We start from the raw sequence: 114,117 nt of genomic DNA on the forward strand, positions 1-114,117 counted from the left end.
CGGGGGCAGCCCCCGCGCGGTGAGCATCGAGGTGAGGCGGGCGAGGCGGGGGATGGCGGCGGCGACCACCCAGCCGCCGGGGCGCACGACGCGGGCCGCCTCGCGCAGCGCCGTCAGCCGGTCGGCGCGCGAGGCCAGGTGGTAGAGCGGGCCGAGCAGCAGCGCCGCGTCCGCCCAGTCGTCCTCGACCTCGAGCCGACGCGCGTCGCCGACCACGGCCCGGAACGTCCCGACCCGTGCCGCCTGCGCCACCTGGGCCGGCACGGGGTCGACGAGGACGACGTCGTACCCGGCCGCCGCGAGAGCAGCCGCGTGCACCCCGGTCGCGCCCCCGACGTCGACGACGCGCGAGCCGGCGGGGATCAGCCCCCGCACGACCTCCTGCACCCGCTCGAGCTCTAGCCGCCCCTGCGCCGACCGCGTGGTCAGCCGCTCGGCCTCGACGAACTCGTCGGTGTAGTAGGCCTGCAGGCGCGCGTCCAGCTCCGGCTGCTCCACGACGACCGGCTCGCTCGGACCGTCAGGCCGTCGCGTGGTACGCGCGGTAGTTGGTCATCCGCACGACGGCGCCGCGACCGGTGCCGTGCAGGACCCTCACCCGCGGCCGGGGCACCAGGGTGTCGAGCGGGGCCAGGTCGGCCTGCCGGTCGTCGGTCGTGTGGACGGACGCCGACCCGGTCAGCTGCACCCAGCTCGTCGCCCCGGCGATGCTGTGCGCCCCCACACGCAGGTCGACGACGTCGATGTGCGCGACCATCCGGGCGCTCTTGGTCATGACGTTGAGGATCTGCACCGCGCCGTCGTCGGGCCGGGCGAACACCCGTGCCTCCGCGTCGAAGCGGAACGTCTCGAAGGGCGCCACCGTGTGCGCCACGCCGTCGACGTCGAGGGTCATCCCGCCTCCGTGGACCGGCATGACGGTCCGCTGCACGCCGTGGAAGGTCGACAGCTCGACCTCGTCGGTGACCTCGGCGACGCTGATCCGCCAGACGAAGTCGGGGCCGACGACGCCGAGCAGCCGGCGGGCCAGCTCACGGGTCGAGCCGTGGCCGTTGTTCCACGGCCGCGGCGCCTTGTCGGCGAACCGCTCGACGCCCAGCCGGTCGGTGGGGGTGCCGTTCACGAACGACCCCCGGGGAGGGCGGGCAGGGTCGCGGAAAGGGTCCGGGCGAGAGGCACACCAGGACGATAGGCCAGGTGCCGGTACGACGGTGCGTCGAGCACCGTCAGACCCGGCCTCGCCCCGACGGTGACCCGCCCGAGGTCGGGGCGGCGCAGCGCGGTCGCCCCACCGAGGGTCGCGGCCCGCACGGCCTCGGCCGGGGTCAGCCCCATCTCGCGGACGGCGAGGGCGATGACGAACGGCATCGACGACGAGCTGCACGTGCCCGGGTTGCAGTCGGTGGCGACGGCGATCGACACGCCGGCGTCGAGCAGCCCGCGCGCGTCCGGGTACGGCGAGCGGGTCGAGAACTCGACCCCGGGAAGCAGCGTGGCGACGGTGTCGCTGCCGGCGAGGGCGTCGACGTCCGCGTCGGTGAGGTAGGTGCAGTGGTCGACCGCGGCCGCGCCGAGCTCGACGGCCAGCCGCACCCCCGGCCCGGGGCCGAGCTGGCCGCCGTGGACGCGCAGCCCGAGCCCGGCGTCGCGGGCGGCCTCCAGCACGGTGCGCGACTCGTCGCCGTCGAAGGCGTGCGCGCTGCCCGGCTCGCAGAAGACGTCGGCCCAGCGGGCGTACGGCGTCGCGGCGGCCAGCATCGGGCCCGTCACCAGGGCGACGTACTCCTCGCGCCGACCGGCGTAGGCGGGCGGGACGACGTGCGCGCCGAGGAAGGTCACCTCGTCGGTGACCTCGGCGGCCAGCCGCAGCAGCCGCGTCTCAGCGGCGAGGTCGAGGCCGTAGCCCGACTTGATCTCGACCGCGCCCGTGCCCTGGGCGCGCAGCTCGGCGACGCGCACGGCGAGCAGCGCCCGCAGCTCGTCGTCGCCCGCCGCGGCGGTGGCGGCGACCGTGGTGGCGATCCCACCGCCGTCGTACGGCGTCCCGGCCATCCGGGCCTCGAACTCGGCCGCCCGGTCGCCGGCGAAGACGAGGTGGGTGTGGCTGTCGACGAAGGCCGGGAGGACCGCGCGGCCGTCGACGTCGAGGACCTCGTCGGCCGCCGGCGCGTCGGACGCGGCACCGACCCAGGCGACCGCCCCGTCGTCCTCGACGACGACGGCGGCGTCGGCGAGCAGCCCGAGCGGGTCGGTGCCGCTGGTGCGGGCCTCGTCGAGCGTCGTCAGCTCGCCGATGCCGGTGACGAGGAGGGTCACAGGTCGTCCCGCAGCAGGTCGAACGCGTCCCGGTAGAGCGGCCCGACGGGGCCGAGCCGGACGTGCTCGCCGCGGTCGACGACGACGTGGCCGCCGACGACGACGGTGTCGACGTCGGCGGCGGTGGCGCAGTACAGGATCTGCGCGGGCCGGGCGCCCATGGTGCGGACGGTGTCGTCGCGGACGGCGACGAAGTCGGCGAGCCGCCCGGGGGCGATGGCGCCGCCGTCCTCGACGCCGAGCGAGCGGTAGCCGTCGACCGAGGCCGCGTCGAGCAGCTCCTCGGGGCTGAACCGGCCGCGCTCGTTGGTGGCGAGGCGCTCGTGCATCTCGAGCCCGCGGATCTCCTCGAACGGGTCGATGACCGCGTGCTGGTCCGAGCCGAGGGTGAGGTGCGCGCCGGCGTCGGCGAGGGCGCGCGCCGGGCCGATCCCGTCCGCGAGGTCGCGCTCGGTCGTCGGGCAGAAGGAGGCCATCGTCTCCGCGTCGCCGAGCAGCGCGATGTCCCGCTCGGTGAGGTGGGTGGCGTGGACGGCGGTGAGCGTCGGGCGCAGCAGCCCGGCCTCGTCGAGCAGCTCGGTCGGCGTGCGCCCGTAGTGGACCGACGTCGCGACGTTCTCGGCCGGCTGCTCCGAGAGGTGCACGTGCACGGGCATGCCGGCGTCGACCGCGTCGACCGCTGTGGCGGCGGCGCGCAGATCCTCGCGGGGGACGGCGCGCACCGAGTGGACGGCGGCGCCGAGGGTCACCCCGGGCCTGCTCCCCAGGACCTCGCGGCGGCCGGCGAGCCGGGCGGCCCAGGCGTCGACGCTGCCGTCGGTGAAGCGCCGCTGCTCCTCCTCGAGGGGCACGTGCCCCTCGCCGGTGAGGCCGCCGGTGAGGTAGAGCGTGTCGAGCAGCGTCAGCCGGATCCCCGCGTCGGACGCGGCGTGCACGAGCGCCTCGCCCATCGCGTGCGGGTCGGCGTAGGGGCGCCCGACGGGGGTGTGGTGCACGTAGTGGAACTCGCCGACGGCGGTCATCCCCGACAGGACCATCTCGGCGTACGTCGCCCGGGCGAGCGCGAGGTAGGTGTCGGGGGAGAGGCGCAGCGCGACGTCGTACATCTGCTGGCGCCACGTCCAGAAGCTGCCGTGGCTGCCCTGCGAGCGGCCGCGCAGCGCGCGGTGGAAGGCGTGGCTGTGCGTGTTGGCGAGGCCGGGGAGCAGCACGCCGGGCAGGACGACGTCGTCGTGGTGCAGGTGCTGGTTGGTGCTCACCTCGGTGATCCGGTCGCCCTCGACGTGCACCCGGACGCCGACGGCGGCGCCGGCGGGCAGCAGCGCGTGCTCGGCGAAGTACGTCGTCGAGCTCATGCCTCGGCCCCCGTGAGGTCGGCGAGGACGGTCGCCAGCGCGGCGACGCCGGCGTGGCAGTCGTCGCGCTCGGCGTGCTCGTCGGGGGAGTGCGACGTCCCGGTCGGGTTGCGCACGAACAGCATCGCCGTCCGTCTGCCGTCCTGGGCAAGGATCCCGGCGTCGTGGCCGGCGCCGGTGCCGAGCACCGGGGCGTCGCCGAGCAGCCCGGCGAGGTGGGCGACCAGTCCTGTGTCGAAGCGGGTCGTCGGGGTCCACGACTCCTGCTCCATGGGGGTGCGCACGGCCGCCGCCCGGGCGGCGATCTCGTCCACGAGACGCCGTACGGCGTCCTCGTCGGCGCCCCGCGCGTCGAGCCAGCCGGTGACCCTCGACGGGATCGCGTTGACCCCGCCGGGCTCGACGCGGACCTTGCCGTTCGTCGCGACGCACCCGTGCTGCTGCGCGAGACGGCGCACGTCGAGGACGAGACCGGCCCAGGTGAGCATCGCGTCGTCGCGGTCGTCAAGCCGGGTGGTGCCGGCGTGGTCGGCCCGGCCGGGGACCTCGAGCCGCCAGCGGCCGTGCGGCCAGATGTCGGAGCCGACGGCGACGGCGGAGCGGGTCTGGTCGTAGCGGTCCGCGTCGGCGAGGGCGCGGCCCTGCTCGACGTGCAGCTCGACGAAGGTGCCGACCCGGGCGAGGGCCTCCTCGTCGCGGCCGAGGTGCCGCGGGTCGCGGCCGGCGCCGTCCAGCGCCTGCGCCATCGTCACGCCGTCGGCGTCGCGCAGGGCGAGCGCGCGGTCGGGGGTCAGCTGCCCGGTGAGCAGCCGCGACCCGGCGCAGGCGATGCCGAAGCGGGCGCCCTCCTCGTCGCCGAAGCAGGCCACGCCGATGGGTACGGCCGGCTCGTGGCCCTGCGCGCGGAGCGCGTCGACGGCGGCGAGGGCGGAGACGACGCCGAGCGGGCCGTCGTACGCCCCGCCGTCGGGGACGGAGTCGAGGTGCGAGCCGACGACGACGCCGGGACGGCCGGCGGCCACGGCGGCGTCCGGGTCACCCCACCAGCCCCACAGGTTGCCGGCGCGGTCCTCCACGACGTCGAGGCCGCGGGAGGCGCACTCGCCGGTGAACCACTCGCGCAGCTGCGCGTCCTGCGGCGTCCACGCGTAGCGGCGGTAGCCGCCGGTGCCGGCGTCGCGCCCGACGGGCAGCAGGTCGTCCCACAGGCGGTCGAACGACCGGGTCGGGGCCGCCGCGGCGGGCGTGGTGCTCACCGGACCAACCTAGGCTGTGGTGCGTGACGCAGCCATCCGGTGGTGCCGACTCCCCCGCTACTCCCAGCGACGGCGAGCGCCGGGCGCTCGCCGCGGTCGAGGCGACAGGGATCCCGTACGTCGTCACCCGGCACGGCCCGGTGTCCTCCCTGGAGGAGGCGGCGGCGCAGCGCGGGGTGCGGCCGCACGACATCGTCAAGACGCTCGTCGTGCGCCGCGGGGAGGACGACTTCCTGCTCGTCCTCGTGCCGGGTGACCGGCGCTTCTCGTGGGCCAAGCTGCGGGCCCTGCTCGGGACCAGCCGGCTGTCGATGCCGGACGCGGACGGCGCCTTCGCCGCGACCGGCTACGTGCGCGGCACGATCACGCCGTTCGGCTCGAGCACGGCGTGGCCGGTCGTCGCCGACCTCTCGGTCCGCGGCCGCCAGGTCAGCCTCGGCGCCGGGGCGCACGGCGTGGCCGTCACCGTGTCCGGTGACGACCTCGTGCGGGTCCTCGACGCGCAGGTCGCGGATGTCGCCGACGACGACGTGCCGGTCGACGCGACCGCGGGCGGCGCCCGCGGCTGAGGCGGGACGGCTCCTCGTCCACATGTCGTCGTCTCTCCTCTTCTGGGGTTGTCGATGACGCCCTACGGATGTCGCATGACCCGAGCGACCTCTCGCGAGCTGCGGAAGGACACCGAGGGTGTACTGCGCCGAGCCGCGGCGGGCGAGCTGATCGAGATCACGGTCAACGGTGAGGCCGTGGCGGCGCTCAGCCCGCTCACGGCCAGCCGGCCTCGGTGAACTCCGAAGGCGACCCTCATCGAGAGCATCTCGCGGTCACAGGTCGATCTCGCGCTGGCTGACGAGCTCGCGGAGCTCGCGGCCCTGGACGACGACCTCGGTCCTCTGGAATGACGACCGACCTCTGGATCCTGGCTACCGCTCTGGCGCTCGCGGCCCCCGTGGTCACTCAGGACGCCGACGTCGACGTCCTGAGTGACCTGTCGGAGCTCGTGGTGCAGCGGGTCTGACCCGTCTGGGGTCGCCGACCGTCGGTCAGGCGCTCTCCATGGGGATGCGCACCCCGCGCTCGTGGGCGACGTCGACGGCGCGGTCGTAGCCGGCGTCGACGTGCCGGATGACGCCCATCCCGGGGTCGTTGGTCAGCAGCCGCTCGAGCTTCTGCGCGGCGAGCTCGGTGCCGTCGGCGACGGAGACCTGGCCGGCGTGGATGGAGCGGCCGATGCCGACGCCGCCGCCGTGGTGGATCGAGACCCACGTCGCGCCCGAGCTGGTGTTGACCAGGGCGTTGAGCAGCGGCCAGTCGGCGACGGCGTCCGAGCCGTCCTCCATCGCCTCGGTCTCGCGGTACGGCGACGCGACGGAGCCGGAGTCGAGGTGGTCGCGGCCGATGACGATCGGCGCCTTGACCCTGCCCTCGGCGACGAGCCGGTTGAACAGCAGCCCGGCCTTCGCGCGCTCGCCGTACCCGAGCCAGCAGATCCGCGCCGGCAGCCCCTCGAACTCGACGTGCTCGGCGGCCGCGTCGAGCCAGCGGTGCAGGTGCGCGTTCTCGGGGAAGAGCTCCTTGAGGGCGGCGTCGGTGACGGCGATGTCCTCGGGGTCGCCCGAGAGGGCGACCCAACGGAACGGTCCGAGGCCCTCGCAGAAGAGCGGCCGGATGTAGGCCGGGACGAACCCGGGGAAGTCGAAGGCGCGCTCGTAGCCGCCGGAGCGGGCCTCGTCGCGGATCGAGTTGCCGTAGTCGAAGACCTCGGCGCCCTTGTCCATGAAGCCGACCATCGCCTCGACGTGCTTGGCCATGGCCTTGCGCGCGAGGTCGGTGAACTCGTCCGGCTTCTGGTCGGCGTACTCGTGCCAGTCGCCGAAGTCGACGTCGTCGGGCAGGTAGGACAGCGGGTCGTGCGCGCTGGTCTGGTCGGTGACGACGTCGACCGGGACGTCGCGGCGCAGCAGCTCGGGCAGGACCAGGGCGGCGTTGCCGACGACGCCGACGGACAGGGCGCGGCGCTCGTCCTTGGCGGCGAGGACGAGCTCGAGAGCGTGGTCGAGGTCGTCGGCGACGACGTCGAGGTAGCGCTTGCCGGCGCGGCGCTCGAGACGGGTGCGGTCGACGTCGATGACCAGGCACGCACCGCCGTTGAGGGTGACGGCGAGCGGCTGGGCGCCGCCCATGCCGCCGCACCCGGCGGTGACCGTGAGGGTGCCGGCGAGGGTCGCGCCCTCGGCGGGCTCGCCACGCCGTACGGCGAGCTTGGCCGCCACCGCGGCGAAGGTCTCGAAGGTGCCCTGGAGGATCCCCTGGGTGCCGATGTAGATCCACGAGCCGGCCGTCATCTGGCCGTACATCATCAGGCCCTCGGCCTCGAGCTTGCGGAAGTGCGGCCACGTCGCCCAGTCGCCGACGAGGTTGGAGTTGGCGATGAGCACGCGCGGCGCCCACTCGTGGGTGCGGAAGACGCCGACCGGCTTGCCGGACTGGACGAGCAGCGTCTCGTCGGGCTCGAGGTCCTTCAGCGTCGCGACGATGGCGTCGAACGCGGCCCAGGACCGGGCGGCGCGGCCGGTGCCGCCGTAGACGACGAGGTCGTCGGGGCGCTCGGCGACCTCGGGGTCGAGGTTGTTCATGAGCATCCGCAGCGGGGCCTCGGTGGACCAGGACTTCGCGGTGAGCTGCGTGCCGCGGGGGGCGCGGACGGGGCGGGAGCCTTCCATGGAGGTGCCTTTCGGTCGTCCGGACACAGGGAACCCTGCGTTTCCGGCGGTGGGCTGTGACGAGGACGTGGGGTTTCCTGTGCCCGGTGGTCTACAGGAGGGGGCCGGTGTGGGCCGAGGCGGCGGCGACGACGGCGCCGGAGCGGACGAGCTCGACGACGCGCTCGATCTCGGGGGAGAGGAAGCGGTCGGTGCCGGGAGCCGCGGCCTCGTGGGCGTCGAGCAGGTCGACGACCGCGCCGGTGGCCGGGGCCGGGGTGAGCGGCGCGCGCAGCCGGATCCCGCGGGCGGCGGTGAGGACCTCGACGGCGAGGACGCGGGTCAGGCCGTCGACGCTGCGGCGCAGCTTGCGGGCGCCCGACCAGCCCATCGAGACGTGGTCCTCCTGCATGGCGCTGCTCGGGATCGAGTCGACGCTGGAGGGGACGGCGAGCCGCTTCAGCTCCGAGACGATCGCGGCCTGGGTGTACTGCGCGATCATGTGGCCGGAGTCGACGCCGGGGTCGTCGGCGAGGAACGGCGGCAGCCCGTGGTTGCGGGCGACGTCGAGGAAGCGGTCCGTACGACGCTCGCTCATGCTCGCGACGTCCGCGGCGACGATGGCGAGGAAGTCGAGCACGTAGGCGACCGGGGCGCCGTGGAAGTTGCCGTTGCTCTCGACCCGGCCGTCCGGGGTGACGACGGGGTTGTCGACGGCCGACGCGAGCTCGGCGCCGGCGACGCGGGCGGCGTGGTCGACGGTGTCGCGGGCGCCGCCGTGCACCTGCGGGGCGCAGCGCAGCGAGTAGGCGTCCTGGACGCGGGTGCACGCCTCGGTGCGGTGCGACTCGCGGATCGGGCTGTCCCGCAGCACCGCTCGCAGGTTGGCCGCCGACGCGCCCTGGCCGACCTGGGGGCGCAGCGCGTGCAGGTCGGCGGCGAAGACGTCGTCGGTGCCGAGCAGGCCCTCGACGCTCATCGCGGCGGAGACGTCGGCGGTCGTGAGGAGCATCCGCAGGTCGGCGAGGGCGAGGACGAGCATGCCGAGCATCCCGTCGGTGCCGTTGATGAGGGCCAGGCCCTCCTTCTCGGCGAGGGCGAGCGGCTCGATCCCGCTGTCCCGCAACGCGGTCGCGGCGTCCGTGAGCTCGCCGTCGCGGGTGCGGACCGGGCCCTCACCCATCGTCGCGAGGGCGCAGTGGGCCAGCGGCGCGAGGTCGCCGGAGCAGCCGAGCGAGCCGTACTCGTGGACGACCGGCGTGATGGAGGCGTTGAGCAGGGCGGCGTACGTCGTCACGACGACGGGCCGCACGCCGGTGCGGCCGGTGGCGAGCGTCGACAGGCGCAGCAGCATGAGCGCGCGGACGACCTCGCGCTCGACCTCGGGACCGGAGCCGGCCGCGTGCGAGCGGACGAGGCTGCGCTGCAGCTGGGCGCGCAGCTCGGTCGGGATGTGCGTGGTGGCGAGCGCGCCGAACCCGGTCGAGACGCCGTAGTGCGGCTGCGGGTCGTCGGCGAGCGCCTCGATGACGGCACGGCTCGCGGCCATCGCGTCGAGGGACTCCTGGGTGAGCTCGACGCGGGCGTCGTGCCGGGCGACGGCGACGACGTCCTCCGGCGAGAGCGGGCCGGTGCCGACCCGCACGACGGTCGGGGTCTCGGTGGTGGCGGTCGCCGCCGGCGCGGGGTGCAGGGTCGAGGACGTCATACGGACATCACACCGGGCCGCCAGCGCGCCCGGGCGGCCGTGGACGGCGATTGTGTCTCGGATCCGAGACGCAGTCCCTCGGTGGCCCCGGGCGCGTCACGGCCAGGGTCCTGACGGATGTCACACCGCAGGGGTGACGCCCACCCGGGGGCTCGGTTCCGTGGGGCCGGAGACTGGGGGCCCACCCACCCGAGAGGACCCGAGATCGTGTCGACCCCACCCCCCGAGCCGGACGGCGCCCCGGCGCCCTCGTCCGCACCGCCGAGCGACGCACCCACCGGTCGGGAGGTCCGCAGGGGGATCCGGATGCCTCTGCACCCGTACGTGCTCGGTGCGGTCATCGGTGCCGTGGGCGCGACGACGTTCGTCCACGCGAACCGCTCGGTGCTCCCGGAGCCGTGGCCCGTCGTCGCCGTCGTCGTGTGGGTCGGCGCGGTCGCGCTGTGGGTCTGGTCGGTGCTGCTGCGCCCCCGACACCTGCCGGCCGTGGAGAGGCCGCCGGCGCGAGCCAACCTGGTGTACGCCGCGTCCGTCGCGGCCATGCTCATCCTCTTCAGCGTCGGGCGGGGCGTCCTCGACGCGCTCGACCGGCCGCAGCTGCTGCCGGCCGTCATCGTCGCGGGGGTGGGGGCGCACTTCGTGCCGTTCGCGTCCGCGTTCGGCGCGCCGTTCTTCCGGGTGCTCGGGTGGTCCCTGGTCGGGGTCGGGGTGGCCGGGGTGGTGGTCGGCGTCGTGGTGGGGGCGGTCGCCGCTGCCACGGCGGCCGTGGTCGCCGGAGTCGTCATGCTCGGGCTCATGACCGCGGACGCCACGCGCCCGAGCTCCGCGACGGTCGGTACGGCGTGACCGGCGGGCGGGAGGGGGTCAGTCGGACACGTCGGCGAGCGCGACGACGCGGGTGATCCGCATCCGCACGAGCGACTCGCCGGGCACGGCGTTGCGCTCGCCGAACGCCTCGGCGACGTCCTCGCCCATGTAGCGCGCGCCGAGCCTCGTCGCCCAGGTCCTGAGCTCGTCGAGGTCCTCGCTGAGCCGCGCCTCGCCCTGCAGCTGCACGTAGGAGTACGGCGGCGCCTGGTCGTCGACGAGGACGCACACCCGCGGGTCGCGGCGGATGATCCTCGCCTTGGCGCCGGACTCGTGGGTGGTGAACACGAGCTCGTCGTACGGCGTCCCGTCCTCCTCACCCTCGTCGAGGAGGAACCAGATGGGGGTGACCAGCGGCTGCCCGTCCTTACGGACCACCGCGATCTTCCCCGTCCGGGTGCCCGTGAGCACGAACTCCCGCCACTCGTCCCGCGTCATGTCGCGCATGACCGCAGGCTAGGTGGGCGAACCGCCCGGCTGTCAATGGCCGCGGCGCCCCGGTCGAGAGATGGACATCACGGTCACGTGATGCGCCATTGACAGCCGGGCGGTACGGCGCCTCCTCAGTGGGCCGCCGCGTCGCCCGCAGCCCCACCTCGCGGCTCGAGCAGGCTCGGCACCCGCCGCAGCGCGAGCGAGACGAGCAGCGCGAGGACGAAGACCCCGCCGACGACGGTGACGACCCGCGCCCAGCCGCCGCTGGTCCACGCCAACCCCGACACCGAGCCGAAGACGGACGAGCCCACGTAGTAGGCGAAGAGGTAGAAGGACGACGCCTGCCCGGTCCCGCCGCCGCCGAGGTGCGCCCGCGCCGACACCCAGCCGCTCGCGACGCCGTGGGCGGCGAAGAAGCCGATCGTCTCGACCGCGACCCCGACGACGACGAGCCACAGCGGCTCGGCCAGGGTCAGCGCCAGCCCCGCGACCGCCACGAGGACGCCGACCGGCACGACGGCCCGCCGCCCGAACCGGTCCGCTGCCCGCCCGGCCAGTGTCGAGCTCACCGAGCCCAGCGCGTAGGACAGGAACACGAGCCCGGCCAGCCCCAGCGACAGCCCGTACGGCGCCGCCGCCAACCGGAACCCGAGCGCGTTGTACGTCGCGACGAACCCGCCCATCGCCAGCGCCGCCAGCGCGTAGAGCAGCAGGAGCGCTCGGTCGCCGAGGACGTGACGGGTGTTCTCCCACAGAGCCGCTCGCCCGGCCGGCGCCGGGACGAAGCCCTGCGACACCGGCAGCAGAAGCCGCACGACGACCGTGCAGGCAATCCCGAGCAGCGCCACCGCCCCGACCGCCCAGCGCCAGCCGGCGACGTCGCCGACGCCGCTGGCGAGCAGTCGCCCGGCCATGCCACCGAGCGCCGTACCCCCGATGTAGAGGCCGCTCGCGCGGCCGTGCGCCTCGGGGTGCACCTCCTCGCGCAGGTAGGCCATCGCGACGGCGGACAGCCCGGCGAGGGTGACGCCCTGGAGCACCCGCAGCCCGAGCAGCAACGGCCACGTCGGCGCCACAGCGCACAGCACCCCGACGACCGACGACGCGGCGAGCGACGCGTGCATGAGCGGCGTCCGCCCGCGCCGCTCCGTGACCGGCCCGACGACGAGCAGCGCGATCCCCAGCCCCAGCGTCGCGGCGGAGACGCTGAGCGCGCTCGTCGCCGGCGACAGGGAGAAGGCCGTCGCGAGGTCCGGCAGCACCGGCTGGGTCGAGTAGAGCTGGGCGAAGGTCGCCAGGCCGGCGGCGAAGAGCGCGATGCTCAGCCGCCGGTAGGCCGGGCTCCCCGGGCGGTGCCCGGCGAAGGCGGTCGCGTCGGACGTCGCCGAAGATCGCTCGCTCACCCCTCCACGCTGCCACCCGGGGCCCGACCCTGCGAGACTGCCCCACTGTGAGCGAGGAGGGCCCGCCGTGAGCAACGCCCCGGCGGCCGGCCAGGCCCTCGACGTGCTCTCGCTGCTCGCGCGGCACGCCGAGCCGCTGCCCGCCGCGAGCGTGGCCCGGCAGCTGGGGCTGCCGCGCAGCACGACGTACCACCTGCTCACGGTCCTGCAGGAGCGCGGCTTCGTCGTGCACCTGCCGGAGGAGCGGCGCTACGGGCTGGGCGTGGCGTCGTACGAGCTCGGGTCGGCCTACTCGCGGCAGGCGCCGCTGCAGCGGGTCGCCCGGCCGGTCGTCGCGCGTCTCGTCGACGAGACACGGCACAACGCGCACTTCGCCGTGCTGCACGGCGCCGACGTGCTCTACCTCATCGAGGAGCGCGCGCCGCGGCGCCCGCCGCTCGTCACCGACGTCGGCGTCCGGCTCCCCGCGCACCTGACGGCGAGCGGGCTCGCGATGCTCGCCGACCTGCCGGCGGCGCAGGTCCGCGCGCTCTACCCGTCGCGGTCCGCGCTCGTACGACGCCACGACGCCGGCCCGACCTCGCTCACCGCCCTGCGCGCGCTGCTCACCGAGGTGCGCCAGCGCGGCCACGCCGTCGAGGAGGACAGCGTCACGCCGGGGCTGTCGTCGGTGGCGGTCGCCGTCCGCGACCGCTCCGGCTACCCGCTCGCCGCCGTCGCGGTCACCTTCGAGTCCGACGAGGTCGACGCCGACGGACGCGACCGGCTCGCCGCCGCCGCCCGCACCGGCGCGACCACGATCGCCCGCCGCCTCGGGTAGTCGAGGCGTCCGCGAAAGGGGGGTGCGGGGGCGGCGTACGGGCTGGTTGGGTGGGCCCTCGTGACCGACCTCGATGACGACCGCGGCGTCCTCGCCCACCTCGAGAGCTACTACGACGCCGCGCCGCGCGGCAACGCCGACACCGAGGAGGTCGGGCCGTTCACGCTGTTCGTCTCGCGCGGGGGCTGGCCGTACTACGCCCGGCCGCGGCTCACCGGCGGCGACCCGCTGCCGACGGACGAGGCGGCGGTCCGCGCGGTCCTCGAGCGGCAGCGCGAGCTCGGCGTCCCCCGTGCCCTCGAGTGGGTCCACGACGTCACCCCCGACCTGCTGGCCGCCGCGCGCGCCGCGGGGCTGCGGGTCGAGGAGTGCCCGCTCCTCGTCCTCGACGGCACGCCCACCGCCCCGTCCCTGCCCGACGGCGCGACCGTGCGCCTGGTCGAGCCGGACGACCCCGACCTGCCGCTCGTCCGGGCCTCGATCGACGTCGGGTTCGGCCACGGCGGCACCGCGACCGGCGAGGCGGGCGAGCAGGCGCGCGACGAGGCGGCGGGCCGCGACCCCGTGTCCGTACGGCGCGTCGCCGACGGGATCCGCTCCGGCCGCTCGCTCCTCGCCGGTGCCTGGGTCGAGGGTGTCGGCCCGGTCGCGGGCGGCAGCCACAACCCACGCCCCACGCCGTACGGCGACACCAGCGAGGTCGTCGGTCTCGCGGTGCTCCCGGCGTACCGTCGCCGGGGACTGGCCGGCGTCCTCGCCGCGCGGCTGGCGCAGGACGCGCTCGGGCGGGGCGTCGGCACCGTGTTCCTCAGCGCCCAGGACGACGCGGTCGCCCGGGTCTACGCGTCGGTCGGCTTCCGCCGCGTCGCAACCGCCTGTGTCGCAGAGGGGGACTGAGCCCGCGACGTGTCATACTCGCGCGCACGCACCTTTCTCAGGAATGCGCTCGATGACCGCGACATCAGGGGGACGTGGATGGCCGACGATGGTGACACCGTGACGACGGGTGCCCTCCTCGACGAGGCCGTCGTCGCCGTGCGCGAGCTCATCCTCGCGGGCGAGCACTACCGGCTCGCCACCGCGCTGCACATGGGCATCACCGTCAACGAGGCCCAGGCGGTCAGCTACCTCTTCGCCCGCGGTCCGATGGGCCAGGGCGAGCTGGCGGCCGCCATGAGCTTCACGACGAGCTCGACGACGGCGCTCGTGGACCGGCTGGAGAAGCGTGGCATCGCCGAGCGGCGCGCCGACCCGACCGACCGCCGTCGCGCGACCATCGCCCTGTCCGAGACCGGGACGCAGGAGCTCACCGAGGTGCGCTCCTGGATGTCCAACGCCTTCACCGGCCTCGACGACACGGAGCTCGGGGAGGCCGGCGAGCTGCTGCGCCGCCTCGCCGCCAACCTGCGCTCGTTCACCGACGAGGTCCTGGAGAAGGAGCCCAAGCGCGAACGACCGCGCCGCCGGCTCTGACCCCGGCCCCGCGCGCGCGGTGACGCGCGGAGGGCGACGTACGCTCGAGGTATGAGTGGCGAGACCCCGTCCGACCGTCCGGCCGAGCTCCCCCCGGAGAAGCCGGCGCACCGCAGCATCACCCTCCACCGGCGCGGGCTGAACCGCTACACCGCGGTCAACCAGCGTGGCGGCACCCTCGACCTGTCCGGCGCCGGCGACGAGGAGTTCACCCCCGTCGAGCTGCTGCTCGCCGGCATCGCCGGCTGCACCGCCGTCGATGTCGACCACCTCACCGCCCGTCGGGCCGAGCCCGACGACTTCGAGATCCAGGTCGAGGCCGAGAAGGTCGCCGACGAGCAGGGCAACCACCTGCAGGACATCGTCGTGACCTTCCGGATCCGCTACCCCGAGGGCGAGGGCGGCGACCGGGCGCGCGCCGTCCTGCCCGACATCGTCGCGAAGTCGCACGACCGCCTGTGCACCGTCAGCCGCACCGTCATGCTCGGCGCCGACATCCGGACGGAGATCGCGTGAGCACGCGCGCCGGGCTCGCCGTCCTCGACCTGGTCCCCGTCGCCGAGGGCCGCACGGCCGCCGAGGCCGTCGAGGAGACCGTCGTCGCGGCGCGGGCCGCGGAGGCCGCGGGCTACGGCCGCTACTGGATGGCCGAGCACCACTCGTTCCCCGGCGTCGCCTCCTCGGCCACCGCGATCCTCGTCGGCCACGTCGCCGACCACACCTCGCGGATCCGGGTCGGGTCCGGCGGGATCATGCTGCCCAACCACGCCCCGCTCGTCGTCGCCGAGCAGTTCGGCACGCTCGAGACGATGCACCCCGGGCGGATCGACCTCGGTCTCGGCCGGGCGCCCGGGACCGACCCGGTCACCGCGCACGCGCTGCGCCGGGTCGAGGACGCCGCCGTCGACTTCGGCTCCGAGGTCCGCCAGGTCATCGACTACCTGGGCCCGGTCAGCGAGCACGCCCGCGTGCGCGCCGTCCCCGGCGAGGGCACGAACGTCCCGGTGTGGGTGCTGGGCTCGAGCCACGGCGGGGCGCAGGTCGCCGGCGCCCTCGGGCTGCCCTACGCGTTCGCCTCGCACTTCGCGCCGCGGATGCTCCTGTCCGCGCTGGAGGTCTACCGCTCCGGCTTCCGCGCCGCCGACCCGGACGCCCGGCCGGGGGCGCTCGCCGCGCCGCGGGCGATGGCCGCCGTCAACGCCGTCGTCGCCGACACCCGCGAGAAGGCGCAGCGCATCTGGGGCTCGCACCTGCAGCGGGTCCGCGGCATCGTCACCGGCCGCCGGGCCCTCCTGCCCCCGCCGACCGACGGCGACCCGACCGCGGGCTGGAGCCCGCAGGAGAAGGCGGCCGTCGAGCAGATGACCGCGGTCTCCTTCGTCGGCACCCCGGCCGAGGTCCGCGCCGGTCTCGACGACTTCGTCGACGCGACCGGGGTCGACGAGGTCATCGTCGCCACGGCCGCGTACGACGTGCAGGACCGCGTGCGCTCCCTCGAGCTGCTCGCCGAGGCCTGGGCCTGACCCGACCTGACCTGACCCTGCGCGCGGCTCCCGGGCGGGGGCCGCGGGGCGCCGTACCCTGCCGTCGTGGGTGTCGGCGGCGATGACGGGAGGCACCGCGGCGGCGGTCTGCCGGCCGCCGTGCCCGCGCCCGTCCGGCCGGTCGTCGACGACCTCCTCGACGACCTCGCGGCGACCGTGCCGCACCTGGTCACCGCCGTCCACCTCGTCGGCTCGGCCGCCCACGGCGACGTGCACCCCGGGGTCAGCGACCTCGACCTCGTCGTCGTCCTGCGGGCCAAGCCCGACCCCGTCGCGATGCGGCTGCTCGCCGACGTCGTCGGTCGTGCGACCGCCGCGCACCCGCAGTGGCCGCTCGACCTGACGTGGACGACGACGGAGCGGCTGCGTCGGCCCCCGTCACCGAACGGCGTCCTGGTCCACCACCAGCTGGCCGACCACGGGCTGACCGTCCTCGGCCAGCCCGTCGTCGGCACCGCCGCGGTCGCGACCGACCCGGACGCGCTGCGCGACTTCTGCCTCGCCCAGATCGCCGACCGGTGGACGACGTGGTGGGACGGCGCCGCCGTGCTGCTCACCCGGGGCGGGCGCGAGTCCCTGCGCGGCGCCGGGCCGACCGCGGCCGTCCTCGGGGTCGTCCGGCTGCACCACACCCTCGTGACGGGCGAGGTGCTCACCCCGTGCGCGGCCGCGCAGTGGGCGCTGCAGGTCGCCGAGCCCGAGTGGACCCGGCTGCTGGAGGAGAGCCTGCGCGCCCGGCACACGCCGGACCGTCCCTCGCTCTACCGCAACCCGCTGCAGCGGCGCCGGGACGCGCTGCGCTTCACCGACCTGCTCATGACCGCCGACGAGGACGCGTTCGGTCCGGGCGAGGGCTTCGAGGCCGTCGAGGGCGGGTCACCGGTGCCGACGACGCCTCAGGCGCCGGGCCGGCGGTAGGGGTCGCGCGCCGGTACGGCGACCCCCGGCCCCGGCCCGCTCGCCGGGCCGGTCGCGGCACCGGTCCCCGGCTCCGCGTCGGGCTCGGCGCCGTCGGACGCGGGCGACCGGCTCGACGTCGGGGCCGCCGCCCCGGGCCGCCGGAAGGCGACGTCGGACGACGTCCCCGGACCCATGGTCCAGCCCTCGAGCGGGTCGGACGGCACCGGCTCGGGTCGTGGGGACGAGGCGACCGAGCGGGCGAAGCGGGCGGCGCCGCCGGACCCGCGCTCCGCGCGCCCGGTGGCGTCCGCCCCGCGGGCGAAGACGGAGGGGTCGGCCGGTGGCGCGGCGACCGGCGGCTCGTCGTCGGGGAGGTCACCGTCCGGCGCGGCGGTCGTCGAGGCGTCCGGCCGGGGTCCTGCGGCCCGCGTCTCCGCCGGCCCCGCGACCACCACCGGTCGCACGGCACCCACGGCGTCCACGGCGTCCACGGCGCGCGCCGGGTGGAGCAGCGCGGCGAGGACGCCCCCGGCGAGGACGGCGCCGACGAGCGCCGGGACGATGTGGATGACGGCGACCCAGGGGTCGGTCTGGTACGTCCCCACCTGCGTCGTCACGCGCCCGCCGTCCTGGTCACCCGGGACCTCGATGGAGAAGGTGACCTCACCGTGGGTCAGGACCGCCCAGACGGCGACGAGGACGACCGAGGCGAGGGACAGCGCGGCCACCGCCAGCGCGACGAGCGCGGCGGTCCGCCGCAGCCGCGGGCCGGTGGCCGGCAGACCCTGCCAGGACGCACGGTCGAGCGCCGCCAGCCCGACGAGGGCGACCGCCCCCCACGCGAGCGGGGCGACGTCGTACCCGCTCGCGATGGACATCGTCACCCGCTCCCACAGGCTGCCCGCGGCGTTGCCGCCCGCGAACCCCGTCGTCGGCGTCGTGAGCCGCCACAGCGCGACGAGACCGGCCAGGGCACCGACCGCGGCGGCGACGACGAGGGCGAGCGGGAGCAGCCCCAGCGCACGCTCCGCGCGGCGGCCGACATACTCGGTGGCGTCCACCTGACGATCCTGCCAGCCCGTCGGCGGCGTCGTCCCGCTTCGCCCGCACTCCGTGAAGGACCGCCGTGACCGACCAGCCCGACCTCCCCGCCACCCCCGCCCTCCCGGGCGCCGACGGCAGCGACCTGGTGCCCGACCCGATGGCCGCCCCGCCGTTGCGCTGGGGGATCCTCGGCCCCGGCGGCATCGCCCACAAGCTCGCCGACGCGGTGCAGGAGCTCACGGCCGGCAGCGTCGTCGCGGTCGGGTCGCGCAGCGCCGAGCGGGCCGCGGACTTCGCCGCGCGGCACGGGGTCGCCCGTTCCTACGGCTCCTACGAGGAGCTCGTCGCCGACGACGAGGTGGAGGCGGTGTACGTCGCCTCGCCGCACAGCGCCCACCGCGACCACGCCGTCCTCGCGCTCGAGGCGGGCAAGCACGTCCTCGTCGAGAAGGCGTTGGCGCGCAACGGCGCCGAGGTCGAGGAGATCTTCGCGGCCGCCGAGCGGAACGACCGCTTCGCGATGGAGGCGATGTGGACGCGGCACCTGCCGCACGTCGCGTGGGTGCGGCGGCTCGTCGCGAGCGGGCAGATCGGGGAGGTCGTCACCCTGACGGCCGACCACGGGCAGGCCCTCGACCTCGCCGCCGACCACCGGCTGAAGAACCCCGACCTCGCCGGCGGCGCGCTGCTCGACCTCGGCGTCTACCCGGTGTCGTTCGCGCTCGACCTGCTCGGGACGCCCGCGTCGGTGCAGGCGACGGGCCGCCTCACCGAGACCGGGGTCGACGGGCAGGTGGGTCTGGTCCTCGGCCACCGCGACCGGGTGGTCGCCCTCGTCGGGACGACGCTGTGGACGAAGACCCCCACCACCGCCGTGGTCAGCGGCACCCGCGGGAGCATCGAGATCGACGGGGACTTCTACCAGGCGGGGGCGACCGTGCGGGTCCGCGCCGCGGACCGCGGGCGTACGGTGCTCGCCGAGTGGCGGGCCGAGGTGGCCAACGGCTTCCAGTACGAGGTCGCCGAGGTCGCCCGCTGCGTCGCCGAGGGCCGTCGCGAGAGCGAGCGGATGACGTGGGACGGCTCCCGGGCCGTCATGGCCGTCCTCGACGAGGCCCGCCGCCAGGTGGGGGTCGTCTACCCGGGGGAGTGACCCGTCGGGCGTCGTCCGGGGCGCCGTACGGGCGTCGTGGGGGTCGTTGCCCGGGAAGGGTCAGGGGCGCAGCGGTCGGACGGTGAGGATCTGCTCGGCGCGGCCGACCGGGCCGTCGACGTCGTGCAGCCAGGTGCTCGTCACGCCGATGCCGTCGCCGCCGAAGACGACCGTCGTGTCGAAGCCGACCCACTCACCGACCGGGCGTCGCCACAGGTGGACCGTGAGGTCGATGTTGGGGAACATCCACTCGCGCGGGCTCTGCCGCACGAAGAGGCCGTTCGCGGTGTCGACGAGCCCGAGGAGGGCGGCGGTCGGGCTGTGCGTGCCCCCCTCGACGAGCTCGACGTCGGTGCGCAGCCAGGTGCGGCCCCGCCCGGGCGTCGTCGCCGGGTCGCGGCGCGCCTCGAGCGAGGCGATGTAGCCGCCCGGCCAGACGGCACCGCCGTCCCAGGGCTCCCAGGTGTCGGGGTGCGGCATCGGCTCGGGCCCGCCGCCGGCGACGGCGCTCGTGTCGCCGGTGGCCATGAACCAGGCGGTGGCGCGCACGGCGGGACGGTGGCCGGCGACGAGGACCGCCTCGACCAGCTCGATGGTGCGGCCCGGGCGGATCGTCGTCACGGTGATCTCGGTGGGCTCGCGCGGGATGACGCCGAGGATCTCGTAGCTCACCCGCGCGAGGAGCAGGTCGTCGCGACCCTCGTGCTCCTCGAGGGCCAGGGCCATGAGGCCGGAGACGGGGGCCATGTGCTGCTCGTGGTCGTTCCAGGCGCCCTGGACGTGCACCGTCGGCGCGTAGATCCCGCCCGGGAGGCGCCGGTAGTAGGCCCGCGGTTCGTCCTCCGGGATCTCCGGCGGGTCGGGCACCACGGTCAGCACGGGCTCCTGGTCCTGGTCGTCGACGGGCGCGGGCACCGGTGCTGCGCTCTCCACGGTCACCCGGCCCAGCGTACGGGGGCCGGCGCCGATCCTGGAGGACCGTCCCGTCCCCTGTGTCCGGTCACACAGGCGCGGGCCGGGTGGCCTCCGGGTCAGCCGGACCGCCGCCGTCGGCGCGGGTAGAACCGCGGCGCCCGGGCCTGGTCCTCGGCGAGGGCGAGGACCGCGGGCGTCGGGTCGACGTGGACCCGCACCCCGCCGTCGCTCCCCGCCGGACCGGGCCCGGCCCGACCGGCCTCCGCCCGGTCGGCGGCTCGGCGGGCGTGGTCGAGGGCGTCCGCACCGGTCTGCCGGGGGTGCATCATCGCGGTCCCGAGCGCGAGCCGGAGCAGCACGGGTCGCCCGTCGACCTCGTACGTCAGGGACAGCGCCCGGCCCAGGCGCTGGGCGAGCAGCTCGGCCTGCCCGACGTCGATCTCCTCGGCGACGAAGGCCAGCTCGTGCTCCGACACCCGGCCGATGACGTCGTCGGCGCGCAGCGCGGAGCGCAGCCGCTCGGCGACGAAGCGCTGCACGTCGGCGGCGGCTGCGGGTCCTCGCTCGCGGACGAGGTCGTCGAGGCCCTCGACGCGGGCGACGAACATGGCGGTGTCCTGACGCGTGCGGGCGGCCCGGTCCTGCGCCTCGGCGACGACGTCGGCGAAACGGGTCGGGTCGACGACGCCCGTCGAGCCCGCCGGCTCGTCGAGCGGTTCGACACCGCCCGCCCCCGTGAGCGCGTCGCTCGCGTCGACGACGACGAGCTGCAGGGTGGCGACGGTGGGAGGGCCCCCCTCGGTGAGCACCGGCGTCGTCGTCACCCGCACGTGCGGTCCGGCCGCACCCCGCCGCCGTATCGGCCCGTCGGACCGGAACGGGGCGAGCCGGCCGTTGACGGCCCGACGCAGGCCGGCCTCCTGCACGCCGCGCTGCGGCCCCTCGAGCAGGTCGAGGTACGACGTCGTCGTCAGCTCCGTCGCCGTCCGACCGCACAGCCGCTGGAGCCGGTGGTTGGCGCGGGTGACATGACCCAGGGTGGCCAGCTCCAGCGACACCAGGCCGACGGCGACGACGGACTCGTCGATGAGGGCATCGAGGGTGGCGGTCGCGAGGCTGCTCTCCCGCATCACGCCGCTCAGGTGGTCGCTGCGGCTGCGCTCGTCGCGGTCGGCCAGCCGCATCCGGATGGAGCCGGTCAGCCCGTCGGTGAGCACGTCGGCCAGCAGGCACTGGGCCTCCCCGCCGACCGTCAGCAGCTCCACCTGCAGGTCCCCGATCGCCTCGCCGCCGGGGGCGCTCAGCGTGCGGTGGCGCTGCAGCGCCGCCGCCGGGACCTGCCGGCCCCAGCGGGTCCTCGTGGTGCGGGGCGCCCCGTCCGCGACGGCGAACGCCGCGCCGTCGGTGGTCACCTCGATCGCGTCGGGCTGGTCGTGCAGCTCGACGACGGCCCGGACGGCCGTGACCTGGGGGAGTCGGCCCGCCCGGGCGGCCCACTCGCGCAGCGCGTCCTCGACCACGGCCTGGGGGACGGCCGTCCCCGCCCCCGGCGGCGTCGAGCCGGTGGGGTCGGCCGAGGTGCGGGTCACGGGTCTCCCATCGTCGCGAGCCGGGCCAGAATAAGCACGACCTGCAACTTTTGTCCGGTCGGCTCCGGGTTGGCGTGCTTCACCGCCCACGAGGTCGTCCCGCCCTGTCGGCGACCTCGTCAGGGGCAACCGGCGAGGACGTCGGAGAGCCGGTCGAGCCCCGTCTCGACGTCCGCCCGGGAGCCGGCGAAGCTGAGGCGCACCGCCCGCCCGCCGTCCCGGGTGTCGAAGTCGACGCCCGGCGCGAGGGCGACCCCGACGCGGTCGAGCGTCTCGTGGCACCAGGCCAGCGAGTCGTCCGTGAGGTGGCCGATGTCGGCGTGCACGTAGAAGGCGCCGTCGGCCGGGGCGAGCCGGGTGACGCCGAGCCGCGGCAGGCGCTCGAGGAGCAGGGCGCGGTTGGCGGCGTACGAGCGGACGTGGCCGTCGAGCTCGTCGTACGAGGCGTCGGAGAAGGCCGCGAGCGCGGCGTGCTGGGCCAGCGCCGGCGGGCAGATCGTGAAGTTCCCCGTCAGCACCTCGACGGCGCGGCGCAGCCGTCGCGGGACGAGCATCCAGCCGATCCGCCAGCCGGTCATGCAGAAGTACTTGCTGAAGGAGGAGAAGACGACGGCCTCGCGGCTGGTCTCCCACGCCGAGCGGGCCATCCGCTCGCCGCCCTCGAGGGGGGCGTACTCGATCCCGTGGTAGATCTCGTCGGAGATGAGCTGGACGCCGTGCGCCTCGCACCAGGCGGCGAGGGCGGCGAGCTCCTCGGGGCGCAGCATCGTGCCGGTCGGGTTGGCGGGGGAGGCGACGACGAGCCCGCGGAGCCCGTGCTCGCGCCACGCCCGTTCGACCTGGTCGACGGTGGGCTGGAAGCGGTTGGCCGGGCCCGTCTCCAGCTCGACGACCTCGCAGCCGAGGGCGCTGAGGACGTTGCGGTAGCAGGGGTATCCGGGGCGGGCCATGGCCACGCGGTCGCCGTGCTCGAACGCGGCGAGGAAGGCGAGCAGGAAGCCACCACTGCTCCCGGTGGTCACGACGACGTCGTCGGGGTCGACGTCGAGGCCGTTCCACCGGTGGTGGTGGGCGGCGATGGCCTCGCGCAGCGGCGCGATGCCGGTCGACGGGGTGTAGCCGAGCGAGCCGCCGTCCTGGAGCAGGCGGATCGCCTCCTGCGACACCGCGCGCGGCGCGCCCGCGCTCGGCTGGCCGGCGAGCAGGTTGACGACGTCGCCGTGGGTGCGCTGGCGCGCCGCCGACGCGGCGAGCAGGTCCATGACGTGGAAGGGGGGGACGGCGGCCCGGGTCGCCACCGTGAGCCGGTGGGCGGGCGAGGCGTCGGGCGTCGTGCTCACCGCCCGACCGTAACCCCCGCCAGGTCGCGGGGGAGGGGTCAGGTCACGGTGACGGTGGCGCTCGTCGTGACCCCGTTGACGGTGAGGACGAGGGTCGCCGTCCCGGCGCGGAGGGCGGTCAGGCGGCCGGTGGCGGCGTCGTACCGGACGACGGCGGAGCCGTGCTCGTCGAACGCGACGCCGGTGCCCGACCACTGCGCGCTCACCGGCCACGCGACGGGGACGACCACGCCGCTCTGGGTGAGGGTCGGGGAGAGGGTGACGACCGAGCCACGGCCGAGGGTGGCCGGGACCGCGAGCTGGAGCGAGTCGACGGCCGGGTGGGTCTCGGCCTGCAGCCACGCGGTGCGGTCGCCGGGTTCCGGCGCGCGACCGACGATCCCGCGGGCGGGGTCGATGCCGAGCATCGTCCAGCCGCGGAAGCCGCCGTGGTCGGCGTTGCCGGCGGGCGTCTTGCCGGAGTTGCCGTTGACGACGACGGAGACGCCCTGCGCCGACGAGCCGTCGAAGACACCGACGTGCCCGTTGACGACGGCCACGGACTTGCCGGTCTGCGCGCGGAACCGTCCGAGGCGGTCCTGCAGCTGCTGCGCCTCCAGACGGTCCGTGAGCTGTGACGCCTTGTCGGCCAGCGGGTCGTCCATGGGGACGTGCATCGCGACGAGCACGCCGGTCGTGTCCGGGTCGGTGGCCGCCTGCTGCAGCTGGGCCTCGAGGTCGACCAGCTGCTGCTTGCCGTCGTCGTTGCCGTGCAGCGTGAGCGAGCTCGTGTTGAGCGTGATGAGGCGGGTGCCGCCGCCGGGTGCGCTCAGCAGCCGCGTCGTGTGGGCGGGGCCGAAGACGGCCTCGAAGTTCGTGATCGGACCGCCCATGACCTCGTGGTTGCCGGGGACGTAGGTCCACGGGACGCGGTCTGCGACCTCCTCGTCGAGGACCTGCTCGGCCAGCGCGAGATCGGCCGGGCTCGCCTCGTCGACGAGGTCGCCGTCGATGACGAGGTAGTCGGGCTTCGCGGCGACGATCTCGCGCAGCCGCTCGCGGACCGACTGCAGCAGCTCGCCGTCCGGGTCGCGGGCCACGAACTGGCCGTCGGAGAGGACGGCCACGCGGAGCGGTCGGTCGGCGACCGTCCCGTCGGTCAGGACGACCGGGTCGTGCACGGGCTGCGTGGTCACACCGGTGCCCGGCGGGCTGACGTGCGCGACGAGGTCGGCGACGGAGACGTCACCCTGGTACTGGGTGTCGGCGCGGACCTCGAGGAAGCGGATCCGGCTGACCGTCAACGGCATCGCCGTCCCGGCCGGCACGGGGAAGGTCACCTGCTGCCACCCGGTCCACGTGACGAGCGGGCCGTCGAGGTTGCTGACGGTGCCGTCGCCGCTGGCCACCATGATCCGCGGCCACGCGCCGGAGCCGTCGCCCTTGACCCACATCGACAGCTCGAGCGGCTGCCCGGAGACGGTGATGGGGGCGGGTGGGACGGCGTACATGCCGCGGGTCGCGGTGCTCCGGGTGAAGTCGTACTGCAGCCGCAGCCCGGGCTCGCCGGACGGACCGGTCGTCGTCGTCACCGTGCCGGTCGCGCGGTCGCTCGCGGCGGTCCACGACGCGCCGTCGGCGAAGCCGGCGACGGTCTCGTCGTCGAGACCGACGAGCACCTGGGTCTCGGCCCAGTGGTCGCCGACCTGGAAGCGCACCAGCGCCGTGCCCTTGGCCGTCGCAGGGGTGATGGTGAAGCCGTCGGCGCCGTCCGGTGTGACGACGACGCCGGGCTCGGCCTCGACCCGCACGTCCTGCGGCTCGACCGGGGACGGGCGCCCGTCGGCGTCGTACCCGGTCAGCCGGACGGGGGCGCTGCCGTCGCGGCCGGTGAAGGGGATCGTCGCCCGGTCGACCGCGAGGTGGTCCAGCGGTCCGAGGACGGTGAGCGGGGCGGTGGCGGTGCGGCCGCGCCCCGCGTCGAAGGTGACGCCCGAGGGCCCCGTACGCCGTCCTGTGGCCACCGCCTCGTCCCCGCGCCCGCGGGTGACGGTGAGCCGGCCGTTCGTGGCGGTGAAGCGGCCGTCGTGCTCGGCGGCGGCGTACGCGGCGTCGACGCCCGAGCCGAAGACGGTCCGGTGCAGGCCGGTGAGGACGGTGTAGGCGCCGGCGCGGGTGCTGACGGGTCGGGACTGCGCGCTCACCGGTCGGCCCTGGGGCTGGGCGGAGGAGAAGAAGAGCAGCGAGTTGGAGACGGGGCGCTCGGTGCCGTCCTGGGGCGTGTTGACCTCGACCGGGGTCGTCGTGCCGGCGATCCGCGCGACCATCGTCGACGAGCCGCCACCGTCGAGGTTGATCGCTTCCCAGGCACCGAGGCTCTGCATGAGGACGGCGAGGTCGGTGCGCTTCATGCCGACCGACGCCGTCGTCAGGCCGTCGACGGTGAGGGCGATGACCCTGGTGCCGCTGCGGTCCACGCCGATCGCGGTGCGGGCGTGCAGGCCGTCGTCGCTGATGCCCGACGCGACGGCGCCGTCGGTGACGAGCTGGTCGGCGCCGGAGAGGGCGAGGTCGACGTCCTCGCTCAGGCCGACCTCGACGTCGACGTGCTGGCCGACCTGCAGCGCGCCGACGACCGCGGCGCCGGCGTCGCGGCCGAGGAGGACCTGCCCACCCTCGGTTACGGCCGGTGCGCCGGCCCCGGAGCCGACGGCGGTGACGACGCCGCCGACGACCGTCGCGCGCGCGACCGGCTCGGGGACGGACCCCGGTGTCCCTACGGCGTAGTCGAGGGTCGTGTCGCCCCAGAGGGCCGAGTAGACGCCGATGCCGTCGGTCGGCAGGTGCGGCGTGTTGAAGCCGGCCAGCGGGTGGGCGGAGCCGTCGGGGGTGGTGAGGGTGCCCGAGGAGGTCAGGGCCCCGACGACCGCCCTGCCGCCGACGAGCTGGAAGGCCGGGCGGGTGCCGGTCACGGTGTTGGCGATCCCGGTGCGGGACTTGGCGATCCCGACGGGGGCGCCGCTGGCGTTGATGTCGAAGAAGTCGCCGTTGATCCCGGCGACCGCGCCCGTGTCCTGCATCTGCTGGGTGACCGGCGCGACGCCGGCCACCTTCCCGCTGTCGCGCACGTCCATCGCGAGGGTCTTCTCGGTGAGGTCGGCGGTGAGGACGGTGCCGCGGTTCCAGCCGCCGGACTCGAGACGCTGGTAGCTGGTCAGGTCCAGGCCGGGCGCGACCGGGCGGGTCGAGACGGTGGCCAGGGCCTCGCCGTGGGCGGTGAAGTCGTAGCCGTCGCTCTCCTGCTGCGTCGGCGGGATGCCGCCCGGCGCGAGGCTGACCGCGGTGGACGGCGCAGGGGGGACGTCGGCCCGTGCGGCGCCGGGCGGCACGAGGGCCGTGCCGACCAGCGCGGCGGCGGGCAGGAGCGTGAGGACGACGGGGCGGCGACGCAGCAGCACGCCTCGCAGCATGCCGTCATTCGTTCACGCTGTGAAGACCTTGAAGGTGAACAAGTCACCAACGAGGCCGGGTCACGGAGCGGCGCGGGGGAGCCAGCGGATCACGTCGGCGATGACGGCGTCCCACAGGGCCCATTCGTGCCCGCCGGCGCGGTAGTCCTCGGTGAGGTCGAGGCCCTTGTCCTCGGCGGCGGCGACGAACCGCTCGACGTGCGCGAAGAGCGCGTCCTCGGTGCCGCACGAGACGTGCAGCGGCGGCACGGCGCTCGCGTCGGCCTGCTCGAGCAGCGCGAAGAGGTCGGCGTCCGGGGTCGGCCGGCCACCCTCGAAGATCCGCTCGAACGTCACGAGCCGGTCGGGGCGCTGCGCGAGCGCCTGGATGTCGACCGCGCCGGACAGGCAGGCGGCGCCGGCGTACCGGTCGGGGTGGGTGAGCGCGAGCTTGAGGGCGCCGTACCCGCCCATCGACAACCCGGCCACCCAGGTGTCCTCGCGGCGCCCCGACACCCGCAGGTAGCGCCGGACGATCGTCGGCAGCTCCTCGGAGACCCAGGTCCACCACTTCTGCCCGTGCACCTCGTCGGCGTAGAAGCTGCGGCCCGCGGCCGGCATGACGACGGCGATGCCGGCCTCGGCGGCGTACCGCTCGATGCTCGTGTAGCGGGTCCACGCCGAGTGGTCGTCGGACAGCCCGTGCAGGAGGTAGAGCACCGGCAGCTCGCCGGACGACCGCTCCTCCTGGTCGACCCCGATCTGGCTCTCGCTCGTCTGCGGGAGGACCACCCGCACGCTCGTGCCCATCTCCAGCGCGTCCGAGAACAGCTCCCACGTCATTGCGGCCATGTCCGCCACCGTACGGCGACCCCGGGCCGCCTCCGCCGTCGTCTCACCGGCTGGCGAGACGCCGATGGACCGCTCGTGGGCAGGGCCGGGACGATGACGACACCGTCCCCGCGAGCGAGAGCGAGCCCGCTGTGCCCCTGACCCAGTCCGAGCTGTCGGTCGCGATCGACGGCGAGCTGCGCACCGGCCGCGACGCCGCGCTCTCGGTGTGGGACCACGGCTTCCTCTACGGCGACGGGTGCTTCGAGGGGCTGCGGCTCTTCGACGGCCGGTTCTTCCGGTTCGCGGACCACCTGGCGCGGCTGCAGCGCTCGCTCCGCATCCTCGGCATCGCGCACGAGGTGGACGTCCAGGCGACGTACGACGTCGTGTGCCGCGTCGTCGCGGCGAACGAGCTGACCGACGCGCACGTGCGGATCATCGTCACGCGTGGTCAGGGCACGCCGGGGATCGACCCGCGCGTCTGCCCGAGCCCGTCGGTGGTCGTCATGGCCTACCCGATGCCGCCGCTGCTCGGGACCGACCCGGTCGACCTCGTCGTCAGCTCGGTGCGGCGCAAGGCACCCGGCTCGGTCGACGCCCAGGTGAAGTCGCTCAACTATCTCGACTCGGTGCTGGCCAAGCAGCAGGCCAACGCCGCCGGTGCGCACGACGCGGTCATGCTCGACGACGCGCACTGCGTGTCCGAGGCGACCGGCGCGAACCTCTTCGTCGTCCGCGACGGGGTGCTGCGCACCCCGACGACGCGGTCGGCGCTGCCGGGGATCACCCGGCGGACGGTGCTCGAGCTGGCGGAGGCGGCGGGGCGTCGTACGGACGTCGTGGACCTGACCGTCGGCGACCTGTACACCGCCGACGAGTGCTTCCTCACCGGCAGCGGTGCGGGGATTGTCCCCGTCGGGTCGGTCGACGGGCGGCGGCTGCCGGCGTCGCGCCCCGTCACCGAGTGGGTCACGGGGGCGTACGGCGCCGCGACCCGCGGCTCCGAGCTCACGGTCCCGGCGGACGGGACGCACCGCTTCTGAGGTCCGTACGCTCGCGTCCGTGGGCGTGCGGAACTACCTGGTCGAGGGTGTGTCGACGACGGGCAAGACGTCGGTGTGCCGCGAGCTGCAACGACGCGGCGAGCACGCCGTCAACGGTGACACCGAGCTGGCGTACCAGGGCGACCCGGTCACCGGGGAGCCGACGGACGTCCCGGCGCACGAGCACCACCTGTGGCACGTCGACCGGGTCGAGGCGCTCGTGGCCGACCGGTCGCGCGAGCGGACGTTCCTGTGCGGCGGGTCGCGGAACCACGGTCGATTCCTGGGACTGTTCGACGAGGTGTTCGTCCTCACGATCGACGAGGCGACGCTCGAGGAGCGGCTCGCGGCGCGGCCGGCCGACGAGTTCGGCTCCGCGCCCGACGAGCGCGAGCTCGTGCGGCGCCTGCGCCGGACGCAGGAGGACGTGCCGGACGGCACGCGCATCGACGCCACCCGGCCGCTCACCGAGGTCGTCGACGACATCCTGCGCCGCACGGCCGGCTGAGGGGGTGGCTCTCACGCGGCGCGAGGGCGGTATCACTTTGATACCATGAGTTCATGGCCATGACGCTGCGGCTCTCGGAGTCCGATGAGGCTGTCCTGACGGAGCTCGCCGACGCCCTCGGTGTGAGCAAGCAGGAAGCGACCGTGCGCGCCATCCGCGAGACGGCGCAACGTCAGGTCCACGAGAGGCGGGTCTCCGAGCTGTCGTCGCAGGCGCGACAGCGGTACGCGGACGTTATCGACCGCCTCGGGCAGTGACCGAGTACCTCAGCCTCGAGGACCTCGTCGCGCTCGTCGGAGACCTGGGAGTGGGTCCGATTCGCGATCTCGGACTGCTGGACTCGGCGGCGCATCGTCCGCAGACGCATCTGTACGGTCACGAGGCGTACGACAGCCTGGACCTCAAGGCGGCGGTGCTGCTCGAATCCCTTGTCGGCAATCACGCGCTGGTGGACGGCAACAAGCGGCTGGGCTGGCTGGCCACCGTCGTGTTTCTTGGGTTGAACGGAGCCACGGTGGAGGCGCCCGACGACGACGCTTATGAGCTGGTCATGGCCGTGGCGCGTGGTGATATCGCCCTCAGCGAGATCACGACCACCCTGGCGCAGTGGCACTGACCGGCACCCACCGCGCTTACCCGGTCCGACCTCACGCGCCTCATGCGACTTTTCGGGGTCGCTCAGGCGGGGCAGCGCTGCACACGGTGTGGCCCGCCCGGCCCTCGTGCCCGACCTCCTAGGCGCACTCGCCGCAGACGCCGTCGCGGTCGTTGTCGAAACCGTGCTCGGCCCACGGTGGCGACAGGCAGGGCAGGCACCGAGTGCACGCAACTCAGCGGCGTGAGCCCGGCGGTCCCTCCAATTGGACAACATCTCGTGAGCATGTCAGCCCAAGCCCTGTCGGCGGGTCCGGCGATCAGCCGAAGACGAGGCAGAACGGGTGGCCGGCCGGGTCGCGGTAGACCCGATAGCCGCGCTCGTCGTCGGTGGTCACAGGAGTCGCTCCGAGCGACGTGACCTGGCGCTCGGCGGTCTCGACGTCGTCCACCCGCAGGTCGAGGTGCAGCTGCAGCGACGACGCGTCGTCCGGCCACGGCGGTGGCGCCCACCCGGGCCCGGCGATGTGGAAGGCCAGCTCCCGGCCGCCCGGCCCGCGCCCGATGACCACCCAGTCCGCGCTGTCCTCGTTCACCTGCATCCCCAGCACCTCGGCGTAGAAGGCGGCCAGCGCTCGCGGGTCGGGGCAGTCGACGACGGTCTTCTCCAGCCGTGCGCCCATCCGTTCCTCCTACCGGGAGCCGGCCGCGACGAGCCTGGCCAGCAACGGCTCGAGCAGACCGACGAGCGCGGTGAGCTCGACGTCGGACAGGGCGTCGTACGCCGGCTCGGCGAGGGCGTCGGTGACCGCCTCGACGCGCGCCTTGGTCGCGCGGCCCTCGTCGGTCAGCCAGCCGTCGTCGCCGACGAGACCTCGGGCGCGCATCCCGTCGACGATCCCCGCGATGTGGTCGGCCGGTAGGTGGCCGAGCCGCCCGAAGTCCTGCGCCCGCATCCCGTCGGTGAGCGCCAGCAGCGCGTGGGACTCCCCCCCGCCGATGCCCTCGGCCATGAGGGCGGCGATGTGACCGCCGCCACGGTGCTCCCGCAGCAGGGTCGCCGCGTGCCACAGCCGGGCGACCGGGTCGGTCGGGAGCGGTAGCGCCCGCAGACCGGCGTAAAGCGCGCGCCCTTCCACGGGGGCCGCGAGCCCGGCCACCAGGGCCAGGTCGGCCGCCCGCGCCACCTGCGCCGAGTCCGCCGCGTCACCGAGCAGCCGCCGCAGCGCCGCGACCGCGCCACGCTCGCGGGCGGCGAGGGCGGCCTCGGGTGTCGTCACCGACCACACCCAGGGGAGGTGCCGCGCCGCCTCACCCGGCGCGAAGTTGTGGAAGACCGCGTGCACGACCTCCGCCGGGACGAGCCCGAGCGGCGCGGCCCGCGAGGCGAAGTAGCCGTCCCAGTAGCCCCGTAGCCCGAGCGCCATCAGCTCGGCCGTCGGCTCCTCCGACATGTAGGAGACCAGGTGGAAGGGCTCGAGGAGCTCCCACACCCGGCGGGCGACGGGGCGCCGTACGGGGTCCTGCACGGTCAGTTCCAGCTGGCCGGGGGCCCGAACCGCGGCGCCATCGTCACGCCCAGATCGGTCTCGAGCTGGGTCTCGCGCTTGGCGGTCCGCAGCACCATCCCGAGCCGGGTCTCGGTGTCCGGGGCGGCGAGCAGCAGCTGCGCCTCGGACGGCTCGAGCTCGAGCACCTGCGGCGCCCACCACGACACCCCCGTGGGGTCGTCCGGCGGCCGGCCGTCGTCGGAGAGCGCCTCGCCGCGCGCGTCGAGCTGGGTGATGACCGCGGCGACGACCTGGTCCGACAGGGCGGTGGCGCGCTCCTCGTCGCCGACCGGCTCGTCGAGCCGCTCGACCAGCCCGCTGAGGTACGGCGTCGCGGCCGTCTCGTCGAGGCCGTGGAGCCGGAACCGGTCCGTGCCGACGGCGACGAGCCCGAAGACGTTCTCGCCGATGAGCCCGACCTGGCGGATGCGCGCGACGGTCCCCACCTCGTGGACGTCGCGGATGCCCTCGCCGACCTCGAAGCCGCGGCGGATGCACACGACCCCGAACTCGGGCGTCACCCCGACCTCCTGGGCCTCCTCGCCGAGCAGGTCGGTGAGCATCGCGATGTAGCGCGGCTCGAAGATCTGCAGCCCGAGCGGTGCACCCGGCACCAGGACCGTGCCGAGGGGGAAGAGCGGGAGACGTTCCACCCCCACCACCCTACGATCGGGTCATGGCCCGCGTCCCGTCCGAGACCGCCCCGCTGACGAGCTTCCGCCGGGGGACGATGACCTTCGAGGTCGACGACTCCGGTCCGCGCACCGGGCCGCTCGAGGGCGAGACGGTCGTCCTGCTGCACGGCTTCCCGGCCGACAAGGAGTGCTGGGTCGACGTCTCCGCCCGGCTCCAGGAGCAGGGCCTGCGCACCCTCGCGCCGGAGCAGCGCGGGTACTCGCCGCGCGCCCGGCCCCGCCCGCGGACGGCGTACAAGACCTCTGAGCTCGTGGACGACGTCGTCGCCCTGCTCGACGCCGCCGGGGTGGAGAAGGCGCACGTGGTCGGGCACGACTGGGGTGGCGCCGTCGCCTGGACCCTCGCCGGCGCGCACCCCGACCGGGTCGCCTCGGTGACGGTGCTGTCGACCCCGCACCCGGCCGCCCTCTCGCAGGCCTACCGCGACCCGTGGCAGGCGCGGCACTCGGCCTACATGGCCTGGTTCCAGCTGCCGGTCCTGCCCGAGCTGCTCTTCGACCGGACGATGGCGCCGGGCCTGCGCCGCTCGAGTCTGCCGACCGCCGTCGCCGACCGTTACCTGGCCAAGATGCGCGAGCCGGGTCGGCTGTCCGCGACGATCGGTTGGTACCGCGGGATGCCCTTCTCGCGCGGCTCGGTCCACCGCTGCCGCGTGCCCGCGACCCTCGTGTGGGGCAGCCGCGACCCGTTCCTCGGCCGCACCGCCGCCGAGCTGACCGAGCGCTTCGTCGTCGCGGACTACCGCTTCGTCGAGCTCGACGAGGGCCACTGGCTCCCCGAGGTGGCGCCCGACGCGTGCGCCGAGGAGATCGTGCGGCGCGTCCGCTCCGCCGTCCCCGGCGCGACGGGGGCCTGAGCCGGTGCCGTCGTACGACGTCGCCGCGCTCCCGGAGGAGATCGTCGGCTTCCTCACCGAGCGGCACCTGGCCAGCCTCACCACCCTGCGTCGCGACGGCACCCCGCACGCGACGGCCATCGCCTTCACGTACGACGCCGCGACCCGCACGGCCCGGGTCATCACCTCCGACGGCAACCAGAAGGTCCGCAACATCGAGCGGGCCGGCGAGGCCGGCGCCCCGGTCGTGCTGTGCCAGGTCGAGGGGCGGCGCTGGCTGTCGCTCGAGGGGAGAGCGCGGGTCGAGCGCGATCCCGCAGCCGTGCGCGACGCCGAGGAGCGCTACGCCCGTCGCTACCGGGTCCCGCGCGAGAACCCGCGCCGGGTCGTCCTCGTCGTCGCCGTCCAGAAGGTGCTCGGACACTACTGAGCGGCCGTCCGCCACCGTCGATCGCCAGGGTTGTCCGGGTGTGCGCCCGGGTACCTGCCGCGCCATGACGTTGACCAGGAGATCGGTGCTGGGCATGGCGGGGGGCGTCTCGGGCGCCGCGTTGCTCGGTGCGTGCGGGGGGTTCTCGACGAGCGGTGGCTCGTCCGACCAGGGCGGCGGGGGCGACGACACACTGACCTTCACCACGTGGGGCACCGACGCGGAGCTCGCCGGCTTCCGCTCGGTCATCAGCGCCTTCGAGAAGGCGCAGTCCGGGCGGAAGGTGACGCTCAACGTCGTCCCCTACGCCCAGATGTTCACGACCATCGACGCGCAGATCCAGGCGGGCAAGGCCCCCGACGTCTTCCGCGTCCCCTACTACACGCTCGGCGCGTACGCCGGCCGCGGCCAGCTGCTCGACCTGTCGAAGGACCTGCCCTCGGACATCTCGAGCCGCTTCACCGACACCGCCTGGGCGGCGGTCCAGGGCGACGGCAAGCCGTACGGCGTCCCGCACCACACCGACACGTCCTGCATCTTCTACGACAAGCAGGCCATGGCCTCGGTCGGTGTCACGCCGCCGACGTCGGTCGACCAGGCCTGGTCCTGGGAAGAGCTCACCCAGGTCATGACCCGGCTGAAGAAGACGCTGCCGCAGGGGAAGTACCCCTTCGCCTACAACTGGCAGGGCAACGGGGTGACCCGCTGGCTCAACCTGCTCTTCCAGGCGGACGGTCGCTTCCTGGATACGGACCTCAGGACGCCGGCCATCGACTCCGCGGCGGGCAAGCTGGCCGTCGACTTCTCCAAGAGCTTCTTCAGCCAGGGTCTCGTCCCGCCGAACAGCTCGGTGAAGTCGACGACGCTGGCCGCCGACGCGTGGTACGCCAAGACCGTGCCCGTCGTCTTCGGTGGCGCCTTCCTGCTGCCGGACGCCGCGTCGACGTACCAGGGCGACTGGTCGGTGACCTTCGCCCCGCGCAAGGTGCGCGGCGGTGGCGACTTCGGCGGCAACGCGCTCGTCGCCACGGCGACGACGAAGAAGGCCTCGCTCGCCGCGGCCTTCCTCGAGTTCGCCACGCAGGCGGACCAGATGAAGGCGTTCTGCGCCGGCGCCTCGCTGCTGCCGACCCGCAAGGACCTCACCCAGTCGGGGATCGACTTCGTCAAGCGGCCCGAGCTGTCGCCGATCTTCCTCGGCCAGGCCCAGCAGGTGAAGCCGCAGGACGCGGCGCAAGTCGCCCAGCCCAACATGGCCAAGATCATCACGGTGCTCAAGGACCAGCTGGACAAGGCGTTCATCGGCAACCAGTCGACCGAGGCGACGCTGAGCGGGCTGTCCTCGGGCATCGCGTCCGCCACCTCGGCGTGACGGGCACGACGTGACGACGGCGACAGCGGGGCCGGCGGTCGCCCCGACCGCCACCCCGCCGCCGCGGTCGCGCCGCTCCGGCCCGGGGCTGCGCGGCGAGACGCGGGCGGCCTACGGGTTCCTCGCGCCGGCGCTGCTCCTGCTCGTGCTCTTCGTCGCCGTCCCGCTCGCCTGGGCCGCGGTCATCAGCCTCCAGCGCACCAACGGTTTCGGCGCCGGCACCTTCATCGGCCTCGGCAACTACGCGCGCCTGCTGTCCGACCCGACGTTCTGGCGGTCGGCGCTGAACACGCTGCTCTTCACCGCGCTCGTCACGCCGCTGTCGATGGCGCTCGGGCTCGGCGCGGCGCTGCTGCTCAACTCCGTGCTGCCGGCCCGTGGGCTGCTGCGCTCGGTGCTCATCCTGCCGATGGCGGTCTCGGGCGTCGCGACCGCGCTCATCGGCCTGCTCGTCTTCGACCAGAACACCGGGGTCGTCGACTCGGCGCTGCGGGCGGTCGGCCTGCCGTCGATCTCGTGGCAGTCGGGCAGCGCGCCGGCGTTCGCGTCGGTCGTCCTCGTCACCCTGTGGTGGCGGATGGGCTTCAACATGCTCATCTACCTCGCCGGGCTGCAGGGCATCTCGCCCGAGCTCACCGAGGCGGCCACCCTCGACGGCTGCACGACGTGGCAGCGCATCCGCTACGTGACGATCCCGCTGCTCGGACCGAGCAGCTTCTTCCTGCTCATCATGAACGTCATCTACTCGTTCCAGGTCTTCGACATCGTCTACGTCCTCACCGGCGGCGGGCCGCAGAACGCCACCTCGGTCCTCGTCACCTACGCCTACGACACCGGCTTCGACACCCGCGACCAGGGGTACGCCGCCGCCATCGGCATCGTCCTGCTCCTGCTCTCCCTCCTCTTCACCGCCGTGCAGTGGCGGACCAACCGCAGCCGTGACCTCGTCGACTGAGCGGGCGGTGCCCGCGGGACGCCGTACGGGGCGTCGTACGGACCGGTGGAAGCCGGCCCGGCTGCTGGCCGCCGTCGTCCTCGCCGTCGTCGTGCTCTTCCCGCTCTACTGGATGGTCGTCGTCTCGCTCACCAGCCGGCGCGAGCTGCTCGGCGGGAGCCTGCGGCTGTGGCCGCAGCAGGTGACCTTCGAGAACTTCCAGCGGGTCGTCGACGCGTTCCCGGTGGCGACGTGGTTCGGCAACTCGTTGTCGATCGCGGTGACGACCTCGGTCCTCACCGTCGCCGTCGACCTGCTGGCCGGCTACGCCTTCGCGCACCTGCGCTTCCGCGGGTCCAACCTGCTGTTCCTGCTCTGCCTCGGGACGCTCATGCTCCCGGTCCAGGTGATCATGGTGCCGCTCTACCGGCTCGTCACCGGGCTCGGGATCTACGGCTCGTACTGGGCCGTCATCCTCCCGACGGCGGCGTCGGCGTTCGGGATCTTCCTCGCGCGGCAGTTCGTCCTCGCCATCCCGCGCGAGCTCATCGAGGCGGCGCGCATCGACGGCGCCGGGCACCTGCGGATCTTCCTGCGGATCGTCCTGCCGCTGAGCCGACCGCTCATCGCGGTGCTCTTCTTCATGACGCTGCTGCAGTCGTGGAACGACTTCGCCTGGCCGCTCATCGCGCTCAAGGACCAGCAGCTGTTCACCCTGCCGATCGGGCTGCTCTACCTGCAGGGCCAGTACGGCGCCGACTACGGCGCCACGATGGCCTTCGCCCTCGTCAACGTCGTGCCGATGGTCGTCGTCTTCCTCGTCTTCCAGCGCTACTTCGTCCAGGGGTTCGCGCGCACCGGCCTGAAGTGAGGCCGGGCCGCGCGGCGCCGTACGCTGAGCCTCGATGATCGAGCTGCTGACGCCCACCCAGGTCGAGGAGATGCGCCCCGCCGGGCGTTTCGTCGCCTCCGTGCTCACCCGCCTCGCCGAGGAGGCCGACGTCGGGGTGAACCTGCTCGACCTCGACGCCCTCGCGCACGACCTCATCCGCGAGGCCGGGGCCGAGTCGTGCTACATCGACTACGCGCCGAGCTTCGGGCGCGGACCGTTCGGCAAGGTCCTGTGCACGTCGGTCAACGACGCGGTCCTGCACGGGCTACCGCACAAGTACGTCCTCCGGGACGGCGACCTGCTCTCGCTCGACTTCGCCGCGAAGCTCGAGGGGTGGGTGTGCGACTCGGCCGTCTCGCTCGTCGTCGGCTCGGCGGCGCCGCAGGACGAGGCGCTCATCGCCACGTGCCAGGAGGCGCTCGACGCGGCCATCGCCGTCGCGCGGCCGGGCAACAAGACGGGGGACCTGTCGGCGGCCATCGGGGCGGTCGCGCACGCGCACGGCCACGGGGTCAACACGCAGTTCGGCGGCCACGGCGTCGGCCGGACCATGCACGGCGACCCGCACGTCGCCAACGACGGCAATGCCGGCCGGGGCTACCCGCTGCGCCCCGGGCTCGTCATCGCGATCGAGCCGTGGCTCCTGCAGTCGACCGACGTCATCCGCTTCGACGACGACGGCTGGACGATCCGCTCCGGCGACGGCTCGCGCGGCGCGCACGTCGAGCACACGATCGCCATCACCGACGGCGACCCGATCGTCCTCACCACCCGCTCCTAGCGTCCGCATCTCTGCGGCACCGGTGCCGCAGCAGTGCGGACGTCAGGAGGTGGGGTCGGCCGTCGCGGGCAGAGCGAGCGCCGCGAGCCGCTGCAGCTCGGCGACGTGCGCGCCGAAGGCGGTGCGGCCGGCGTCGGTGAGCCGGACCCAGGTGCGGGGTCTCCCGGTCGCGGTCCGGCGCTTGGAGGAGGTCACGTACCCGGCCTGCTCGAGGGCCTTGAGGTGCTTGCTCGTCACCGAGTCGGCGATCCCGAGCGTGTCCCGCAGGACCCCGAACTCCACCTCGGTCACGGGGACGAGCAGGCCGCACAGCTGGAGGCGCGTGGGCTCGTGCACGACCGCGTCGAAGGCGGGCGTCACCGTCGACGTCATCGCTCGTCCTGCGCCCAGCGACGACGGGCGCGCTGGTCGAGCACCGACCCGCCGACGAAGGCACCGCCGGCGGCCGCGGCGGCGAGGACGACGTACGGCCACGGCGCGTCCAGGCTGGCCAGGGCCCGGGCGACGATCGCGAGCCCGACGACGAGGACGAGCAGCAGCGGGATGCGCACCCAGACGAGAGGGTCGCGGCGGGCGCTGCCCACGCCGCGGCGGCGGCGGACCTCGGCGAGCCCGATGACGAGGGCGACGGGCACGAGGGCGAGGCCGTCCGCGTCCGGGCGGAAGGCCCACACGGCGACGTACGCCGCGAGCAGGACACCGACGGTGACGACGACGCGCAGCGGGAGTCCGGACCGGTCGAGGATGCGGGTGCGCTGCTGGTCCAGCAGGTCGAGCTGCGCCTGGGCGGAGGGGCTGTCGTGGTGGGTCATGGGACCGACGCTAGGTGAACCTTTCCGATGGGGAAAGTCCTCAGCGGAAAGATCCACCTGTGGGTGGAGACGTCTCCACCCACCGTGGCAGGACCCCCTGCTGCGTCCGCACCGCCAAGGCACCGGTGCCTCGACGACGCGGACGTCACGCGGCGGTACGGCGTCGCGCGACACCCCGGGTGGCCACGGCCACCCCGGCGACGGCGACGACGAGCCCGACGACCTCGCGCAGGTCGAGCGAGCGGTGCAGGACGAGCCACTCCATGACGGCGGTGACCGGCGGCATGAGGAAGAACAGGCTCGCGGCCGCGCCGGCACCACCGGCCCGGACGAGGACGCCGAGCAGCAGCAGGCCGACCACCGAGTTGACGATGGCGATGTAGAGCAGCGCCGCCAGTCCGGGGCCGAGCTGCGTCACGGGGTAGAGCCCCTCGAGCGGCAGCGAGACGCACCAGACGATCGGCGCGGACACGGCGAACTGCAGCGCCGCCGACCAGATCGGGTCCGGGCCGTGACCGATCCAGCGCTGCCCGAGCGTGCCGAGGCTGAGGGCCAGGGTGCCGAGCACCCCGAGACCGACGCCGACGACCCCGCCCGCGGCGCTGACGTCGGGGCCGAGGACGACGAGCACCCCGACGACCCCGACGACGAAGCCGACGACCTGTGCGCGGCTGAGCCGCTCGCCGAGCAGCACGGCGGCGAAGAGCGCGGTGAGCACCGGGGACAGCGAGTGCATGAGGGACCCGAGCGTCCCGCTCAGCCCGGCGCGGAAGGCGAGGTACATCGCGCCGAACAGGAAGCCGTTCATGACGAACCCGACCAGCGCGATCCGAGCGACGGTGCGCCGGTCCATCCGGGGGCGTCGTCGCAGGGCTAGCGCGAGCAGCGACGCGACGACCGCGGCGATGGCGAACCGCCAGGCGACGAGCGTGAGCGGGCCGACGTACCGAACGCCGTAGGGGCCGGCGATGTAGCCGGCCGACCAGACGACGACGAAGGCCGCCGACGGCAGCAGCGGGAGGGTGGTGGCGCGTCCGGTCCGCTCCTGCGTCACGACGTCCGCCACCTCGGCATCGTGTCACGGGTGGTGCGGCGCCGCCCGACGGGTCCGGCTCAGCGACCGGTGGTGCGGCGGCCCCGCAGCAGGTAGATCAGGGGGACGACGCCGACGGTGTTGGGCACCGCGATGGCGACCGCCCACCGGCGCTTGGACCCTCGGACCTGGGCCGCCGGCCGGCGCCACAGGTCGACGAGGGCGACGAGCTTGAGGACTCCCTCCAGGGTCCCCAGCAGCCAGATCGCCCCCCGGACCCGGGGGTCGATCTCCGACCACGGTCTGCGGGTCATGCGGCGCCTCCCTCGTGCTGGGCCGACCGTCGGCAGTCTCCTGCTCCCGGTCCGCGGCGGCAAGGGTCAGTCGGCGGTGAGCAGCTCGCGGATGTCGTCGGCCGTGATCCGGCCGTCGGGCAGGGCGCCGCCGTCGACGACCTGACCGAACAGCTCGCGCTTGCGCTCCTGGAGCGCGACGACCTTCTGCTCGATCGTGTCGGCGGCGACGAGGCGGTAGACGAAGACGTGCTTGTCCTGCCCGATCCGGTGGACCCGGTCGACCGCCTGCGCCTCGGCGGCCGGGTTCCACCAGGGGTCGAGCAGGACGACGTAGTCGGCCTCGGTGAGGGTGAGGCCGAAGCCGCCGGCCTTGAGGCTGATGAGGAAGACCGGCGCCTCGCCCGAGCGAAAGCCGTCGACGACGCCGGCGCGGTCGGTCGTCGACCCGTCGAGGTAGGCGTAGTCGATACCGGCCTCCTCCAGCCGGCGTCGGGCTCGCGCTAGGTAGGAGGTGAACTGGCTGAACACGAGGACGCGGTGGCCCTCCTCGAGCAGCGGCCCGAGCATCTCCAGGAGGGTGTCGAGCTTGGCCGAGCCGACGTCGTCGTACGCCGGGTCGACGAGGCCGGGGTCGAGCGAGAGCTGGCGCAGGAGGGTCAATGAGCGGAAGATCGCGATCCGGTTGCCGTCGGGGTCGGCCAGCAGACCGAGCAGCTTCTGCCGCTCGCGCGACAGGTGCGTGTCGTAGACCCGGCGGTGCCGCGGCGAGAGCGCCACCTCGAGCAGCTGCTCCTGCTTCGGCGGCAGGTCGGCGGCGACCGCCTCCTTGGTGCGGCGCAGGACGACGGGCCGGATCCGCCGGCGCAGCGTCTCCAGCCGGGGTCCCCGCTCGGCCGCCGTGCCCTGCTCGATGGGCCGCCGGTAGACCTCGGTGAACCGCTGCGGGCTGGGGAAGAGCCCCGGCGCCACGATCGACAGCAGCGACCACAGCTCCATGAGGTTGTTCTCCATCGGGGTGCCCGTGATGGCGAACTTCACCGGGGCCGGGAGCCGACGCGCCGCGAGGTGCACCTGCGAGCGGTGGTTCTTGGCGAACTGCGCCTCGTCGAGGACCAGGGCGGACCACCCCGCCTCGCGGAAGCCGGGCGCGTCGAGCCGGAAGACGGCGTACGACGTGACGACGAGATCGGCCCCCTCGACCGCCTCCGCCACGGGGGTACGGCGCCGCCGGGTCGTCTCCCCGAGGGTGACCACCTTCAGCCCGGGCGTGAACCGGGCCGCCTCACCCGCCCAGGTCGGCAGCACGCTGGTGGGGGCGACGACGAGGACCGGCGCCGCGTCGGGCTGCTCGTCGCGCGCCTGCAGGACCATGGCCAGCGTCTGCACGGTCTTGCCGAGGCCCATGTCGTCGGCGAGGATCCCGCCGAGCCCGGCCCGGCGCAGCAGGGCGAGCCAGGTGAAGCCCTCCTCCTGGTACGGCCGCAGGGTCGCCTGCAGCCCGTCGGGCACCTGCGGGAGCGCGCGGCCGTCGTCGCCCTGGAGCGCCGCGACGGCCTGGGCCCAGCGCTCGCTCTGCTGGCGCACGACGCCGAGCTGGACGAGCTCCTCCCAGAGGTCGGCCTGGTACGGCGTGACCTTGAGCGGCCCGTCGGACGTCGGGTCCTCCTGGAGCGCCCGCGCCTCCTCGACGATGCGACGCAGGTCGGCGAGCTCGGGACCGTCGGTGCGGAACCACGTCCCGCTCTCGAGGATGACGTGGCCCGCGTTGGTGGCGAGGGCGGTGAGCAGGACCGCGAGCGGCACCTTCTCGCCGCCCACCGTGACGTCGACGGTGAGGTCGAACCAGTCGGTGCGTCCCGGCACCGAGATCCGCGGGTCGCTGACGCTCAGCTCGACGACCGGGGCCTCCTCGGCCTCGGTGTAGCTGCGGTCGCCCTCGATGCGGACGTCGACGTCCGGGTCCACCTCGAGCTGCGGCAGGACGTCCTCGAGGAAGGTGAGCATGGGCAGGCCGTCGAGCCGCGTCGCGGGGACGAGCCGCGGCAGACCGCCCACGCTGATCCGCAGCCCGGGCACCTCGTCGAGGACCTCGGGGCCGCGCAGCAGGCGCGTCTCGGCCTTGTGGTCGCGGGCCACCCCGGGCGGTCCGACGGCGTCGGGCAGGACGGGGACGACGTCGTCACCGACGGGGTAGCGCAGCTCCCACCGCAGGACGACCTCGAGCCGCTTCGGGGTGTGCGTGACGACGAGCCCCAGCCGCGGTGGCCGGGCCTCGGGGAAGTCGATGCTGCCGTCGCCGGAGGTCATCGAGACCTGACGGCGCAGGGTCGGGGCGTGGGTGATGAGGAAGCGGTCGACGTCCTGCTCGGGGATGCGCACCGACCCCAGGGCGAGGAAGCGCGCCTGGTTGCGGTCGAACGGCGGGTCGAGCCGGACCAGGTCCATCGTCCCGTCGGCGGAGATCGACACCGCCCCGAAGGGCGGGTCGCCCACCAGGGCCGGAGCGTCGGCATCGGCGGCGATGCCGTCAGGCATGGCGATCCGCGGGCTGACCCGCACCGACCCGTCGTCGTTGCGCCGCACGTCGAGGACGAAGCCGCCGCCGTCGTCGTGCAACCGCACCTCGAGCTCCGCCCGTGCTCCGCCGAGGAGGGGCACGCCGCCGGCGAGCAGGTCCCGCAGCACGCCGTACCACCCCGGGCCGAGGTCGTCGAGGTGCACCTTGTCGCCGGAGCCGACGTAGAACTTGCGGTGCCGCCGCTGCCACGCCTGCGCGACGTCGACGAGCAACCGGCGGTGCTCGGGGTCGATCCCGGCACGATTGGTGCGGTCGTGCTCGACGTTGGCCCAGGTCACGAGCGTCCGTGACCAGGCGCCCCGGCCACCGAGGGCCAGGGGGCGCAGCAGGACCCGGGTGCGCGGGCCGAGCCGGACCGGCTCGAGCTGGAGGGCGACCGGGACGTGCTCGGGCTCGGTGTCCTCCTCGTGCTGCAGCCCCGCGAGGACCGACTCCCAGTCCGGCGGTGCGGCCTCGTGGGCCCGGTCCGGGTCGATGCCGAGGCGGGTCCGCGCCGCCGCGACGAGCGCGACCGCGTGCTTGCAGTCGGTCCCGACCGGGCAGGTGCAGTCGCTGTGCCAGTAGGCCAGGTCGGTTCCGGCCGGGCCGGAGTCCTCCTCCAACCAGACGCTCGTGCGGTAGTCCTGGGCGCCGGACCCGTGGACCACGCCGTGCAGCCGTCGTCCGTCGTCGTTGGCCGAGACCGCGACCACGCGCCCCTGCCGTGCGTAGACCAGCCCGCGCGCGAGGGTGGCGGCGCCGGCGATCCCGCGCAGGTCCTCGTCGTCGAGGTCGACCACGGTGGAGGCCACGACGGGATGGCTCGAGTCCATACCTGTCCCTCCCCTCCGGGGCCCCTGCCGGCCCTCGACCACGAGCCTCCAGCCTAGGTGCGGCCACCGACGCCGCGACCGGACGGTTGTTCGCCTGTGGACGAGGTGGGTGCATGCGGAGAACTGGCTAAACCTCCCGATGATCCTCACGGAGGTTGTCCAGGCTGAGGGTCAGGAGGTCCGTCGCGAGCTGCAAGTCTCCGGCTTCGCTCAAACGAAGACGGGTGCGGAACCGCGTCCTGTTCGTGCGCTCGACGAGGGTGACCCGACCCCGATGCTGGGCTGGGACGTCCCCAAAGGGGAGGGCGACATCAACAACTCCGCTCCAGTGGACGTAGCCAAAGGCCCGTGTGGGTTCGGGGAGAGTGACGTCGTGGAGACGGAAGTAATGGGTGGGGCTCCCATCCTTCCGGCTCACGCCCGCCACGGCCTCGGACCCGGCGGCCCTCATGACGTGCAGGAGCCGATGCAAGAGCTCAGGAGCTGAAGCCTTCGCGTCGATCAGGCCGTCGACGTCCGTCCGGTCCGGCGTCGTGGGGCTCGCACTGGTTCGCCACTGCTGGGTCAGACGATCGAACACCTGCACACCGGCCTGCTCGTAGCGTCCCCAACCCAGACCTGGTTCGTTGCCCAGCATCCCGTGTTCTTGCACCGTGACGATGCAGGCGATGCCAGCGTCGGAGAGACATTCGGTGATACCCGAGTCCCCCGGTCGAGCCGTTAACAGGCGATCACTGACGGACTTCCGGGGCGTGACGTGCTCGTGGTTCACCTTGGTGTCGCCGGGCTGCTCCTTCACGCCGCGGGACACGAACCGCACGTTGTACTTCGCGTGGGGAGGCACACCACTGAGCTCCGTCAGCTGCCATAGAGCGGTCGACAGCTGCTTGCGTAGAAGTGGGGTGGGGACCGCGCCCTTCAACCCGACGAGGTGGGTGATCAGATCTCGCACCGAGGCCAGCGTCTTCTCGATCGATTCTCCCGCCACGTAGGGCTCGTCGTGCCTCACTTTGGCTATGGTGCTCATCCGACCTCATGTGCCCGTCTGACAAAGGCGGCCTCCGCCAGGATCTGCACTTCTACCGCACGACCCAACCGACCGGGCCCAACCGGACGTAGAACGGCTGTGCAGACACGTCAGGCGCCGCGGGCGACGCGGCCACGAGGGGGCGGCGTGGAGGACGGGGAGCCATTGGGTGATCCGGGCACGACTCGTGACTCCTTCACGGTGTGGGTCCGTCCGCACTGGTCCGCCATGGCCACGCTCGCCCGGCGCCTTGGCGGCGCTGACTGGGAGGACGCGCTGCAGGAGGCGCTCGCCTCCGCCTGGCGCAAGCGGGAGCAGTACGACGCCGCGCGCGGCACACCTCGCGCGTGGTTGCTCGCGATCGTCGCCGACCGGGTCCGGGGAGCGCGGCGGCGACGTCTGCCGGAACCGGTGGGCTCGCCGGACGACCTGGCCGACCAGGTCGGCGGCGACGCCCCGTCTGGGCGGGAGATGGGGCTTGACCTGCGCGCCGCGCTCGCTACCCTCACCTACCGCCAGCGCGTCGCCGTCGAGATGCACTACTACGCCGGCCTGACCGTGGCCGACGTTGCCACCGTCCTCGGCTGCGCCGAGGGCACCGTCAAGTCGACCCTTTCGGACGCCCGCGGTCACCTGCGGCGCCGGCTTGGGGAGGAGTACCGATGAGCCCGACCGACGTGCCCGACCTCACCGACGACGCCGTCGAGCGCGCCCTGCGCGCCGACGGCGAGCGGTGGCGGACGAGCCACCCCGCCCCCTCCCTCGACGACGCCGTACGGCGGCTCGTGGCCGCGGAGCCGCGACCGGCTCGACCCAACCACGGCTGGTGGCGTCCAGTTGGCGTGGCCGCCGCTGTCCTCCTGTTCACCGGTGGGGTCGTAGGGATCGCCCTGGGTCGGAACCCAACCCCGATGTCGACCGTGCCGTCGTCGACGGTGACGTCCATTGGCGGGGATGCGGCTGTTGCGGCGACACTGACCGGCCTCCCACCAGGGTTCGTCGAGGTGTCCGGTCACGTCCCGGTTCCTGCCGACGCTTCGCAGGGACCGGGCCCCGGCACCCGACGTCCCGTCGTCCTCCGCTCGTGGGTAGGGGCCCGCACCATCTCGGTGTCGCCGACGTCATCCCCGGTGCAGGAGTCCTTTGTCCTCAGCGCGCTCGGCAGCGCCGTCTCTTTGCGCAGCAGCTCGCACACCGTCCGCGGCAGCGCGGCCGAGGTGGACGAGAATGAGTGGCCTTCCTCGGGCCCGGACCACGCCACGATCATCTCCGTCCTCTGGAACGTCGACGGTCGCGCTCTCAGGCTCGTCTACACCGGTCCCGCGACGCCTGGAGGTCTGGGTGGGGCGTTGTCGGTGCAGCAGGTCCTGGCTGTGGCCGCCAGCTATCGGACAGCGGCGCCCGACGTCCCCGGGATGGAGACACGGACGGTGCCCGGGAGCCTCATCTCCGGGTCGACCACGCTCGTCGTCAACGGGCTCAGCAGCGTGCGCGCACGCCCTGGGTCGGACGACAGCCACCTGCTCGTGACGCTGCCGGGAGTCACCGCCAAAAGGCCGGATCTGGCGAGCGGCTGCGAACCTTACGCCGCAGCATTTGTGACCGGCGCGAGTCTCACATCCGTGACGATCGCCGTGGTGCGCTACGCCCCGCAGGTGTCGGAGTCCACCGTGTGCTTCCAAGCAGGCGGGCGGGCGGACCGCGAGGTGTCGGTAGATCTCGGCGCAGCGCGTGGGGCGCGGGTGGTCCTCGACGCCTCGACAGGGTCGCGCGTCACGCTCTCGACGCGCTGAGGGCGTAGGCCTCGGCGCCTTCAACGGTCGGTCCGTGGAACGGATCGCGGGCCGCCGGGTGTCCTGGGACACGACAACCCATCGACCGAGGAGCCCACCATGCGCCCGACCCGCACCAGGACGCCGTACGGCGTCGTCCTGCTCCTCGCCGCCGCCGCGCTCGCGGGGTGCGGCCAGCCCGCGAGGGCGGTCGCCCCGGGGGCGACCGTCGGCGGCGACGTCACCTCGACGACGACCACGGTGCGAAGCCTCGACGCGCCGACCCTCACCAGGCTCCCGACCGGTTTTGCCGAGGCACCGATCCCGCCCGCTGCCGACCCGGCCTGCTCGCCGCTGTACCTCTGCCCGGGCGGGTTCGTCGACGTCGGCTACTGGACGGGGACCTCGGCCGACGAGGACCTGCTGCTGCGGGTGTACTCCACCGACCCGACCGACCAGCTGCCCGGGACGACCACCACCGTCCAGGTGAGGGGCCACGCAGCGACCCTCTCTCGGGTCGACTGTGCAGCGGGCGCCATCGGCTGCCCCCGGCTGGCCATCCTGCGGTGGGCCGAGGACGACGGCACCCGGGTGGAGGTGCAGTACGACGGCCCGCGGACGGCGCAGCAGGTCGTCGACGTCGCCGACTCCTACCGACCCGGCGCCCTGCCCGTCCCGCTGCCGACGCTCCTCTCGCCCGGCCCCACCTCGCCGACGTTGCGGGTGTGGCTGACCCCGGAGGGTCAGGACTGGTGCCACCAGCAGCAGGACGCGGTGGTCGTCGGCGAGGACGGGAGCCAGGTCAGGCTGCGCGTGCGGGTCACGTCCCATCACCCGGCACCCTCCGACGGCCCCGCCGGCTGCCCCGACTACGCCGTCGGGCCGACCGAGCGCACCATCGACCTGTCCGCCCCGCTGGGCACCCGCCGCGTCGTCGACGACGCGACCGGCCGGGACGTCCCCGTGCTCGACACGAGCACGACGCCCTACAGCGACGGGGCGCTGCGGGCGCCGTACGTCCTCACGGGCGTGCAGCCCGGACCGGTCGTCACCTGGGCGTGGCTCGACCACGCCACGGTGACGCTCGAGCCTCAGCAGCCGGTGCCCGCGGGCGAGACGTCGTTCGGGGAGCGCAGGTTCGGCCGTCACGTCATCGCGGTCAGCGGTCGCCCGGGCAGCGTCACCGCGCGCTGGCAGGAGGACCCGACCCACCGGTGGCAGGTCACCGTGACGCGACCGAGCGGCGACGGCTTCGTGCAGGACGGTCAGGTCGTGGACTACGGCGGCGTCCTCGAGCTCGCCGACGGCTTCCACCCGGCCTCGTGACCCAACCGACCGCCGGCACCGCGGGTACAGAGGACATGGCTGTGATCAGGGGGGCCGCCGATGGCGGGGGAGGCGTGCTCGTGGGTGAGGGTCCACGGGCGCCCCGGACGGCGGAGGAGTTCGCCGACTGGGTGCGTCCGCACTGGCCGGCGATGGCGGGTCTCGCGGCGCGGCTCGGAGGGCCGCACGGTGAGGACGCGCTCCAGGAGGCGCTCGGGGCCGCCTGGAGGAAGCGGGAGCAGTACGACGAGTCGCGGGGCACCCCGCGTGCGTGGCTGCTCGCCGTCGTCGCCGACCAGGGTCGCAAGACGTGGCGCACCCGCCGACCGGAGCCGGTCGACCCGGTCTCGATGGATCTCGGAGCCGCCCCCGGCGACGACCGCGAGGCCCGGCTCGACCTGGCCCGCGCCCTCACCCGACTCACCGACCGACAGCGGCTCGCCGTCGAGCTGCACCACGTCATCGGGCTGCCGCTGGCCGAGATCGCCTCGGTCCTCGGCTGCGCCGAGGGCACCGTCAAGTCGACCCTGTCCGACGCCCGCAAGCGGCTCCGCGCCGAGATGGGGGAGGAGTACCGATGACCAACGACCCGACCGAGATCCACGATCGGACCGACAGCGTCGTCGAGGACCGCCTGCGGCGGCTGCTCGACGACGAGGGAGCCCGCTTCCGCGCCGGCTACGAGCCGCCCTCCTTCGACGACGCCGTACGGCGACTCGCCCTGCCCGGCGACGAGGGGGCGTGGATCGACGACCCGCACGAGGCCCCGCCGGTCTCGACCCCGCGGGTGGACTGGTGGCGGCCCGCCCTCATCGCGGCCGCCGTGCTCGTCCTCGTCGGTGGGGTGGTGGGCGTCGCGCTGCGCAGCGGCTCGGTCCACGGGCTCCCCGCGGACGGCCCCGGCGGTGCCCCGCGGCTCACCGCGCCACCGGCGGGGTTCCACCTCGTCGAGGGTGCGCCCGCCGCGGGGGTGCTGGACGCGACGGCGTCCCTGACCTCCGCGTCGTCGGGTGACACGAGCTCCGTGACGTACGTCGGGCCGCGCGCCCTCCCCTCGGGGGAGCACGAGACCCTGGTCCTCACGGCCACCCGGGCCTCGCAGCCGCTGGTCGACCTCCCGGACGACGTGGCCGGCGGCATCGGCACCAGCGCCGGGGTGCTCGGGCTCGTGCGAGGTCACGTGGCGACCGTGCGGACCGGCTCGTGCGCCGGTGTGTCCGGTTGCCAGAGCATCGACGTCGCGTGGGCCGAGACCGCGGACGAGGGCATCACGCTGTCCTACGCCGGTCCCAGCGGCAGCATCAGCGGGACCCTCGGCTTCGCGGAGGTCATGGCGGCGGCCGAGAGCCTGGACGACGGCAGCGGGACCCCGGACCCCGGGGCCACGACGCGGACCGGAGAGGCCGTCCTGCCGCAGGAGGTGCGGCTCGGCGGCCGGCGGCTGCAGCTGTGGACCACCACGGCCTTGCGCGGCGCCGAGATCCTCGGCCGGATCGGGGGCCCGACCTTCGTCGGGACCAGCGTTCCCGCCTGGGGTTCCGGCGAGATCTCCTACTGCGACCCGGTGGACGTCCCGATGCTCACCGCGCAGGACGCGGACCACGTCGAGGTCACCGTCGGGCAGTACGTCACCCAGGTGCCGACGCGCTCCCAGCTGCACCCCTGCCCGGCGGTGCCCCCGACCCAGCGACCCCTGGCCCCGACCCGCTGGGTCGTGCTCGGCGACACCCTGGCCGACCGGCGGGTCGTCGACGGCACGACGAAGGCGACGGTCGAGGCGCTGAGGGATCTCGTGGGGTGACCGAGGGGTCCTCGAGGCGCGTCAGAGCCCCTGCCACTCCGGCTTCGCCGCGTACGTCTCCTTGTAGTAGCTCGCCAGCGCGAGCCGGGAGGCCGCCGCCTCGTCGACGACGACCGTCGCGTGCGGGTGCATCTGCAGGATCGTCGCGGGCCACATCGCCGAGATCGGACCCTCGACGAGCTGGTGCACCGCCTCGGCCTTGTGCCGGCCGGTGGCGACGAGGACGAGCTGGCGCGCGGCCATGATCGTCCCGATCCCCTGGGTCAGGCAGTGCCGCGGCACCGCGTCCACGTCGTCGCCGAAGAACCGTGCGTTGTCGCGACGGGTCTGGCTCGTCAGGGTCTTGATCCGGGTCCGCGACGCCAGCGACGACCCGGGCTCGTTGAAGGCGATGTGCCCGTCGGAGCCGACCCCGAGGATCTGCAGGTCCACCCCGCCCGCCGCCGCCATCGCGGCTTCGTACGACGCGCACGCCGCAGCCAGGTCGCCGGCCTGGCCGTCGGGGCCGTGGACCCGGTCGGTCGGCAGGTCGACCTTGGCGACGAAGTCGCGCTCGACGACGTTGCGGTAGCGCTCCGGGTGCTCCGCCGGCAGCCCGACGTACTCGTCGAGCATGAAGGCGGACCCGCCCGCGAGGCTCACCCTCCCCGCCGTGACGCGACGGCCGAGCTCGTCGTAGATCCCGACCGGGCTCGACCCGGTCGCGATCCCGAGGACGGCGTCCGGCTTGGCGGCGAACAGCGCCTCGACCGCGTCGGCGCCGACGGTGCCCGTCTGCTCGGGCGTGGGCGTGATGATGACCTCCACGTCGTCCATTCTGTCGGGCCGGCGGGGTCCGCCGGCGGTCGGTCCCAGCCGGTGTCACGCGAGGCCGTCGCGGAACCACCCGGTGATCGTCGTCGGGTGCGTGATCGCCGTGCCGACGCAGACCGCGAACGCCCCCGCGGTCAGACACGCCCGCGCCTGCGCCGGCGTGTGGATCCGCCCCTCGGCGACGACGGGCACCCCCGGCAGGGCGGCCAGGAGGTCGCGCACCAGCGCGAGGTCGGGGCCGTCGGTCCGCGGTCGCTCCCCGGTGTAGCCGGCCAGCGTCGTCCCGACGAGGTCCACCCCGGCGTCGACCGCCGCCCGCGCGTCGTCGAGCGAGCCGCAGTCGGCCATGACGATGACCTCGCCGTCGGCCCGCAGCGCGGCGACGGTCTGCGCAAGGGTGAGCCCGTCGGGCCGGGGGCGCCGGGTGCCGTCGAGGGCCACGACGTCGGCGCCGGCGTCGCGCACGGCGCGGGCATGCTCCAGCGTCGGGGTGATGACGATGCCGTCGCTCCCCTCCTTCCAGATGCCGACGACCGGCACGTCGACGCTCGCGCGCACGAGGCGCACGTCCTCCACGCCCTGCGCCCGCACGGCGGACGCCCCGCCGGCGACGACCGCCACCGCCACCTGCGCCATGGTCCGGGGGTCGCGCATCGGCTCGCCCGGGTAGGCCTGGCACGAGACGACGAGCCCGCCGCGCAGCGCGTCGAGGACGGAGCCCGCCCGGCCCCTGCTCATCGCACGGCCACCGATCCCGACGCGGCCCGCTCGGACAGCAGGGCCGCCCCGACCACGCCGCTGTCCGACCCGAGGAGGGCCGGGACGAGAGGGGTGGAGGCCGCCACCGGCAGGGCGGTGCGCGCGGCCGCGTCCCGGACCCCGCGCCACCACCGCTCGCCCGCCCCGGTCATCCCGCCGGTCAGCACGACGACGTCGGGATCGAGCGCGCCCAGCCAGCCGCCGACGGCCTCGCCCAGCGCGGCCGCCGCGGTGTCGAGGGCCCGCCCGGCCTGCCGGTCCCCGCTCGCCGCGAGCGCGGCCACCTCGCGTCCGTCGCGCACCGTCACGCCGTACCGGCTGGCGAGCGCGGCCAGCCCCTCACCGGAGGCCACCGCCTCGAGGTGCCCGGTCCGGCCGCACCGGCAGGGCAGGCCCGCGGCGGCGGCCGACGGCACGTGGCCGAGGTGGCCGCCTGCCCCGTGCGCGCCGACGAGCACCCGCCCGCCCTCGACGAGGGCGCCGCCGACGCCGGTCCCGGCCGCGACGACGAGCACCGTCCGGTGCCCGCGGCCGGCGCCCACCCTCGCCTCCGCGAGGGCGTGCGCGTGCGCGTCGTTGGCCACGACGACCGTGTCGGGCGCGAGGCCGAGCAGGCCGGCCAGCCGGTCGCGGACCGGTGTGCCGGCCCACCCGCGCAGGTGGTCGGTGGCGGTCGTCACCGTGCCGGTCGCGGGGTCGACGACGCCGGCCGTCCCCACCCCGAGCCCGTACGGCGCCCCGTCGGCCACCTCGCTCACGAGCCGCGCGACGAGCGCGAGGACGGCGTCCGGCCCGTCCTGGGCGGGGGTCGGCGCGAGCGCGCGGCGGAGGACGCCGCCGTCCTCCACGAGCGCGGCGGCGGTCTTCGTCCCTCCGAGGTCGACCCCGACGAGTCCCCTCACGCGGCGAGCCCCACCTCGGTGAGGACCGCCTTGACAGCGTCGACGTCGGCGTCGTCCAGCCCCTCGAAGGGGAGCGGCAGCTGGTGCGAGTCGATGACGCCGAGCAGCACGAGGGCGGCCTTGAAGGCACCGACACCGGCGCCCCAGCCGCCGGTGCGGCGCGGCGCCAGGACGATGTCCATCAGCCGGGCCAGGCGGTCCTGCTCGTCGCGCGCCGTGGCCCAGTCGCCGCCCTGCAGCGCGCGGTGGAGGCGTACGTAGCCCGCGGGGTCGACGTTGCCGAGCCCGGGCACGACGCCGTGCGCCCCCGAGAGGTATGCCCCGTCGACGACGACCTCGTGGCCGGTGAAGAGCCTCAGCGGCTCACCCGCGTCGCGGTTGCGCAGCGCGAGCCGGCGGAAGCCGACGTCGTCGCCGGACGAGTCCTTGACCGCGACGATCGCCCCGTCCCGGCCCAGCGCGACGAGGTCGTCGGCGTCGAGCTTGGTGTGCACGCAGACCGGGATGTCGTAGGCGACCACCGGCACGGGCGAGCGCTCGCCGAGCACCTCGAAGTGCCGGCGCACCTGCTCGCGTGGGGTGACGGCGTAGAACGGCGCCGTCGCCACGACGCCGTCGGCGCCGAGGTCGGCCGCGACCCGTGCGTGGTCGAGGACCCGCTCCGTCGCCATGTCGACGACTCCGGCGAGCAGCGGCACGCGTCCGGCGACGACGCGGGCCGCCTCGGTGACCACGCGACGCCGTACGGCGTCGGTAGCGAAGGCGACCTCGCTGGTCGAGCCGAGGACGAAGACGCCGTCGACGCCGGCGTCGAGCATCCGGGTGAGGACGCGCTGGAACGACGGCACGTCGAGCTCGCGGTCTGGGGTCAGGGGGGTGACGACCGGGGGGATGACGCCGTGCAGGTCCAGGGGGGTGGTCATGGCTCGCTCTCGGGAAGAAGGTTCTGAAGGATGGAGAGTCAGACGGACGCCGGCTCAGGCACCCGGTCGGTGGCGTCCGACTCGCGGACCGCGGCCGGTCGCACGAGGCGCTGCGCCCGCAGCGGTGCGTTGATGCCGACGAGGACGATGACGACGGCGGTCAGGCCGAAGGACAGGACCGCGAGCGCGGTGCCGAGGCTCATCGAGCCGGCCAGGCCGGCACCCAGCACGGGCGCCACCGCCCCACCGAGGGCGCCGACGTTGTAGGAGTAGCCGAGGCCGGCGGCGCGCTTGTCGACGGAGAAGTAGCCGCCGATCCACTTGGGCAGCAGCCCGGAGATCCCCTGGCCGAAGACCTGCTGCAGGAAGAGCAGGGCGCCCAGCACGACGAAGTTGTGACCGCCGACGAGGAAGACCGGGAAGATGAGCACCTCGGAGACGACGAGGCTGACCCAGTAGGCCCGCCGCGTCCCCCACCGGTCGCCGGTGAAGCCCGCGACGATGCAGCCGACCGCGGCGCCGAAGCCGGAGAAGAACAGCACGTCGGCGACCGCGCCCGGGTCGAGCCCGAGGTCGGACTTGAGGTAGGTCGGCAGCAGCGACTGGATCGGCCACGAGTAGAGGAAGGCCGTGAAGACCGTGACCATGATCGTCACGCCGGTCGGCCAGCGCGGGCCCTCGAACTGGACCATGAACGCGACGAAGACGGCGGCCACGACGACGGCGAGGGCGGCCTTGACCCAGCCGCTGCCGACGATCGGGGTGAAGATCAGCAGCAGCGCGACGAAGGCGGCGACGGTCGCCGCGACGTTGAGCAGCCCCCGCGGCCCCCGGTAGAGCACCGAGAACATGTCCGTCGCGCGTGGACCGCCCGCGCGCCGCTCCTCGGCGGCGCGCGCCCAGTCCTCCGACTCGGGCAGCGTGCGCCGCAGCCACAGGGCCACGGCGATGGGGACGAGGCCGACGGCGAAGAGCGCCCGCCAGCCGAAGGCCGGGACGATGAAGCGGTAGGCCTGCGCGCTCAGCACGGCGCCGACCGAGAAGCCGGAGATGAGGAAGCCCGACGCCTTGTTGCGCAGGTGCGCCGGCCAGGACTCGATGACGTAGGTCGAGCTGGAGCCGTACTCGCCGGCCATGCCGAGCCCGATGAGGACGCGGGCCAGGAACAGCACCCAGTAGGCGGGGGACACCGCGCACAGCACCGACCCGACCGAGAACAGGACGATCGAGGCGACCATCGCGTCACGCCGGCCGAAGCGATCGCCGAACGCCCCCAGGGCGAGGCCGCCGAACCACCGCGAGATGAAGGCGGCCGACACGAGCGTGGCTCCGAGCACCTTGGACAGGCCGAACTCGGTGCTGACCTCGGTGAGCACCAGCGTGATGATGACGAAGTCGAAGCCGTCCAGCAGGTAGCCCAGCCAGGCGGCCGCGAAGGAGCGCCACTGGGTCGGGCTGACCTGGCGGTACCAGGGGTCGGCGGTGGTGGCGGGTTGGCTCATGGGTGCGTCCTCGTGGTCCTCGTCGACCGGCAGGCGGCCTGCGGTTGCTCGAATGTCGGATGTCTGATGTCCTACATCCGAGACGGTAGCGGCAGGGAGGACCCGGTTGCAAGGGGTGCGCGAGCGCGGCGGCGCCACTCGGCATACTGCGCGGGTGAACGCCGCGCCTGGGTCCGTCGTCGAGCGGATCAAGGAGCTCATCGTCCGCGAGGGGCTGCGTCCCGGCGACCCGCTACCGACCGAGCTCGAGCTGACCGACGCCCTCGGGGTGAGCCGGTCCCGCGTCCGGGAGGCGGTCAAGACGCTCGTCGCGCTCGACATCGTCGAGGTGCGGCACGGGTTCGGGACGTACGTGGGCCGCATGAGCCTCGACGCGCTCGTCCAGGCGCTGGCCTTCCGCAGCCTCGTCGGCCCGGCCGCCGACCAGCGCCACCTCCTGCTCGACCTCATCGACGTGCGGCAGATGCTCGAGACGAGCCTCGCCCCGGTCGTCGTCCAGCAGGTGACCGGAGAGGTCCTCGACGCGCTCGCCGCCACGACGCAGGTGATGGCCGCCAAGGCCGCCCGCGGCGAGGAGTTCCGCGAGGAGGACCGCGAGTTCCACGCCCTGCTCGTCGGCGCCACCGGCAACGCGCTGGCTGTCCAGCTCACAGAGGCCTTCTGGGACGTCCACGCTCTCTCGACCGCCGTCGTCGGGCCCCCGACGGACCTCGTGGAGACCGCGCAGGCGCACGTCGCCGTCGTCGATGCAGCCCGTGCCGGCGACGCAGTGGCGCTCGCCGCCGCCATCGTGCGCCACTACGACCCCGTACGACGCCGGCTCGATGCCGCTCCGCTGCCCTGACCCTCCCGGTGGCCAGCCTGTGAGTTCGCTGGTGAGGTGAGGCTCACCTTGGCACCGACGCCCGATTAAGGTTAGCCTTACCTGCGGAGCGCCTCCTGCCGACGCCCCACGGAGAGTCCCCGGAAGGCCAACCCCGAAGGAGCGTCGTGTCCCTGCTGACCGGCCTGCTGAGCGCCCGTGTCGTCGACGACGTCGAGGACGTCGAAGCGCTGACCGCCTGCCGCGCCGCCGGGACCCCGACGATGGCCGACCTGCGCCCGGGGGCCACGGCGACCGTCACCTCCGTCTGCGCGGGCACCGACGCCGCCACCTCCCGCCGACTCTTCGACCTCGGCTTCGCCCCGGGTGTCGAGGTCCAGCTTGTCCGGCGTGCGCCCATGGCCGACCCGGTCGTCTTCCGCGTCGCCGGCTACGACATCGCCCTGCGCCGCGCGCAGGCACGCTGCGTCCTCGTCGCGCCGACCCAGCAGGAGGAGCGCGAGAGCGCGTGGGCGGGGCGCCGTACGCGCCGGGCGCTCGCGACCGCCTCCTGATGGCGGTCCACCACCACGGATCCGCGCCGACCGCCGGCGCCGCCCCGGGGACCGCCCGGGTCGCGCTCGTCGGCAGCCCCAACTCGGGCAAGACGACGCTCTTCAACGCGCTGACCGGTCTGCGGGCCAAGACCGGCAACTACCCCGGCGTCACCGTGGCCCGCTACGAGGGCGTGGCCAAGGTCGGCGACCGGGACGTCGTCGTCGAGGACCTGCCCGGCACGTACAGCCTCGACCCGATCAGCCCCGACGAACGCGTCGTCTCCGACGTCCTCGACCTCGAGCACACCGGCACCGCCACGCCCGACGCCCTCGTCGTCACCCTCGACGCGACGACCCTGCGGCGCAGCCTCGGCCTGCTCGCGCAGGTCCTCGCCGCGGAGCTGCCCGCCTGCGTCGTCCTCACCTTCCACGACGAGCTGACCCGGCGGCAGGGCGCGCTCGACGTCGCCGCCCTCTCCCGCGCTCTCGGCGTCCCGGTCGTCACGGTGGTCGCCGGCCGCCGCCGCGACCTCGGCGCGCTGCGGGCGCTGCTGGCCGACCCGAGCGCCTGGGACGTGCCCGTCGTGCCGCCGCCCACCCACCCGCGCGAGGTCACCGCCTGGATCTCGTCGGTCCTCGACGCCGCCGGCTACCGCGCCCCCGTCGTCGACGCCCGCACCCGCCGCGTCGACGCCGTCCTGCTCCACCCGGTGTGGGGCACCCTCGTCTTCTTCGTGACGATGTTCGCCTTCTTCCAGGTGATCTTCACCGTCGCCGCCTACCCGCAGGGCTGGATCGAGGACCTCTTCGGCTGGCTCGGCGGCCTCGTCGACGCGCACGTCGGCATCCCGTGGCTGTCGAGCTTCCTGTCCGACGCCGTGCTCGGGGGCGTCGGGGGCGTCCTCGTCTTCCTCCCGCAGATCGCCCTGCTCTTCGTCCTCATCTCGCTGCTCGAGGGCGTCGGCTACATGGCCCGCGCCGCCTTCCTCATGGACCGGGTGATGTCGAAGGCGGGTCTCGAGGGCCGCGCGTTCGTCGCGCTGCTCTCCTCGCTGGCCTGCGCGATCCCCGGGATCATGGCGACCCGGACACTGCCGTCGGCGCGCGACCGGATCGCGACGATGATGGGCGCGCCGCTGATGACGTGCTCGGCGCGGCTACCGGTCTACGTCCTGCTCATCGGGCTGCTCGTCCCGTCCAGCACGAGGGTCGGCCCGTTCGGTGCGCAGGGCCTGATCATGTTCGCGCTCTACCTGCTCGGCGCGGTCTCGGCGATGCTCGCGGCCTGGGCCTTCTCGCGGCTCGGGCGCAGCACGGGCCCGCTGCTGCCGTTCTACATGGAGATGCCCCCCTACCGGCTGCCCTCGCTGCGCTCGATCGGCCTCGCGGTGTACGACGCCTGCGCCGCCTTCGTGCGCAAGGTCGCCCGGATCATCCTCGTCACGACCGTCATCCTGTGGCTGCTGCTCAACCTCCCCATGCGGACCGACGCCGACCTGCGCGCCGCCGGCGTCGACACCGGCGACAGCGGCGCCGCGTCGTCGTACGTCATCGACCACTCGTACGGCGCCGCGGTCGGCCGCTTCGTCGAGCCGGTCTTCGAGCCGCTCGGCTTCGACTGGCGGATCAACGTCGGCGTCCTCGCCTCGCTGTCGGCGCGCGAGACGTTCGTCGCGACGCTCGGCCAGGTCGCCGCCGCCGACGACCCCGAGAACCCGTCGGCGGCGCTGGAGAAGATGACGGTCCAGGAGGGCCCGCGCGCCGGCGAGAAGCTCTTCACGCCCGCCGTCCTCGCCTCGCTGCTCGTCTTCTTCCTCTACGCCCTGCAGTGCATGTCGACCGTCGGGATGCTGCGCCGCGAGAGCGGGTCGTGGAAGTGGCCGGCGATCGCCTTCGGCTACCTCTTCGTCACCGCGTGGGTCATGGCCTGGCTCGCCGGGACGGTCGTCGGAGCGCTCACGTGAGCGGCGCCGACGAGCTCGTCCCCCTCCACCCGGAGCCGGTCGACGGCGAGCCGACCCGGCTGCGCTGGGTCGCGCCGGCCGAGCGGATGGCGGCGCTCGGCTTCGTCGGCGCGCCCGCGCAGGTGCCCGACGACCTCGCCCCGCTGCTCGCCGACGGCACCCTCGAGGACGTCACCGTCACCCCGACCGCCGTGGTGGCCGCGCTCGCCCCGGGCCGCTCGTGGCGCACCGAGGGTGCCCGCGTCCGCTCCGCCCTCCAGGCCGCGCTCGCCGACCCGTCCGGATGGCGCGCCCCCGCCGGGGCGGACCCCGACGACGCCCTGCGGATGGCGGTCGACGAGGTCATCGCCGGCGAGGTCGGCGACTACGTCCGCTCGCACGGCGGTGAGCTCACGCTGCTGTCCGCGCACGACGACCGCGTCGAGGTCTCGATGACCGGCACCTGCGGGCACTGCCCGGCCGCCGACGACACCCTCACCACCCGCGTGGAGACGGCGCTGCGGGCGCGCTACCCCGCGCTGCGCGAGGTCGTCGCCCGGGTCGGCGTCGACGCCGTCCCGGCCGGCAGGCGCCGCCTGCCGCTCCTCCCGCTGCGCCGTCCCTGACGAGCACAGCGTCCGCAGCGGTGGGCCACCGGTGCCCCACCGCTGCGGACGCGTCAGGAGACGGACACCACGAGCAGCCGGTCGTCGCCCGAGCGGGGCGTCGACCGACCGTCGGTGTTCGACGTCGTGACGAGCAGCGTCCGGTCGTCGAGGGCGAGCACGCTGCGCAGCCGGCCGTACGTCCCGGTGAGGAACGCCTGCGGAGCGGCGACGACCCGGGTCCCGTCGAGCGGGATCCGCCACAGCCGCCGACCCTTGAGCGCGGCCATCCACACGCAGCCCGCCGCCCACGCGATCCCGCTCGGCGAGTCCTCCTCCGTGCCCCACTGCGCGACCGGCGAGGTGTAACCGGCCACGGAGGTGCGCCCCTGCGTCGCCGGCCACCCGTAGTTCGCGCCGCGCTGGACCAGGTTGAGCTCGTCGAACGCCTTGTCGCCGAACTCCGAGGCCCACAGCCGCCCGGCCGGGTCCCACGCCAGCCCCTGGACGTTGCGGTGCCCGTAGCTGAACACGAGCGACCCGAACGGGTTCCCCGCCGCGGGCCGCCCCTGCGACGTCATCCGCAGGATCTTCCCGCCGAGGCTGCCGCGGTCCTGCGCGAGCGACGGCGTCCCGGCCTCCCCGGTGGTCGCCCACAGCGTCCCGGCCGCGTCGAACCCGAGCCGGCCGCCGTTGTGGTGCAGCCCGTGCGGGATCCCGTCGACGAGCACCCGGGGCGCCGAGAGCTGCTGTCCCGCAGGCCTGCTCGCGTCGAGGGTGAGGACGACGACCCGGTTGTCGCTCGCGGTCGAGTGGTACGCCCAGACCCGCCGGTCCTGCCCGTACGACGCCCCGACGGCCAGCCCCAGCAGCCCGCCCTCCCCGCCGCTGCGGCCGTTCGACACGACCCCGGGGACCGTGCCGACGAGGCTCGCGCGCCCGGTGGTCACGTCGACGCGGTGCACCTGGGCGGTGTCGCGGGAGGAGACGAGGACCGATCCGTCGGGCAGCCGCGCCAGCCCCCACGGCACGTTCAGCCCGGTCGTCAGCGTCCGGGTCACGGTCGCCGACCCGGTCGCCGACCCCGCCCGCAGCCCGCCCGCCGACGTGCTCGCCGTCGGCGTCGAGGACGTCGCGGATGCCGAGGACGTCGAGGACGGGGAGGACGCGGAGGACGACGAGGGCGCGGCGCTCGTCGTGCTCGGCGACGCCGTACGGGAGGAGGTGGGGACGCCCGACGACGTCGCGCCGGCCGAGCCCGGGGACGAGGAGCAGCCGGCCAGGCCGGCGACCGAGCCCACCCCGGCGAGCAGCAGCGTGCGGCGGGTGACCGGGCGTGCCATCGCCCGACGGTAACCCGCGCGGCTGTGCCGCCCCACCGCCACGTCGGCCGGGTCTAGCGTCGCTCCATGAGCGACGACCTCCTCGACCCGTCCGTCCCGCCCAGCGGCCCCGGCTGCGTGGAGTGCACCGCGGAGGGTGGGTGGTGGTTCCACCTGCGCCGGTGCGCGGCCTGCGGCCACGTCGGCTGCTGCGACTCCTCCCTGGGCCGGCACGCGAGCGCGCACTGGCGCGAGACCGGGCACCCGCTCATGCAGAGCTACGAGCCCGGCGAGGACTGGTTCTGGGACTTCCGCGACGACCAGGCGTACGACGGCCCGCAGCTGGCCGCGCCGACCAGCCACCCCGACGACCAGCCCGTCCCGGGTCCCGCCGGGGCCGTGCCGCACGACTGGCAGGAGGAGCTCTCCGCGGCGCAGGGCGGCTGACGATCCTTCACCCGCTCGCGGCGCGTGCTAACTTTGCTCACTGAATCCCTCAGTTGCTTAGTTAGTTGTCGAATCTCCAGGAGTTTTCCGTGAGCACCGTCCGCCGGATCCTCGTCCACCGGGCCAGCTTCGTCATCGGCCTGCTGCTGCTCGTGCTCGGGGCGGCGGTGATCGCCGGCGTCGGTCAGGCCCAGCGCACGCCCGGGGTGACCGACGCGCTGCCCGCCGGCTACGACAGCACCAAGGCCGCCCAGGTGCTCGACACCCTCCCCCAGCAGGAGGGCTCGACCGCCCTCGTCCTCGTCACCCGCACCGACGACGGACGCCTCACCGACGACCAGGTGCAGCAGGTGCGCACCGCCCTCGGCGGCCTCGACGTCCAGGACGTCACCGCGCCGCGGAGCCCGCAGGCGGTCGTCACCAGCGACGACGGCACCGCCGCCCTCGCGGTGCTGCCCGTCGCCACCATCGACGCGAGCTCGACGGCCACGGCCGTCAAGGCGCTGCGTTCCCAGCTCACCCGGGACGTCCCCGACGGCCTGCGGGCGCAGGTGACCGGCCCGGCCGGCATCCAGGCCGACCTCGCCGCGGTCTTCGACGGCGCGGACGTGCGGCTGCTCGCCGTGACCGCCTCCGTCGTCGCGCTGCTGCTCATCATCACCTACCGCAGCCCCGTCCTGTGGGTCGTGCCGCTCGCCGTGGTCGGCATCGCCGACCAGGTCGCCGCCGTCGCCGCGACCCGGGTGCTCGCCGCCCTCGGCGTCCCGTGGGACGAGTCGACGACCGGCATCCTCTCCGTCCTCGTCTTCGGCGCCGGCACCAACTACGCGCTCCTGCTCATCTCCCGCTACCGCGACGAGCTGCGCACCCACGAGAGCCGGTACGACGCCATGCGGGTCGCCCTGCGCCGCGCGGCCGAGGCGGTGCTCGCCAGCGCGTCGACGGTCGTCGTCGGCGTCCTGTGCCTCGCGCTGTCGGTCATCCCGACCACCCGCGCCCTCGGCATCGCCAGCGCCGTGGGCGTCGTCGTCGCCCTCGTCTTCGTCCTCGTCGCCCTGCCCGGGCTGCTCGTCGCCTGCGGCCGCTGGGTCTTCTGGCCCAAGGTGCCCCGCGTCGGCAGCACCGTCCTCACCGAGGGCCACTCGGTGTGGCGCCGCGTCGGCGACGGCGTGGCCCGGCGCCCGTCGGTCTTCGCCGCCGGGGTGGTCGTCGTGCTCGCGGCCCTCGCCGTCGGTCTCGGCTTCACCCGGCTCGGCCTGCCCACGGCCGAGCAGTTCCTGAGCAAGCCCGAGGCGATCTCGGCCGCCGACCGCCTGGCCAGGTCGTTCCCGGCCGGGTCGACCGAGCCGGCCACCGTCGTCACCCGCGACGCCGCCGCCGCGACCAGCGCCCTGCAGAAGGTGGACGGCGTCGGCCGGGTCGCCGCCGGCGCGAGCGGTGACGGCTGGAGCGAGCTGAGCGTCGTCCTCGACGACGCCCCGGACTCCGCCGCCGCCCGGGCGACCGTGGAGCGGATGCGCGCGGCGCTGGCCGGCGGACCGACGTCGTACGTCGGGGGCGCGACGGCGCAGGCCGTCGACCTGTCCGCCGGCTCCACCCGGGACCGGCTCGTCGTCATCCCGCTCGTCCTCGTGCTGGTGCTCGGGGCGCTCGTGCTGCTGCTGCGCTCGCTCGTCGCGCCGGTGCTGCTGGTCGCGACGGTGGTCGGCACCTACCTCGCCTCGCTCGGCGCGAGCTGGTGGATCTTCACCGAGGTGTTCGGCTTCAGCGCCCTCGACGAGGGGACGCCGCTGCTGGCCTTCCTCTTCCTCGTCGCCCTCGGCGTCGACTACAACATCTTCCTCGTCACGCGGGCCCGCGAGGAGGCCGCGACCCACGGGCCCCGCGAGGGCATGCTGCGGGCGCTGGCCGCCACCGGTGGCGTCATCACCAGCGCCGGCATCCTGCTCGCCGCCGTGTTCGCCGTGCTCGGGGTGCTGCCGCTCGTCGTCCTGGCCCAGCTCGGCACGGTCATCTGCCTCGGTGTCCTGCTCGACACGCTGCTCGTGCGGACGGTCCTCGTGCCGTCGCTCGGGCTCGTCCTCGGCGACCGGTTCTGGTGGCCCCGGCGGGTCGGTCCCGGCGACGGGGTCCCCGCCGAGGAGACGGCCCGGGTGCCGGCAGGCGTGTGAAGCGCGACCGCCCGGCGCGCTCAGGCGCCCGGCGGGACGTCCACGGCGGCCGCGGCGGCGAGCTGCTGCTCGTACCGGCCGAGCCAGGCCGTCGCGGCGGCGTACGTCGCCTGGTCGGCGGTCGCGCCCTCCGCGGTGACCGACACCTGCGCGTACTCGACCTGGCCGCCGCCCGCGTCGCGCAGGTAGCGCAGCGAGGCGTAGCTGCCGGGCGGGCTGAGCCGGGCGTCCATGACCATCCGCGAGACCGCGGTCCCGTCCGGGGCCGTGCGCGCCTCGCACGGGGTGAAGGTCGCCCCCTTCTCGGTGAACCCGCGGCACAGGTCGGTCAGCCTCGCCGGGACGGAGGAGCGGGTGGCCTTGGCGGTGAACGCCGCCGGCAGCCCGTCCGCCGCCGCGGAGGCGGGGTCGAGGGTGAGGTCGCCGGCGGCGTCGGGTGCCCACCCGGCGCCGAGGATCGCCTGGAGCGACCCCGGTCGGGCGGTGCTCGAGGCCCCACCCGTGGCGGTCCCCGTCGCGGTCCCGGTCCCCGTGGCCCCGGTGGTCGCGCTGGGGCTCGGCGTCGTGCTCGTCGTGCTCGTCGCGCTCGCGGGCAGGGGGGCGGGCGCCGCGTCCGGCCGGGCCCACCCGGAGCCCAGCCCGACGACGGCGACGACGAGCAGGGCGGCGGCGCCGGCCCCGCCGGCGACCGCGCCGAGGCGGTGGCGGCGGGCCGAGCGTCGCGAGCGGTGCAGCAGGGCGTCGACGTCGACGCTCGCGGGGGCACCGCGCCCGGCGTCGCGCAGCAGCTCGACGACCGCGAGGTCGCCGGGGTCGGGGAGCGGGTCGTGGCGGGTGGCGCTCATGGTCGGGCCTTTCCGGCCGGTCCCGCCGAGGGGGCGGGCAGGTGGGTGGGAGCGAGCCGGCCGCGCAGCGTGGCGAGCGCCTTGGCGGTCTGGCTCTTGACGGTCCCCTCGGCGACGCCGAGGGTGGCCGCGGTGGTGGCGACGTCGACGTCCTCGACGAAGCGCAGGACGACGACGGCGCGCTGGCCCGGGGGCAGGTCGCGCAGCGCGGTGAGGACGGCCTCGTCGCGCAGGCGGGAGGCCGGGTCCAGACCGCTGTCGGCGTCCTCGGGCAGCACCTCGCGGGCCGCCTCGTGACGCCGGTGCGGCCGGCGCAGCTCGCTGATGGCGGCGTTGACGACGGCGCGGCGGGCGTACGGGCCGGGGCCGTCCGCGTGCTCGACCTTGCTCCACCGCCGGTAGAGGCCGACGAGCGCCGACTGGACGACGTCCTCGGCGGCGTGGTGGTCACCCAGCACGAGGTAGGCGGTGCGGCACAGCGACGGGTACGACGCCGTCACGAACGCGGCGAACTGCGCGTCCTTGTCACGGTCGGCTCGTCCCCACACGGGTCGCGCCCCCCTCCTCGGGCCGGTGGCCCGCTCGTCCTGCCCTGTCGTCTCCTCGACGCGGCGCGCCGCCGCCGGGGTTGCCTCGGCCCCGCACCAGTCTGCGCGAGGCTGCGAACCGGGTGGACTCGACGCAGCGTCATGCCAGTTGACGCAGGGTGCACACCGCGTCAAGCGGTATGACGCTGCGTCAAGTGGGGTATGCCTCCGGCGTCCGACCCCCACGGCGCCCGTACGGCGTCGCCCCGAAGGAGCCCGCGGTGCCGCTCGTCCACCTGCACGTCATCGAGGGCCGCCGCACGCCCGAGCAGCTGCGCGAGGTCGCCGACACCGTCCAGGACGTCATGCTCGCGCACTTCGCCGCCCCGCCGCGCGACCGCTACCAGCTGATCACCGAGCACAAGCCCGGCCAGATCATCGCCGAGGACACCGGTCTCGGGCTCGAGCGCACCGACGACGTCCTGGTCATCCAGGTCGTCCAGCAGGGTCGCGAGCTGGAGCAGAAGCAGGCGCTCTACCACCACCTCGCCGAGCAGCTCGAGCAGCGCACCGGCCTCGCCCCGAGCGACCTCATCGTCTCGGTCGTCGCGAACTCGCCGGAGGACTGGTCCTTCGGCGACGGCGTGGCGCAGTTCGTCGAGGGGCTGCTCTAGCCGCTCGACGCGGCGGGGGAGCCGGACGCGGCGCCGTACGGCGTGCCGTCGGCCGCCGGGGCCGAGCGGCGCAGCGGCCGCGACAGCGCGAGGCTGACGAGCACCGACGACGCCGCGAGCAGCGCCATCGTCGTGTGCGCCGCGACGAGCTGCGCGACCGCGCCGCCGATGGCCGCGCCGACCGCCTGGCCGACCATCAGCCCGGTCGAGGCGAGCCCGAACACCTGGCCGCGCTCGCGCTCGTCGGTCGCGTGGACCAGCCGCTCCTGCAGCGGCAGCGACGCGCAGTACCCGACCGACGCGACGAACCCGAGGACGAGCGCGACCGGCAGCGGCGGGGCGAGGGCGAAGGCGAGGTAGGGGACCGGCAGCAGGAAGCGCATCGGCAGGATGAGCCGGTCGCGGTGCTGCGGCGGGACGACCCGGCCCATGAGCACGTCGCCGAGCAGCATCCCGGCGGCGGTGACCGCGAAGAGGAGACCGGCGACGGCGGCGCCCGACTCCTCGCCGTACGGGACGAAGAGCGCCTCGCAGCCGACGACCAGCCCGTTGGGCACCCACAGCGCGAGGAAGACGGGGCGCACGACGGGGGAGCCGAGCAGCCGCCGGTTGACCTCGCGGGTGCGCGCGACGACGCCGCCCTCCTTCGGCTGCGCCGGGCGCTCGCGCAGGCCGAGGCGCAGCAGCGCCATGACGACCGCGCACCCGCCGGCGGCGAGGAGGAAGAGGGTCGACGGCGAGAAGGTCAGCAGGAGCAGCCCGCCCGCGGCGTACCCGACGACCTGCATGACGCCGACCGCGAGGTTGAGCGTGGCCCGGCCGAGCACGAACCCCTCCGGTGGCACGATCGCGTGCAGCAGCCGCATCGTCGACCCGCTCGTCGCCGACCCGGCGAGGTACGGGATCGCGAGGATCGCGAACCGCGCGCCCCACGGCAGCCCGGGGAGCGCCTGGAGCAGGCAGGCGATCAGGTACGCCGCCGGCATGACGAGGCTGGCGCGTCGCGGTCCCATCGTGTCGGACACGCTGAGCACCGTCATCGAGCCGAGCAGGGTGACCAGCGGACCGCCGAAGAGCGACAGCGCGGTGAGCAGCGGTGACCCGGTGGCGGCGTAGGTCACGCTGGCCAGGGCCAGCGACTCGACCGAGATCGCCGCCATCGTCACGCAGCGCACGAGGAAGAGGACGCGGAACTCGCGCAGGGCGAAGATCTCCGAGTAGGTGCGCACGGAGACCACTGTGTGGCACCGTCGTGGGGCGGGGCAATCGCTTCGCGTGACGGCGAAAGGTGCGGTCGTGGGGGTGTGGCGGGTGTCGGCGGACCTGCTCGCGGGCAGCCGGTTCACGCTGTCGCCCCTGGCCGAGACGACCGCCGCGCTCACGGTGCTCGGCCACCCGGTCGGCCCGTGGCAGCAGGCCTTCCACGCCAGCCACGCGACGGCGTACGGCGCCATGCTGGACGAGCACCCGGTCCGCCGTGAGCTCGGCGCCCGGGCCTGGCGGCCCCGCCGCGGCGACCGGCCGGGGTGGATGGCCGACTTCCTCTCGCCCGCGCCGTCGGCGCCGGGGATGAGTGTCGACGACGAGCTCGAGGTCCTTGCCCGGGAATGGGACGACGAGCGGATCCGCGCGGCGCTCTACGCCGTCCGCCCCGGACGGCTGCCCGACGTCCTGCTCCGCGACGGGCTGCGCGAGGAGCTGCTCGGGCTCTACCGGTGGCTGTGGACGGCGACGCTCGAGTCCGACTGGCCGCGGCGCTCGCGGGTGCTGCAGGCCGACGTCGTCAGCCGGACCGCGCTGCTCGCGACCAAGGGCTGGGCCGCGGTCGTCGAGAGCCTCGGCCACCGCAAGGCGTGGCTCGGCGACGGGCGTCTGCGGATCAACGGCTACGACCTGCCCGACCGGGACCTCGGCGCGGCGACGCAGCTGTGGTTCGTCCCCGTGCACAGCAACGGCTCGTGGGTCGCGTGGGAGGAGCCGCACCGGTACGCGATCGTCTACCCGGTGACCGGGGCGCTGGCCGCGCCGGGGCCGGCCGTCGCGTCGTCCGGCGCGCTCGAGCGGCTCCTCGGCGCGGGCCGCGCGAGCGTCCTGCTGCGGCTCGACGACCCGCGGACGACGACGCAGCTCGTCGCCCTCACCGGCCTGCCGCTCGGCTCGGTCGGCGGCCACCTCAAGGTCCTGCTCGACAGCGGGCTCGTCCTGCGCCGGCGCGCGGGCCGCGAGGTCCTCTACTGGCGCACCGCGATCGGCGACGGGCTGGCCGCCACCCGTGGCCGAGGGTGACCGGCGTGGACGACGTGGAGTTCGAGCAGGGCCTCGCCGTGCTCGAGCACGCGCTGGACGACATCGCCGCCCTCCTGGGCGGTGTCGGCGAGCGCCACTGGTCGGCGTGGGCGACGAGGTGCGGCATCCGGCTGCGCCATGGCCTCTACAGTGCCTTCCCCGACATCCTCGGAGGCTTCGGCGGGATGGGCAGTGTCAACGACCTCGTGCTCTGCGATCCCAACGGGCACAAGGTCGCTCCCGAGGACGAGCGAGCAGTGAACGACCGCCTGAGGAAGCTCCTGACGACGGTCTACCGGGAGGCGAAGGCCTTGAAGGCGACCCTGGACCAGCCCCGCCGGTGAGCAGCGGGTCAGTCGCGCTGGTCGAGGAAGTCCCGCACGAGCAGGTCCAGCAGCGTGGTGCGCCGGAACACCTGCATGTGCGTCGTGTCCGGCAGGACGGCGAGCCGCGACCCGGGGATCAGCCGCAGCATCAGCCCGGCGTGCTCGACCGTGGTGAAGTCCCGGTCGCCCATGACGTGCAGCAGCGGGGCGGTGATCCCGGCCAGCTGCTCGTCGCTCCAGCCGCGCAGGTCGGCCTGGTTCGCCGACAGCGACTGCAGGAACTCGTCGAAGTGCTCCGGGTGCGGTGAGAGCCGCTGGTAGGACTCGCGCATCCCCACGAAGTCCTCCTGCGTCGGCATCCGCGTCGACGTGGCCATCCTCGCCGGGTCGGTGAGGTCCTCGTGCATCCCGTCGGGCCGGACGGTCACCGACAGGGCGACGACCGAGCGCACCCGGTCCGGGTGCGAGACGGCCAGCTCGAGCGCGACCGCCCCGCCGAGGCTGTGCCCGAGCACGTGGGCCCGGTCGATCCCGAGGTGGTCGAGCAGCGCGACGACGTCGCCGGCCATGGCCGCCGGGGTGATCGGCCGGTCGATGTCGTTGGTCCGCCCGTGCCCCTGCAGCTCGAGCGCGACCACCCGGTGCCGCTCAGCGAGGACCGGGACCAGCTCGCGCCAGGACTGCTCGATGTCGAGGACCCCGCCGTGGACCAGCACGAGCGGCGAGCCGTCCCCCGTCTCCTCGTGGTAGAGCCGCAGGTCGCCGAGCTCGAGGTAGCCGCTGGTCGTCGTCATCCCCGCACCCTAGGGGCGGGACGCGGCTGTAGGTCGAGGAGAGCGGCGGCTCGTTCGCAGCCGATCCCCAGCCGCGCTGCGTACCGTCCCACCGTGGGGAGGCCTCGCCGAGCGCTCCCGGCGCCCGTGCGGGTCGCCGGCGCGGTGTCGGCCGCCCTCCTGGCCGTCCTCGCCGGGTGCACCACGGCTCCGGCCCCGTCGGCGCCCAGCCCGACCATCACGGTGACGCCGGCGACCAGCCTGCTCGACCAGGCCATGACGGTCGTGGTCTCCGGCCTGCCGCCCCGAGCGGCCGCCGACCTCGAGGTCGCGGCGACCGCGAAGGACGGGACGACGTGGCGGGCGGACCGTGCCGTCACCGCCGACGCGGGCGGCCGCCTCGGGGTGGCGGGAGCGGCGCTCTTCGCCCGGCTCCAGCCGGTGACCGACCACGGCACCACGGCCGGTACGACGCCCCCCTCGACCGGCGGGTCCCCGTACTTCGTCTGGCGGCCGGCGGAGACGCTGACCTGGACGCTGCGTCGCTCGGGACAGGTCGTCGCCACGGGCACCTCGACGAGGCGGATCACGCCGGAGGGGACCCGGGCCCGGGTGCTCACGGTCGCCGCCGACGGAGTCGCCGGGCTGTACGACGCCCCGCCGACCGGTGGGGCGCGCCGCCCGGCGGTCCTGTTGCTGGGCGGGTCCGAAGGTGGCGAGAACGCGCTGCTCGCCGCCGCCCTCGCGAGCGAGGGGGTGCCGGTGCTGGCGCAGGCGTACTTCGGGGAGGCCGGGCTGCCCTCGACCCTGTCGCGGGTGCCGGTCGAGACGGTCGACACGGGGCTGGCGTGGCTGCGGTCGCAGCCCGGGGTCGACCCGACCCGCGTGTGGCTCGTCGGCGCGTCGCGCGGGTCCGAGCTGGCCCTGGAGGAAGCGAGCCGGCGCACCGACGTCGTGCACGGCGTCGTCGCCACGTCGCCGTCGGGGGTCGTGCACGGCGCGTACCCGCCGGACGGGCACTCGGCGTGGACCGTCGGCGGGCGCGAGGTGCCGTGGTCGCACACGCTGTCCGCGCAGGCCGACGACGACGACGCCGTCATCCCGGTGCAGCGCATCCCCGGGCCGGTGGTCCTCGTCTGCGGGGGCGCCGACACGGTCTGGCCGTCCTGCCCCTACGCGGCGCAGGTCGCGGGGCGTCGTACGGCGACCCGGACGAGCACCTCCGGGGACGCGCTGCTCGACTACCCGCAGGCCGGGCACGACGTCGACCTGCTCGTCCCGGACGAGCCGGTGGCGCGGGCGTCGTACCGCGACGGGGTGAGCCCGCAGGCGGACGAGTCCGCGCGCGAGCAGGCCTGGCCACAGGTCCTCGCCGCGGTCCGCTCCCGCTGACGCCCGGCGTCGGCGGGAGCGCACCCGCAGGAGCGGTCAGACCGCGGCGGTCGGGCGGGCGGCGCGGGCACCGGCGAGCGCGACGAGGATCAGCAGGCCCTCGACGACGAGGCTGATGATGCCGAGCGGCTCGGTCCAGTTGCCCATGTCGTCGGTGTAGCCGGGCAGACCCGGGCCGCGAGAGAGGCAGTAGCCGAGCAGCGGGCCGAGACCGACGCCGGCGGCGACGACCCAGGTGAGCACCGACGCGCGGGCCCGACGGGTGAACAGCGCGACGGCGAGGACGACGGCGACGACCTCGAGCACCCAGTAGCCGATGCCGACGTACGACGGGTCCTTCGAGCCGGGCACGCCACCCTGGTCGACGACGTGGATGGCGGCGACGCCGAGCGAGAGCAGCGCGGCGGGCACGCCGAGCGCGAGGGACGGGGCGGCGGTGGTGCTGGGGGTCGGGGCGTAACGGGTCTCGGTCATGGGGGATCTCCTGGGTGGGGAGCGGGTGGGGGTGGGGGAACGTCTCCACGGTCCCGTGGTTCTCTTGGAAGGTTCTTGGAGATCGCTCGGCCGACGAGCGATCCGGGTCGGGGTCCGTCCCCGCCGTCCTCGTCGCTGCGCCGTCCGCGCTCGTGGGCGGCATCGGTGGGGTGATGGCACCACCGATCCCACCCCCGAGCGGTCTCGCCCTCAGGCCCAGGCGGCGCCGGGGACCTCGACCCGTTCGGTGAGGACGACGCCGTCCGAGGCGCCGTCGGCGCCGTACCGGTTGGCGACGACGAACAGGGTCCGCCCGTCGTCACCGCCGAGGACGCAGGAGAAGCAGCCGCGGTCGGCCTCGACGACCTGGAGCACCTCGCCGCCCTCGCGGACGCGGACGCAGCGCCGGCCGGGGACCGATGCGTACCAGAGCGATCCGGCCGCGTCGAGGCAGACGCCGTCGGGGGCCGAGCCCGGTCCGAGGTCGGCCCACACGCGCCGGTCGACGAGCCGGGCGTCGTCGGTCACGGTCCACGCGGTGATCCGGTCGGCGTGCGACTCGGCGACGAGCAGCGTGTCCGGGTCGCCGGCCACCGGCCCGGGCAGCAGGGCCATGCCGTTGGGGAACCACACGTCGCCGGCGACGTCCCGCGTCGTCCCGTCCGGCAGGACCACGGAGACGACCCCGGGCAACCGCTCGGGGTCCCAGGGGGCCGAGCCGGGCATGTCGACCCAGACCCGGCCCGCGCGGTCGACGACCAGCTCGTTGAAGCCGCGGGGCGGGACGCCGTACGGCGTGAGGTCGGCACCGACCCGGACCCCCTGCGGCGTCGTGGCCACCGGGCGTCCGTCGGGGAGCCAGTCGATGGAGAAGGGCATGCCGTCGACCCGGGCCACGACCTCGCGCGAGCCGGTCGGGTCGGCCGGGTCGAGCGCGAGCACCTCGCCCCGTCCCCAGTCGCACAGCCACAGCCGGCCCGCGTGCCAGCGGGGCGACTCGCCCATGACGAGCCCGTCGAGCAGCAGCCGAGGCATGGGGGCACCGTACGGCCGAGAGGGGGCCGAGACCCCCCGATGGGCGGGGAACAATCGCCGTGCCCCCGGAGTTGAGCCAGGTGAACGCAAGTTTGCCGAGTCCGGTTTTGACAACCACGCCTCCACCGAGGCACATTCGGCTCAGGAGCGGGACCAGCCCGCAGCAACCCCCAGCACACAGGAGACACACACCATGGCTCGTGCGGTCGGCATCGACCTCGGCACCACCAACTCCGCCGTCGCCGTCCTGGAGGGCGGCGAGCCCACCATCATCGCGAACGCCGAGGGTGGTCGCACCACCCCGTCGGTCGTCGCGTTCTCCAAGAACGGCGAGGTGCTCGTCGGCGAGATCGCCAAGCGCCAGGCCGTCACCAACGTCGACCGGACCATCCGCTCGGTCAAGCGCCACATCGGCACCGGCTGGACCTCGGACGAGATCGACGGCAAGAAGTACACCGCGCAGGAGATCAGCGCCCGCACGCTGATGAAGCTCAAGCGCGACGCGGAGGCCTACCTCGGCGAGTCCGTCACCGACGCGGTCATCACCGTCCCGGCGTACTTCGACGACGCCGAGCGCCAGGCCACGAAGGAGGCCGGCGAGATCGCGGGCCTCAACGTCCTGCGCATCATCAACGAGCCCACCGCGGCGGCACTCGCCTACGGCCTCGACAAGGGCAAGGAGGACGAGCTCATCCTCGTCTTCGACCTCGGTGGTGGCACCTTCGACGTGTCCCTCCTCGAGGTCGGCAAGGACCCGGAGGACGGGTTCTCGACCATCCAGGTCCGTGCGACCAGCGGTGACAACCGCCTCGGTGGCGACGACTGGGACGAGCGCATCGTCACCCACCTGCTCACCACGGTGAAGAACACGACCGGCGTCGACCTGTCCAAGGACAAGATCGCCATGCAGCGTCTGCGCGACGCCGCCGAGCAGGCGAAGAAGGAGCTGTCGAGCTCCTCGTCGACCAACGTCAACCTGCAGTACCTCTCGATGAGCGAGAACGGGCCGATCCACCTCGACGAGACGATCACCCGCGCCCAGTTCGAGCAGCTGACCGCCGACCTGCTGGCCCGCACCAAGGAGCCGTTCCAGAAGGTCATCGCCGACGCCGGCATCAAGGTCGCCGACATCGACCACGTCGTCCTCGTCGGTGGCTCGACCCGCATGCCCGCCGTCGCCAGCCTCGTCAAGGAGCTGACCGGCAAGGAGCCCAACAAGGGCGTCAACCCGGACGAGGTCGTCGCCGTCGGTGCGTCCCTGCAGTCCGGCGTCCTCAAGGGCGAGCGCAAGGACGTCCTGCTCATCGACGTCACCCCGCTCAGCCTCGGCATCGAGACGCAGCACGGCCGCTTCACCAAGCTCATCGAGCGCAACACGGCCATCCCGACCAAGCGCAGCGAGATCTTCACGACGGCCGACGACAACCAGCCGTCCGTGCTCATCCAGGTCTTCCAGGGCGAGCGCGAGATCGCCTCGCACAACAAGGGTCTCGGCACCTTCGAGCTGACCGGCATCGCGCCGGCCCCGCGCGGCGTGCCGAAGATCGAGGTCACCTTCGACATCGACGCCAACGGCATCGTGCACGTGTCCGCCAAGGACCAGGGCACCGGCAAGGAGCAGTCGATGACCATCTCCGGCGGGTCCGCCCTGCCGAAGGAGGAGATCGAGCGCATGGTCAAGGAGGCCGAGGCGCACGCGGAGGAGGACAAGAAGCGCGTCGAGGAGATCGAGGCGCGCAACGCCGGCGAGCAGCTCGTGTACTCGACCGAGAAGTTCCTCTCCGAGAACGGCGACAAGGTCCCCGCCGCCGAGAAGGAGGAGACCGAGAAGGCGCTCGCCGAGCTCAAGACCGCCGTCGGCACCCGCGAGGCGCCCGGCACGGACGTCGAGGACATCAAGGCCAAGACGGCCCACCTGTCCGAGGTCTCGCAGAAGATGGGCGCCGCGATGTACGCCGCCCAGCAGGCCCAGGGCGAGGCCGCCGGCGCCGAGGGCACCGACGGGTCGGCCGGCCAGGCCCCGGGGGCCGGTGACGACGACATCGTCGACGCCGAGGTCGTCGACGACGACACCCCGCAGGACACGAAGTGACCGACGCCCCCCGCCCCGACGAGCAGCCGCAGCAGCCCGACGAGCAGCTCGGCCGCGACGAGGAGCACGTGGGGCACCAGGGCCAGGGCGAGGCGGGCGCGCACGCGTCCGCCGAGCCCGGCGGCTCGGACGAGTTCGACGTCCAGGTGCCCGACGACGCCTCGGAGCTGACCGACGGCCCGACCGGCGGCGCGACCGACGGTGGGGCGACGCCCGAGGGTGACCTCGCGGCGTCTTACCTCGAGGACCTGCGCCGCCTCCAGGCGGAGTACGTCAACTACAAGCGCCGCGTCGACCGCGACCGCGCGCTGGCCACCGACGCCGGCGTGCGGTCCGTCCTCGAGGCCCTCATCCCGGCGCTCGACGACATCCACCTCGCGCGCGAGCACGGGGACCTCGAGGGGACGCCGTTCGAGCGGATCAGCGACAAGCTGGAGTCGGCGCTGGGCCGGTTCGGCGTCGAGCGGCTCGGGGAGCCGGGGGTCGCCTTCGACCCCGCGGTCCACGAGGCGCTCATGCACGTCGAGGCCGAGCTGCCGGAGGGCGCCGAGTCGACCACGGTCGTCGCGGTGCTCCAGCCGGGCTGGAAGGTCGGCGACCGCGTCGTCCGGCCGGCCCGGGTCTCCGTCGCCGACCCGCACTGAGAGAGCACTGAGACCCGGTCCGGGGCCTGCCGCGCGGCGGGCCCCGGACCCGGGTCGTGACCGCACCCACCACCGACCGGGAGGAGGCCGGGATGGCCAGCCAGGACTGGTTCGAGAAGGACTTCTACGCCACCCTCGGCGTCCCCACGGACGCCGACGACGCGGCGATCAAGAAGCAGTACCGCAAGCTGGCCCGCCAGCTGCACCCCGACCAGAACTCCGGGGACGACGCGGCGACCAAGCGCTTCAAGGAGGTCGGCGAGGCGTACGCCGTCCTGTCCGACCCGGACCAGCGCCGGGAGTACGACCAGATCCGCGCCATGGCCCGCGGCGGCGCCCGGTTCACCGCCGGTGGCACCGGCGGGGGCGGGTTCGAGGACCTGTTCTCGCAGTTCGGCGGCGCGGGTGGCCCCGGTGGGCCGCGCGTGCGCTACTCGACCGGTGGCGCGGGGGGCGGCGCCGGCGGCCCCGACCTGGGCGACCTGCTCGGCGGCCTCTTCGGCGGCCAGTTCGGCGGCTCGACCGGCGGCGGTTTCGACCCCACCGGTTTCGAGGGGTACGGCGCCTCGCGCGGCCCCCGCAAGGGCGCCGACGTCCAGGCTCGCACGACCCTCTCCTTCCGCGACGCCGTCCAGGGCACGACGGTCACCCTGTCGACCGGTTCGTCCGGTGCCCCGGGCGGCACCGTGACCACCCGCATCCCGGCGGGGGTGCGCGACGGCCAGAAGATCCGGCTGCGCGGCAAGGGCCACCCCGGTGACGCCGGGGCCGGTGCCGGCGACCTCATTATCACCGTGGCGGTCACCCCCGACCCGGTCTTCAAGCGCGACGGCGACAACCTCGTCGTCGACCTGCCGGTCACCTTCGCCGAGGCCGCCCTCGGCGCCACGGTCGAGGTGCCCACGCTCGACGGCTCCCGGGTCAAGGTCCGCGTCGCGCCCGGCACGCCCAGCGGACGCCAGCTGCGGGTCAAGGGGCGCGGCGTGCCGCGCGACGGCGGCGCCGGTGACCTGCTCGCGCGCGTCCAGGTCGTCGTCCCCCAGCGGCTCACCGACGCGGCCAAGGAGGCCATCGAGCGGCTGCGCGAGGACGAGGACGGCATCGACCCGCGGGCGGAGCTGTACGCCAAGGCGGCCCGGCCGTGAGCGCGGGGACGGGCGCGGCGCCGTACGCGGCGTTCGGCCCCGACGACGACACCCCCGTCTTCGTCATCTCGGTCGCCGCGCAGCTGGCCGGGATGCACGCGCAGACCCTGCGGCAGTACGACCGTCTCGGCCTGGTCTCCCCGTCGCGCACCCGCGGCGGTGGCCGGCGCTACTCCGGCCGCGACGTCGCCCGGCTGCGCGAGGTGCAGCGGCTCTCCCAGGAGGAGGGCGTCAGCCTCGCCGGCATCCAGCGCATCCTCGACCTCGAGAACCACGTGGCCGCCCTGCGCTCGCGGGTGGCCGAGCTCGAGGCGCAGGTCGAGCACCTCGGCAGCCGCGGCGTGCCCGGACCGCGGGTCTTCGCCGCCGGCCGGCGCGGCGACATCGTCACCGTCCGACCGGGCGAGCGCCCGCCGCGGTTCCTCTCCTCCTCGCAGGCCCTCGTCGTCTGGCGGCCGGGGCACGGCTGATCCCGCGCTGCTGACATCCATCAATCGATGGGTTCCAGCGTCAGGTGTGGGGGGCGTGCTGCTGACATCCATCTATTGATGGGTTCCAGCGCCGGGCCCCTGACCTGACACGGCGGCCCGGCAGGAGCACGATGATGACCGTGGGGGACCCGACCGAGCACCTGCTCGTCTTCGACGACCGCGAGACCGCCGAGGCGGTGGCCGACTCGCTCGACCACCACGTCTACGCCGTGCGCGTCCTGCGCGAGGCGCTCGCCGGGGACGACGACGCCGAGGACGCCCAGTGGCTCGTCCACGTCACCGACCCGCGCGACCTCGACGAGACCGCTCGCGAGACCGAGCGTCGCCACCTCGGCGACCTCGCGGAGCGCAACGACGGCTGGTACGACGACGCGGACGACGACGATGCTCAGGAAGCGGTCGCCTCGGAAGCATCCTCCCCGGAGAGCGTGGGCTGAGCCCTGGAGATCCCCTGGGAGCAGCCGCGGACGGCGGTGCGCTGCGGGTTCGACCCCGAGACGGTGACGCTGCGTGCGTCGCGGCGCCGGCTCGTCGACGCCGGCCTCGGCCGCACGGTGCAGGTCCCCGTCTACGTGCGTCACAGCCCGCTCGTCGTGCCCCCGCCCCCACCGGCGGGGCTCCTGCTCGGCCTCGGCGTCGGCGGGCGCATCGACCTCGGCTCCTCGCTCTGGCCCCCCGACCTGGGTCGGCCGGCCGAGTGGTGGCGCGCGGTGCACCTGGCGGCCTCGACCGCCGACGCCGTCGAGACCGGCGACGGCTGGACCCGGGTCCTCGTCGGCGCGGTCTGGGGCCGGGGCACCCGGGCGGCGCTGGTCCTGCGCGACGGCGACTGGGCGCTGCTGCGCGAGGCGCTCGCCCTGCGGCTGCGGCCCGCCGACACCCCCCAGGACGCCCCCGCCCCCGGGGTGCTGGCCCGCTTCCTCGGCCGGCTCGACGGGCTCGAGGGGACCGCGGCCCGGGAGCTGTGGGGCCGGCTCGCCCTCGAGGTCGTCGGGCTGCGCCGCCCCGGTCACCTGGCCGAGGCCCGCTCGCTGCGGTGGCACGCCTGCTGGGGCCGCGGCGGCTTCGGCGCCGGCTCCGACGGCCGGGCCACGGGGTACGGCGACGCGTCGACCGTCCTCGACCTCTCGCAGCACCAGGTGCGCGTCGAGGGCCGCGTCTTCCGGGTCCGCACGCTCCCGGACTGGGAGCGCGAGCAGGCCGCCCACGACCTCGGGATGGCCCCCGAGCGGCTCATGGGCTGGCCGTGCGTCCCGCTCGCGGACCTGCTGGGTCGCTTCGGCGACGGAAGCCCGGCGGCCCCCGTCCCGCAGGACGCCGTACCGGCCGTCCCGACGCCCGGTCCCCAGGACGCCCGTGGGCCCGATCCCCGCAGTAGCCTCGACCGGTGACCGACGTGCAGGAACGCACCCCCGCCGGCGTGAGCGCGGCGACCGCCGGCACGGTTTACGAGCACGTCCGCCTCACCCGGGAGGGCACCGTCGCGACCGTGACGATGGCCCGGCCGCAGCGGCGCAACGCCCTGTCCGAGGCGCACCTGCGCGAGCTGCTCGCCGCCGTCCACGAGGTCTCGACGTCCGACGCCCGCGTCCTCGTCCTCGCCGCCGAGGGACCGGTGTTCAGCGCCGGGCACGACTTCGCCGACGTCGGCGGCCGCGACGTCACCGGCGTGCGCGACCTGCTCCTGCTGTGCACGTCCGTCATGCAGGCCCTCCAGGCCGCGCCGCAGGTGACCATCGCGCGGGTGCACGCGCTCGCCACCGCGGCCGGCTGCCAGCTGGCGGCCTCGTGCGACCTCGCGGTCGCCGGGCTCTCGGCCGGGTTCTGCCTGCCCGGCGGGAAGGGCGGCTGGTTCTGCCACACCCCCGCCGTCCCCGTCGCCCGCGCCGTCGGCCGCAAGCGGCTCATGGAGATGGCGCTCACCGGCGACGTCGTCCCCGCCGCCACCGCCGCCGAGTGGGGATTGGTCAACGCCGCCGTGCCCGACGACGAGCTCGACGCCGCCGTCGCCGACCTCGCCGCCCGGGTCAGCCGGGGCGGCGCCGCGTCGACCGCCCACGGCAAGGCCGTCCTCTACGCGCAGCTCGACCGCCCCGAGCGCGACGCCTACGCCATCGCCGTCGAGGCGATGGCCGCCGCCAGCCAGACCGCCGCCGCCACCGAGGGCCGAGCCGCCTTCCTGGAGAAGCGCCCGCCCGTCTGGCCGGCCTGAGGAGGACGCCCGTGCCCATCACCCGAGGCTTCACCGGCCGCCCGCGCGACGAGCGGCCCGACCGGCTGCCGCCCGGCCAGTACGACGCAGGCGACCAGTGGCCCGTCCTCACCGCCGAGCCCGACGGCGACGTCGACCTCACGCGCTGGCGGATGAGCGTCGACGGCGCCGTCACCACCCCGTCGTCGTGGACGTGGGACGAGCTGCACGCCCTGCCCGGGTCGTCGTACGACGGCGACATCCACTGCGTCACGACGTGGTCGAAGTTCGGGATGCACTTCGAGGGGGTCAGCGTCGACCTGCTCCTCGACGCCGCCGGCCCGACCTCGGAGGCCACCCACGTCATGGCCCACTCGACGACCGGCTACACGACCAACCTCCCGCTCGACGACGTCCGGGGCGGCAAGGCGTGGGTCGTGTGGGAGGTCGACGGGGCGCCGCTCCCCGTCCCGCACGGCGGCCCGGTGCGGCTGCTCGTCCCGCACCTGTACTTCTGGAAGTCGGCCAAGTGGGTCACCCGGCTCGAGCTGATGACCCGCGACCGGCCGGGCTTCTGGGAGCAGAACGGCTACCACGACCGCGGCGACCCGTGGCTCGAGCAGCGCTACCAGGGCGACCCGTGAGGCGCCGGTGACCGCGCAGCCCGACACCCCGGTCCCGGTCGGCCGCTCGTGGACCACCGGCCGGCTCGCCGAGGTCGACCACGTCGGCGAGCGGCTCGTGCGGATCCGGCTCGAGGTCGACGAGCGCACCGACCACGTGCCCGGCCAGCACTACGTCGTGCGGCTGCGGGCCGAGGACGGCTACACCGCCCAGCGGTCGTACTCGATCGCGTCCGACCCGGTCGAGCCACTCGTCGAGCTCCTCGTCGAGCGCCTGCCCGGCGGCGAGGTCAGCGGCTTCCTCCACGACGACGCCCGCGCCGGCGACGAGGTCGAGCTGCGCGGCCCGATCGGGCGGTGGTTCGTGTGGACCGGCGGCCAGCGTGCGCTGTGCGTCGTCGGCGGCACCGGCGTGGTCCCCGCCGTCTCGATGCTGCGCTACGCCCGCCGCCTCGGCCGGGCCGACCGGCTCACCGTCGTCGCCGTCGGCCGCACCTGGGACGAGCTCCCGTACGCCGACGAGCTGGCCGCCTCGGGCGCGCTCGTCGCCCTCACCCGCGAGGACCGCGGCGGCCGGTACGGCGCCCCGCCCTCCCCGCGCGAGGTCGCCCCCCTCGCCGACGGGGTGCAACGGGCGTACGTCTGCGGGTCCGCCGGCTTCGCCTCGTTCGCCACCCGGCTGCTCGGCGAGGTCGGGGTCCGCTCCGACGTCGTGCGCGTCGAGCAGTTCGGCGCCACCGGCTGATCCGGTCCGATCGCACCGGTCGCACCGGTCGCACCGGTCGCACCGGTCGCACCGGTCGCACCGGTCGCACCGGTCGCACCGGTCGCACCGGTCGCACCGGTCGCACCGGTCGCACCGGTCGCACCGGTCGCACCGGTCGCACCGGTCGCACCGGTCGCACCGGTCGCACCGGTCGCACCGGTCGCTGCTCGTCCGTTCGGCCGGTTGCCGCCCTCGACCTGGTGTCCGTATTGTCGGGATCGCGTCAGGCGGCGTCCCCCGGTCCCCCCACCCCGGTCGCCGGCGCCGCCCCACACCTCCCCACACCCCACGGACCGCTGCCCATGCGACCTTCCTCCGACGCGCGCCCGCTGCCCCGCGCCGCGACCCCCGCTCCCCGGCCCGCCGCCCGCCGCTCCGCGATCGGCGCGCTCGTCGCCGCCGCCCTCGACGTCGCCGGGCGCGCGCCCGGCGTCCGCATGGTCCCCGCCCGCCCCGCGGGCCGGGGGAGCACGCCCCCCGCCGTCCCGACCGACCCGGGCGCGCGCGCCCGGGCGATGACCACGCCGGCCCGGTCCGTCGCCGCCCGGTCCGCCGAGGAGACCGCCGGCGCCGCGGCGACCGCCGCCCGCACCGCCGCCGTGCGCGGGGCGGCCACCTCCCGGGTCGCGGCCCTCCGCGCGGCGGGGAGCACCACCTCGGCGGCGGCGACCGCGGCCGCCGCCCCCGGCACGCGTCGCACGACGGCCGGCGGGACCCGGACCCCGTCCCTCGGCCGCCCCACCGGTACCGGCCGGTACGGCGGCGTGGGCGCCGGCTTCGCCACGGTCGCGGGCACCACCCGCCCGACCGCGCCGAAGGTCTTCGTCGACGACGCGGGCCTGCACCTGCTGCGCCGGGCCACCTTCGGCCCGCGCCCGTCCGACCTCGCCGACCTGCGGGCGCTCGGCATCGACGAGTGGCTCAGCCGGCAGCTCGACCCCGCGACGATCCCCGACCCCGAGGGTGACGCCGCCTGGGCCCTCTTCCCGCTCGCCGGGGCCTCCGCCGCGACGGTCCACGCGCAGGTCGCGCCGTTCCACTGGGACGCCATGTTCGCGACGGGCCAGGCCACCCTCGCCCGGCAGGTCTTCTCGCGTCGCCAGCTCCTCGAGGTCGTCGTCGACGTCATGGCCGACCACCTGCACGTCGCCTGCCCGAGCGAGGGGTGGGACACGGTGCCGTCGTACGTCACCGACGTCATCCGACCCCTCGCGATGGGCCGCTACCGCGACCTGCTCAAGGCGGCCATGCGCCACCCGGCCATGCTCGGCTACCTCAACAACGACGTCTCGAGCAAGAGCCTGGTCAACGAGAACCTCGGCCGCGAGCTGCTCGAGCTGCACACCGTCGGCCGCGGTGCCGGCTACACCGAGGCCGACGTCGTCGCCAGCGCCAAGGTGCTCACCGGGCGCAGCCAGTCCGGCGGCGTCTTCGCCTGGAAGCCGACGATGCACTGGGTCGGGCCGCTCACCGTCCTCGGCTGGTCCTCGCCCAACGCGAGCGCGGCGGACGGCCTGGCCGTCGGCGACTCCTACCTGGACTACCTCGCCGGGCACCCCGCCACGGCCCGGACGATCGCCCGCAAGCTCGCCGTCCGCTTCGTCGGCGACGACCCGCCCGCGGAGCTGCTCGACCGGCTCGCCGCCGCCTACCTCGCCAACGACACCTCGGTCCGCGCCGTCCTGCAGACCCTCTTCCGCAGCGCCGAGTTCTGGGCCTCCGTGGGCCAGAAGACCCGTCGTCCGCTCGAGGACGTCGTCGGGACCGCGCGGGTGCTCGACCTGAAGCCGGGCACCGACACGGCCGGGGTGCTGCAGGTCCTCTACTGGATGGTGCGGTCCAACGGCCACGCCCCGCTCGGCTGGGGGCCGCCCAACGGCTACCCCGACGTCGCCGCCGCCTGGGGAAACGCCGGCTCGTTCGTCCAGCGGATGACGATCCACCGCGGTCTCGTCAACGGCTGGTGGAAGGGCGTGACGACGACCCCCGTCCTCCAGCTCGTCCCCGTGACGCCGGGCATGACGGCCGGACAGTGGGTCGACGCCCTGTCGGTGCGCCTGCTCGGCCAGCGGATGACCACCGCGCACCGCGACGCGGTCCTCGGCTTCGCGCCGCAGGTCACCGCGGCCTCGCCGATGGTCAACGCGTCCTGGTACGCCTGGGGGCTGGTGCCCCTTCTGCTCGACTCCCCGTACTTCCAGCTGAGGTGACCAGCGTGACCACCGTGACGACCACCACCCGTGTCCCCTCGGCCGACGTCCTGCAGGCCCGCGCCGAGCAGCAGGAGCACGAGACCCAGACCCGCGAACGGCTGTGGGAGAAGGGGTTCACCCGCCGCCGGCTGCTCGCCGGCGGGATGGGCGTCGGCGTCGCGACGCTCGGCTCGCAGCTGGTCACCACCCGGGTGGCGTACGGCGCCCCGTCGGCGGCGGCGACCGGCTGCCTCGTCGTGATCTTCCTGCGCGGGGGCCTGGACGGCCTGTCGCTGCTCGTGCCCGGCACCGACCCCGACTACCTCGCCGCGCGCGGCAGCATCGCCGTCCCGGCGAGCCGGCTCGTCGCCATGGACCGCGGCTTCGGCCTGCACCCGGCCATGGCGCCGCTCGCGCCGCTCGTGGCCGCCGGCAAGGTCGCCGCCGTCCCGGCCGTGTCGACGCCGGACCTGTCGCGCAGCCACTTCCAGGCCCAGGACTGCCTCGAGCGCGGTGGCTCCGCGACCGGCGCGCAGACCGGCTGGCTCGACCGGGTCCTCGAGCAGACCGGGCCCGGGACGACGTTCCGCGCGGTCGCCCTGGGCGGCCTCTCCCCGCGGTCGCTGGCCGGTGACGGAACGGCGATGACCGTCGGCTCCATCTCGTCGCTCAGCGTCCCCAGCGCCACCGACCCGCAGTGGCGCGGACGCACCCTCGACGCCGTACGGCGGCTGTACACCGGCGTCGACGACCCGGTGAGCCTGCAGGCGGCGCTCGCCTGCGACGCGGTGACGACGGCGGCCTCGATGTCGAGCCTCACATCGAGCACGACGTACCCCGCGGGCGACTTCGCGTCCGCCCTCAAGGACATCGCCCGGATCATCCGGTCCGGGGCGGGGGCCCGCGTGGCCTGCGTCGACCTCGGCGGCTGGGACATGCACACCGGCATCGGCACCCTCGACTGGGGCGACATGGTGCGCCAGGTCGGGGCTCTCGCCTCGGCCCTCGCGGCCTTCACCACCGACCTCGGGCCGCTGCTCGACACGACGACCGTCGTGACGATGAGCGAGTTCGGGCGACGCGTGCAGAAGAACGCCAGCGGCGGCGCCGACCACGGGCACGGCGGGGTCAGCCTCGTCCTCGGTGGTGGCGTCTCCGGTGGCGTCAAGGGTCGCTGGCTGGGACTCGCGCCGTCGGTCCTCGACCAGGGCGACGTCCCCGGCACGAACGACTACCGCGACGTCCTCGGCGAGGTCGTCGGTCGGCGGCTGGGGCTCAGCGACGGCCAGCTCGCGACCGTGTTCCCCGGGTGGTCCCGCACCCCGCTGGGGGTCATGGCCTGACTGTGGCGCCGTCGGCGGCCTCCGTCCGGCGACCGCCCGGCGCACCGGCACCGCCGGGCCTCCCACCGGCCGTCGCCCAGGTCCACACTGGCGCGACGTCGACTCGGAGGGAACGTCCAGTGAAGACCCAGAGGCATCTCAGGAAGGCCGGCCGCGCCGGCGTCGCCGTGACCGCGGTCCTGGCCGCCGCCGTCGCCCTCGCGCTCGGGCCGGGCCCGGCCAGCGCGAGCCCGGCGGGGGCGCCGCCGCCAGCCCCCGACGTGGTGACCGGCGCGGGGGACTGGCTGACGGCCCGCGGCAGCGACCTGCGCCTCGGCCAGGCCCGGGGTGCCGGCGCGCTCACCCGCGCGACCGTCGCGTCGCTGCGCACCGTCTGGACCGCGCCGGTCGTCACGCCGCCCTTCAGCGAGGTGGTCGTCCAGGGCGGCGCCGTCTACACCAACACCCTCGAGGGCACGCTCGTGCGGCTGCGCACCTCGGACGGCAGCGTCGTGTGGCGGCAGGACGCCGGGACCATCGGCGTCACGCCGGCGCTCGACCACGGCGTGGTCTACACGTCGGGCAGCACGGTGCGGGCCTTCCGGGCGAGCGACGGGACGCTGCTGTGGTCGGTGAAGCCGCCGACGACGATGAACGGCGGTGGCGGCATCGGCGTGCGCGGCGACACCCTCGCGGTCGGCCGCGGAGGCCTGCTCGTCCTCCTCGACAAGGCCGACGGGGCCACGCAGCGGGTCACCAACGTCCTCGGCGACGACCCCGACTCCTACGGCTACGGCACGCCGGCCATCGACCCGCGTGGGGTGGCCTGGTACGCCTACAAGTGGCTCGGCTCGCTCCCGGTGCCGCCGACGGTGGAGCGACCGTTCAGGGCGCCCCGGCACAGCGGCAACGGCAGCACGACGCCGATGGTCCTCGGCGACCGCGTCCTCGTCGCCGCGACGTCGGTCGGGCTGACGTCGTACGACCTGGCGACCGGCACCAAGACCGTGCTCGACCCCACCGCCGACGGCCGGCACCGCGACCTGGCCACCGACGGCACGCTGGTCTTCGACGTCACCAGCTCGCGCGCGGACGGCCAGGCGCTGACGGCCCGCCGCGCCACCGACGGGTCGGTGGTGTGGCGCCGGCCCGGGGCGGTCACCTCCCCGCTGGTCCTCGGCGACCTCGTCGTCGTCGGCGAGGACCGCGCCGGGATCGCGATGTACGACACCGCGACCGGCGCGCTCGTGCACCGGATCCCGGGCACCGCCCGCGGCGCCTACCCGGTCGTCGCGAACGGGCGGCTCTACCTCGGGTACGCCAGCGGGACGGTGCCGACCGACACCGTCCCGCCTGTGACCGCGTTCGCGCTGCCGGGCTGAGCCCGGGCCCCGCGACCCGCGCCGCTCAGTCCCTGCGGCGCGGGTAGCGGTGCCGTCCGGCGGCGACCGCGTCGCGGCGGGCCGGGGACGAGCCCGCCGTACGGGCGTCGTACTCGATGACGACGGGGGTGTCGCGCCGCGCCGACGGACGGCCCGTACGACGCTCCTCGCTCACCGCGAGCGCCTCGGCCTCGCGGGGGCTGAGGGCGGGCTCGTCGACCTCGGGGGCCTCGGGGGGGATTGCCGCCTGGGCGACGGCCGGGGCCGTCCCGCCGGCCGCCCCCGCGACGGCCTGCTCGACGGCGGCCGGAGAAGAGGCTTCCTGCGATACGGTCGTGCGCAGCGGCACCTCCTTGATGAAGAGGACCGCGACGAAGGCGACCACGGCGACGATCGCCGCGATGAGGAAGATCCGGCCGGTCGCGTCGCCGTACGCGGCCCGGACGATCGCCCGGACCGGCGCCGGCATGTCGGCGAGGTCGAGGGTCCCGGTGCCACCGCCCTGCTGGGCGGCCGCCGCGGCCTGCGGGCCGAGCGCCGAGAGGCCGGTCACGACGTTGTCCTGCACCCGGGTGGCGAGGACGGCGCCGAGGGCCGAGACGCCGATGGCGCCGCCGAGCGAGCGGAAGAAGGCGACCGACGCCGACGAGGCGCCGATGTCGCGCACGTCCACGGTGTTCTGCACGGCGAGCACGAGGTTCTGCGTGAGCGCGCCCATGCCGAGACCCATGAGGCCCATGTAGACCTGTGTGTGCCAGACCGGCGTCGCGTGGTCGACCGTGCCGAGGGCGAAGAGGCCGCCGGCCATGAGCAGGCCGCCGAGGACGAGGAAGATCTTCCAGCGGCCGGTGCGGGTGATGATCTGCCCGGCGCCGATCGAGGAGATCATCGAGCCGGCCATGAGCGGGATGGTCAGCAGGCCGGCGGTCGTCGGCGTCTTGCCGAGGGCGAGCTGGAAGTACTGTCCCAGGAAGGTGGCCGCGCCGAAGAGCGAGATGCCGACGGCGACGCTGGCGAGGATGACGAGGGCGGCGGTGCGGTTGCGCAGGACGTGCAGCGGCACGAGCGGCTCGGCCGCGCGGTTCTCGACGAGGACGAAGAGGACCGCGCCGAGCAGGGTCGCACCGAGGTAGAGCGCGCTCTGGCCGGACACCCAGTCGAAGTCCGTGCCGGCGAAGGTGACCCACAGCAGGGGCAGCGACGCGGTGACGGTGATGAGCACGGCGCCCCAGTAGTCGATCGAGACGGCGCGCTTGACCGTCGGCAGGTGCAGCTGCGCCTGGAGGACGAAGAGCGCGATGACGGCGAGCGGGACGCAGACGTAGAAGGTCCAGCGCCAGCCGAGGTGGTCGACGATGACACCGCCGAGCAGCGGGCCGCTGACGGTGGAGACGGCCATCACCGCGCCGAGGTAGCCGGAGTAGCGGCCGCGCTGGCGGGGGGCGACGATCGCGCCCATGATCGCCTGGGCGAGCGCGGTCAGGCCGCCCATGCCGATGCCCTGCACGACGCGGCAGGCGATGAGGAAGGGCACCGACTCGGACAGGCCGGCGGCGATCGAGCCGACGACGAAGACGACGATCGAGGCCTGGACGAGGACCTTCTTGCTGAACAGGTCGGCGAGCTTGCCCCAGATCGGGGTGGTCACCGTCGTCGCGAGCAGCGAGGCGGTGATGACCCAGGTGTACTGGCGCTGGGTGCCGTGCAGCGCGCCGATGATCGTCGGCAGCGCGGTCGAGACGATGGTCGAGGAGATGAGCGCGGTGAAGAGCGCGGCCATGAGGCCGGTCATCGCGCGCAGGATCTCCGCGTGCGTCATCTCGTCGTGGTGCGAGGGGTGCGGGTCGTGGGGCGCGGGCGCCGGTTCGTGGGGGGCGGCGACGTCGGTCGCCGTCCCGGTCGGGCGGGTGACGGTGGCGGTCATACGAGGGCTTCCTGGGGACGGGTGGTGGAGGGGGCGGCGAGCGCGGCGGCGCTCGGGGTGCCGGGGTGGCGGCTGGTGTCGACGGCCTGCTCGAGGGCCTCGCTCAGCTGGCCGAGGAGGGTCGCGAGGGTCGCGACCGTGTCCTCGTCCCAGTCGTGGAGCATGCTCGTGAGGACCTCGGCCTGCTGGGCCCGCATGGCCTCGAGCCGGCCGGTGCCGGCCTCGGTGAGGGCGAGCGAGCAGGCCCGGCCGTCGGCCGGGTCGCTGGTGCGGCGGACCCAGCCCTCCTCGACGAGGGCGGCGGCGGTGCGCGACACCGCCGACGGCGAGACGTGCAGCAGGGTCGCCAGGTCGCCGGGACGCAGCGGCCCGTGCGCGAGCTTGAGCAGCACGCCGTGGGTCAGGCCCGCGCGGCCGAGCTGCTGCTCACGCAGGTGGGCGTAGCTCCTCGCGGTGCGGACCAGACGGCTCACCCCCGCGAGCAGGTCGCCGGCGGTGTCCGGGGTGACGCTCACAGCATTCCTCCTTGGTTGTCGCAAGCAACTTTAAACCAAGAAGTTGCTTGACGCAACCACAGGGGGGCGGCGGGGCGCGCTGGATCCCATCGAATCGGTGGCGTTCAGCGCGGCGCCCCGCGGGCGGGAGGAGCTACTCCAGGTCGTCGTTGAGCCGGCCGAGCAGCCGCGAGAGGTCGCCGAGCTCGTCGGGGGTCCACGCGTCGAGCGCCTCGGCGATCCGGACCCGCCGCGCCGCCAGCGCGGTGCCGAGCGCCTCGCTGCCGCTCTCGGTGAGGTGCAGCAGCCGGGCCCGCGCGTCGGTGGGGGAGGTGACGCGCTCCAGCAGGCCGAGCTTCTCGAGCAGCGTGATGTTGCGGCTCATCGTCGACTTGTGCAGCCCGAGCCGTTCGGCGACGTCGGCCGCCCGGACCCCCTCGGTGAGGGTCTCGGACAGCTCGAGCACCGTGACGAGGACGGCGTACGACGACGGGTCGAGGTCGGGGTGCACCTCCGCCGCGATCGCCCCGGACGTGGCCCGGGCCCGCCGGAGCAGTCGGGTGAGTTCTCGTTCGACGCCGGTCAGGCCGGGACGGTTCGGCATCTGATCAGCCTAGGCCCACGGCCACCCGGGTGAGCGGTGCGCAGGTCCCGGCCGCCCAGCGGACCCGGACGGCGGCGGCGCCGGGGACGCCGGCGGTGAGCGTGCGTCCGCCGTCGGCGGTGCTGCGCGTCGTCGTCGGGACCGCGGACCAGGACCCGCTGCTCGACTGCGCCTCGAGCCACGGGGAGGGGGACGAGGACGGGCCGATGGTGACGACCAGCGACGTCACGTGCGGCCCCGGCCACGAGACCCAGTCGCCCTGGCCGGAGCAGGAGGACGGCGCGACCTGCGCGGCGGGCCACGGCGAGGTGCGCTGCACGCCGCCCGACCGGCCCGAGGTGAGGTACCAGTCCTCCAGCGGGTCGGCCACGACCGCGCCGGTGCCGACACCGAGGCCGCCCGAGCCGACGGACAGGCCGGAGGCGTCGTACCCGGTGACCGACACCGTGGCGGCGCCGCTCGAGGCGACCGTCCACGACGTCTGCGACCCCGGCAGGGACGGGCTCGTCGTCGTCGCCCCGCCCGCCGCCACCACCGAGACGACGTACGACGTCGCCGCCGACGTCCCGCGCCAGCGCACGGTCCGCACCCCGGAGACGGGGGCGGAGACGGAGGTGACGAGCGGCTTCTGCGCCGTCGGCGCGGTGGGCAGGACCGGCTGGCCGAGCGCCGTCCCGAAGCGGCGGATCGCGTCGATCCGTCCCTGCATCGCGGCGTCGTCGCCGGGGACGTGCAGCGTGTAGCCGTCCTCGTGCGGGACGACGCCGTAGTGGTCGCCGTGCGGCATGACCGACCAGACGGCCGCGCCGCTGACGTTCGGGTCGGCGGCGATCGACTGCAGGGCGGTGTCGTCCGCGTCGGTCGAGGGGTACTCGCCGATGACATAGACCTTGCCCGCGGCGGTCGCCGTCGCGGCGTCCGCGTGGACCGCCGCCGCGTCGAGCGGGTAGTAGTGCGAGTCGGAGATGTCGACGCTCGGCGAGGCCGTCACGGCCCACTGCACGCCGCGGGACTGGCCGGCCGCGACGAGCTGGCGCGGGGCGAGGGTCTTGACGAAGGCCGCGTTGGCCTGGACCCAGGACGGGATCTCCCAGTCCATCTCGTTGCCGAGCTCCCAGGCCATGATCGTCGGGTCGTCGCCGAGGCGGCGTCCGGTGAGCGGGTTGACGTGGTTGAGCACGACGGCGACGTGCGCCTGGTAGGCGGCGATGGCGCGCGGGTCGCTGTAGAACGCGGTCCCCGGGTAGGTCGTGTCGAGGCCGAGCCAGCGCAGGACGTCGTACCGGCCGCCATGGTAGTACCGCCCGTTGTCGCTGAGCGGGACGATCAGCCGCAGCCCGAGCCGCCCGGCCTCGGCGACCGTGAGGTCGATCGGGCCCCACGCGGCCGGGTTCCACAGGCCCATCGAGGGCTCGAGGGAGAGCGGGCTGCCGGTGGAGATGCCGACGGTGTGGGCGCGCACGACGGTGGCGCCGAGCTCGCGGGCGGCGCGCAGGCCGTCGCGGATCCGGAACGCCGTGGGGTAGGCGACCGACTGGCCGGCGTCCGGGTCGACGCCGGCGACGTTCTCGTCGAGGCCGGTCCAGTAGAGGTTCAGATCGAGGTCGTCAACCGCTACGTCACCGACGAGGAGGCCCGGGCGCACTTCGCCGCGGCCCACGCCGTCGTCCTGCCCTACCACCGCTCGTCCTCGTCCGGTCCGCTGCACATGGCGATGAGCGCCGGGCTCCCCGTCGCCGTCACCGCCGTCGGCGGCCTGGTCGACGCCGCCGGCGACTACGCGGGCGCCCTCCTCGTCCCCGCCCGCGACCCGCAGGCGCTGGCCGAGGCGCTCGTCGAGCTCGCCGACCGCCGCGGGCAGCGGTACGACGACCCGCACAGCTGGGACCGCACGACCGACGCCTACCTCGACCTCGTGGCGACCCTCACGGGCACCCCGTCCCCGTCCACCGCCCCCTCCGAGAACACCGCCGTCCCCGTCAGGAGCGCCTCATGACCCGCACCACCACCTCGACCCGCCACGCCGCGCGCGGCGCGCGTCGCGCCGGCCTGCTCGGCGCCCTCCTGACCGCCGTCGCCGTCCTCGTCGCCACCCTCGGGCTCGCGACCGCCGGGTCCGCGGCGGCCGACGACACCGCCGGCGCGACCCCGCCCGGTGCCGCCTGGATCCGCGCCGGCCACTTCGTGCCCGGCTTCGGGGCCGCCCGCGTCGACCTGCTCCCGGAGGGCTCGTCCGCCGGTGCGCCCTCGTCGGTCGTCATGTCCCCCGGGGCGACGTACGGCGACATGACGTCGTACCAGAAGATCGCGCCGGGCTCCTACACCGTGCAGATCCGCTCCTCCGGGGCGCAGCCGTCGACCGCGCCGCTGCTCACCCGCTCGTTCAGCGTCACCGCGGGCTCGGCCCACACGGTCGCCGTCGTCGGCAACGCGTCCGCTCCGCGGCTCGTCGTGCTCGGCGACGACCTCACGCCGCCCGCCGCCGGCTCGGCCCGGGTCCGCCTGCTCGACGCCTCGGCGTCGGCCACCAGTCTCGACGTCGCCGCCCAGAACGGCCCGACGCTCGCCTCGGGCGCGGTGCTCGGCCAGGTGACGCCGTACGCCACCGTCCCGAAGGGCCCGTGGACCCTCACCCTCGGCGGCTCCGGTGCCACGCCGGCCACCCAGCGGATCAGCCTCGAGAGCGGAAACGTCTACACGGCGATCGCGCTCGACAGCGACGGTGGGCTGCGCGTGCAGCTCGTCACCGACGCCGCCGGGTCCGCGGCCCTGCCCGCCGGCGGCGCCGCCACCGGTCTCGGCGGCCTCGCCGCGGGCGCCGGCACCACCGCGCCGTCGCCGCTCGTCGCCCCGGCGGCCGTCGCCGCCCTCGCAGTCCTCGCCGCGTTCGGCGCGGTCGTCGCCCGCCGCCGTCCCGGACGGGTCCGGTGAGCCGGCGGCGGCGCGTGACGGTCCCCTCGGCCGTCGCGGCGCTCGGGGGCGCCGTCCTGCTCGCGGGCTGCGGCGCGGCGGGAGGGGCGTCCACGCTCACCCCGTCCACCGCGGCGACCACCACCTCCGCCCCGCCGTCGACCTCACCCGACGGCTCGCCCACCGGGACCACCCCCACCGGCACGACCGGGGCGACCGCCGCCGCCCAGGCCGGCGAGGTCAAGGTCCCGGCCGGCGGCTCCAGCGGCCCGGCCGTCCCCGCCGGGCTGCGGCCCGTGCGGATCCAGGCCCCGTCCATCGGCCTCGACGCCGTCGTCGGCGAGCTCGGTCTCGCGGCCGACGGCTCCGTCCAGGTGCCGTCCGACCCGGACGCCACGGGCTGGTTCGACCAGGGCCCGGCCCCGGGCCAGCGCGGCCCGGCCGTCGTCCTCGGCCACGTCGACTCGCGCACCGGCCCGGCCGTCTTCGCCAGGCTGCGCGACCTGAAGGTCGGCGACCCGGTCGTCGTCACCCTCCGCGACGGCGCCCAGGCGCGCTTCACCGTCGACGGCACCCTCACCTTCGCCAAGTCCGACTTCCCGACCGCGGCCACCTACGGCCCCGTGCCCGGGCCGGCGCTGCGCCTCATCACCTGCGGCGGCGCCTACGTCCGCGACCGCGGCGGCTACCAGTCCAACGTCGTGGTGTTCGCCTCATGAGCCGCCACCCCGGGAGCACCGGCCGCACCGGTCCGCTGCGCGTCGTCCTCGCCGACCGCGGCGACGCCCTCACCGGCTACCTCTCCGCCGCCCTCGCCGAGCAGACGCAGGTCGTCGGACGCATCGACGCCGAGCTGTCGCGGGCCGAGCGCCTGCTCGTCGCCGCCGCGACGTTCCGGCCCGACCGCCGCGCCTGGGCCGAGCGCTTCTTCAAGAGCGACCTCGCCGTGCGGCTGCGCTCGCGCCGCGCCGAGCGCGCGCTGCGCGCCCTCGCCGCCGACGGGACGTCGTACGACGTCGTCGTGCAGACCCACGCCCTCTTCGTCCTCGACGACCCGCGCACCGTCCTCTACGTCGACTGCACCCACCGGCAGTCGATGGAGCACTGGCCCGACTGGAACCCGCTGACCGGCCGCGCCCTGCAGCGCTGGCTGGACCGCGAGCGCGCGCAGTACCACCGCGCCGCGCACGTCCTCGCCTTCAGCGAGGCCACCCGGCGCTCCCTCGTCGAGGAGTACGACGTGCCCGCCGAGCGGGTGGCCGTCGTCGGCGCCGGCGCCAACGTCGCCGAGCTGCCCACTGCGTCGCCGTACCCGGCCGAGCCCGCGATCCTCTTCGTCGGCAACGATTTCGTCCGCAAGGGCGGCGAGGCGCTCCTGCAGGCCTTCGCCCTCGTCCGCGCGCAGGTGCCCGCCGCGACCCTCACCCTCGTCGGGACGTCGTACGCCGTCCCGTCCGAGGGGCTGCCCGACGGCGTCGAGGTGGTCGGTCGCGTGCACGACCGCGCCGAGATGGACCGGCTCTACGAGCGGTCCGCGGTGCTGGCCCTGCCCTCGACGTTCGACCCCTTCCCGCTCGTCGTCCTCGAGGCGATGGCGCACGCCCGCCCGGTCGTCGCGACCCGGCAGTGCGGGGTGCCCGAGATGGTCCTCGACGGTGTCACCGGCACGCTCGTCGAGCCCGGCGCCGACCTCGTCCCGCGCCTCGCCGCCCAGCTCGTCGACCTGCTGCGCCGGCCCGAGCACGCGGCCGCCCTCGGCCGGGCCGGCCGCGCCGCCGTGGAGCGCGAGCACCGGTGGTCGCACGTCGTCACCCGGATCCGCCACGCCGTCGGCGACCTCGCCGCCGCCCCGGACCGGTTCGGCGTCGTCGCCGCGGTCCACCCCCTGACGTCCGCACAGCCCGCACGGTCCCTCGGAGGAGAGTCATGACCCTGACCACCCAGCCCACCCTGTCCTCGCCCGTCCCGGCCGACCTGCCGGACACCGGGCTCGTGCACCGGCCCTGGGGCCGGTTCGAGCAGCTGACCCACAACGAGACGACGACCGTCAAGATCATCACCGTCGAGCCCGCGGCCCGGCTCAGCCTGCAGCGCCACGAGCACCGCGCGGAGCGCTGGCAGGTCCTGGCCGGCCCGCTGGCCGTCGAGGTCGACGGCCGCGCCTGGGAGGCTCAGGTCGGCGAGGTCGTCTGGGTGCCGTGCGGGGCCACGCACCGGATGGGCAACACGGGCGTCGAGCCCGCGCAGGTCCTCGAGATCGGCTACGGCCACTTCGACGAGGACGACATCGAGCGGCTCCAGGACGACTACGCCCGCTCCTGAGCCGCCGGCTCCACCCCCCACCCCCGCAGCACCTGCCGCCCCTGCCGTACCTGCCGGTCCCGACCGGCGTGAGGAGCACGAGTTGACCACGACCACCGACACGACGCAGGACGCCGCGCGCGCCGCGGCGGCCGCAGGGGACCCGGCAGCCGCCGGGTTCCCCGTCGTCGGCGACGTCGGCGACGTCGGCGACCTCGGCGACGTCGACACGTCGCGCGTCGAGCGCCGCGTGGGGGACCGCGCCGCCGACGAGGCGGCGGCGAGCGGTCTCAAGCGCATCGCCGCCATCAGCGCGTCCCTCGTCAGCACCTACGCCCTCACCAGCGCGCTCGGCCTCGCCTTCTGGCTGCTGGCCGCGCGCCAGTTCTCGGTGAGCTCGGTCGGGGTCGGCGGCGCCGCCATCTCGATGATGACGCTGCTCGGCACCTTCGGCACCTGCGGGCTCGGCACGCTGCTCATCAGCCGCCTGCCGCGCACGGAGCAGGGCGACCGCCGCGTCCTCGTGCGCACCGCGCTGGCCTTCACGGCCACGGTGTCGGCCGTCCTCGCCGTCGTCGTCCCGCTCGTCGCCTACCACCTGGTCGGTCTGGAGAACCTCGGGCCGATCGTCGGCTCGCCGTGGTCCGTCCTCGCGTTCGCCGCCGGGACGGCGCTCATGTCGGTCGGGCTCGTCGCGGACCAGGCCGTCCTCGTGCTCGGCAGCGGCCGGCTGCAGACCGAGCGCAACGCCGTCGCCAGCGTCGTCAAGCTCGCCGTCCTCGGCGGGCTCGCCCTCGCCGGCGCGACCGGCGGGATGACGATCTTCGTCGCCTGGGCGATCGGCACGCTCGTCTCGCTGCCGCTCGTCGCCTGGCGCACCCGCGGGGGCCGGGCGCTGGAGCACCCGGGCCGCCTGGTCGACCCGCGCCGCCTGCGCGGCCTCGGCCGGCTCGCCCTGTCGCACCACGCGCTCAACACGACGCTCCAGGCCCCGCTGCAGCTGCTGCCGCTGCTCGTCCTCGTCATCGTCTCCAGCCGCGAGAACGGCATCTTCACCAGCGCGCTGCAGGTCACCGGCGTCGTCTTCACGCTGCCCTACAGCATCACCGTCGGCCTCTTCGCGTCGGCCGACGGCGACGAGCGCGCCGTCCTCTCGCGGATGAGGCTGACCCTGCCGGTCTCTCTCGGCATCAGCCTTTTGGCCAACCTCCTGCTGTTCCCCCTGGCGCCGTACGTCCTGCGGGTCTTCGGGGCGGCGTACTCCGACGAGGGCGCCACGATCCTGCGGGTCATGGCCCTCGCCGGGCTCTTCTTCGTCGTCAAGGACCACTTCGTCGCGCTGCGCCGGGTCCAGGACCGCACGACCAACGCGACGCTCGTCATGGTCGGTTTCACCGTCGCCGAGCTCGCGGCGGCGTACGTCGGCGCCCGCACGACCGGGGGCGCGCTGGGGATGGCCGTCGGCTGGGTCTGCGTCCTCGCCGTCGAGGCCGTCGTGCTGTCGGTGCCGCTGCTCGTCGCCGCCCGGCCCGGCCTGCTGGCCCGGGTGCCCGTCCCGGCCCGCCGCGGGTCCACCGCGACGACGGCTACCGTGACGGACGTGCCGGCCGAGCCGAGCGGGACCACCGCCGCCACCCCGACCCCCCGCCCCGCCCGGCCGGAGCCGGCCTGGCTGCGCCGCGGCCGGCACCTGGCCCGCCGCATCGGCCCCGGGCCCGCGCTGCTGCTCATGTGCGCCGGCCTGCTCCCGATGGCGTACGGCGTCGCGTCGGCCCGAGAGCTCGGGACGAGCGGTCCCGCGCAGGGCCTCTACGTCCTCGGTCTGCTCGTCGTCTTCGTGCCGGCGGCCGTGGGCATCCTGCTGCCGCGGGCCCGCACGAGCACCCGGGTCCTGCTGGCCCTGGCCATGGCCCTGCTGCTCCAGCTGACCCGGCTCGTGCTCTACCCGACGCGGTTCATGTTCCACGACGAGCTCATCCACGCGAACGTGCTGCGGCTGCTCGGCGACAGCGGGCGGCTCTTCACGGAGAACTCGCTGCTGCCCGTCACCAGCTACTACCCGGGCCTCGAGGTCGCCACGGACGCCGTCCAGCAGCTGACCGGCATCGCGCCGCACACCGCGGCCGTCGTCGTCCTGCTCGCCGCCCGGCTCGTCATCGCCCTCGCGCTGCTCCTGCTCGTCGCGCACCTCACCGGCTCGCGCCGGGCCGGCGCCGCGGCCGTCGTGGTCTACGCGTGCAACCCGCAGATGCTGTTCTTCAACAGCCAGTTCTCCTACCAGACCCTCGCGCTGCCGCTCGCGGTGCTCACCGTCTACCTCGTCGCCACCCGCGTCCAGGGGACCCGCACGAGCCTGCTGCCCGGCGCCCTCGCGAGCGTCGCCGTGGTCTTCACCCACCACGTCACCGCCGTGCTGCTCATCGCCGTCTTCGTCGTCTGGTGGGCCCTCGAGCTCGGCCTGCGCCGGGGCCGGCCGAACGCCGGCCGGTCGCTCGCGGCGATGGTCGCGGTCGCGGTGGCCGCCTTCGCCGTCACGCTGCTCAACCCGGGCAACAGCCTGGTCAGCTACCTCACCGCCATCGGTGACAGCTCGGCCAACGCGCTGGTCAAGGTGCTCTCCGGCCAGCAGCAGCGCAAGGTCTTCCAGAACAGCGCCGGTGTCCTCACCCAGCCGTGGGAGCAGGTGCTCATCGTCGCCTCGCTCGTGCTGACCCTCGCGGTCCTCGTGCCGGCGCTGTGGCGGGCGCGCACCCTGCTGCGCCGCCGCGTCGCCGTGGTGACGCTGCTGCTGCTCGTCGCGGTGATCTACCCGATCATCCCGGGCGGGCACCTCACCGTCTCCACCGCCGAGGTGGGCGACCGGTCCGCCGGCTTCGTCTTCCTCGGGGTCGCGTTCGTCGTCGCCTGGTGGATCTGGCGCACGCCGGTCCGCTGGTGGCGCACTGCCGTGCTGTCCGCCGGTGCTGCCGTCGTCTTCCTCGGAAGCATCATCCTCGGCGCAGGGTCGGTCTCGTCGCAGCTGCCGGGCCCGTTCCGGGTCTCCGACGACGCCCGCACCGTCGACGCCGACAACCTCGCGGCCGCCGACTGGATGGCGCAGAACCTGCCGGCCGAGAGCCGGGTCTACGCCGACCGGGTGGGCGCGCTGCTCGCCGCGGCCGACGGCCACCAGTACGCCGTCACCCACATCGGCACCGGCGTCGACGCCTCGCGGCTGCTGCTCGACCCGCAGTTCACCCCGGAGGACGTCCGCGAGATCAAGGCGGCGGGCATCCGCTACCTCGTGGCCGACCGGCGCAACGCCTTCGGCCTGCCCAACCAGGGCGTCTACATCGAGAGCGGCGAGTTCGGCGGCGACGACCGGACCACCCCGGTGCCGGCCCAGGCGCTGCGCAAGTTCTCGTCCGTCCCGGGCGTCGACGTCCTCTACGACAACGGCTCCGTGGTCGTCTACGACCTCGGCGCCCTCGAGCAGGGAGGTGCCTCGTGAGCGGCCTCGTCCTCACCGCCCCGACCCCGCTGCGCCGCCGGACCGACCTGCTCGCGCCGGCCCTCGCGCTGGTCGTCGGCCTCGTCGCCGTCCTCGCGGGCGCGCCCGCGCTGGTCGCCGGCACCGTGCTCCTGCTCGGGGCGCTGGCCGCCGCCGACCGGCTGGCGGCGCTGCGCCGCCGCGGCCTGCTCGACCGGCTCCTCGTCGCGGTGGGCGGCCTGCTCGTCGCCCTCGTCCTGCTCGGGCTCGTGCTCGGCTCGACGCCGCTCGAGCTGCGGCCGCGCCCGTGGGCGCTCGCCGTCGCGCTCGCCGGGGTGGTCGCCCTCGTGGTGGCCGCCACCCGTCCGCGGCCCGTCGGGCCCCGGGTGGGGCGGCTCGCCCGCACCTCGGTGCTGCGCACCGTGCCGTGGGTGGCCGCGGGCCTGCTCGTCGTCGGCGCCGCCGTCGGGGTCTCGCTGCGCTCGGTCGAGGCCACCTCGGTCGCCCCGCTCCAGTTCTCGCTCGGCCCGGTGCAGGGCACGGCGGTCGACGTCGTCGTCAGCACGGGCTCGACCAGCGGCCCCCTCGAGGTGCGCACCGCGCTCGACGGGTCCGACGTCAGCTACCCGCTCGTCACCCCGACCCCGGGCCACCCGGTGACCGTCCGCGTCGCCCTGCCCGCGACCGGCCGCTACACCATCACGCTCAACCGCCCTGACCAGCCGCAGCCCCTGCGCACGATCATCCTCGACCGGTGAACCCCATGACGACCTCCACGCCCCTGCACGCCACCACCGACACCTCCTCGGGCCGCCGCCCGCGCGTCCTGCACGTCGTCCAGCGGTTCTTCCCCGAGATGGGCGGCACCGAGACGCACGTCGCCGAGGTCGCCTCGCGGCTGACCGCCGCCGGCGAGTTCGACGTCACCGTCCTCGCGACCGACCGCTCCGGCCGGCTCGCCCCGCGCGAGCACGTCCCCGGGGGGTACGACGTCCTGCGCCGCCGGTCGTGGCCGCGCGAGCGCGACTACTACCTCTCACCCGGCGTCGCCGACGTCGTCGCCCGCGGCGGCTGGGACCTCGTCCACGTCCAGGGCGTGCACACCTTCGTGCCGCCGGTGGCGATGGCCGCGGCCCGCGCGTCCAGGACGCCGTACGTCCTCACGTTCCACAGCGGTGGGCACTCCTCGCCCTCGCGGACCGGCATCCGCGGGCTGCAGTGGAAGGCCCTCGGCCCGCTGCTGCGCTCCGCCGACCACCTCATCGCCGTCTCCCGCTTCGAGCGCCGCCACTTCGCCGAGGCGCTCGGCATCTCCCAGGACCGCTTCACCGTCGTGGGCAACGGCGGGGCGCTGCCGCCGCCGGAGACCGACGTGCTGCCGATGCCCGGGCGCATCGTCTCCAGCGGCCGGCTCGAGCTCTACAAGGGCCACCACCGCGCCATCTCGGCCCTGCCGCTGGTGCAGCAGCAGGTCCCGGGCGCGACGCTGACCATCCTCGGCAGCGGCGACTACGAGCCGACCCTGCGGGCCCTCGCCCGCGACCTCGGGGTGCAGGACGCCGTCGAGATCACCAGCCTGCCGCCGGCCGACCGCGAGGGCATGGCCCGCCGCCTCGGCGAGGCGTCGGTGATGGCCGCGCTGTCGACGTACGAGGCCCACCCCGTCGCCATCATGGAGGCCGTCACGCTCGGCCTGCCCGTCGTCGGTCTCGACGTCGCCGGCACGGGCGACCTCGTCGAGGACGGCCTCGTGCGCGGTCTGCCGGTCGACGCGGGCGACGAGGTCGTCGCCGACGCGCTCGTGCGGGCGCTGCGCGACACCGCCGCCCACGGCGGCCCGCACCGCCGGGTCGAGGTCGAGCTGCCGACGTGGGAGACCACGGCGGCCGGCGTCACCGAGGTCTACCGGCGCGTCCTGTCCCGCCGCGGCGTCACCGTGCCGCCGGCGGCACGGTGAGCGCCCTGCCCGTCGTCCCGTCGCCGCCGGCCCGGGACGGGCTGGCGGACGTCCGGGTCGTGCACGTCATCACCTCGCTGACGACCGGCGGCGCCGAGCGCCAGCTCGAGCTCCTCGTCGGCCGCTCGAGCGCCACGTCGCTGACCGTCGCGCTCTACGAGGGCGGCCCGGTCGCCGACAGCATGGTCGCGGCCGGTCACCGGGTCCGCGTGCTGGGGATGGACGGCTGGCGCAAGCTCGTCGCGCCGCTGCGGCTCGCGCTGCTGCTGCGCCGGCTGCGCCCGGACGTCGTCCACGTGCACCTGCTCTCGGCCCAGCTGTGGGGGATCCCTGCCGCCCGGCTCGCCCGCGTGCCCGTCGTCGTCTCCAGCGAGCACTCCCTCATGGACGACACCATCGAGGGCCGCCCGCACACGTGGTGGCTGCGTAGGCTCTACCGCCTGCTCGAGCGGGCGACGACGACGACCGTCGCCGTGTCGGCCACGACCGCCGACCGGCTGCGGCGCTGGGGTGTCCCGGCGGAGCGGATCGTCGTGTCCGACAACGGGATCGACTTCGACGCGCTCGCGTTCGACGACGTCGCCCGGCACCGGGTCCGTGCCGAGCTCGGCCTCGGACGCACCGACCGGGTCATCGCGGTCGTGGGCCGGCTCGACCCGGTCAAGCGGGTGGACGTCGTCCTGCGCGCCCTCGCGCCGATGCTGCGCGACGGCCTCGTCCTCGTCGTCGCCGGCACCGGCTCGCGCGCCGCCGAGCTGCGCCGGCTGGCCGACGACCTCGGCATCGACCGGCACGTGCGCTGGCTCGGGGCCCGCGGCGACATGGCGGCGGTGCTCAGCGCCGCCGACGTGCTCGTCAGCACCTCGGCCGACGAGACCTTCGGCATGGCCGTCGTCGAGGCGGTCGGCAACGGCCTGCCGGTGGCCTACGTCGAGGCCCCCGCCCTCGACGAGCTCACCGACCTGCCCGACTCGGTCGAGCACCTGCCCGCTCCGCAGGGGGCGCGCGCCGACGAGGAGTCCGTGCGGGACGCCGTACGGCGGCTGCTGACCCGGCCCCGTCGCCCCGGTGCCCCGGCGGCGCTCGTGGAGCGGTACGGCGCCGACGGCGCGGCGCAGCGGCTCGACGACCTGTACGCGACCCTGCTGCGACGACGTGGGTGACCGGGCCCGCCGGCGTCCCGCGCTGCTCGCGGCGCTCGTCCTCGCGGGTCTCGTCGCCGGTCTGCTGGGGGCGTGCGGCGGCGGCGGCGCGGACGACTTCGTGCGCCGCTCCGGCGCGCAGCTGACGGTCGGCGGCGAGCCGTACCGCTTCGTCGGCTTCAACCTGTACGACGCCGCCGCGTCGGACGTCTACTCGTGCGCGCCGCAGTACCGGCTCGACGACGAGTCGCTCGCCACGACGCTGCGCGACGCGAAGGAGAAGGCGGGCGCGACCGTCGTCCGCTTCTGGGCCTACCAGACCTACACCGACGGCGGCCGGGACTTCTCCGGAGTCGACCGGTTCATCGCCGCGGCCAAGGCGGCCGGGCTGCGCGTCCTGCCGGTGCTCGAGGACGGCCCGGGCGACTGCTCGACCCGCTCCACGCGCGTCGCGCTGTCGCAGGTCGACGAGGGGCACTGGTACTCCTCGGGCTACCGCTCCCCGCTGGGGTCGGCGCGGCTGTCCTACCGCGACTACGCGCGGGTCATGGCGCAGCACTACAAGGACGAGCCGGCGATCCTCGGCTGGATGCTCGTCAACGAGGCCGAGACGACCGAGCGCGACGCGCAGGGCCGCAGCTCGCTGGTGTCCTTCGCCGGCGACATGGCCCAGGTCGTCCACGAGGCCGACCCGAACCACCTGGTCACCCTCGGCTCGCAGTCCAACGGTGCGCCCGGCGCCAGCGGGTCGGACTTCTACGACGTCTACCGCCAGGGCGGTCTGGACTTCACCGAGGTCCACGACTGGAACGCCTACGGCTCGGACACCGAGGCCATGCCCGGTGCGGTCGACGGGCTGCTGCCCGACCCGACGACCGGCACCTGCGCCCGGACCGACGCCCCCGTCGCCTGTTCCTTCGCCATCAGCCGCATGCTCGGCAAGCCGATCGTCGTCGGCGAGTCGGGGATCGCCGCCACCGACGAGGCGGGCCGTGCGCGCCGCGCCCGGCTGCTCGGCGCCAAGCTCGACGCGGCCTTCCGCGACGGCGCGTCGGGCTACCTCATCTGGCAGCTGCAGGACTCCGACGACCCGCTCGCGGTGAAGGTGTCAGGATCGGACCCCCTCCTGCCGATCCTCAAGGCGGCCGGCGCCGAATCCCTGGCGGCCGGTCCCCCCGTCGAACAGCCGGAGGAGGTGGACCGGTCGTGAGGCTCGGGGGAGTGACGTATGGACGAGAGCAGACTCAGCAGCACGACGGAGCCGACCGCGCCGGTCCCCGACGGTGGGGGCCCGGCGCAGGTGCGCGACGCCCTCGCGACCTGCCGGGCCTGCTCCCTGTGGGAGCACGCGAGCACGGTGGTGCCCGGCCGGGGCCCGGTGCCGGCGCGGGCGATGGTCGTCGGGGAGCAGCCGCTGCGCACGGAGAACCGGCTCGGCCGGCCGTTCACCGGTCGGGCGGGGATGCTCCTGCGTCGGGCCCTCGCCGATGCGGGGCTCGACCCCGACGGGGTCTGGTTCACCAACGTCGTCAAGCACAGCCGGTTCGTCGACGACGACCCGGAGCAGCGGCACGAGAAGCCGTCGCGGGCCCAGGCCGCCGCGTGCCGGCCGTGGCTGGAGCGCGAGCTGCAGCTGGTCCGGCCGAAGGTCGTCGTCCTGCTCGGGCGCGTCCCCGCACAGGCCGTGCTCGGCAAGGGCTTCCCGGCGCGGCGCCAGCGCGGCGCCCAGGTGGAGCTGCCGCCCTCGTGGGGGCTCGACCCCGCCCCGACCACGGTGGTCACGGTACGCCCTACCTCGGTGCACCGCTCGCGCCAGCGCGAGAAGGACTACGCGGAGCTGGTGCGCGACCTGCGCCTGGCCCGCGACCTGACCCTGTACTGACCCGGGGACCCGCCCGTCCCCGGCCCCTCCCGAAGGAGACCCGAGGATGAGCACCTACCCCACCCCGCTCGAGGACCTCTCGATCCCCGACAGCGACCAGGAGCCGTCGCCCGGCTGCCCGTGCGTGGCCCCCGGCGGCGTGCGCGCCGCGATGGCCGCGGACATCGACCGCTACGTCTTCATGGCCGAGACCGACACCGGCAGCGGGCCGGGTTCGCGGATGGCGCGGCTGCGCGCCTGGTCGTTCTACCCCGGCCTGTACGGCGTCCTCGCCTACCGCCTCGCGCACGCCGCCACCACCGCCCGCCTGCCCGAGGCGCTCGGCCTGGTCCTGCGCACGGCCGCGCTGGCCCTCCAGCACGCGCTGCAGCCGCGCACCGGCGTCGAGATCTCGGCCCGCGCGCACATCGGCCCCGGCCTGTTCGTCAACCACGCGCAGGGCGTCGTCCTCGGCCAGATCAGCGCCGGCGACTACCTCACCTGCAGCCACAACGTCACCGTGGGCCAGGGCACCGGCGGCAAGGGCTCGCGGCGCACCTGCCCGACCCTCGGCGACCGGGTCTGGCTCGGCGTCAACAGCGTCGTCACCGGCCCGGTCGAGCTGGGCGACGACGCGATGGTCGGCGCCAACGCCGTCGTCACCCGCGACGTCGCGCCCCGGGGCGTCGTCGTCGGGGTGCCGGCTCGCGAGCTGTCCCGGGACGGCAGCTTCGCCAACGTGCTCTACCGCGGCATGCACGAGGACGCGGCGCGCGCGGCGGCGATCGCGGGCTGATCTCCGCCGGCCAGCCGGCCCGCCGGCCAGCCGGCCCGCCGGCTCGGCCGCTCAGCCCAGCCCGCGGGGCGGGCGGGGCTCGCCGCTGCCGAGGATGGCCGTGACGAGGGCCGAGGCCGACTGGGCCGACGCCCGTGGCCCGGTGAGCAGGACGAGGTCGATCTGCGGCAGCTCGGGCAGCCCGGTCGGCAGCTCGACGAGGTCCTCGGGCATGAGGGTGCGCGAGAAGACCGCGATCCCCAGCCCGGCGCGGACGGCGGCGATCACCCCGTTGACGCCCTTGACGGTGCAGGTGATCCGCACGTCTCGGCCGGCCTGCTCCATGGCGCGGACGGCGAGCGACCGGCTGAGGCTCGGGGCCTGGTAGACGACGAGCGGGACCGGCTGGTCGGGCTGCAGCACGGTCCCCTCGGCGGCTCCCCAGACGAGCGGGACCCGGCGCACGAGGGTGCTGCCCGGCAGCTCGGGCTCGTCGAGACTGCGCTTGACGTAGGCGACGTCGAGGTGGCCGGCGGCGAGCCGGCGCTGCAGGGTCTCGTTCTGCCCGACGGTCAGCTCGAGGTCGATCCGCGGGTAGAGCTGGCGGAACTGGCGCAGGATCCGCGGCAGCGGGGTGAGCGCGAGGTCGTCGGTGACGCCGAAGCGCAGCCGGCCGCGCAGCGCGTCGCCGGTGAAGTAGCCGACCGCCTGCTCCTGGGCGGCGAGGATGTCGCGGGCGAAGCCGGCCATCGCCTCGCCGTCCGGGGTGAGCCGCACGGTGTGCGTGTCGCGGGTGAGCAGCGTGCGACCCACGCTGGTCTCGAGCTTGCGCACGTGCTGGCTCACCGTCGACTGCCCGACGCCGAGCAGCTCGGCGGCGCGGGTGAAGGACAGCGCCTGCGCGACGGTGAGGAAGGTGCGCAGCTGGTCCGAGTCGAGGGTGCGTCGTGCGGGTGCCGTCGGCGTCGTCGTCACCCGCCCCACGCTAGTCCCGCGGCTCGCCGAGGGTCATCACGGCAGCGAATGGGCGTTACCCGCGCCAGCGGGTTTCGGCATGACCCAGGAACGGACAGAATGGACAGGCTTGCCGTCCCCCCGACGACACCCACCCGACGCGACTCCAGTCGACCCGCACGCGACCCCAGGACCCGACCGTGACCCCGCCCACCGAGGCCTCCGTCCGCCCCGCCAGCACCGACCCCGACCAGCTCGAGCGGCTCGAGCGCCGCCTCGCCGACCCCCCACCGGCAGGACTCCGTACGGCGTTCTCCGCCCTGGCCACCGCGCACTTCCGCTACTACGTCGCCGGGGTGCTCGTCACCTCGACGGGCGGCTGGGTGCAGCGCATCGCGCAGGACTGGCTCGTCCTGTCGCTCACCGGCTCGCCGACCGCGGTCGGCATCACGACGATGTGCCAGTTCGTGCCCAGCCTCGTGCTCGGCCTCGGCGGCGGGGTCATCGCCGACCGCTTCCCCAAGCGTCGCGTCCTCTCCGTGACGATGACGCTCATGGGGCTGCTGGCCGGCGTGCTCGCCGTCCTCGTCCTCACCGGCGCCGTCCAGGTCTGGCACGTCGACGTCGTCGCGCTGCTGCTCGGCATGACCATCGCCGTCGACAACCCGACCCGGCAGTCCTTCGTCTCGGAGCTGGCGCCCGCCGGCCAGCTGCGCTCGGCCGTCTCGATGGTCTCCTCGACCTTCCAGACCGGTGCGCTGCTCGGGCCGGCCATCGCGGGGGTGCTGCTCAGCGGCGTCGGGAGCGGGTGGGCGTTCGCGCTCAACGGGGCGTCGTACGTCGTCGCGCTGGCGCTGCTCGTGCGCATCCCGGCGCGGCCGGCGGCCGCCCGCTCGGGCGGCGACCGCGAGCTGCGACCGGCGGTGGACTACGCGCGGCACGCCCCGACGGTGCGGTGGCCGATCCTGCTGGCCGGGGTCCTCGGGATGTTCACGCTCTCGCTGCCGGTGAGCCTGTCGGCGTTCGCCAAGGACGTCTTCCACTCGGGCTCGGCGGGCTACGGGCTGCTGTCGTCGGCGCTCGCGCTCGGCGCCATCGCCGGCGCGGTCGTCTCGGCGCGGCAGCCGGCGACGCCGCGGCTGCGCGCGCTCGTGCGCAACGCGGCGCTGCTCGCGGTGGCCGAGCTGCTGTGCGCGCTCGCGCCGTCGGTGTGGACGTTCGTGCCGCTGCTCGTCGTCCTCGGCGCGTGCTCGATCAACTTCATCACGACCGCCCAGGCGATGATCCAGCTGACGACGCCGCCGGCGCTGCGCGGCCGGGTGCTGTCGGTCTACCTGCTCGTCTTCTTCGGCGGCGGCGCCGCCGGTGGCCCGCTCGTCGGCGCGCTGTGCGACCACGGCGGTCCGCAGCTGGCGATGCTCGTGGCCGGGGTCGTCTCGGGGATCGCCGCGGCGAGCCTGGCCGTGTGGATCTCGCACCGCGAGCACCTGCGGCTCGCCGTGACGATGCCGTCGGTCCGCATCACCCACCGCTGACCCACCCGAATCGGATTCGGCGCGCTCGGCTCGGGTCGTGACCCGAGCCGACCACACCGAATCCGATTCGGGTGGGTCGCCGTACGGCGTCAGTCGGCCGAGACCTCGGAGCGGTCGCCGGACCACAGCGTGTGGAAGCTGCCCTCCTTGTCGGTGCGTCGGTAGGTGTGCGCGCCGAAGTCGTCGCGCAGGCCCTGGACGAGCGCTGCGGGCAGCCGGGTCGCGCGCGCGGTGTCGTACGACGCGAGCGAGCCCGACAGGCCGGGCACCGGCACCCCGGCGGTGACCGCGGTCGCGACGACGCGGCGCCACGCCTCCTGGCGCTCGCCGAGCCCGTCCTTGATGCTCGGCGCGACGAGCAGCGTCGGGAGGTTCTGTCCGGCGTACTCGTCGCTGATCTGCTTGAGCAGGCGCGCGCGGATGATGCAGCCGTCGCGCCAGATCCGCGCGACCGTGGCGACGTCGACGTCCCAGTCGTACTCGGCGCTGGCCTTGCGGATCATCGCCAGACCCTGCGCGTAGGCCATGACCTTCGCGCACCACAGGGCGGCGCCGAGGTCGTCGACGAGCGCGTCGCGGTCGACGTCGCCCATCGCGCGGTCCGGGCCGACGAGGACGCCGCCGGTGGCGCCCCGCAGCTCCTGGTCGCCCGAGAGCGAGCGGGCGAAGACGGCGTCGCCGATGACGGGCGCGGGCACGCCGAGGTCGAGGGCGATCTGCACCGTCCAGCGGCCGGTGCCCTTCTGCTCGGCCTCGTCGCGGATGAGCTCGACCAGGGGCCTGCCCGTCCCCGCGTCCACCTGGGCGAGGACGTCGGCGGTGATCTCCACGAGGAAGGACTCGAGGTCGCCCTCGTTCCAGCGGCGGAAGACGTCCGAGGCCTCCTGGGCGGTGAAGCCGGCGGCCGAGAGGACGTCGTACACCTCGGCGATGGCCTGCATGTCGGCGTACTCGATGCCGTTGTGGACCATCTTGACGAAGTGGCCGGCGCCGTCCGGGCCGAGGTGCGCGCAGCACGGCTCCCCGTCGACGTGGGCGGCCGCGGACTCGAGGATCGGGCCGAGCGTGCGGTAGGCCTCGTCGGACCCGCCGGGCATGATCGACGGACCTTCGAGGGCGCCGACCTCGCCGCCGGAGATCCCGGCGCCGACGAAGTTGAGACCCTTCTCGCGCAGGTCCTTCTCGCGGCGACGGGTGTCCTCGAAGTGGGCGTTGCCGCCGTCGACGAGGATGTCGCCCTCGTCGAGCAGCGGGGTCAGCTCGTCGATGACGGCGTCGGTGCCGGCGCCGGCCTTGACCATGATGACGATCGTCCGCGGGGTCTTCAGCGACCCGACGAACTCCTCGAGCGAGGTGCTGGGGACGAAGTCGCCCTCGTCGCCGAACTCCTTGACGAGGTCGTCGACGCGCGACTGGGTGCGGTTGTGCAGGGCCACCGTGTGGCCCTTCCGGGCGAAGTTGCGGGCCAGGTTGCGGCCCATGACGGCCAGGCCGGTGACGCCGATGTCGGCGCGGGCCTCGGGGGAAGAGGTGCTCACCCTCGTTGTCTACCCGCGCGCACCACGCTCCACCACCACCGCGTCCGCTCCCTGTCACGGGTCCGCCACGACGCTGCCTCGACTGTTGGCGGCACAAGGTTGAGCGGAATACACTCAACCCATCACAGGTTGAGCGAGGTGAACTCAACCCTGCTCCATCCCCTGACCGAAGGACGCCCTGACACCGATGGCCGGTACCGAGCTCCAGCTCACCACCAAGGCCCAGGAGGCCGTGTCCGCCGCCGTGCGCGACGCGGCCGCCGGCGGCCACCCGCACACCGAGCCCGCCCACCTGCTGCGCGCGCTCGCCGCGCAGACGGACACGACGACCCCGGCGCTGCTCCAGGCCGCGGGCACCAGCGTCGCGGACACCGTCACCGCCGCGGACAAGGCGCTGTCGACGCTGCCGTCGGTCAGCGGCGCCACCGTGTCCACCCCCGCCTTCTCGCGCGGGGCGCTCGCCGTCCTCGAGAACGCGCGCTCGCTCATGGCGTCGATGGGTGACTCCTTCGTCTCCACCGACCACCTGCTGCTCGCCCTCGCCCGCACGGGCGACTTCGGCCTCGACGCGGCCGCCATCGAGACGGCGGTCCCGCAGCTGCGCGGCGGCCGCCGGGTCGACTCCGAGACGCCCGAGGCGTCGTACCAGGCGCTGGAGAAGTACGGCACCGACCTCACCGCCGCCGCGCGCGAGGGCAAGCTCGACCCGGTCATCGGCCGCGACGCCGAGATCCGCCGCGTCGTCCAGGTCCTCAGCCGGCGCACGAAGAACAACCCCGTCCTCATCGGCGAGCCCGGCGTCGGCAAGACCGCCGTCGTCGAGGGCCTCGCCCAGCGCATCGTCGACGGCGACGTGCCCGAGAGCCTGCGCGGCAAGCGCCTCATCTCGCTCGACCTCGGCGCGATGGTCGCCGGCGCGAAGTACCGCGGCGAGTTCGAGGAGCGGCTCAAGGCCGTGCTCGAGGACATCAAGAGCTCCGACGGCCAGGTCGTCACCTTCATCGACGAGCTGCACACCGTCGTCGGCGCCGGCGCGACCGGCGAGGGCGCGATGGACGCCGGCAACATGCTCAAGCCGCTGCTGGCCCGCGGCGAGCTGCGGCTCGTCGGCGCGACGACGCTCGACGAGTACCGCCAGCACATCGAGAAGGACGCCGCGCTCGAGCGCCGCTTCCAGCAGGTCCTCGTCGGCGAGCCGAGCGTCGAGGACACCATCGCCATCCTGCGCGGCCTCAAGGAGCGCTACGAGGCGCACCACAAGGTGACGATCGCCGACTCCGCGCTCGTCGCCGCCGCGTCGCTCTCCGACCGCTACATCACCGGCCGCCAGCTGCCCGACAAGGCCATCGACCTCGTCGACGAGGCCGCCTCGCGGCTGCGGATGGAGATCGACTCCTCGCCCGTCGAGGTCGACGAGCTGCGCCGCGCCGTCGACCGGCTGAAGATGGAGGAGCTGCACCTCGAGCACGAGACCGACGACGCCTCGCGCGAGCGGCTCGAGCGGCTGCGCAAGGACCTCGCCGACCGCAGCGAGCAGCTCGCCGCGCTCACCGCGCGGTGGGAGGCCGAGAAGGCCGGGCTCAACCGGGTCGGCGACCTCAAGGCGCGCCTCGACGACCTGCGGGTGCAGGCCGACCGGCTCCAGCGCGAGAACGACTTCGCCGGCGCGAGCAAGATCCTGTACGGCGACCTGCCCGCCCTCGAGCGCGAGGTCGAGGAGGCCACCCGCGACGAGGCCGCCCGCTCGGCCGACGTCATGGTCAAGGACGAGGTCGGCGCCGACGACATCGCCGACGTCATCTCGAGCTGGACCGGCATCCCCGCCGGCCGCCTGCTCGAGGGCGAGACCGAGAAGCTGCTGCACATGGAGCAGCACCTCGGCGCTCGGCTCATCGGCCAGACCGCCGCCGTCCGCGCGGTGAGCGACGCCGTACGGCGCTCTCGCGGCGGCATCGCCGACCCCGACCGCCCCACCGGGTCGTTCCTCTTCCTCGGCCCCACCGGCGTCGGCAAGACCGAGCTGGCCAAGTCGCTCGCCGACTTCCTCTTCGACGACGAGCGGGCCATGGTCCGGATCGACATGTCGGAGTACTCCGAGCGGCACGCGGTGGCGCGGCTCATCGGCGCACCCCCCGGCTACGTCGGCTACGAGGAGGGCGGCCAGCTCACCGAGGCCGTCCGCCGCCGGCCGTACTCCGTCGTCCTGCTCGACGAGGTCGAGAAGGCGCACCCGGAGACCTTCGACATCCTTCTGCAGGTGCTCGACGACGGCCGGCTCACCGACGGCCAGGGCCGCACCGTCGACTTCCGCAACGTCATCCTCGTCATGACCAGCAACCTGGGAAGCCAGTTCCTGGTCGACCCGACGCTGCCGACGGAGGCCAAGCACGAGGCCGTCATGGGCGTCGTGCGGGCGGCGTTCAAGCCCGAGTTCCTCAACCGGCTCGACGAGGTCGTCGTCTTCGACGCCCTGTCGACCGAGGACCTCGCGCACATCGTCGACCTGCAGGTGCAGGCGCTGTCCGCGCGGCTGCGCGACCGGCGGATCACCCTCGACGTCACCCCCGCCGCGCGCGAGTGGCTCGCCCTCACAGGCTACGACCCGTCGTACGGCGCCCGACCGCTGCGCCGCCTCGTGCAGAAGGAGATCGGCGACCGGCTGGCCCGCGCGATCCTCGCCGGCGAGGCGCGCGACGGCAGCACCGTCGTCGTCGACCGGGGCGACGACCTGTCGCAGGACGCGCTCGTGCTGCGGACGGCCTGAGCGCGGCATGATCGGGGCGTGACCCGGGTCCGCTCCGCGCTCGACGCCGCCCTGCGGCGCGCCGGCCTCGAGGCCGGGGTCCCCGAGCCGGGGGACCCCGGCCTCGTGCCGTCCCCGGAGGGGCCGGGGTGGCGCAGCCCGGCGCCGGCGCGGTGGGCCGGCGCCGCCGGGCTGCCGGTCGAGCGGCTGGCCGGGCTGCTCGCCGCCGCGCTCGGCCGCGACCCCGACGTGGCCTCGGTCGCCGTCCTCGGCGACCGGGTCGTCGACGTCGTGCCGGTCGCGCCGCTGGCCTGGACGGTCGTCGCGCAGGTGCTCGGGGATCCGTCGTACGGCGGCTCGCGGGTCCCGCCGGGGCAGGTGCCGCTGTCGCTCGTGCGCCGGCCGGAGGAGCCGGTCTTCCTCGCCGCGTGGGCGCGGTCGCGCGCGCTCCGCGTCGCCGACACCGCTGCGGCCGTGTCGAATCCGGGGACCCCGGCGGAGCTCGACGACGTCCGGCTGGCCCTGCTCGCCCGGCTCGCCGACCACCCCGACGCCGTACGACGTGTCCCCGACGCCCCTGCGCTGCTGCGCCGGGTCGCCGACCTCGCCGCCGCGGCGCGGACCTGGCTCGACGGGCTGGGCGCGGATCCGGCGCCCACCGATGCCGCGCTCGCCCGGGCGACCGCCCAGGTCCTCGAGGACGGACTGAGCCGGCTCGGCGTTGCGGCACCCGTGCGGCTGTGACTTGCTCGCGCGCTATTGACTCGCGTCAAAGGTGGTCGCACCCTTGTCCCGTCCGGCAACGGCGCCGGGCGACGACGGGAGGATGAGCGATGACGACGACCGTGCACGAGACCGCCGTGACGGCGCAGGCCGTGGCCGAGGCCACCGGGGGAGCGGAGGGGGCCAGCCTCTACGAGCGGCTCGGCGGGGTCTACGCCATCGCCGGTGCCGTCGACATCCTCGTCGACCGGCTCTTCTCCAACGTGTCGGTCAACGCCAACGACGCGGTGCACGCCCACCACGGCGACCCGGCCAACGCGCCGGGCTACAAGTTCCTCGTCACCGCCTGGTCGGTGCAGGCCGCGGGCGGTCCGGCCTGCTACCCCGGCCGCGACATGACCGCGGCCCACGAGCACCTGCGCATCACGGGCGAGCAGTTCGACGCCGTCGCCCTCGAGATCTCGGCGACCCTCGGCTTCTGCGGGGTGCCCCAGGTCGAGCACGACGAGTTCATGGCCATCATCGAGCGCTACCGCGACGAGGTCGTGGAGCGGGGCTGACCCCGCGCGGCGCCGGTCGCGTCGGTAGGTTCGGACCATGACCGGCACCGTGATCTCCGAGTCGATCGTCGTCGACGCCCCGCCGTCGGTGGTGTTCGCCATCCTCGCCGACCCGCGCCAGCACGCGCGGATCGACGGGTCCGGCACGGTGCAGGCCCTGCTCGAGGGGCCGGAGCGGCTGAGCAAGGGGGCGACCTTCGGCGTGAGGATGCGCATCGGGGCGCCGTACACCATCAAGAACACCGTCGTGGAGTTCGACGAGGACCGGCGGATCGCGTGGCGGCACTTCGCCGGTCACCGGTGGCGCTACGAGCTCGAGCCGGTCGGTGGGGGCACGCGGGTGACGGAGTCGTTCGACTACAGCCGCTACAACGCGCTCGCCGCGAAGGTCATCGAGCTCGCCGGGTTCCCCGCCAAGAACCGGCAGGGCATCCACGAGACGCTGCCCAAGCTCAAGGCCGCCGCCGAGTCCGACGCCCGCGGCTGACCCCGAGCGCCCGTCACCCCAGCGCGTCCGCCCCGACCAGCCACAGCGCGCCCCACGGCGGGACGACGACCGCTCCGTCGACCCACTGCGGCCGCGCCCCGGTGAGCGCGTCGACCGGGTCCTCGAGACCCGCCTCGCGCACCCGCCACGACGCGTAGCCGGCGGCCTCGCCGCGCACGTTGTAGAGCGCGAGCATCGGCCCGACCGGGTGCCGGCGCAGCAGCGCGAGCACGGCGGGGTCGTCGACGGGCAGCACCTGCGAGGCGACGGACGCGTGCAGGTGCGGCAGCGACGCCCGCACCCGCGCGACGTGCGCGAGCGCCTCGAAGACCCGGCCTTCAGCCGTCGTGCGGTCGTGCCGCCCCTGCGCCCGCTCCCAGTCCAGCCGCGGCCGGTGCGCCCACCGGTTGTCGTCCTCGTGTCCCGGCTCGTCGGCCCAGGCCGGGTCGTCGACCATGGCCAGCTCGTCGCCGCTCCACACGACGGGGATGCCGCCGAAGCCCGCGACCACCGTGTGCGCGAGGACGGTCCGCGCCACCGCCGCCTCGACCGCGGCCCGGTCGCGCCCGGCCGTCTCCAGCCCGGTGAGCGTCGCCGCCGTCCCGCTGATCCGCCGGTCGCCGGTCACCGGGTTCTCCTGGAAGACCAGCCCCCGCGCCGGGGACCCGGGGAACGCGCCGGAGTACCAGTCGGACAGGAACCGCCGGTGCGCCCACCCGTCGAGCCCCACGGCCGCCGCGTCGGCGTCGTCGATCGCCCACCCGATGTCGTCGTGGCACCGGGCGTAGGTGATCCACGTCGACGTCGTCGGCGCCGGCGGCAGCTGCCCGATCGCGTGCGCGGTGAGCCGCACGTCGCCGGTGGCGAGCATCGACCAGACCTGCACCATGAGGCTGTTGTGGTACGCCAGGTCGCTGACCTTCCCGGCGTGCGTGCCCGTGCCGAGGTAGGCCAGCAGGTCGCGCGGCGCGACGATCGCCTCGGCCTTGAACGCGACGGCCGGGCACGCCAGGCGGGTCACGGTCCGCAGCACCTGGGTGATGTCGTGGACCTCGGGCTCGTTCTGGCAGGTCGTGCCCATCCGCTTCCACATGAAGGCGATGGCGTCGAGGCGCAGCACCTCCACCCCGGTGTTGGCCAGGTCGAGGACGACCCCGGCGTACTCCGCGAGCACCGCCGGGTTGGCCCAGTCGACGTCCCACTGCCAGGCGTTGAACGTCGTCCAGACCCACCCCTGCAGGTCCTCGTCCCAGGTGAAGTTGCCCGGCGCGAAGTCGGGGAAGACCTCGGGCAGCGTGCGCTCGTAGGCGTCCGGCAGCGTCCGGTCGGGGAAGACGTGGAAGTAGTCGCGGTGGGCCGCGTCGCCCGCCCGGGCCGCGGCCGCCCACGGGTGCTCGCGCGCGACGTGGTTGAGGACGAGGTCGAGCACGAGGCTCATCCCCTCGTGGCGCAGCGTCGTCGCGAGATCACGCAGGTCCTCCATCGTCCCGAGGTCGGGGCGCACCCGGGTGTAGTCGGCGACGGCGTACCCCCCGTCGTTGTCGCCGTCGCGCGGCAGCAGCAGCGGCATGAGGTGCAGGTAGGTCACGCCCAGCTCGCGCAGGTAGGGCAGCCGTTCGCCGACCCCGGCGAGGGTGCCGGCGAAGCGGTCGGCGTACGTCGCGTAGCCGAACATCCGCGGCGACTGGAGCCAGTCCGGCTCGAGCAGGCGGCGCTCGTCGAGCTCGTGCAGCTCGACGTCGCGCTGCCCGTACGCCGTCGCGGCGCGCCGCAGGAGGTCGAGCGCCAGCTCGTCGGCCCGCTCGGCGCCGTACAACCGGCGCAGCGGCTCGACGAGGTCGGGCCACCAGCGCTCGACGCGGAGGGTGAAGGTGCGCCGCCGATGCGCCGGGAGCCCCGCGAGAGCCTCGCGGACGACGTCGTGGGCGCGGGGGGCGGGGGCCGGCACTGGCATGGGGGACATCCTGCCCAACACCGGCCGCCCGGGGCGAGGCGGGGTGTAAACGTTCTCGCATGGTGGAGGATCGAGCCGATCGACCGGTGCCCGGCGGGGTCGCGGCTCCGTACGCTCGGGGCATGACCCGGGAGGCCGACGCGCAGGCGCAGCGCGCGGGCACCCTCAACGACATGGGCCGCCACGCCGAGGCCCTCGCCGTCGTCGGGCCCGCCCTGCTCGACCACCCGGGCCACGTCGAGCTGCTCGTCCAGGCGGCCCTCGCGCTCGACGCGACCGGTCAGTGGGCGGACGCCGTCGCCCACGGCCGGGAGGCGGTGCGGCTCAGCCCCGACGACGTGCGAGCCTGGCGCCTGCTCGCCCACGTGCTCACGCGCACGGGCGCCCTCGACGAGGCGCACGCGGCGGCCCGCGCCGCCCTCGCGCTCGCACCGCACGACCCGTTCTCGCTGCTGGCCCTCTCGCAGGTCGAGACCGCCCGGGGCCGGCGGGCGACGGCGGTCGAGGCGGCCGAGGGCGCCCTCGGTCTCGCCCCCGGTCTCGACGCCGCCCACCTGCAGCTGGCCACGGCCCTCACCACCGGCCGCCGCCGGCCCTCCGGGCGGACGCAGCGCCGGGCCGAGCAGCACGTCCGCGAGGTCCTGCGCGACCACCCGCACGACCCCCAGGTGCTCGCCGAGCTGGCCCGGGTGCAGGCGCTGCGCCGGTTCCGGATGGGTGTCCCCGACCTGGCCCTCGGCCGGCCCCGTCGACCCCGGGTGCCGGACGCCGACCGGCACCGTCCACCTCTCCCCACCGGGCCCGCGCGGCCGTCGACCGGTCACCGTCTCGTCGGGCTGGCCCACGCGCTGGCCCTCCTCGCGCTCGTCGGGCTCTCGAGCCCCGGGCTCGCGACGGGGCGCACGGGGGTCGGCCTGGCCATCGGGTCGGCGTCGGTCGCGGGCCTGCTCGCGGGGCTGGCCGCCGGGCGACCGAGGACCGACGGCGGGATCGGCCCGGACGTCGCCACCGTCCTCGTCGGGGTCGACGTCCTCGCGCTGACCGCGGCGGCCCTGCTCTCGCCGGGCCCGGCCCCGACGGTGCTGCTCGGGCTCCCGATGCTCGCGGGCCTGCTCCTCACGTTCATCGAGGGCCGGGTCCGCCGACCCGGGTGATCAGGGGCCCGCGGTGGCCTAACCTGTGCGCCATGGGCAGCCCCCTCGTCGAGTCGCTCACCCGCGCCGTCGAGGCCGCCCCGGGCGACGTCCCGCTGCGGCTGCACCTCGCCGAGCTGCTCCTCGCCGAGGGGCAGCAGGACGCGGCCGTCGGCCACTGCGCCGTCGCCCTGCAGCACGACCCGGCGAACGGACCCGCCCGCGTGCTCATGGCCCGCGCCATGGGCGTCGGCCCGCTGCCCGCCGCCGCCCCCGCCGCCCCCGAGCCGACCGAGCCGACCGAGCCGACCGAGCCGCGTACGGAGCCCCGTACGGAGTCGTCCGAGGCGACCACCCACGAGGAGCCGCCGACGGTCTCCGCGGACCGCTCGGCCTTCGACTGGCGACTGGCCGAGTCCGACGTCGCCGACGTCGCACCGGAGCCGATGTTCCTCGCGCACGCCGACGGGGAGCAGGAGGAGACCGACGTCGCCGCCTTCGACGTCGAGCGGAGCACCGTCACGCTGGCCGACGTCGGCGGGATGACGCAGGTCAAGGAGCGGCTGACCGCCGCGTTCCTCGCGCCGATGCGCAACCCGGAGCTGCGCCGGCTCTACGGGAAGAGCCTGCGCGGCGGGATGCTGCTCTACGGCCCGCCGGGCTGCGGCAAGACCTTCATCGGGCGCGCGGTCGCGGGCGAGATGGGGGCGCACTTCATCAGCGTCGGGCTGGCCGACGTCCTCGACATGTACATCGGGACGAGCGAGCGCAACGTCGCGGACCTGTTCCGCCTCGCGCGCGAGAAGGCGCCGGTGGTGCTGTTCCTCGACGAGATCGACGCGCTCGGGCAGAAGCGCAGCCTCACCCGCAACAGCGGCATGCGCACCACCGTCAACCAGCTGCTCACCGAGCTCGACGGCGTCTCCGGGCAGAACGAGGGCGTCTTCGTCATCGGCGCGACGAACCAGCCGTGGGACGTCGACCCGGCGCTGCGCCGCCCGGGGCGCCTGGACCGGATGCTGCTCGTGCTGCCCCCGGACAGGGAGGCGCGCGAGGCGATCTTCCGCCACCACCTCGCCCACCGGCCGGTCGAGGGCATCGACCTGCGCGGGCTGGCCAAGCGCACCGACGGCTTCTCGGGCGCCGACATCGCGCACGTCTGCGAGACGGCGAGCGAGAAGGCGCTGCTCGACGGGGTCCGCACCGGGACGGTCCGGATGATCGGGATGCGCGACCTCGACGCCGCCCTCGCCGAGGTGCGCCCGTCGACGGGCGCGTGGTTCGACAGCGCCCGCAACGTCGTCCAGTTCGCCAACGAGGACGGCACGTACGACGAGCTGCGCTCCTGGATGAAGCAGCACCGCCGGCTGTGAGCGACCCCGGCTCCGCGGGCGGCCCGGGTCCGGCGGCCACGGCCGCCGCCGAGGGTCGGGCCCGGCACCTCATCGCAATGCGCCGCCCGGACGACGCGCTCGCCGTGCTCGGACCGGCCATCGCGGCCGCCCCCGACCAGGCGCGGCTGCTCGGCCTCGCCGCGCACGCGCACCTCGTGCGGGCGGACGTGCGCGACGACGCGGGGGACCCGGTGGGGTCCCGGCGCGACTACGAGCTGGGCGCCGACCTGGCCCGGCGCGCCGCCGCCGCCGACCCGCACGACGAGTGGGGGCACCGGCTGCTGTCGATCGCCCTGGTCGGGCTCCGCAGCCCGTACGACGCCGCGCACGCGGCCGACAGGGCGGTGCGCCTCGAGCCGTTCTCCTACCTCACGCACCTGCAGTACGCCCGGGCGCTGGCGGCCGTGGGTTCGCCCGAGGCGCACGAGCGTGCGTGGGCCGCCGGGCGTCGGGCGGCCGAGCTGGCGCCCCAGGAGCCCGCGGTGCACCTGCTCATGGCGCAGCTGGCGCACCCCACGAGCGGCTCCAGCCCGCAGGGGCTCGCCGTCGCCGAGCAGGCGCTGCGGCGCACCCTCGAGCTCGACCCGGGCAACTCGTCGGCCCTCAACGACCTGGCCCGGATCCAGCTGCGCCGCCGGCGTGGCGTCGCCGCGATCACCGGGTTCGTCCACGCGCTGCGGGTCGACCCGCGCAACGGCGCCGCCCGGCACAACCTCGGCGTCGTCCTCGCCGGGTGGCTGCGACCGGCGCACTGGACCGTCCTCGCGGCGGTCTGGGTGGCCCTGCTCGGGCAGGGGGCGCAGCCGGCCCCGACCGGGCCGTGGGTGGTGCGCTCGCTGTGCGCGCTCGTCGTCGTCGCCGTGGTGGTCGTCGTGGGGCTCCGGCTGCGGCGGGCGGTCCCGGGGCAGGTGGGCGCGGTGCTGCGCCAGCTGCCCGTCGTCTCGCGGTGGGCGGCGGCCTGGGCCTGGTGCCTCGCCGTCTCGGTGGCCGGGCTCGTCGTCTCGGGACTGGTCCCCCTCGAGGTGGGCACCCTCGGAGTCGGCGTGGCCTTCGTCGCCGTGCACCTCGGCACCGTCTGCAGCTGGGTGTGGGCCGCCCGCTCGCGCTGACCCCCGCGTCCGCACCTGTGCGGCACCGGTGCCTCCTTGCTGCGGACGCATCGGGGAGGGAAGGGGGCGTCGGTGCGCCGACCTAGAGTGGGCGCATGGCCACCCTCCACGTCGGCGGACACGTCGAGCAGGACGACCCGGTCGCCGAGGCGCAGGCCCGCGGCGCGACGCTCAGCCAGTTCTTCCTCGGCGACCCGCAGTCCTACAAGGGGCCGGTGATCCGCTACGAGGCGGGTGCCGCCGCGCTCAAGGCGGCCGCGGAGGCGGCGGGAATCGACCTGTACGTCCACGCGCCGTACCCCATCAACGTCGCCAGCCTCAACAACCGGATCCGCATCCCCGGCCGCAAGCTCCTCCAGCAGCACCTGCTCGCGGCGGCCGAGATCGGCGCCAAGGGGGTCGTCGTCCACGGCGGCCACCTGGGCACCGACGAGGACGCGGCCAAGGGGT

The 114,117-nt window shown here is 74.9% G+C and carries 111 protein-coding genes (2 of these 111 cut by a window edge); 68 read left to right on the plus strand and 43 right to left on the minus strand.

The genetic code is table 11. The features are described from left to right. The 5 genes in view from FB458_RS08370 to FB458_RS08390 are tightly spaced (at most 22 nt apart) and all read right to left on the minus strand, a layout consistent with a single transcriptional unit that may run on beyond the window. A protein-coding gene (locus tag FB458_RS08370) for a class I SAM-dependent methyltransferase (protein ID WP_141848096.1) crosses the window boundary here: on the minus strand, nt 1-498 show its 5' portion. It extends 300 nt beyond the left edge of the window; 498 of the gene's 798 nt are visible here — the first part of the coding sequence; its start codon is at nt 496-498; its stop codon lies off the left edge, out of view. A 22-nt stretch (nt 499-520) separates the two neighbouring features. After that, nucleotides 521-1,123, minus strand: coding sequence for a HutD/Ves family protein (locus FB458_RS08375; protein ID WP_141848097.1), 603 nt, complete (start codon nt 1,121-1,123; stop codon nt 521-523). Further along, a complete protein-coding gene (gene hutI / locus FB458_RS08380) occupies nt 1,120-2,316 on the minus strand; it encodes an imidazolonepropionase (RefSeq protein ID WP_141848098.1) in 1,197 nt (398 codons plus the stop codon). The genes FB458_RS08375 and hutI overlap by 4 nt, the downstream gene beginning before the upstream one ends. Further along, nucleotides 2,313-3,671 carry a formimidoylglutamate deiminase gene (locus tag FB458_RS08385; RefSeq protein WP_141848099.1) on the minus strand — a complete coding sequence of 453 codons (1,359 nt, stop codon included), beginning with the start codon at nt 3,669-3,671 and terminating at the stop codon, nt 2,313-2,315. Before FB458_RS08385 ends, hutI begins: the two co-directional genes overlap by 4 nt. Further along, nucleotides 3,668-4,927 (minus strand): allantoate amidohydrolase, encoded by a 1,260-nt coding sequence (locus FB458_RS08390; protein WP_246061125.1) that lies wholly within the window; start codon nt 4,925-4,927, stop codon nt 3,668-3,670. Before FB458_RS08390 ends, FB458_RS08385 begins: the two co-directional genes overlap by 4 nt. Nucleotides 4,928-4,950: 23 nt before the next feature. On the opposite strand from FB458_RS08390, the gene FB458_RS08395 reads away from it, so the two are divergent. Both FB458_RS08395 and FB458_RS22245 read left to right on the plus strand, forming a co-directional pair. Then, nucleotides 4,951-5,496: an aminoacyl-tRNA deacylase gene (locus FB458_RS08395; protein WP_211355972.1), complete on the plus strand. Its 546-nt coding sequence runs from the start codon at nt 4,951-4,953 to the stop codon at nt 5,494-5,496. A gap of 75 nt (nt 5,497-5,571) precedes the next feature. Further along, entirely contained in the window at nt 5,572-5,715 is a 144-nt protein-coding gene (locus FB458_RS22245) for a type II toxin-antitoxin system Phd/YefM family antitoxin (RefSeq protein ID WP_211355973.1), read from the plus strand. 255 nt (nt 5,716-5,970) lie between these two features. On the opposite strand, the gene hutU is transcribed toward FB458_RS22245, so the two are convergent. Together hutU and hutH are read right to left on the minus strand one after the other, a co-directional pair. Continuing rightward, complete coding sequence (gene hutU / locus FB458_RS08410; protein WP_141848102.1) at nt 5,971-7,650, minus strand: urocanate hydratase; 1,680 nt, start codon at nt 7,648-7,650, stop codon at nt 5,971-5,973. A gap of 91 nt (nt 7,651-7,741) precedes the next feature. Beyond that, a complete protein-coding gene (gene hutH, locus FB458_RS08415; protein ID WP_141848103.1) occupies nt 7,742-9,337 on the minus strand; it encodes a histidine ammonia-lyase in 1,596 nt (531 codons plus the stop codon). A 306-nt stretch (nt 9,338-9,643) separates the two neighbouring features. On the opposite strand from hutH, the gene FB458_RS08420 reads away from it, so the two are divergent. Further along, nucleotides 9,644-10,183: a hypothetical protein gene (locus FB458_RS08420; RefSeq protein WP_141848104.1), complete on the plus strand. Its 540-nt coding sequence runs from the start codon at nt 9,644-9,646 to the stop codon at nt 10,181-10,183. An 18-nt stretch (nt 10,184-10,201) separates the two neighbouring features. Here FB458_RS08420 and FB458_RS08425 read toward each other — a convergent pair whose 3' ends face one another. Together FB458_RS08425 and FB458_RS08430 are read right to left on the minus strand one after the other, a co-directional pair. Further along, nucleotides 10,202-10,651 (minus strand): PPOX class F420-dependent oxidoreductase, encoded by a 450-nt coding sequence (locus tag FB458_RS08425; protein WP_141848105.1) that lies wholly within the window; start codon nt 10,649-10,651, stop codon nt 10,202-10,204. 116 nt (nt 10,652-10,767) lie between these two features. Further along, entirely contained in the window at nt 10,768-12,042 is a 1,275-nt protein-coding gene (locus FB458_RS08430; RefSeq protein ID WP_211355974.1) for an MFS transporter, read from the minus strand. 67 nt (nt 12,043-12,109) lie between these two features. Here FB458_RS08430 and FB458_RS08435 point away from each other — a divergent pair, with 67 nt between their 5' ends. The 6 genes from FB458_RS08435 (at nt 12,110) to FB458_RS08460 (ending at nt 16,797) form a co-directional block, all read left to right on the plus strand. After that, nucleotides 12,110-12,862, plus strand: a complete 753-nt coding sequence (locus FB458_RS08435; protein ID WP_141848106.1) for an IclR family transcriptional regulator — start codon at nt 12,110-12,112, stop codon at nt 12,860-12,862. Nucleotides 12,863-12,922: 60 nt separating this feature from the next. Further along, nucleotides 12,923-13,759 (plus strand): GNAT family N-acetyltransferase, encoded by an 837-nt coding sequence (locus FB458_RS08440; RefSeq protein ID WP_141848107.1) that lies wholly within the window; start codon nt 12,923-12,925, stop codon nt 13,757-13,759. 78 nt (nt 13,760-13,837) lie between these two features. After that, entirely contained in the window at nt 13,838-14,335 is a 498-nt protein-coding gene (locus FB458_RS08445) for a MarR family winged helix-turn-helix transcriptional regulator (protein WP_141848108.1), read from the plus strand. A 51-nt stretch (nt 14,336-14,386) separates the two neighbouring features. Further along, nucleotides 14,387-14,851 carry an OsmC family protein gene (locus tag FB458_RS08450; protein WP_141848109.1) on the plus strand — a complete coding sequence of 155 codons (465 nt, stop codon included), beginning with the start codon at nt 14,387-14,389 and terminating at the stop codon, nt 14,849-14,851. After that, nucleotides 14,848-15,858, plus strand: coding sequence for an LLM class flavin-dependent oxidoreductase (locus FB458_RS08455; protein ID WP_141848110.1), 1,011 nt, complete (start codon nt 14,848-14,850; stop codon nt 15,856-15,858). The genes FB458_RS08450 and FB458_RS08455 overlap by 4 nt, the downstream gene beginning before the upstream one ends. 66 nt (nt 15,859-15,924) lie before the next feature. Beyond that, nucleotides 15,925-16,797, plus strand: coding sequence for a nucleotidyltransferase domain-containing protein (locus FB458_RS08460; RefSeq protein WP_141848111.1), 873 nt, complete (start codon nt 15,925-15,927; stop codon nt 16,795-16,797). On the opposite strand, the gene FB458_RS08465 is transcribed toward FB458_RS08460, so the two are convergent. After that, complete coding sequence (locus FB458_RS08465) at nt 16,776-17,840, minus strand: hypothetical protein (protein WP_141848112.1); 1,065 nt, start codon at nt 17,838-17,840, stop codon at nt 16,776-16,778. The genes FB458_RS08460 and FB458_RS08465 overlap by 22 nt on opposite strands. 65 nt (nt 17,841-17,905) lie before the next feature. Between FB458_RS08465 and FB458_RS08470 the strand changes: the two genes are divergently transcribed. Further along, entirely contained in the window at nt 17,906-18,976 is a 1,071-nt protein-coding gene (locus FB458_RS08470) for a Gfo/Idh/MocA family protein (RefSeq protein ID WP_246061126.1), read from the plus strand. Nucleotides 18,977-19,036: 60 nt separating this feature from the next. Here FB458_RS08470 and FB458_RS08475 read toward each other — a convergent pair whose 3' ends face one another. From FB458_RS08475 to FB458_RS08495, 5 genes are all read right to left on the minus strand, one after another. Then, nucleotides 19,037-19,846 (minus strand): thioesterase family protein, encoded by an 810-nt coding sequence (locus tag FB458_RS08475; protein WP_425460876.1) that lies wholly within the window; start codon nt 19,844-19,846, stop codon nt 19,037-19,039. A gap of 161 nt (nt 19,847-20,007) precedes the next feature. Further along, a complete protein-coding gene (locus FB458_RS08480) occupies nt 20,008-21,480 on the minus strand; it encodes a sensor domain-containing diguanylate cyclase (protein ID WP_141848113.1) in 1,473 nt (490 codons plus the stop codon). 119 nt (nt 21,481-21,599) lie between these two features. Then, entirely contained in the window at nt 21,600-22,820 is a 1,221-nt protein-coding gene (locus tag FB458_RS08485) for an aminotransferase class I/II-fold pyridoxal phosphate-dependent enzyme (protein WP_246061127.1), read from the minus strand. A gap of 38 nt (nt 22,821-22,858) precedes the next feature. Beyond that, nucleotides 22,859-26,257 carry a phosphodiester glycosidase family protein gene (locus FB458_RS08490; protein ID WP_170185604.1) on the minus strand — a complete coding sequence of 1,133 codons (3,399 nt, stop codon included), beginning with the start codon at nt 26,255-26,257 and terminating at the stop codon, nt 22,859-22,861. A 72-nt stretch (nt 26,258-26,329) separates the two neighbouring features. After that, complete coding sequence (locus tag FB458_RS08495; protein WP_141848115.1) at nt 26,330-27,100, minus strand: alpha/beta hydrolase; 771 nt, start codon at nt 27,098-27,100, stop codon at nt 26,330-26,332. A gap of 131 nt (nt 27,101-27,231) precedes the next feature. On the opposite strand from FB458_RS08495, the gene FB458_RS08500 reads away from it, so the two are divergent. From FB458_RS08500 to FB458_RS08515, 4 genes are read left to right on the plus strand one after another with little or no spacing between them, the layout of a single operon-like run. Next, a complete protein-coding gene (locus tag FB458_RS08500) occupies nt 27,232-28,125 on the plus strand; it encodes an aminotransferase class IV (protein WP_170185605.1) in 894 nt (297 codons plus the stop codon). A 19-nt stretch (nt 28,126-28,144) separates the two neighbouring features. After that, nucleotides 28,145-28,633: a DEAD/DEAH box helicase family protein gene (locus tag FB458_RS08505; protein WP_141848117.1), complete on the plus strand. Its 489-nt coding sequence runs from the start codon at nt 28,145-28,147 to the stop codon at nt 28,631-28,633. Nucleotides 28,634-28,686: 53 nt separating this feature from the next. Further along, a complete protein-coding gene (locus FB458_RS08510) occupies nt 28,687-28,890 on the plus strand; it encodes a CopG family transcriptional regulator (RefSeq protein WP_141848118.1) in 204 nt (67 codons plus the stop codon). After that, nucleotides 28,887-29,249 carry a type II toxin-antitoxin system death-on-curing family toxin gene (locus tag FB458_RS08515; protein ID WP_141848119.1) on the plus strand — a complete coding sequence of 121 codons (363 nt, stop codon included), beginning with the start codon at nt 28,887-28,889 and terminating at the stop codon, nt 29,247-29,249. Before FB458_RS08510 ends, FB458_RS08515 begins: the two co-directional genes overlap by 4 nt. A gap of 298 nt (nt 29,250-29,547) precedes the next feature. Here FB458_RS08515 and FB458_RS08520 read toward each other — a convergent pair whose 3' ends face one another. Genes FB458_RS08520 through FB458_RS08530 form a run of 3 tightly spaced genes read right to left on the minus strand, consistent with a single transcriptional unit; the run spans nt 29,548 to nt 31,430 of the window. Beyond that, a complete protein-coding gene (locus FB458_RS08520) occupies nt 29,548-29,910 on the minus strand; it encodes a VOC family protein (protein WP_141848120.1) in 363 nt (120 codons plus the stop codon). 9 nt (nt 29,911-29,919) lie between these two features. Next, nucleotides 29,920-30,756: an SCO6745 family protein gene (locus FB458_RS08525; RefSeq protein ID WP_211355975.1), complete on the minus strand. Its 837-nt coding sequence runs from the start codon at nt 30,754-30,756 to the stop codon at nt 29,920-29,922. Between the two features lie 2 nt (nt 30,757-30,758). Beyond that, the gene (locus FB458_RS08530; protein ID WP_170185606.1) at nt 30,759-31,430 is read right to left on the minus strand and encodes an LON peptidase substrate-binding domain-containing protein; all 672 of its coding nucleotides are present in this window, start codon (nt 31,428-31,430) and stop codon (nt 30,759-30,761) included. Between the two features lie 23 nt (nt 31,431-31,453). Between FB458_RS08530 and FB458_RS08535 the strand changes: the two genes are divergently transcribed. The 6 genes from FB458_RS08535 (at nt 31,454) to map (ending at nt 36,717) form a co-directional block, all read left to right on the plus strand. Further along, nucleotides 31,454-32,329 (plus strand): alpha/beta fold hydrolase, encoded by an 876-nt coding sequence (locus FB458_RS08535; protein WP_141848122.1) that lies wholly within the window; start codon nt 31,454-31,456, stop codon nt 32,327-32,329. A 4-nt stretch (nt 32,330-32,333) separates the two neighbouring features. Next, the gene (locus FB458_RS08540; protein WP_141848123.1) at nt 32,334-32,738 is read left to right on the plus strand and encodes a pyridoxamine 5'-phosphate oxidase family protein; all 405 of its coding nucleotides are present in this window, start codon (nt 32,334-32,336) and stop codon (nt 32,736-32,738) included. A gap of 94 nt (nt 32,739-32,832) precedes the next feature. Continuing rightward, on the plus strand, nt 32,833-34,110 hold the full coding sequence (locus tag FB458_RS08545) for an ABC transporter substrate-binding protein (protein WP_141850416.1): 1,278 nt from the start codon (nt 32,833-32,835) through the stop codon (nt 34,108-34,110). Nucleotides 34,111-34,120: 10 nt separating this feature from the next. Beyond that, nucleotides 34,121-35,065 (plus strand): carbohydrate ABC transporter permease, encoded by a 945-nt coding sequence (locus FB458_RS08550; RefSeq protein ID WP_170185607.1) that lies wholly within the window; start codon nt 34,121-34,123, stop codon nt 35,063-35,065. Beyond that, nucleotides 35,049-35,915, plus strand: coding sequence for a carbohydrate ABC transporter permease (locus FB458_RS08555; protein ID WP_246061128.1), 867 nt, complete (start codon nt 35,049-35,051; stop codon nt 35,913-35,915). The genes FB458_RS08550 and FB458_RS08555 overlap by 17 nt, the downstream gene beginning before the upstream one ends. 34 nt (nt 35,916-35,949) lie before the next feature. Further along, nucleotides 35,950-36,717 (plus strand): type I methionyl aminopeptidase, encoded by a 768-nt coding sequence (gene map / locus FB458_RS08560; protein ID WP_141848124.1) that lies wholly within the window; start codon nt 35,950-35,952, stop codon nt 36,715-36,717. 42 nt (nt 36,718-36,759) lie between these two features. Here the strand turns inward: map and FB458_RS08565 are convergent, their stop codons facing one another. The 6 genes from FB458_RS08565 to FB458_RS08590 form a co-directional block, all read right to left on the minus strand. Next, entirely contained in the window at nt 36,760-37,089 is a 330-nt protein-coding gene (locus tag FB458_RS08565) for a transcriptional regulator (protein ID WP_141848125.1), read from the minus strand. Next, nucleotides 37,086-37,529, minus strand: coding sequence for a hypothetical protein (locus tag FB458_RS08570; RefSeq protein ID WP_141848126.1), 444 nt, complete (start codon nt 37,527-37,529; stop codon nt 37,086-37,088). Before FB458_RS08570 ends, FB458_RS08565 begins: the two co-directional genes overlap by 4 nt. Before the next feature lie 145 nt (nt 37,530-37,674). Then, complete coding sequence (locus FB458_RS08575; RefSeq protein ID WP_141848127.1) at nt 37,675-38,595, minus strand: DMT family transporter; 921 nt, start codon at nt 38,593-38,595, stop codon at nt 37,675-37,677. Nucleotides 38,596-38,642: 47 nt separating this feature from the next. Further along, on the minus strand, nt 38,643-38,876 hold the full coding sequence (locus tag FB458_RS08580; protein WP_141848128.1) for a DUF5652 family protein: 234 nt from the start codon (nt 38,874-38,876) through the stop codon (nt 38,643-38,645). 66 nt (nt 38,877-38,942) lie between these two features. Next, nucleotides 38,943-42,227, minus strand: a complete 3,285-nt coding sequence (locus FB458_RS08585; RefSeq protein WP_141848129.1) for a DEAD/DEAH box helicase — start codon at nt 42,225-42,227, stop codon at nt 38,943-38,945. A gap of 148 nt (nt 42,228-42,375) precedes the next feature. Then, nucleotides 42,376-43,275 (minus strand): hypothetical protein, encoded by a 900-nt coding sequence (locus FB458_RS08590; RefSeq protein WP_141848130.1) that lies wholly within the window; start codon nt 43,273-43,275, stop codon nt 42,376-42,378. Nucleotides 43,276-43,503: 228 nt separating this feature from the next. On the opposite strand from FB458_RS08590, the gene FB458_RS08595 reads away from it, so the two are divergent. From FB458_RS08595 to FB458_RS08615, 5 genes are all read left to right on the plus strand, one after another. Next, the gene (locus FB458_RS08595) at nt 43,504-43,941 is read left to right on the plus strand and encodes an RNA polymerase sigma factor (protein ID WP_141848131.1); all 438 of its coding nucleotides are present in this window, start codon (nt 43,504-43,506) and stop codon (nt 43,939-43,941) included. Beyond that, entirely contained in the window at nt 43,938-45,068 is a 1,131-nt protein-coding gene (locus tag FB458_RS08600) for a hypothetical protein (RefSeq protein ID WP_141848132.1), read from the plus strand. The genes FB458_RS08595 and FB458_RS08600 overlap by 4 nt, the downstream gene beginning before the upstream one ends. A gap of 99 nt (nt 45,069-45,167) precedes the next feature. Continuing rightward, on the plus strand, nt 45,168-46,373 hold the full coding sequence (locus FB458_RS08605; RefSeq protein WP_141848133.1) for a hypothetical protein: 1,206 nt from the start codon (nt 45,168-45,170) through the stop codon (nt 46,371-46,373). An 80-nt stretch (nt 46,374-46,453) separates the two neighbouring features. After that, nucleotides 46,454-46,954: an RNA polymerase sigma factor gene (locus tag FB458_RS08610; RefSeq protein ID WP_211355976.1), complete on the plus strand. Its 501-nt coding sequence runs from the start codon at nt 46,454-46,456 to the stop codon at nt 46,952-46,954. Beyond that, nucleotides 46,951-48,174 carry a hypothetical protein gene (locus tag FB458_RS08615; protein WP_141848135.1) on the plus strand — a complete coding sequence of 408 codons (1,224 nt, stop codon included), beginning with the start codon at nt 46,951-46,953 and terminating at the stop codon, nt 48,172-48,174. Before FB458_RS08610 ends, FB458_RS08615 begins: the two co-directional genes overlap by 4 nt. Before the next feature lie 21 nt (nt 48,175-48,195). Here the strand turns inward: FB458_RS08615 and nagB are convergent, their stop codons facing one another. From nagB to FB458_RS08640, 5 genes are read right to left on the minus strand one after another with little or no spacing between them, the layout of a single operon-like run. Continuing rightward, nucleotides 48,196-48,981 carry a glucosamine-6-phosphate deaminase gene (gene nagB, locus FB458_RS08620; protein WP_141848136.1) on the minus strand — a complete coding sequence of 262 codons (786 nt, stop codon included), beginning with the start codon at nt 48,979-48,981 and terminating at the stop codon, nt 48,196-48,198. Between the two features lie 54 nt (nt 48,982-49,035). Next, nucleotides 49,036-49,725, minus strand: a complete 690-nt coding sequence (locus tag FB458_RS08625) for an N-acetylmannosamine-6-phosphate 2-epimerase (RefSeq protein ID WP_141848137.1) — start codon at nt 49,723-49,725, stop codon at nt 49,036-49,038. Next, the gene (locus FB458_RS08630) at nt 49,722-50,648 is read right to left on the minus strand and encodes an ROK family protein (protein WP_141848138.1); all 927 of its coding nucleotides are present in this window, start codon (nt 50,646-50,648) and stop codon (nt 49,722-49,724) included. The genes FB458_RS08625 and FB458_RS08630 overlap by 4 nt, the downstream gene beginning before the upstream one ends. Continuing rightward, nucleotides 50,645-51,571, minus strand: a complete 927-nt coding sequence (locus tag FB458_RS08635) for a dihydrodipicolinate synthase family protein (protein WP_141848139.1) — start codon at nt 51,569-51,571, stop codon at nt 50,645-50,647. Before FB458_RS08635 ends, FB458_RS08630 begins: the two co-directional genes overlap by 4 nt. Nucleotides 51,572-51,609: 38 nt before the next feature. Then, nucleotides 51,610-53,073, minus strand: coding sequence for an MFS transporter (locus FB458_RS08640; RefSeq protein WP_141848140.1), 1,464 nt, complete (start codon nt 53,071-53,073; stop codon nt 51,610-51,612). Nucleotides 53,074-53,227: 154 nt separating this feature from the next. Here FB458_RS08640 and FB458_RS08645 point away from each other — a divergent pair, with 154 nt between their 5' ends. The 4 genes from FB458_RS08645 (at nt 53,228) to FB458_RS08660 (ending at nt 57,001) form a co-directional block, all read left to right on the plus strand. Then, nucleotides 53,228-53,917, plus strand: a complete 690-nt coding sequence (locus tag FB458_RS08645; RefSeq protein ID WP_141848141.1) for a FadR/GntR family transcriptional regulator — start codon at nt 53,228-53,230, stop codon at nt 53,915-53,917. Nucleotides 53,918-54,063: 146 nt separating this feature from the next. Next, nucleotides 54,064-54,450, plus strand: a complete 387-nt coding sequence (locus FB458_RS08650; RefSeq protein WP_246061129.1) for a FeoA family protein — start codon at nt 54,064-54,066, stop codon at nt 54,448-54,450. Continuing rightward, entirely contained in the window at nt 54,450-56,396 is a 1,947-nt protein-coding gene (gene feoB, locus FB458_RS08655) for a ferrous iron transporter B (protein ID WP_141848142.1), read from the plus strand. The genes FB458_RS08650 and feoB overlap by 1 nt, the downstream gene beginning before the upstream one ends. Continuing rightward, nucleotides 56,393-57,001, plus strand: a complete 609-nt coding sequence (locus FB458_RS08660; RefSeq protein WP_141848143.1) for a NifU family protein — start codon at nt 56,393-56,395, stop codon at nt 56,999-57,001. Before feoB ends, FB458_RS08660 begins: the two co-directional genes overlap by 4 nt. A 53-nt stretch (nt 57,002-57,054) precedes the next feature. Here the strand turns inward: FB458_RS08660 and FB458_RS08665 are convergent, their stop codons facing one another. Beyond that, nucleotides 57,055-58,323, minus strand: a complete 1,269-nt coding sequence (locus tag FB458_RS08665; protein WP_141848144.1) for a PQQ-dependent sugar dehydrogenase — start codon at nt 58,321-58,323, stop codon at nt 57,055-57,057. 66 nt (nt 58,324-58,389) lie between these two features. Here FB458_RS08665 and FB458_RS08670 point away from each other — a divergent pair, with 66 nt between their 5' ends. Next, nucleotides 58,390-58,749 (plus strand): UBP-type zinc finger domain-containing protein, encoded by a 360-nt coding sequence (locus tag FB458_RS08670; RefSeq protein ID WP_141848145.1) that lies wholly within the window; start codon nt 58,390-58,392, stop codon nt 58,747-58,749. An 89-nt stretch (nt 58,750-58,838) separates the two neighbouring features. Beyond that, a complete protein-coding gene (locus FB458_RS08675) occupies nt 58,839-60,920 on the plus strand; it encodes an MMPL family transporter (RefSeq protein ID WP_141848146.1) in 2,082 nt (693 codons plus the stop codon). Nucleotides 60,921-60,940: 20 nt separating this feature from the next. Here FB458_RS08675 and FB458_RS08680 read toward each other — a convergent pair whose 3' ends face one another. Together FB458_RS08680 and FB458_RS08685 are read right to left on the minus strand one after the other, a co-directional pair. Further along, nucleotides 60,941-61,765: a hypothetical protein gene (locus FB458_RS08680; RefSeq protein WP_141848147.1), complete on the minus strand. Its 825-nt coding sequence runs from the start codon at nt 61,763-61,765 to the stop codon at nt 60,941-60,943. Continuing rightward, entirely contained in the window at nt 61,762-62,313 is a 552-nt protein-coding gene (locus tag FB458_RS08685) for a SigE family RNA polymerase sigma factor (protein WP_141848148.1), read from the minus strand. Before FB458_RS08685 ends, FB458_RS08680 begins: the two co-directional genes overlap by 4 nt. 260 nt (nt 62,314-62,573) lie before the next feature. On the opposite strand from FB458_RS08685, the gene FB458_RS08690 reads away from it, so the two are divergent. Further along, nucleotides 62,574-62,966 carry a tautomerase family protein gene (locus FB458_RS08690; RefSeq protein ID WP_141848149.1) on the plus strand — a complete coding sequence of 131 codons (393 nt, stop codon included), beginning with the start codon at nt 62,574-62,576 and terminating at the stop codon, nt 62,964-62,966. Here the strand turns inward: FB458_RS08690 and FB458_RS08695 are convergent. After that, complete coding sequence (locus tag FB458_RS08695; protein ID WP_141848150.1) at nt 62,963-64,195, minus strand: MFS transporter; 1,233 nt, start codon at nt 64,193-64,195, stop codon at nt 62,963-62,965. The genes FB458_RS08690 and FB458_RS08695 overlap by 4 nt on opposite strands. Before the next feature lie 67 nt (nt 64,196-64,262). On the opposite strand from FB458_RS08695, the gene FB458_RS08700 reads away from it, so the two are divergent. Together FB458_RS08700 and FB458_RS08705 are read left to right on the plus strand one after the other, a co-directional pair. Beyond that, nucleotides 64,263-65,252 (plus strand): ArsR/SmtB family transcription factor, encoded by a 990-nt coding sequence (locus FB458_RS08700; protein ID WP_141848151.1) that lies wholly within the window; start codon nt 64,263-64,265, stop codon nt 65,250-65,252. 5 nt (nt 65,253-65,257) lie between these two features. Continuing rightward, entirely contained in the window at nt 65,258-65,596 is a 339-nt protein-coding gene (locus FB458_RS08705; protein WP_141848152.1) for a DUF6966 domain-containing protein, read from the plus strand. Between the two features lie 8 nt (nt 65,597-65,604). Here FB458_RS08705 and FB458_RS08710 read toward each other — a convergent pair whose 3' ends face one another. Beyond that, the gene (locus FB458_RS08710) at nt 65,605-66,372 is read right to left on the minus strand and encodes an alpha/beta fold hydrolase (protein ID WP_141848153.1); all 768 of its coding nucleotides are present in this window, start codon (nt 66,370-66,372) and stop codon (nt 65,605-65,607) included. A gap of 93 nt (nt 66,373-66,465) precedes the next feature. On the opposite strand from FB458_RS08710, the gene FB458_RS08715 reads away from it, so the two are divergent. Further along, a complete protein-coding gene (locus FB458_RS08715; RefSeq protein ID WP_141848154.1) occupies nt 66,466-67,743 on the plus strand; it encodes an acyl-CoA thioester hydrolase/BAAT C-terminal domain-containing protein in 1,278 nt (425 codons plus the stop codon). Between the two features lie 36 nt (nt 67,744-67,779). Here FB458_RS08715 and FB458_RS08720 read toward each other — a convergent pair whose 3' ends face one another. After that, the gene (locus FB458_RS08720) at nt 67,780-68,217 is read right to left on the minus strand and encodes a hypothetical protein (RefSeq protein WP_211355977.1); all 438 of its coding nucleotides are present in this window, start codon (nt 68,215-68,217) and stop codon (nt 67,780-67,782) included. Nucleotides 68,218-68,427: 210 nt separating this feature from the next. Next, on the minus strand, nt 68,428-69,252 hold the full coding sequence (locus FB458_RS08725; RefSeq protein WP_141848155.1) for an SMP-30/gluconolactonase/LRE family protein: 825 nt from the start codon (nt 69,250-69,252) through the stop codon (nt 68,428-68,430). A gap of 193 nt (nt 69,253-69,445) precedes the next feature. On the opposite strand from FB458_RS08725, the gene dnaK reads away from it, so the two are divergent. From dnaK to FB458_RS08785, 12 genes are all read left to right on the plus strand, one after another. Beyond that, entirely contained in the window at nt 69,446-71,344 is a 1,899-nt protein-coding gene (gene dnaK / locus FB458_RS08730; RefSeq protein ID WP_141848156.1) for a molecular chaperone DnaK, read from the plus strand. Further along, a complete protein-coding gene (locus FB458_RS08735) occupies nt 71,341-71,988 on the plus strand; it encodes a nucleotide exchange factor GrpE (RefSeq protein ID WP_246061130.1) in 648 nt (215 codons plus the stop codon). Before dnaK ends, FB458_RS08735 begins: the two co-directional genes overlap by 4 nt. Nucleotides 71,989-72,080: 92 nt before the next feature. Then, on the plus strand, nt 72,081-73,133 hold the full coding sequence (locus tag FB458_RS08740) for a DnaJ C-terminal domain-containing protein (RefSeq protein ID WP_141850422.1): 1,053 nt from the start codon (nt 72,081-72,083) through the stop codon (nt 73,131-73,133). Next, nucleotides 73,130-73,603, plus strand: a complete 474-nt coding sequence (locus tag FB458_RS08745) for a heat shock protein transcriptional repressor HspR (RefSeq protein WP_141848157.1) — start codon at nt 73,130-73,132, stop codon at nt 73,601-73,603. Before FB458_RS08740 ends, FB458_RS08745 begins: the two co-directional genes overlap by 4 nt. 140 nt (nt 73,604-73,743) lie before the next feature. Next, a complete protein-coding gene (locus FB458_RS08750; RefSeq protein ID WP_246061131.1) occupies nt 73,744-74,061 on the plus strand; it encodes a ribonuclease E inhibitor RraB in 318 nt (105 codons plus the stop codon). Nucleotides 74,062-74,124: 63 nt separating this feature from the next. Beyond that, a complete protein-coding gene (locus tag FB458_RS08755) occupies nt 74,125-75,015 on the plus strand; it encodes a hypothetical protein (RefSeq protein WP_141848159.1) in 891 nt (296 codons plus the stop codon). After that, nucleotides 75,012-75,836: an enoyl-CoA hydratase-related protein gene (locus FB458_RS08760; RefSeq protein ID WP_246061132.1), complete on the plus strand. Its 825-nt coding sequence runs from the start codon at nt 75,012-75,014 to the stop codon at nt 75,834-75,836. The genes FB458_RS08755 and FB458_RS08760 overlap by 4 nt, the downstream gene beginning before the upstream one ends. An 11-nt stretch (nt 75,837-75,847) precedes the next feature. After that, a complete protein-coding gene (locus FB458_RS08765; RefSeq protein WP_141848160.1) occupies nt 75,848-76,459 on the plus strand; it encodes a sulfite oxidase-like oxidoreductase in 612 nt (203 codons plus the stop codon). 7 nt (nt 76,460-76,466) lie between these two features. Further along, nucleotides 76,467-77,183, plus strand: a complete 717-nt coding sequence (locus FB458_RS21840; RefSeq protein ID WP_141848161.1) for an FAD-binding oxidoreductase — start codon at nt 76,467-76,469, stop codon at nt 77,181-77,183. Between the two features lie 323 nt (nt 77,184-77,506). Next, nucleotides 77,507-79,414 carry a DUF1800 domain-containing protein gene (locus FB458_RS21850; RefSeq protein WP_141848162.1) on the plus strand — a complete coding sequence of 636 codons (1,908 nt, stop codon included), beginning with the start codon at nt 77,507-77,509 and terminating at the stop codon, nt 79,412-79,414. A gap of 14 nt (nt 79,415-79,428) precedes the next feature. Further along, nucleotides 79,429-80,739: a DUF1501 domain-containing protein gene (locus FB458_RS08780; protein ID WP_211355978.1), complete on the plus strand. Its 1,311-nt coding sequence runs from the start codon at nt 79,429-79,431 to the stop codon at nt 80,737-80,739. Between the two features lie 119 nt (nt 80,740-80,858). Continuing rightward, nucleotides 80,859-82,100 (plus strand): outer membrane protein assembly factor BamB family protein, encoded by a 1,242-nt coding sequence (locus tag FB458_RS08785; protein WP_170185609.1) that lies wholly within the window; start codon nt 80,859-80,861, stop codon nt 82,098-82,100. A gap of 25 nt (nt 82,101-82,125) precedes the next feature. Here the strand turns inward: FB458_RS08785 and FB458_RS08790 are convergent, their stop codons facing one another. The 4 genes from FB458_RS08790 to FB458_RS08805 all read right to left on the minus strand — a co-directional run bounded on the left by FB458_RS08790 (nt 82,126) and on the right by FB458_RS08805 (nt 86,782). After that, nucleotides 82,126-84,024 (minus strand): MDR family MFS transporter, encoded by a 1,899-nt coding sequence (locus FB458_RS08790; RefSeq protein ID WP_342778045.1) that lies wholly within the window; start codon nt 84,022-84,024, stop codon nt 82,126-82,128. Further along, nucleotides 84,021-84,539, minus strand: coding sequence for a MarR family winged helix-turn-helix transcriptional regulator (locus tag FB458_RS22050; protein WP_170185610.1), 519 nt, complete (start codon nt 84,537-84,539; stop codon nt 84,021-84,023). Before FB458_RS22050 ends, FB458_RS08790 begins: the two co-directional genes overlap by 4 nt. Before the next feature lie 133 nt (nt 84,540-84,672). Continuing rightward, a complete protein-coding gene (locus FB458_RS08800) occupies nt 84,673-85,122 on the minus strand; it encodes a MarR family winged helix-turn-helix transcriptional regulator (RefSeq protein WP_141848165.1) in 450 nt (149 codons plus the stop codon). A 4-nt stretch (nt 85,123-85,126) separates the two neighbouring features. Continuing rightward, nucleotides 85,127-86,782 (minus strand): glycoside hydrolase 5 family protein, encoded by a 1,656-nt coding sequence (locus FB458_RS08805; protein WP_246061674.1) that lies wholly within the window; start codon nt 86,780-86,782, stop codon nt 85,127-85,129. On the opposite strand from FB458_RS08805, the gene FB458_RS08810 reads away from it, so the two are divergent. The 12 genes from FB458_RS08810 to FB458_RS08865 all read left to right on the plus strand — a co-directional run bounded on the left by FB458_RS08810 (nt 86,720) and on the right by FB458_RS08865 (nt 99,558). Next, a complete protein-coding gene (locus FB458_RS08810) occupies nt 86,720-87,118 on the plus strand; it encodes a glycosyltransferase (RefSeq protein WP_246061525.1) in 399 nt (132 codons plus the stop codon). The genes FB458_RS08805 and FB458_RS08810 overlap by 63 nt on opposite strands. Beyond that, on the plus strand, nt 87,115-88,053 hold the full coding sequence (locus FB458_RS08815; protein ID WP_141848168.1) for a DUF4397 domain-containing protein: 939 nt from the start codon (nt 87,115-87,117) through the stop codon (nt 88,051-88,053). Before FB458_RS08810 ends, FB458_RS08815 begins: the two co-directional genes overlap by 4 nt. 14 nt (nt 88,054-88,067) lie before the next feature. Further along, nucleotides 88,068-88,751: a class F sortase gene (locus FB458_RS08820; protein WP_141848169.1), complete on the plus strand. Its 684-nt coding sequence runs from the start codon at nt 88,068-88,070 to the stop codon at nt 88,749-88,751. Further along, nucleotides 88,748-89,962: a glycosyltransferase family 4 protein gene (locus FB458_RS08825; protein ID WP_141848170.1), complete on the plus strand. Its 1,215-nt coding sequence runs from the start codon at nt 88,748-88,750 to the stop codon at nt 89,960-89,962. The genes FB458_RS08820 and FB458_RS08825 overlap by 4 nt, the downstream gene beginning before the upstream one ends. Continuing rightward, nucleotides 89,959-90,354 (plus strand): phosphomannose isomerase type II C-terminal cupin domain, encoded by a 396-nt coding sequence (locus tag FB458_RS08830; protein WP_141848171.1) that lies wholly within the window; start codon nt 89,959-89,961, stop codon nt 90,352-90,354. The genes FB458_RS08825 and FB458_RS08830 overlap by 4 nt, the downstream gene beginning before the upstream one ends. A gap of 82 nt (nt 90,355-90,436) precedes the next feature. Next, nucleotides 90,437-93,823 (plus strand): polysaccharide biosynthesis protein, encoded by a 3,387-nt coding sequence (locus FB458_RS08835; protein ID WP_141848172.1) that lies wholly within the window; start codon nt 90,437-90,439, stop codon nt 93,821-93,823. Further along, on the plus strand, nt 93,820-94,560 hold the full coding sequence (locus FB458_RS08840; protein ID WP_141848173.1) for a hypothetical protein: 741 nt from the start codon (nt 93,820-93,822) through the stop codon (nt 94,558-94,560). The genes FB458_RS08835 and FB458_RS08840 overlap by 4 nt, the downstream gene beginning before the upstream one ends. 5 nt (nt 94,561-94,565) lie before the next feature. Then, the gene (locus tag FB458_RS08845; RefSeq protein ID WP_246061527.1) at nt 94,566-95,759 is read left to right on the plus strand and encodes a glycosyltransferase family 4 protein; all 1,194 of its coding nucleotides are present in this window, start codon (nt 94,566-94,568) and stop codon (nt 95,757-95,759) included. Further along, on the plus strand, nt 95,756-96,922 hold the full coding sequence (locus FB458_RS08850) for a glycosyltransferase (RefSeq protein ID WP_141848175.1): 1,167 nt from the start codon (nt 95,756-95,758) through the stop codon (nt 96,920-96,922). Before FB458_RS08845 ends, FB458_RS08850 begins: the two co-directional genes overlap by 4 nt. After that, nucleotides 96,915-98,111, plus strand: coding sequence for a cellulase family glycosylhydrolase (locus FB458_RS08855; RefSeq protein ID WP_141848176.1), 1,197 nt, complete (start codon nt 96,915-96,917; stop codon nt 98,109-98,111). Before FB458_RS08850 ends, FB458_RS08855 begins: the two co-directional genes overlap by 8 nt. A gap of 18 nt (nt 98,112-98,129) precedes the next feature. Continuing rightward, the gene (locus FB458_RS08860; RefSeq protein WP_141848177.1) at nt 98,130-98,783 is read left to right on the plus strand and encodes a uracil-DNA glycosylase; all 654 of its coding nucleotides are present in this window, start codon (nt 98,130-98,132) and stop codon (nt 98,781-98,783) included. Between the two features lie 46 nt (nt 98,784-98,829). Beyond that, nucleotides 98,830-99,558, plus strand: coding sequence for a serine O-acetyltransferase (locus FB458_RS08865; RefSeq protein WP_141848178.1), 729 nt, complete (start codon nt 98,830-98,832; stop codon nt 99,556-99,558). A gap of 51 nt (nt 99,559-99,609) precedes the next feature. Here the strand turns inward: FB458_RS08865 and FB458_RS08870 are convergent, their stop codons facing one another. Further along, nucleotides 99,610-100,512, minus strand: coding sequence for a LysR substrate-binding domain-containing protein (locus FB458_RS08870; protein ID WP_211355981.1), 903 nt, complete (start codon nt 100,510-100,512; stop codon nt 99,610-99,612). A 179-nt stretch (nt 100,513-100,691) separates the two neighbouring features. Between FB458_RS08870 and FB458_RS08875 the strand changes: the two genes are divergently transcribed. Continuing rightward, entirely contained in the window at nt 100,692-102,026 is a 1,335-nt protein-coding gene (locus tag FB458_RS08875) for an MFS transporter (RefSeq protein ID WP_141848179.1), read from the plus strand. Nucleotides 102,027-102,115: 89 nt separating this feature from the next. On the opposite strand, the gene gndA is transcribed toward FB458_RS08875, so the two are convergent. After that, a complete protein-coding gene (gene gndA, locus FB458_RS08880) occupies nt 102,116-103,564 on the minus strand; it encodes an NADP-dependent phosphogluconate dehydrogenase (RefSeq protein WP_281286088.1) in 1,449 nt (482 codons plus the stop codon). Between the two features lie 187 nt (nt 103,565-103,751). Between gndA and clpB the strand changes: the two genes are divergently transcribed. The 4 genes from clpB to FB458_RS08900 all read left to right on the plus strand — a co-directional run bounded on the left by clpB (nt 103,752) and on the right by FB458_RS08900 (nt 108,077). After that, nucleotides 103,752-106,328 (plus strand): ATP-dependent chaperone ClpB, encoded by a 2,577-nt coding sequence (gene clpB / locus FB458_RS08885; RefSeq protein WP_141848180.1) that lies wholly within the window; start codon nt 103,752-103,754, stop codon nt 106,326-106,328. Nucleotides 106,329-106,346: 18 nt separating this feature from the next. Next, nucleotides 106,347-107,051, plus strand: a complete 705-nt coding sequence (locus tag FB458_RS08890) for a hypothetical protein (RefSeq protein WP_141848181.1) — start codon at nt 106,347-106,349, stop codon at nt 107,049-107,051. An 89-nt stretch (nt 107,052-107,140) separates the two neighbouring features. After that, nucleotides 107,141-107,590, plus strand: a complete 450-nt coding sequence (locus tag FB458_RS08895) for a group I truncated hemoglobin (RefSeq protein ID WP_141848182.1) — start codon at nt 107,141-107,143, stop codon at nt 107,588-107,590. 37 nt (nt 107,591-107,627) lie between these two features. Continuing rightward, nucleotides 107,628-108,077, plus strand: a complete 450-nt coding sequence (locus FB458_RS08900) for an SRPBCC family protein (RefSeq protein WP_141848183.1) — start codon at nt 107,628-107,630, stop codon at nt 108,075-108,077. A gap of 13 nt (nt 108,078-108,090) precedes the next feature. Here FB458_RS08900 and FB458_RS08905 read toward each other — a convergent pair whose 3' ends face one another. Next, the gene (locus tag FB458_RS08905) at nt 108,091-110,031 is read right to left on the minus strand and encodes an alpha-amylase family protein (RefSeq protein WP_211355982.1); all 1,941 of its coding nucleotides are present in this window, start codon (nt 110,029-110,031) and stop codon (nt 108,091-108,093) included. Nucleotides 110,032-110,153: 122 nt separating this feature from the next. On the opposite strand from FB458_RS08905, the gene FB458_RS08910 reads away from it, so the two are divergent. From FB458_RS08910 to FB458_RS08925, 4 genes are all read left to right on the plus strand, one after another. Then, nucleotides 110,154-111,185 (plus strand): tetratricopeptide repeat protein, encoded by a 1,032-nt coding sequence (locus tag FB458_RS08910; protein WP_170185611.1) that lies wholly within the window; start codon nt 110,154-110,156, stop codon nt 111,183-111,185. 32 nt (nt 111,186-111,217) lie between these two features. Next, nucleotides 111,218-112,537, plus strand: a complete 1,320-nt coding sequence (locus FB458_RS08915; RefSeq protein ID WP_141848186.1) for an ATP-binding protein — start codon at nt 111,218-111,220, stop codon at nt 112,535-112,537. Beyond that, entirely contained in the window at nt 112,534-113,667 is a 1,134-nt protein-coding gene (locus FB458_RS08920; RefSeq protein WP_141848187.1) for a tetratricopeptide repeat protein, read from the plus strand. The genes FB458_RS08915 and FB458_RS08920 overlap by 4 nt, the downstream gene beginning before the upstream one ends. A 95-nt stretch (nt 113,668-113,762) precedes the next feature. Then, nucleotides 113,763-114,117, plus strand: the start of a protein-coding gene (locus tag FB458_RS08925) for a deoxyribonuclease IV (protein ID WP_141848188.1). Its footprint extends 449 nt past the window's final position; the window shows 355 of its 804 coding nt (coding positions 1-355); it begins with the start codon at nt 113,763-113,765; the stop codon falls past the right edge of the window.

It is taken from the genome of Lapillicoccus jejuensis, assembly GCF_006715055.1.
GTDB lineage: Bacteria > Actinomycetota > Actinomycetes > Actinomycetales > Dermatophilaceae > Lapillicoccus > Lapillicoccus jejuensis.

Coding starts and splice junctions, on each gene's coding strand:
- FB458_RS08385 (WP_141848099.1), bottom strand. CDS start 3,671: ATGAGCTCGACGACGTACTTCGCCGAGCACGCGCTGCTGCCCGCCGGC.
- FB458_RS22245 (WP_211355973.1), top strand. CDS start 5,572: ATGACCCGAGCGACCTCTCGCGAGCTGCGGAAGGACACCGAGGGTGTA.
- hutU (WP_141848102.1), bottom strand. CDS start 7,650: ATGGAAGGCTCCCGCCCCGTCCGCGCCCCCCGCGGCACGCAGCTCACC.
- hutH (WP_141848103.1), bottom strand. CDS start 9,337: ATGACGTCCTCGACCCTGCACCCCGCGCCGGCGGCGACCGCCACCACC.
- FB458_RS08420 (WP_141848104.1), top strand. CDS start 9,644: ATGCCTCTGCACCCGTACGTGCTCGGTGCGGTCATCGGTGCCGTGGGC.
- FB458_RS08425 (WP_141848105.1), bottom strand. CDS start 10,651: ATGCGCGACATGACGCGGGACGAGTGGCGGGAGTTCGTGCTCACGGGC.
- FB458_RS08445 (WP_141848108.1), top strand. CDS start 13,838: ATGGCCGACGATGGTGACACCGTGACGACGGGTGCCCTCCTCGACGAG.
- FB458_RS08450 (WP_141848109.1), top strand. CDS start 14,387: ATGAGTGGCGAGACCCCGTCCGACCGTCCGGCCGAGCTCCCCCCGGAG.
- FB458_RS08495 (WP_141848115.1), bottom strand. CDS start 27,100: ATGGCCGCAATGACGTGGGAGCTGTTCTCGGACGCGCTGGAGATGGGC.
- FB458_RS08510 (WP_141848118.1), top strand. CDS start 28,687: ATGGCCATGACGCTGCGGCTCTCGGAGTCCGATGAGGCTGTCCTGACG.
- FB458_RS08520 (WP_141848120.1), bottom strand. CDS start 29,910: ATGGGCGCACGGCTGGAGAAGACCGTCGTCGACTGCCCCGACCCGCGA.
- FB458_RS08535 (WP_141848122.1), top strand. CDS start 31,454: ATGGCCCGCGTCCCGTCCGAGACCGCCCCGCTGACGAGCTTCCGCCGG.
- FB458_RS08545 (WP_141850416.1), top strand. CDS start 32,833: ATGGCGGGGGGCGTCTCGGGCGCCGCGTTGCTCGGTGCGTGCGGGGGG.
- map (WP_141848124.1), top strand. CDS start 35,950: ATGATCGAGCTGCTGACGCCCACCCAGGTCGAGGAGATGCGCCCCGCC.
- FB458_RS08565 (WP_141848125.1), bottom strand. CDS start 37,089: ATGACGTCGACGGTGACGCCCGCCTTCGACGCGGTCGTGCACGAGCCC.
- FB458_RS08570 (WP_141848126.1), bottom strand. CDS start 37,529: ATGACCCACCACGACAGCCCCTCCGCCCAGGCGCAGCTCGACCTGCTG.
- FB458_RS08580 (WP_141848128.1), bottom strand. CDS start 38,876: ATGACCCGCAGACCGTGGTCGGAGATCGACCCCCGGGTCCGGGGGGCG.
- FB458_RS08590 (WP_141848130.1), bottom strand. CDS start 43,275: ATGAGCACCATAGCCAAAGTGAGGCACGACGAGCCCTACGTGGCGGGA.
- FB458_RS08595 (WP_141848131.1), top strand. CDS start 43,504: ATGGCCACGCTCGCCCGGCGCCTTGGCGGCGCTGACTGGGAGGACGCG.
- FB458_RS08600 (WP_141848132.1), top strand. CDS start 43,938: ATGAGCCCGACCGACGTGCCCGACCTCACCGACGACGCCGTCGAGCGC.
- FB458_RS08605 (WP_141848133.1), top strand. CDS start 45,168: ATGCGCCCGACCCGCACCAGGACGCCGTACGGCGTCGTCCTGCTCCTC.
- FB458_RS08615 (WP_141848135.1), top strand. CDS start 46,951: ATGACCAACGACCCGACCGAGATCCACGATCGGACCGACAGCGTCGTC.
- FB458_RS08625 (WP_141848137.1), bottom strand. CDS start 49,725: ATGAGCAGGGGCCGGGCGGGCTCCGTCCTCGACGCGCTGCGCGGCGGG.
- FB458_RS08635 (WP_141848139.1), bottom strand. CDS start 51,571: ATGACCACCCCCCTGGACCTGCACGGCGTCATCCCCCCGGTCGTCACC.
- FB458_RS08640 (WP_141848140.1), bottom strand. CDS start 53,073: ATGAGCCAACCCGCCACCACCGCCGACCCCTGGTACCGCCAGGTCAGC.
- feoB (WP_141848142.1), top strand. CDS start 54,450: ATGGCGGTCCACCACCACGGATCCGCGCCGACCGCCGGCGCCGCCCCG.
- FB458_RS08665 (WP_141848144.1), bottom strand. CDS start 58,323: ATGGCACGCCCGGTCACCCGCCGCACGCTGCTGCTCGCCGGGGTGGGC.
- FB458_RS08670 (WP_141848145.1), top strand. CDS start 58,390: ATGAGCGACGACCTCCTCGACCCGTCCGTCCCGCCCAGCGGCCCCGGC.
- FB458_RS08680 (WP_141848147.1), bottom strand. CDS start 61,765: ATGAGCGCCACCCGCCACGACCCGCTCCCCGACCCCGGCGACCTCGCG.
- FB458_RS08710 (WP_141848153.1), bottom strand. CDS start 66,372: ATGACGACGACCAGCGGCTACCTCGAGCTCGGCGACCTGCGGCTCTAC.
- FB458_RS08720 (WP_211355977.1), bottom strand. CDS start 68,217: ATGACCGAGACCCGTTACGCCCCGACCCCCAGCACCACCGCCGCCCCG.
- FB458_RS08725 (WP_141848155.1), bottom strand. CDS start 69,252: ATGCCTCGGCTGCTGCTCGACGGGCTCGTCATGGGCGAGTCGCCCCGC.
- dnaK (WP_141848156.1), top strand. CDS start 69,446: ATGGCTCGTGCGGTCGGCATCGACCTCGGCACCACCAACTCCGCCGTC.
- FB458_RS08740 (WP_141850422.1), top strand. CDS start 72,081: ATGGCCAGCCAGGACTGGTTCGAGAAGGACTTCTACGCCACCCTCGGC.
- FB458_RS21850 (WP_141848162.1), top strand. CDS start 77,507: ATGCGACCTTCCTCCGACGCGCGCCCGCTGCCCCGCGCCGCGACCCCC.
- FB458_RS08790 (WP_342778045.1), bottom strand. CDS start 84,024: ATGACCGCCACCGTCACCCGCCCGACCGGGACGGCGACCGACGTCGCC.
- FB458_RS08800 (WP_141848165.1), bottom strand. CDS start 85,122: ATGCCGAACCGTCCCGGCCTGACCGGCGTCGAACGAGAACTCACCCGA.
- FB458_RS08815 (WP_141848168.1), top strand. CDS start 87,115: ATGACCCGCACCACCACCTCGACCCGCCACGCCGCGCGCGGCGCGCGT.
- FB458_RS08825 (WP_141848170.1), top strand. CDS start 88,748: ATGAGCCGCCACCCCGGGAGCACCGGCCGCACCGGTCCGCTGCGCGTC.
- FB458_RS08830 (WP_141848171.1), top strand. CDS start 89,959: ATGACCCTGACCACCCAGCCCACCCTGTCCTCGCCCGTCCCGGCCGAC.
- FB458_RS08845 (WP_246061527.1), top strand. CDS start 94,566: ATGACGACCTCCACGCCCCTGCACGCCACCACCGACACCTCCTCGGGC.
- FB458_RS08860 (WP_141848177.1), top strand. CDS start 98,130: ATGGACGAGAGCAGACTCAGCAGCACGACGGAGCCGACCGCGCCGGTC.
- FB458_RS08865 (WP_141848178.1), top strand. CDS start 98,830: ATGAGCACCTACCCCACCCCGCTCGAGGACCTCTCGATCCCCGACAGC.
- clpB (WP_141848180.1), top strand. CDS start 103,752: ATGGCCGGTACCGAGCTCCAGCTCACCACCAAGGCCCAGGAGGCCGTG.
- FB458_RS08895 (WP_141848182.1), top strand. CDS start 107,141: ATGACGACGACCGTGCACGAGACCGCCGTGACGGCGCAGGCCGTGGCC.
- FB458_RS08900 (WP_141848183.1), top strand. CDS start 107,628: ATGACCGGCACCGTGATCTCCGAGTCGATCGTCGTCGACGCCCCGCCG.
- FB458_RS08905 (WP_211355982.1), bottom strand. CDS start 110,031: ATGCCAGTGCCGGCCCCCGCCCCCCGCGCCCACGACGTCGTCCGCGAG.
- FB458_RS08910 (WP_170185611.1), top strand. CDS start 110,154: ATGACCCGGGAGGCCGACGCGCAGGCGCAGCGCGCGGGCACCCTCAAC.
- FB458_RS08915 (WP_141848186.1), top strand. CDS start 111,218: ATGGGCAGCCCCCTCGTCGAGTCGCTCACCCGCGCCGTCGAGGCCGCC.